116 protein-coding genes and 1 riboswitch (2 of these 117 only partly in view) are annotated in these 115,343 nt (G+C 42.3%); of the genes, 57 read left to right on the forward strand and 59 right to left on the reverse strand.

All coding sequences use genetic code 11. The features are described 5' to 3' along the window. From FPZ42_RS10700 to FPZ42_RS10725, 6 genes are all read left to right on the forward strand, one after another. Nucleotides 1–1,237, forward strand: the 3' portion of a protein-coding gene (locus FPZ42_RS10700; RefSeq protein ID WP_146271185.1) for an MFS transporter. It extends 8 nt beyond the left edge of the window; 1,237 of the gene's 1,245 nt are visible here — the last part of the coding sequence; the start codon falls outside the window, past its left edge; the stop codon is at nt 1,235–1,237. 132 nt (nt 1,238–1,369) lie between these two features. After that, the gene (gene hemF / locus FPZ42_RS10705; protein ID WP_146271187.1) at nt 1,370–2,281 is read left to right on the forward strand and encodes an oxygen-dependent coproporphyrinogen oxidase; all 912 of its coding nucleotides are present in this window, start codon (nt 1,370–1,372) and stop codon (nt 2,279–2,281) included. Next, nucleotides 2,282–2,677: a hypothetical protein gene (locus tag FPZ42_RS10710; protein ID WP_146271189.1), complete on the forward strand. Its 396-nt coding sequence runs from the start codon at nt 2,282–2,284 to the stop codon at nt 2,675–2,677. It abuts the gene before it with no gap. Nucleotides 2,678–2,876: 199 nt separating this feature from the next. Next, the gene (gyrA, locus tag FPZ42_RS10715; protein ID WP_146271190.1) at nt 2,877–5,519 is read left to right on the forward strand and encodes a DNA gyrase subunit A; all 2,643 of its coding nucleotides are present in this window, start codon (nt 2,877–2,879) and stop codon (nt 5,517–5,519) included. Nucleotides 5,520–5,522: 3 nt separating this feature from the next. After that, the gene (locus FPZ42_RS10720; RefSeq protein ID WP_146271192.1) at nt 5,523–6,629 is read left to right on the forward strand and encodes a tetratricopeptide repeat protein; all 1,107 of its coding nucleotides are present in this window, start codon (nt 5,523–5,525) and stop codon (nt 6,627–6,629) included. A gap of 60 nt (nt 6,630–6,689) precedes the next feature. After that, entirely contained in the window at nt 6,690–7,943 is a 1,254-nt protein-coding gene (locus FPZ42_RS10725) for a tetratricopeptide repeat protein (protein WP_146271194.1), read from the forward strand. A gap of 171 nt (nt 7,944–8,114) precedes the next feature. Here the strand turns inward: FPZ42_RS10725 and FPZ42_RS10730 are convergent, their stop codons facing one another. Next, entirely contained in the window at nt 8,115–8,432 is a 318-nt protein-coding gene (locus FPZ42_RS10730; RefSeq protein ID WP_146271196.1) for a hypothetical protein, read from the reverse strand. Nucleotides 8,433–8,535: 103 nt separating this feature from the next. Here FPZ42_RS10730 and FPZ42_RS10735 point away from each other — a divergent pair, with 103 nt between their 5' ends. From FPZ42_RS10735 to FPZ42_RS10750, 4 genes are read left to right on the forward strand one after another with little or no spacing between them, the layout of a single operon-like run. Further along, nucleotides 8,536–8,979 carry a DUF4442 domain-containing protein gene (locus FPZ42_RS10735; RefSeq protein WP_315898394.1) on the forward strand — a complete coding sequence of 148 codons (444 nt, stop codon included), beginning with the start codon at nt 8,536–8,538 and terminating at the stop codon, nt 8,977–8,979. Between the two features lie 11 nt (nt 8,980–8,990). Further along, complete coding sequence (locus FPZ42_RS10740) at nt 8,991–9,425, forward strand: GNAT family N-acetyltransferase (RefSeq protein WP_261382275.1); 435 nt, start codon at nt 8,991–8,993, stop codon at nt 9,423–9,425. Nucleotides 9,426–9,439: 14 nt separating this feature from the next. Beyond that, a complete protein-coding gene (locus FPZ42_RS10745) occupies nt 9,440–10,063 on the forward strand; it encodes an AlbA family DNA-binding domain-containing protein (RefSeq protein ID WP_146271203.1) in 624 nt (207 codons plus the stop codon). A 46-nt stretch (nt 10,064–10,109) separates the two neighbouring features. After that, the gene (locus FPZ42_RS10750) at nt 10,110–11,486 is read left to right on the forward strand and encodes an MATE family efflux transporter (protein ID WP_146271205.1); all 1,377 of its coding nucleotides are present in this window, start codon (nt 10,110–10,112) and stop codon (nt 11,484–11,486) included. On the opposite strand, the gene FPZ42_RS10755 is transcribed toward FPZ42_RS10750, so the two are convergent. The 6 genes from FPZ42_RS10755 to FPZ42_RS10780 all read right to left on the reverse strand — a co-directional run bounded on the left by FPZ42_RS10755 (nt 11,475) and on the right by FPZ42_RS10780 (nt 16,099). Further along, nucleotides 11,475–12,377 carry a histone deacetylase family protein gene (locus tag FPZ42_RS10755; RefSeq protein ID WP_146271206.1) on the reverse strand — a complete coding sequence of 301 codons (903 nt, stop codon included), beginning with the start codon at nt 12,375–12,377 and terminating at the stop codon, nt 11,475–11,477. The genes FPZ42_RS10750 and FPZ42_RS10755 overlap by 12 nt on opposite strands. A 58-nt stretch (nt 12,378–12,435) precedes the next feature. Continuing rightward, on the reverse strand, nt 12,436–13,725 hold the full coding sequence (gene kynU, locus FPZ42_RS10760) for a kynureninase (protein ID WP_146271208.1): 1,290 nt from the start codon (nt 13,723–13,725) through the stop codon (nt 12,436–12,438). Nucleotides 13,726–13,821: 96 nt separating this feature from the next. Beyond that, the gene (locus FPZ42_RS10765) at nt 13,822–14,325 is read right to left on the reverse strand and encodes a pyridoxamine 5'-phosphate oxidase family protein (RefSeq protein ID WP_146271210.1); all 504 of its coding nucleotides are present in this window, start codon (nt 14,323–14,325) and stop codon (nt 13,822–13,824) included. Nucleotides 14,326–14,371: 46 nt separating this feature from the next. Beyond that, complete coding sequence (locus tag FPZ42_RS10770) at nt 14,372–14,974, reverse strand: DNA-3-methyladenine glycosylase (RefSeq protein ID WP_146271212.1); 603 nt, start codon at nt 14,972–14,974, stop codon at nt 14,372–14,374. Continuing rightward, nucleotides 14,971–15,624 carry an alpha/beta hydrolase gene (locus tag FPZ42_RS10775; protein WP_146271214.1) on the reverse strand — a complete coding sequence of 218 codons (654 nt, stop codon included), beginning with the start codon at nt 15,622–15,624 and terminating at the stop codon, nt 14,971–14,973. The genes FPZ42_RS10770 and FPZ42_RS10775 overlap by 4 nt, the downstream gene beginning before the upstream one ends. After that, nucleotides 15,617–16,099, reverse strand: a complete 483-nt coding sequence (locus FPZ42_RS10780; RefSeq protein WP_146271216.1) for a GAF domain-containing protein — start codon at nt 16,097–16,099, stop codon at nt 15,617–15,619. The genes FPZ42_RS10775 and FPZ42_RS10780 overlap by 8 nt, the downstream gene beginning before the upstream one ends. A 74-nt stretch (nt 16,100–16,173) precedes the next feature. Here FPZ42_RS10780 and FPZ42_RS10785 point away from each other — a divergent pair, with 74 nt between their 5' ends. Both FPZ42_RS10785 and FPZ42_RS10790 read left to right on the forward strand, forming a co-directional pair. Continuing rightward, nucleotides 16,174–16,884 (forward strand): DUF3291 domain-containing protein, encoded by a 711-nt coding sequence (locus FPZ42_RS10785; RefSeq protein WP_146271218.1) that lies wholly within the window; start codon nt 16,174–16,176, stop codon nt 16,882–16,884. Next, nucleotides 16,881–17,129: a hypothetical protein gene (locus tag FPZ42_RS10790; protein ID WP_146271220.1), complete on the forward strand. Its 249-nt coding sequence runs from the start codon at nt 16,881–16,883 to the stop codon at nt 17,127–17,129. The genes FPZ42_RS10785 and FPZ42_RS10790 overlap by 4 nt, the downstream gene beginning before the upstream one ends. A 244-nt stretch (nt 17,130–17,373) precedes the next feature. On the opposite strand, the gene FPZ42_RS10795 is transcribed toward FPZ42_RS10790, so the two are convergent. From FPZ42_RS10795 to FPZ42_RS10810, 4 genes are all read right to left on the reverse strand, one after another. Continuing rightward, complete coding sequence (locus FPZ42_RS10795) at nt 17,374–18,063, reverse strand: SIR2 family NAD-dependent protein deacylase (protein WP_146271222.1); 690 nt, start codon at nt 18,061–18,063, stop codon at nt 17,374–17,376. A 155-nt stretch (nt 18,064–18,218) separates the two neighbouring features. Then, the gene (locus FPZ42_RS10800; protein ID WP_146271224.1) at nt 18,219–18,785 is read right to left on the reverse strand and encodes a DUF6580 family putative transport protein; all 567 of its coding nucleotides are present in this window, start codon (nt 18,783–18,785) and stop codon (nt 18,219–18,221) included. A 51-nt stretch (nt 18,786–18,836) separates the two neighbouring features. Continuing rightward, nucleotides 18,837–19,934: a DUF5074 domain-containing protein gene (locus FPZ42_RS10805; protein WP_146271226.1), complete on the reverse strand. Its 1,098-nt coding sequence runs from the start codon at nt 19,932–19,934 to the stop codon at nt 18,837–18,839. Between the two features lie 10 nt (nt 19,935–19,944). Beyond that, the gene (locus FPZ42_RS10810; protein ID WP_146271228.1) at nt 19,945–21,957 is read right to left on the reverse strand and encodes a TonB-dependent receptor plug domain-containing protein; all 2,013 of its coding nucleotides are present in this window, start codon (nt 21,955–21,957) and stop codon (nt 19,945–19,947) included. Between the two features lie 95 nt (nt 21,958–22,052). Further along, nucleotides 22,053–22,253: riboswitch (cobalamin riboswitch) on the reverse strand. Between the two features lie 109 nt (nt 22,254–22,362). Between FPZ42_RS10810 and FPZ42_RS10815 the strand changes: the two genes are divergently transcribed. Further along, complete coding sequence (locus tag FPZ42_RS10815) at nt 22,363–23,241, forward strand: SRPBCC family protein (protein WP_146271229.1); 879 nt, start codon at nt 22,363–22,365, stop codon at nt 23,239–23,241. A 61-nt stretch (nt 23,242–23,302) separates the two neighbouring features. Here FPZ42_RS10815 and rplT read toward each other — a convergent pair whose 3' ends face one another. The 9 genes from rplT to FPZ42_RS10860 all read right to left on the reverse strand — a co-directional run bounded on the left by rplT (nt 23,303) and on the right by FPZ42_RS10860 (nt 31,237). Next, entirely contained in the window at nt 23,303–23,647 is a 345-nt protein-coding gene (gene rplT / locus FPZ42_RS10820; protein WP_117381412.1) for a 50S ribosomal protein L20, read from the reverse strand. An 81-nt stretch (nt 23,648–23,728) separates the two neighbouring features. Beyond that, nucleotides 23,729–23,929 (reverse strand): 50S ribosomal protein L35, encoded by a 201-nt coding sequence (gene rpmI / locus FPZ42_RS10825; RefSeq protein ID WP_090525627.1) that lies wholly within the window; start codon nt 23,927–23,929, stop codon nt 23,729–23,731. Nucleotides 23,930–24,024: 95 nt separating this feature from the next. Further along, on the reverse strand, nt 24,025–24,591 hold the full coding sequence (infC, locus tag FPZ42_RS10830) for a translation initiation factor IF-3 (RefSeq protein ID WP_146271231.1): 567 nt from the start codon (nt 24,589–24,591) through the stop codon (nt 24,025–24,027). Between the two features lies 1 nt (nt 24,592). Further along, entirely contained in the window at nt 24,593–26,518 is a 1,926-nt protein-coding gene (gene thrS, locus FPZ42_RS10835) for a threonine--tRNA ligase (RefSeq protein WP_146271233.1), read from the reverse strand. A 233-nt stretch (nt 26,519–26,751) separates the two neighbouring features. Beyond that, complete coding sequence (locus FPZ42_RS10840; protein WP_186458744.1) at nt 26,752–27,702, reverse strand: D-2-hydroxyacid dehydrogenase; 951 nt, start codon at nt 27,700–27,702, stop codon at nt 26,752–26,754. A 76-nt stretch (nt 27,703–27,778) separates the two neighbouring features. Then, a complete protein-coding gene (gene serC / locus FPZ42_RS10845) occupies nt 27,779–28,846 on the reverse strand; it encodes a 3-phosphoserine/phosphohydroxythreonine transaminase (RefSeq protein ID WP_146271235.1) in 1,068 nt (355 codons plus the stop codon). Between the two features lie 177 nt (nt 28,847–29,023). Next, on the reverse strand, nt 29,024–29,674 hold the full coding sequence (gene rpe / locus FPZ42_RS10850; protein WP_146271237.1) for a ribulose-phosphate 3-epimerase: 651 nt from the start codon (nt 29,672–29,674) through the stop codon (nt 29,024–29,026). An 82-nt stretch (nt 29,675–29,756) separates the two neighbouring features. Next, entirely contained in the window at nt 29,757–30,413 is a 657-nt protein-coding gene (locus FPZ42_RS10855) for a 3-oxoacid CoA-transferase subunit B (protein WP_146271239.1), read from the reverse strand. A 128-nt stretch (nt 30,414–30,541) separates the two neighbouring features. Beyond that, nucleotides 30,542–31,237, reverse strand: coding sequence for a CoA transferase subunit A (locus FPZ42_RS10860; RefSeq protein ID WP_146271241.1), 696 nt, complete (start codon nt 31,235–31,237; stop codon nt 30,542–30,544). A 223-nt stretch (nt 31,238–31,460) separates the two neighbouring features. Between FPZ42_RS10860 and FPZ42_RS10865 the strand changes: the two genes are divergently transcribed. After that, a complete protein-coding gene (locus FPZ42_RS10865) occupies nt 31,461–32,015 on the forward strand; it encodes a hypothetical protein (protein WP_146271243.1) in 555 nt (184 codons plus the stop codon). A 124-nt stretch (nt 32,016–32,139) separates the two neighbouring features. Here the strand turns inward: FPZ42_RS10865 and FPZ42_RS10870 are convergent, their stop codons facing one another. Genes FPZ42_RS10870 through FPZ42_RS10880 form a run of 3 tightly spaced genes read right to left on the reverse strand, consistent with a single transcriptional unit; the run spans nt 32,140 to nt 35,956 of the window. Further along, nucleotides 32,140–33,207 carry a GDSL-type esterase/lipase family protein gene (locus tag FPZ42_RS10870; RefSeq protein ID WP_146271245.1) on the reverse strand — a complete coding sequence of 356 codons (1,068 nt, stop codon included), beginning with the start codon at nt 33,205–33,207 and terminating at the stop codon, nt 32,140–32,142. Between the two features lie 6 nt (nt 33,208–33,213). Beyond that, on the reverse strand, nt 33,214–35,574 hold the full coding sequence (locus FPZ42_RS10875; RefSeq protein ID WP_146271247.1) for an endonuclease MutS2: 2,361 nt from the start codon (nt 35,572–35,574) through the stop codon (nt 33,214–33,216). Further along, the gene (locus tag FPZ42_RS10880) at nt 35,555–35,956 is read right to left on the reverse strand and encodes a DUF4296 domain-containing protein (RefSeq protein ID WP_186458745.1); all 402 of its coding nucleotides are present in this window, start codon (nt 35,954–35,956) and stop codon (nt 35,555–35,557) included. The genes FPZ42_RS10875 and FPZ42_RS10880 overlap by 20 nt, the downstream gene beginning before the upstream one ends. A 41-nt stretch (nt 35,957–35,997) precedes the next feature. Between FPZ42_RS10880 and FPZ42_RS10885 the strand changes: the two genes are divergently transcribed. The 4 genes from FPZ42_RS10885 to FPZ42_RS10900 all read left to right on the forward strand — a co-directional run bounded on the left by FPZ42_RS10885 (nt 35,998) and on the right by FPZ42_RS10900 (nt 39,306). Next, on the forward strand, nt 35,998–36,678 hold the full coding sequence (locus FPZ42_RS10885; protein WP_146271250.1) for a YggS family pyridoxal phosphate-dependent enzyme: 681 nt from the start codon (nt 35,998–36,000) through the stop codon (nt 36,676–36,678). Between the two features lie 91 nt (nt 36,679–36,769). Next, nucleotides 36,770–37,240 (forward strand): GNAT family N-acetyltransferase, encoded by a 471-nt coding sequence (locus FPZ42_RS10890; RefSeq protein WP_146271252.1) that lies wholly within the window; start codon nt 36,770–36,772, stop codon nt 37,238–37,240. After that, a complete protein-coding gene (locus FPZ42_RS10895) occupies nt 37,237–38,049 on the forward strand; it encodes a DUF3298 and DUF4163 domain-containing protein (RefSeq protein ID WP_146271254.1) in 813 nt (270 codons plus the stop codon). The genes FPZ42_RS10890 and FPZ42_RS10895 overlap by 4 nt, the downstream gene beginning before the upstream one ends. Continuing rightward, on the forward strand, nt 38,050–39,306 hold the full coding sequence (locus FPZ42_RS10900) for an aspartate kinase (protein ID WP_146271256.1): 1,257 nt from the start codon (nt 38,050–38,052) through the stop codon (nt 39,304–39,306). Here the strand turns inward: FPZ42_RS10900 and FPZ42_RS10905 are convergent, their stop codons facing one another. The 5 genes from FPZ42_RS10905 to FPZ42_RS10925 form a co-directional block, all read right to left on the reverse strand. Then, entirely contained in the window at nt 39,307–40,014 is a 708-nt protein-coding gene (locus tag FPZ42_RS10905) for a DUF92 domain-containing protein (protein WP_146271258.1), read from the reverse strand. An 83-nt stretch (nt 40,015–40,097) separates the two neighbouring features. Next, nucleotides 40,098–40,280, reverse strand: coding sequence for a hypothetical protein (locus tag FPZ42_RS10910; RefSeq protein ID WP_146271260.1), 183 nt, complete (start codon nt 40,278–40,280; stop codon nt 40,098–40,100). A gap of 168 nt (nt 40,281–40,448) precedes the next feature. Then, entirely contained in the window at nt 40,449–40,766 is a 318-nt protein-coding gene (locus tag FPZ42_RS10915; protein ID WP_261382276.1) for a DUF6686 family protein, read from the reverse strand. Between the two features lie 92 nt (nt 40,767–40,858). Further along, nucleotides 40,859–41,482 (reverse strand): HmuY family protein, encoded by a 624-nt coding sequence (locus FPZ42_RS10920; RefSeq protein WP_146271262.1) that lies wholly within the window; start codon nt 41,480–41,482, stop codon nt 40,859–40,861. A 19-nt stretch (nt 41,483–41,501) separates the two neighbouring features. Further along, nucleotides 41,502–43,583, reverse strand: coding sequence for a TonB-dependent receptor plug domain-containing protein (locus tag FPZ42_RS10925; protein ID WP_146271264.1), 2,082 nt, complete (start codon nt 43,581–43,583; stop codon nt 41,502–41,504). A gap of 261 nt (nt 43,584–43,844) precedes the next feature. On the opposite strand from FPZ42_RS10925, the gene FPZ42_RS10930 reads away from it, so the two are divergent. Beyond that, a complete protein-coding gene (locus FPZ42_RS10930; RefSeq protein ID WP_186458746.1) occupies nt 43,845–44,648 on the forward strand; it encodes a helix-turn-helix transcriptional regulator in 804 nt (267 codons plus the stop codon). On the opposite strand, the gene FPZ42_RS10935 is transcribed toward FPZ42_RS10930, so the two are convergent. Beyond that, on the reverse strand, nt 44,649–45,209 hold the full coding sequence (locus tag FPZ42_RS10935) for a DUF6252 family protein (protein WP_146271268.1): 561 nt from the start codon (nt 45,207–45,209) through the stop codon (nt 44,649–44,651). A gap of 209 nt (nt 45,210–45,418) precedes the next feature. Here FPZ42_RS10935 and FPZ42_RS10940 point away from each other — a divergent pair, with 209 nt between their 5' ends. The 5 genes from FPZ42_RS10940 (at nt 45,419) to FPZ42_RS10960 (ending at nt 50,833) form a co-directional block, all read left to right on the forward strand. After that, nucleotides 45,419–46,564, forward strand: coding sequence for a methionine aminotransferase (locus tag FPZ42_RS10940; RefSeq protein WP_146271270.1), 1,146 nt, complete (start codon nt 45,419–45,421; stop codon nt 46,562–46,564). 47 nt (nt 46,565–46,611) lie between these two features. Beyond that, a complete protein-coding gene (locus FPZ42_RS10945) occupies nt 46,612–47,391 on the forward strand; it encodes an amidohydrolase (protein ID WP_146271272.1) in 780 nt (259 codons plus the stop codon). 71 nt (nt 47,392–47,462) lie between these two features. Further along, the gene (locus tag FPZ42_RS10950; protein ID WP_146271274.1) at nt 47,463–50,132 is read left to right on the forward strand and encodes a GH92 family glycosyl hydrolase; all 2,670 of its coding nucleotides are present in this window, start codon (nt 47,463–47,465) and stop codon (nt 50,130–50,132) included. Nucleotides 50,133–50,135: 3 nt separating this feature from the next. After that, a complete protein-coding gene (locus FPZ42_RS10955) occupies nt 50,136–50,498 on the forward strand; it encodes a discoidin domain-containing protein (RefSeq protein ID WP_261382278.1) in 363 nt (120 codons plus the stop codon). Beyond that, the gene (locus FPZ42_RS10960) at nt 50,498–50,833 is read left to right on the forward strand and encodes a TfoX/Sxy family protein (RefSeq protein WP_146271278.1); all 336 of its coding nucleotides are present in this window, start codon (nt 50,498–50,500) and stop codon (nt 50,831–50,833) included. Before FPZ42_RS10955 ends, FPZ42_RS10960 begins: the two co-directional genes overlap by 1 nt. Before the next feature lie 18 nt (nt 50,834–50,851). Here the strand turns inward: FPZ42_RS10960 and FPZ42_RS10965 are convergent, their stop codons facing one another. Continuing rightward, a complete protein-coding gene (locus FPZ42_RS10965; protein ID WP_146271280.1) occupies nt 50,852–51,697 on the reverse strand; it encodes a phytanoyl-CoA dioxygenase family protein in 846 nt (281 codons plus the stop codon). 89 nt (nt 51,698–51,786) lie between these two features. Here FPZ42_RS10965 and FPZ42_RS10970 point away from each other — a divergent pair, with 89 nt between their 5' ends. Together FPZ42_RS10970 and FPZ42_RS10975 are read left to right on the forward strand one after the other, a co-directional pair. Beyond that, complete coding sequence (locus FPZ42_RS10970) at nt 51,787–52,347, forward strand: AraC family transcriptional regulator (RefSeq protein WP_146271281.1); 561 nt, start codon at nt 51,787–51,789, stop codon at nt 52,345–52,347. A 78-nt stretch (nt 52,348–52,425) separates the two neighbouring features. Then, nucleotides 52,426–53,166: a heavy-metal-associated domain-containing protein gene (locus tag FPZ42_RS10975; RefSeq protein ID WP_146271283.1), complete on the forward strand. Its 741-nt coding sequence runs from the start codon at nt 52,426–52,428 to the stop codon at nt 53,164–53,166. A 5-nt stretch (nt 53,167–53,171) separates the two neighbouring features. On the opposite strand, the gene FPZ42_RS10980 is transcribed toward FPZ42_RS10975, so the two are convergent. Continuing rightward, complete coding sequence (locus tag FPZ42_RS10980) at nt 53,172–54,800, reverse strand: hypothetical protein (protein WP_146271285.1); 1,629 nt, start codon at nt 54,798–54,800, stop codon at nt 53,172–53,174. 116 nt (nt 54,801–54,916) lie between these two features. Between FPZ42_RS10980 and lepB the strand changes: the two genes are divergently transcribed. Beyond that, the gene (gene lepB, locus FPZ42_RS10985; RefSeq protein ID WP_146271287.1) at nt 54,917–56,020 is read left to right on the forward strand and encodes a signal peptidase I; all 1,104 of its coding nucleotides are present in this window, start codon (nt 54,917–54,919) and stop codon (nt 56,018–56,020) included. 170 nt (nt 56,021–56,190) lie between these two features. After that, the gene (locus tag FPZ42_RS10990) at nt 56,191–56,541 is read left to right on the forward strand and encodes a hypothetical protein (RefSeq protein WP_146271289.1); all 351 of its coding nucleotides are present in this window, start codon (nt 56,191–56,193) and stop codon (nt 56,539–56,541) included. Here the strand turns inward: FPZ42_RS10990 and FPZ42_RS10995 are convergent. Beyond that, nucleotides 56,538–58,103: a PAS domain-containing sensor histidine kinase gene (locus FPZ42_RS10995; RefSeq protein WP_146271291.1), complete on the reverse strand. Its 1,566-nt coding sequence runs from the start codon at nt 58,101–58,103 to the stop codon at nt 56,538–56,540. The two genes, FPZ42_RS10990 and FPZ42_RS10995, sit on opposite strands and share 4 nt — an antisense overlap. A 141-nt stretch (nt 58,104–58,244) precedes the next feature. Here FPZ42_RS10995 and FPZ42_RS11000 point away from each other — a divergent pair, with 141 nt between their 5' ends. Continuing rightward, entirely contained in the window at nt 58,245–61,040 is a 2,796-nt protein-coding gene (locus FPZ42_RS11000; RefSeq protein WP_146271293.1) for a S9 family peptidase, read from the forward strand. A gap of 71 nt (nt 61,041–61,111) precedes the next feature. Here the strand turns inward: FPZ42_RS11000 and gpmA are convergent, their stop codons facing one another. Next, nucleotides 61,112–61,825: a 2,3-diphosphoglycerate-dependent phosphoglycerate mutase gene (gene gpmA / locus FPZ42_RS11005; protein WP_261382277.1), complete on the reverse strand. Its 714-nt coding sequence runs from the start codon at nt 61,823–61,825 to the stop codon at nt 61,112–61,114. Nucleotides 61,826–61,923: 98 nt separating this feature from the next. On the opposite strand from gpmA, the gene FPZ42_RS11010 reads away from it, so the two are divergent. After that, entirely contained in the window at nt 61,924–62,508 is a 585-nt protein-coding gene (locus FPZ42_RS11010; RefSeq protein ID WP_146271295.1) for an acetate uptake transporter, read from the forward strand. Nucleotides 62,509–62,542: 34 nt separating this feature from the next. Then, a complete protein-coding gene (locus FPZ42_RS11015) occupies nt 62,543–62,923 on the forward strand; it encodes an SRPBCC domain-containing protein (protein WP_146271297.1) in 381 nt (126 codons plus the stop codon). 73 nt (nt 62,924–62,996) lie between these two features. Here the strand turns inward: FPZ42_RS11015 and FPZ42_RS11020 are convergent, their stop codons facing one another. The 3 genes from FPZ42_RS11020 to FPZ42_RS11030 all read right to left on the reverse strand — a co-directional run bounded on the left by FPZ42_RS11020 (nt 62,997) and on the right by FPZ42_RS11030 (nt 65,617). Further along, nucleotides 62,997–64,355 (reverse strand): OmpA family protein, encoded by a 1,359-nt coding sequence (locus tag FPZ42_RS11020; RefSeq protein WP_146271299.1) that lies wholly within the window; start codon nt 64,353–64,355, stop codon nt 62,997–62,999. Between the two features lie 336 nt (nt 64,356–64,691). Beyond that, complete coding sequence (locus tag FPZ42_RS11025) at nt 64,692–65,120, reverse strand: OsmC family protein (protein ID WP_146271301.1); 429 nt, start codon at nt 65,118–65,120, stop codon at nt 64,692–64,694. 62 nt (nt 65,121–65,182) lie between these two features. Further along, nucleotides 65,183–65,617 (reverse strand): DinB family protein, encoded by a 435-nt coding sequence (locus FPZ42_RS11030; protein ID WP_146271304.1) that lies wholly within the window; start codon nt 65,615–65,617, stop codon nt 65,183–65,185. Nucleotides 65,618–65,694: 77 nt separating this feature from the next. Here FPZ42_RS11030 and FPZ42_RS11035 point away from each other — a divergent pair, with 77 nt between their 5' ends. The 5 genes from FPZ42_RS11035 (at nt 65,695) to FPZ42_RS11055 (ending at nt 73,475) form a co-directional block, all read left to right on the forward strand. Next, the gene (locus FPZ42_RS11035) at nt 65,695–66,933 is read left to right on the forward strand and encodes a nucleoside recognition domain-containing protein (protein ID WP_146271306.1); all 1,239 of its coding nucleotides are present in this window, start codon (nt 65,695–65,697) and stop codon (nt 66,931–66,933) included. Between the two features lie 209 nt (nt 66,934–67,142). After that, a complete protein-coding gene (locus tag FPZ42_RS11040) occupies nt 67,143–71,528 on the forward strand; it encodes a PKD domain-containing protein (RefSeq protein ID WP_146271308.1) in 4,386 nt (1,461 codons plus the stop codon). Next, nucleotides 71,528–72,571 carry a PorP/SprF family type IX secretion system membrane protein gene (locus FPZ42_RS11045; RefSeq protein WP_146271310.1) on the forward strand — a complete coding sequence of 348 codons (1,044 nt, stop codon included), beginning with the start codon at nt 71,528–71,530 and terminating at the stop codon, nt 72,569–72,571. Before FPZ42_RS11040 ends, FPZ42_RS11045 begins: the two co-directional genes overlap by 1 nt. Before the next feature lie 26 nt (nt 72,572–72,597). Next, nucleotides 72,598–73,059, forward strand: coding sequence for a hypothetical protein (locus FPZ42_RS11050; protein WP_146271312.1), 462 nt, complete (start codon nt 72,598–72,600; stop codon nt 73,057–73,059). Nucleotides 73,060–73,064: 5 nt separating this feature from the next. Then, nucleotides 73,065–73,475, forward strand: coding sequence for an OsmC family protein (locus tag FPZ42_RS11055; protein ID WP_146271314.1), 411 nt, complete (start codon nt 73,065–73,067; stop codon nt 73,473–73,475). Here the strand turns inward: FPZ42_RS11055 and FPZ42_RS11060 are convergent. Both FPZ42_RS11060 and FPZ42_RS11065 read right to left on the reverse strand, forming a co-directional pair. Beyond that, on the reverse strand, nt 73,472–74,092 hold the full coding sequence (locus FPZ42_RS11060; protein ID WP_146271316.1) for a TetR/AcrR family transcriptional regulator: 621 nt from the start codon (nt 74,090–74,092) through the stop codon (nt 73,472–73,474). The genes FPZ42_RS11055 and FPZ42_RS11060 overlap by 4 nt on opposite strands. Nucleotides 74,093–74,199: 107 nt before the next feature. Further along, nucleotides 74,200–74,685 carry a DUF4126 family protein gene (locus FPZ42_RS11065; protein ID WP_146271318.1) on the reverse strand — a complete coding sequence of 162 codons (486 nt, stop codon included), beginning with the start codon at nt 74,683–74,685 and terminating at the stop codon, nt 74,200–74,202. 100 nt (nt 74,686–74,785) lie between these two features. On the opposite strand from FPZ42_RS11065, the gene FPZ42_RS11070 reads away from it, so the two are divergent. Continuing rightward, nucleotides 74,786–75,322, forward strand: a complete 537-nt coding sequence (locus FPZ42_RS11070; protein ID WP_146271320.1) for a hypothetical protein — start codon at nt 74,786–74,788, stop codon at nt 75,320–75,322. 69 nt (nt 75,323–75,391) lie between these two features. Here the strand turns inward: FPZ42_RS11070 and FPZ42_RS11075 are convergent, their stop codons facing one another. The 4 genes from FPZ42_RS11075 to FPZ42_RS11090 form a co-directional block, all read right to left on the reverse strand. After that, complete coding sequence (locus FPZ42_RS11075) at nt 75,392–78,802, reverse strand: efflux RND transporter permease subunit (protein WP_146271322.1); 3,411 nt, start codon at nt 78,800–78,802, stop codon at nt 75,392–75,394. Between the two features lie 23 nt (nt 78,803–78,825). Continuing rightward, the gene (locus tag FPZ42_RS11080) at nt 78,826–79,929 is read right to left on the reverse strand and encodes an efflux RND transporter periplasmic adaptor subunit (RefSeq protein WP_146271324.1); all 1,104 of its coding nucleotides are present in this window, start codon (nt 79,927–79,929) and stop codon (nt 78,826–78,828) included. A gap of 32 nt (nt 79,930–79,961) precedes the next feature. Further along, on the reverse strand, nt 79,962–81,308 hold the full coding sequence (locus tag FPZ42_RS11085) for a TolC family protein (protein WP_146271326.1): 1,347 nt from the start codon (nt 81,306–81,308) through the stop codon (nt 79,962–79,964). Between the two features lie 84 nt (nt 81,309–81,392). After that, nucleotides 81,393–82,022, reverse strand: a complete 630-nt coding sequence (locus FPZ42_RS11090) for a TetR/AcrR family transcriptional regulator (RefSeq protein ID WP_146271328.1) — start codon at nt 82,020–82,022, stop codon at nt 81,393–81,395. A 114-nt stretch (nt 82,023–82,136) separates the two neighbouring features. Between FPZ42_RS11090 and purB the strand changes: the two genes are divergently transcribed. Beyond that, nucleotides 82,137–83,480, forward strand: coding sequence for an adenylosuccinate lyase (gene purB / locus FPZ42_RS11095; RefSeq protein WP_146271330.1), 1,344 nt, complete (start codon nt 82,137–82,139; stop codon nt 83,478–83,480). Between the two features lie 153 nt (nt 83,481–83,633). Continuing rightward, the gene (locus FPZ42_RS11100) at nt 83,634–84,185 is read left to right on the forward strand and encodes a NifU family protein (RefSeq protein WP_146271332.1); all 552 of its coding nucleotides are present in this window, start codon (nt 83,634–83,636) and stop codon (nt 84,183–84,185) included. A 141-nt stretch (nt 84,186–84,326) separates the two neighbouring features. Here the strand turns inward: FPZ42_RS11100 and mnmE are convergent, their stop codons facing one another. Next, a complete protein-coding gene (mnmE, locus tag FPZ42_RS11105) occupies nt 84,327–85,691 on the reverse strand; it encodes a tRNA uridine-5-carboxymethylaminomethyl(34) synthesis GTPase MnmE (RefSeq protein ID WP_146271333.1) in 1,365 nt (454 codons plus the stop codon). Between the two features lie 155 nt (nt 85,692–85,846). Here mnmE and FPZ42_RS11110 point away from each other — a divergent pair, with 155 nt between their 5' ends. The 3 genes from FPZ42_RS11110 to FPZ42_RS11120 all read left to right on the forward strand — a co-directional run bounded on the left by FPZ42_RS11110 (nt 85,847) and on the right by FPZ42_RS11120 (nt 88,934). Next, nucleotides 85,847–86,905 carry a nucleoid-associated protein gene (locus FPZ42_RS11110; protein ID WP_146271589.1) on the forward strand — a complete coding sequence of 353 codons (1,059 nt, stop codon included), beginning with the start codon at nt 85,847–85,849 and terminating at the stop codon, nt 86,903–86,905. A 98-nt stretch (nt 86,906–87,003) separates the two neighbouring features. After that, nucleotides 87,004–87,333, forward strand: a complete 330-nt coding sequence (locus FPZ42_RS11115) for a hypothetical protein (protein ID WP_146271335.1) — start codon at nt 87,004–87,006, stop codon at nt 87,331–87,333. Nucleotides 87,334–87,398: 65 nt separating this feature from the next. Beyond that, nucleotides 87,399–88,934, forward strand: a complete 1,536-nt coding sequence (locus FPZ42_RS11120; protein WP_146271337.1) for a DUF4394 domain-containing protein — start codon at nt 87,399–87,401, stop codon at nt 88,932–88,934. A 61-nt stretch (nt 88,935–88,995) separates the two neighbouring features. Here the strand turns inward: FPZ42_RS11120 and FPZ42_RS11125 are convergent, their stop codons facing one another. The 5 genes from FPZ42_RS11125 to proS form a co-directional block, all read right to left on the reverse strand. Next, nucleotides 88,996–89,355, reverse strand: coding sequence for a DUF5655 domain-containing protein (locus FPZ42_RS11125; protein WP_146271339.1), 360 nt, complete (start codon nt 89,353–89,355; stop codon nt 88,996–88,998). Nucleotides 89,356–89,387: 32 nt separating this feature from the next. Then, on the reverse strand, nt 89,388–90,248 hold the full coding sequence (locus FPZ42_RS11130) for a TIGR02757 family protein (protein ID WP_146271341.1): 861 nt from the start codon (nt 90,246–90,248) through the stop codon (nt 89,388–89,390). Nucleotides 90,249–90,331: 83 nt separating this feature from the next. Further along, on the reverse strand, nt 90,332–90,652 hold the full coding sequence (locus FPZ42_RS11135; protein WP_146271343.1) for a hypothetical protein: 321 nt from the start codon (nt 90,650–90,652) through the stop codon (nt 90,332–90,334). An 86-nt stretch (nt 90,653–90,738) separates the two neighbouring features. Beyond that, nucleotides 90,739–91,878, reverse strand: a complete 1,140-nt coding sequence (locus FPZ42_RS11140) for a cystathionine gamma-synthase (protein WP_146271345.1) — start codon at nt 91,876–91,878, stop codon at nt 90,739–90,741. Nucleotides 91,879–91,959: 81 nt separating this feature from the next. Further along, a complete protein-coding gene (gene proS / locus FPZ42_RS11145) occupies nt 91,960–93,432 on the reverse strand; it encodes a proline--tRNA ligase (protein ID WP_146271348.1) in 1,473 nt (490 codons plus the stop codon). 103 nt (nt 93,433–93,535) lie between these two features. On the opposite strand from proS, the gene FPZ42_RS19455 reads away from it, so the two are divergent. Together FPZ42_RS19455 and FPZ42_RS11155 are read left to right on the forward strand one after the other, a co-directional pair. Next, the gene (locus FPZ42_RS19455; RefSeq protein ID WP_146271350.1) at nt 93,536–94,444 is read left to right on the forward strand and encodes a hypothetical protein; all 909 of its coding nucleotides are present in this window, start codon (nt 93,536–93,538) and stop codon (nt 94,442–94,444) included. Between the two features lie 24 nt (nt 94,445–94,468). Beyond that, complete coding sequence (locus tag FPZ42_RS11155; protein WP_146271352.1) at nt 94,469–95,926, forward strand: OmpP1/FadL family transporter; 1,458 nt, start codon at nt 94,469–94,471, stop codon at nt 95,924–95,926. A 130-nt stretch (nt 95,927–96,056) separates the two neighbouring features. Here the strand turns inward: FPZ42_RS11155 and FPZ42_RS11160 are convergent, their stop codons facing one another. Then, a complete protein-coding gene (locus tag FPZ42_RS11160) occupies nt 96,057–96,536 on the reverse strand; it encodes a Dps family protein (protein WP_146271354.1) in 480 nt (159 codons plus the stop codon). 97 nt (nt 96,537–96,633) lie between these two features. Here FPZ42_RS11160 and FPZ42_RS11165 point away from each other — a divergent pair, with 97 nt between their 5' ends. Genes FPZ42_RS11165 through FPZ42_RS11175 form a run of 3 tightly spaced genes read left to right on the forward strand, consistent with a single transcriptional unit; the run spans nt 96,634 to nt 99,081 of the window. Further along, complete coding sequence (locus tag FPZ42_RS11165) at nt 96,634–97,395, forward strand: DUF4905 domain-containing protein (protein ID WP_146271356.1); 762 nt, start codon at nt 96,634–96,636, stop codon at nt 97,393–97,395. A gap of 20 nt (nt 97,396–97,415) precedes the next feature. Beyond that, nucleotides 97,416–98,447 (forward strand): LysM peptidoglycan-binding domain-containing protein, encoded by a 1,032-nt coding sequence (locus FPZ42_RS11170; protein WP_146271358.1) that lies wholly within the window; start codon nt 97,416–97,418, stop codon nt 98,445–98,447. Then, nucleotides 98,440–99,081: a uridine kinase family protein gene (locus FPZ42_RS11175; RefSeq protein ID WP_146271360.1), complete on the forward strand. Its 642-nt coding sequence runs from the start codon at nt 98,440–98,442 to the stop codon at nt 99,079–99,081. Before FPZ42_RS11170 ends, FPZ42_RS11175 begins: the two co-directional genes overlap by 8 nt. 63 nt (nt 99,082–99,144) lie before the next feature. On the opposite strand, the gene FPZ42_RS11180 is transcribed toward FPZ42_RS11175, so the two are convergent. The 3 genes from FPZ42_RS11180 to rpsO form a co-directional block, all read right to left on the reverse strand. Beyond that, nucleotides 99,145–99,414 carry a hypothetical protein gene (locus FPZ42_RS11180; protein WP_146271362.1) on the reverse strand — a complete coding sequence of 90 codons (270 nt, stop codon included), beginning with the start codon at nt 99,412–99,414 and terminating at the stop codon, nt 99,145–99,147. Between the two features lie 147 nt (nt 99,415–99,561). After that, complete coding sequence (gene pnp / locus FPZ42_RS11185; RefSeq protein WP_146271364.1) at nt 99,562–101,703, reverse strand: polyribonucleotide nucleotidyltransferase; 2,142 nt, start codon at nt 101,701–101,703, stop codon at nt 99,562–99,564. A 127-nt stretch (nt 101,704–101,830) separates the two neighbouring features. Further along, nucleotides 101,831–102,109, reverse strand: coding sequence for a 30S ribosomal protein S15 (gene rpsO / locus FPZ42_RS11190; protein ID WP_146271366.1), 279 nt, complete (start codon nt 102,107–102,109; stop codon nt 101,831–101,833). A gap of 302 nt (nt 102,110–102,411) precedes the next feature. Here rpsO and FPZ42_RS11195 point away from each other — a divergent pair, with 302 nt between their 5' ends. Together FPZ42_RS11195 and FPZ42_RS11200 are read left to right on the forward strand one after the other, a co-directional pair. After that, nucleotides 102,412–103,836 (forward strand): MATE family efflux transporter, encoded by a 1,425-nt coding sequence (locus tag FPZ42_RS11195; protein ID WP_146271368.1) that lies wholly within the window; start codon nt 102,412–102,414, stop codon nt 103,834–103,836. An 86-nt stretch (nt 103,837–103,922) separates the two neighbouring features. Beyond that, nucleotides 103,923–104,333 (forward strand): acyl-CoA thioesterase, encoded by a 411-nt coding sequence (locus tag FPZ42_RS11200; protein ID WP_146271370.1) that lies wholly within the window; start codon nt 103,923–103,925, stop codon nt 104,331–104,333. Between the two features lie 6 nt (nt 104,334–104,339). Here FPZ42_RS11200 and FPZ42_RS11205 read toward each other — a convergent pair whose 3' ends face one another. Both FPZ42_RS11205 and FPZ42_RS11210 read right to left on the reverse strand, forming a co-directional pair. Further along, complete coding sequence (locus FPZ42_RS11205) at nt 104,340–106,250, reverse strand: glycoside hydrolase family 127 protein (RefSeq protein ID WP_146271372.1); 1,911 nt, start codon at nt 106,248–106,250, stop codon at nt 104,340–104,342. Between the two features lie 124 nt (nt 106,251–106,374). Beyond that, nucleotides 106,375–106,620, reverse strand: a complete 246-nt coding sequence (locus tag FPZ42_RS11210; RefSeq protein WP_146271374.1) for a hypothetical protein — start codon at nt 106,618–106,620, stop codon at nt 106,375–106,377. A 67-nt stretch (nt 106,621–106,687) separates the two neighbouring features. On the opposite strand from FPZ42_RS11210, the gene FPZ42_RS11215 reads away from it, so the two are divergent. Further along, entirely contained in the window at nt 106,688–107,389 is a 702-nt protein-coding gene (locus FPZ42_RS11215) for an SGNH/GDSL hydrolase family protein (protein ID WP_146271376.1), read from the forward strand. A gap of 11 nt (nt 107,390–107,400) precedes the next feature. Here the strand turns inward: FPZ42_RS11215 and FPZ42_RS11220 are convergent, their stop codons facing one another. Beyond that, entirely contained in the window at nt 107,401–107,631 is a 231-nt protein-coding gene (locus FPZ42_RS11220) for an oligoendopeptidase F family protein (RefSeq protein ID WP_146271378.1), read from the reverse strand. Between the two features lie 96 nt (nt 107,632–107,727). Here FPZ42_RS11220 and tam point away from each other — a divergent pair, with 96 nt between their 5' ends. Next, entirely contained in the window at nt 107,728–108,513 is a 786-nt protein-coding gene (tam, locus tag FPZ42_RS11225; RefSeq protein ID WP_146271380.1) for a trans-aconitate 2-methyltransferase, read from the forward strand. Here the strand turns inward: tam and FPZ42_RS11230 are convergent. Both FPZ42_RS11230 and FPZ42_RS11235 read right to left on the reverse strand, forming a co-directional pair. Continuing rightward, nucleotides 108,494–109,279, reverse strand: coding sequence for a wax synthase family protein (locus FPZ42_RS11230; protein ID WP_186458748.1), 786 nt, complete (start codon nt 109,277–109,279; stop codon nt 108,494–108,496). The two genes, tam and FPZ42_RS11230, sit on opposite strands and share 20 nt — an antisense overlap. A gap of 209 nt (nt 109,280–109,488) precedes the next feature. Continuing rightward, entirely contained in the window at nt 109,489–109,908 is a 420-nt protein-coding gene (locus FPZ42_RS11235; protein ID WP_146271384.1) for a hypothetical protein, read from the reverse strand. Between the two features lie 151 nt (nt 109,909–110,059). Between FPZ42_RS11235 and FPZ42_RS11240 the strand changes: the two genes are divergently transcribed. From FPZ42_RS11240 to FPZ42_RS11260, 5 genes are all read left to right on the forward strand, one after another. Beyond that, nucleotides 110,060–111,262 carry an MFS transporter gene (locus FPZ42_RS11240; RefSeq protein WP_146271386.1) on the forward strand — a complete coding sequence of 401 codons (1,203 nt, stop codon included), beginning with the start codon at nt 110,060–110,062 and terminating at the stop codon, nt 111,260–111,262. Nucleotides 111,263–111,374: 112 nt separating this feature from the next. Beyond that, nucleotides 111,375–111,962 (forward strand): hypothetical protein, encoded by a 588-nt coding sequence (locus FPZ42_RS11245; protein ID WP_146271388.1) that lies wholly within the window; start codon nt 111,375–111,377, stop codon nt 111,960–111,962. Between the two features lie 8 nt (nt 111,963–111,970). Then, on the forward strand, nt 111,971–112,630 hold the full coding sequence (locus tag FPZ42_RS11250; RefSeq protein WP_146271390.1) for a hypothetical protein: 660 nt from the start codon (nt 111,971–111,973) through the stop codon (nt 112,628–112,630). 101 nt (nt 112,631–112,731) lie between these two features. Further along, nucleotides 112,732–113,409, forward strand: coding sequence for a sensor histidine kinase (locus FPZ42_RS11255; protein ID WP_186458749.1), 678 nt, complete (start codon nt 112,732–112,734; stop codon nt 113,407–113,409). Next, nucleotides 113,390–114,043 (forward strand): response regulator transcription factor, encoded by a 654-nt coding sequence (locus FPZ42_RS11260; RefSeq protein ID WP_146271394.1) that lies wholly within the window; start codon nt 113,390–113,392, stop codon nt 114,041–114,043. Before FPZ42_RS11255 ends, FPZ42_RS11260 begins: the two co-directional genes overlap by 20 nt. Nucleotide 114,044: 1 nt before the next feature. Here the strand turns inward: FPZ42_RS11260 and FPZ42_RS11265 are convergent, their stop codons facing one another. Both FPZ42_RS11265 and FPZ42_RS11270 read right to left on the reverse strand, forming a co-directional pair. After that, complete coding sequence (locus tag FPZ42_RS11265; protein WP_146271396.1) at nt 114,045–114,362, reverse strand: hypothetical protein; 318 nt, start codon at nt 114,360–114,362, stop codon at nt 114,045–114,047. Between the two features lie 121 nt (nt 114,363–114,483). Next, nucleotides 114,484–114,759 (reverse strand): hypothetical protein, encoded by a 276-nt coding sequence (locus FPZ42_RS11270; RefSeq protein ID WP_146271398.1) that lies wholly within the window; start codon nt 114,757–114,759, stop codon nt 114,484–114,486. Nucleotides 114,760–114,825: 66 nt separating this feature from the next. Between FPZ42_RS11270 and FPZ42_RS11275 the strand changes: the two genes are divergently transcribed. Further along, nucleotides 114,826–115,343: the 5' portion of an ImuA family protein gene (locus FPZ42_RS11275; RefSeq protein WP_146271400.1), read on the forward strand. It continues 220 nt past the right edge of the window; the window shows 518 of its 738 coding nt (coding positions 1–518); its start codon is at nt 114,826–114,828; its stop codon lies off the right edge, out of view.

Here is a 115,343-nt window from a genome sequence, read left to right on the forward strand (position 1 = left end):
ACCCGAACAGTCTAAACTTACACGCAACGCCATACTATTGGTATTGGTTGCCTCCCTTGGATACTTTGTTGATATATATGACCTTCTGGTATTTTCTATCGTACGTGTACCAAGCCTTACCGATCTTGGTTTAAGCGAAACACAGATAACCACTCAGGGCCAATTGATAATCAACGTACAAATGGCGGGGCTTCTACTTGGCGGTATTATATGGGGTGTTGTAGGGGATAAGATGGGCCGTATTAAAGTTTTGTTTGGTTCAATACTACTGTACTCTATAGCCAATTTTGCTAACGCATTTGTTGCCAATGTGCCGATGTATGCCGCGATACGCTTTATTGCAGGTATTGGCCTGGCAGGTGAGCTTGGTGCCGGCATTACACTTGTAACCGAAACGCTAAGTAAAGAGAAACGCGGTTACGGCACCATGATAGTGGCTGTTATAGGCCTGTTTGGAGCCGCAGCAGCCTATGCTGTTGCAAAACACGGATGGCAAAGTGCCTACATGGTTGGTGGTGGTTTGGGCATCCTGCTACTGTTCATGCGTATCGGCACATTTGAGTCAGGTATGTACCAGGATGTTCAGGAGAGCAAAGCTTCTAAAGGCAATTTCTTTATGCTGTTCACCAACTTTAGCCGTTTCAAAAAATATTTATACTGCATACTCATAGGTGCACCGCTTTGGTACGTTGTAGGTGTGCTGGTAAGCTTTAGTCCCGAGTTTGGCAAAGCTTTGAACGCCAAAGATGTTCTAAGTGCAGGAGAGGGGATTTTTTACACTTACATCGGTATTTCTATCGGTGATATTTTTGCAGGGCTTTTAGCGCAGGTGCTTAAGTCCCGTAAGGTAACTATGGCAGTTTTCCATGTGCTGTCAACAGTAGCAGCCATAATTTATCTAAGATCTGAAGGTATTACCCACGACAGATTCATTTGGGTATGCTTTATAATGGGTTGTTCCGTTGGATATTGGGCTACGTTTGTAACCATTGCTGCTGAACAATTTGGCACCAACATACGTGCAACTGTAACGACAACCGTACCTAACTTTGTAAGAGGTTCGTTAATTCCTATAACGCTGGCATTTAATGCGCTTAAGGGTAATTTTGGGCAAATAAATGCAGGTTATATCATGATGATAGTACTTACCGTTATCGCTCTTTTTTCGCTTAGCCAATTGAAAGAAACATTTGGGAAGGATTTGAATTATATAGAGGAAGATGCGGGAGTAAGCTGATGTTGAAGTAAGCGAGAAAGAGTTGTTCTGCGGTACTCAATTAGAAGCCTGGTCAACACTTTTGTTTACTTTGTTTAACTTTGGCCTTCCTTGATCATTCACTAATTCAATATTTCGTTAATTCACTCATTAATGACAAAGGAACAAATAGCCGCCGATTACCAGCAGATACAGGACGAGATATGTGCCGCACTTGAGGCCACTGATGGCAACGCTACATTTGAGCAAGAGATTTGGGAGCGGGACGGTGGGGGCGGAGGCCGCACACGTGTTATCCAGGACGGTAACATCTTTGAAAAAGGCGGCGTAAATTTCTCGGCCGTACACGGACAACTGCCACATACGGTAAAAAAAGCGCTGAATGTAGAGCAGGACGACTTTTTTGCCACAGGTGTTTCCATCGTTATTCACCCCAATCATCCGCTGGTACCCATCATACATATGAACATCCGGTATTTTGAGATGCCATCTTCTTTTCATAATAATAGTAAACCCGTACGCTGGTTTGGCGGGGGCATTGATCTTACGCCGCACTATGTGTTTGAGGATGATGCGAAATTTTTCCATCAGCAATTGAAAGATACCTGCGACAAGTTTCATGCAGATTTTTATCATCGCTTTAAAGTTTGGGCCGATGATTATTTCTGTATCAAGCACCGTAACGAAACAAGGGGTATTGGAGGCATCTTTTATGATCGCTTGGTGGCCACAGACGATATCACATGGGAACAAGTTTTTGAATTTTCCAAAGCGGTTGGTCGTACCTTCGCCCCCACTTATATAGAGTTGGTAAATCGAAACCGCAATAAGCCATTTACAAAAGAACAACAACTTTGGCAATACCAGCGCCGCAGCCGCTACGCAGAATTTAACCTGGTTTATGACGCGGGGACTAAATTCGGTTTGGAAACAAATGGGCGTATTGAATCTATATTGATGAGTTTGCCGCCCACCGCCAAATGGCTTTACAATTTTCAGCCACAAGCCGGTAGTGAAGAAGAAAAAACACAAGGTTTTTTAAAAAAAGGCATCAATTGGGTATAAATGAAAAAGCTTGTCTTATCTTTTTTGATCTTAGTAGGTTTAGCATCATTTAAAGTTGATGGTGGGTTATCGGGCAGATGGGAATATAGCGGGGGTATCTACAACGGAAAACCTGCTGCACCTTCTACAGAATACACTTTACGCAGGCAATATAACGCTGAGCACTATGCAGGTACTTATTTAGAAAAAGATGCCCAACCGCTCACTTACGAAACAGGTGATTACAAACTACAGCTCGATAGCTGTTTTGAAACACAAACCTACAGCGCACAGCCATCTAAATGGCTAAATGTTACACTCAGGTATCATTTTAACATTCGTAACGATACCCTGATCTTCAACGGAAAATTGCCTAACGGAACAGTTGTAGAAGAGTATTGGAAAAGGGTGCAGTGAAAGCTTGATTTTTAATAAAGCAAAACATTTGTTTGCATTTCCCAACTCAAATCTACTGCATCCTTTTGGTGTTAAAAACGCGTTAAATGTTAGTAAAAAAACCGCTGTTCTCTGTATAATTTGTTATCTTCGCAGGTCGCTTTAGTTACAAATAAATCTATTTTATAGAGCGCCAAAACTGTCTACAGAAAACTTAAAAATGGCTGAAGATTTAGAAAACGAGAACTCACATAAAGAAGACCGAATAATCCCGATAAATATTGATGAACAGATGCGATCTGCATACATTGACTATTCAATGTCTGTTATCGTATCAAGGGCATTACCCGATGTGCGCGACGGCTTAAAACCAGTACACAGGCGCGTACTTTTCGGTATGCTTGACTTGGGCCTTAGCAACAACAAACCATACAAAAAATCAGCCCGTATAGTGGGTGAGGTTTTAGGTAAGTATCACCCGCATGGCGATACTTCTGTATATGACGCCATGGTACGTATGGCGCAAGACTGGAGCTTACGCTACCCATTTGTTGAAGGACAGGGTAACTACGGATCGATAGATGGCGACCAGCCGGCAGCAATGCGTTATACAGAAGCAAAGCTTCAGAAAATAGCTGAAGAAATGCTTGCCGATATCAATAAAGATACGATTGATTTCCAGCTGAACTTTGACGACTCTTTACAGGAGCCTACCGTACTACCTGCAAAGTTCCCTAACCTGTTGGTTAATGGTGCATCAGGTATTGCAGTAGGTATGGCAACCAATATGGCACCACATAACCTTAACGAGGTTATCGATGCTACGCTGGCTTATATTGATGACCGGGATATACAGGTTGAAGAACTTATTAAACACGTTAAAGGTCCCGATTTCCCTACCGGAGGTATTATTTACGGTTTCGAAGGACCGCGTGCTGCATTAGAGACTGGCCGCGGCCGTATTGTTATCCGCGCAACTGCCGAGATAGAAACTTACAATAATGATCGTGAGCGTATTATTGTTAGCGATGTACCTTACCAGGTAAACAAGGCGCTGATGATAGAGCGTACAGCCGAATTGGTGAACGAGAAAAAAATTGAAGGTATCTCTGCTATCCGCGATGAATCTAACCGCCAGGGTATTCGCGTGGTTTACGAGATAAAACGCGATGCAAATGCTTCTATCGTTTTAAATAATCTTTATAAATATACTGCTCTCCAAACTTCTTTCAGTGTAAACAACATTGCGCTGGTTAATGGCCGCCCGATGCTGCTGAACCTGAGAGATCTGATTCATCATTTTGTTGAGCACAGGCATGAGGTAGTTATACGCCGCACCAAGTTTGAACTTGCCGAGGCTGAAAAACGCGCACATATTTTAGAAGGTTTACTGATAGCGCTTGACCACCTTGACGAGGTTATTAAACTCATTCGTGCATCGGGTACGCCTGATGAAGCACGTGAAGGCTTGATGACGCAATTTGGCTTAAGCGATATACAAGCACGTGCTATCCTGGATATGACGCTTCGCCGTTTAACGGGTCTGGAGCGCGATAAGATCCGCGATGAATATGATGCATTGATGAAGCAGATAGAATATCTAAAATCTGTTTTAGCTGACGAAAGCCTGCGGATGGGTATCATCAAAACAGAACTTGCCGAGATTCAAGAGAAATACGGTGATGAACGCAGAACCAAGATAGTTCACTCATCTGCAGAAATGCAAACCGAAGACTTTATTGAGGATGAGGATGTTGTTATCACTATTTCGCATGAAGGTTATATCAAGCGCACGTCGTTAACAGAATATCGCCGCCAGGGCAGGGGTGGTAAAGGCTCATTAGGCAGCAATAGCCGTGATGCAGACTTTATAGAACACCTGTTGATCGCATCAAACCACAACTACATGCTGTTCTTTACAGAGAGCGGCCAATGTTTCTGGTTACGTGTGTTTGAGATTCCTGAAGGTACACGTACTTCAAAAGGCCGTGCTATACAAAACATTATCAATATCCCTAAAGAGGAAAAGATAAAGGCATACATCAAATTAAAGTCGTTGAAAGACAGGGAGTACCTGGAGAACAACTTCATTATCATGTGTACCAAAAAAGGTGTGATCAAAAAAACATCTTTAGAAGCTTACTCACGCCCCCGTGCAAACGGTATCAATGCTATCAACATCAACGATGGCGATTCGCTGCTTGAGGCAACTTTAACAACTGGCACAAGCGAAATTGTAATGGCGCTGCAAAGTGGCCGTGCTATCCGCTTCAATGAATCTACGGTAAGGCCAATGGGACGCACCGCAACAGGTGTGCGTGGCATAAGCCTGGATAGTAATAACGATGAGGTTGTTGGTATGATAAGTATCAATGACGCCGAAACAACTGTATTGGTAGTATCAGAAAAAGGTTATGGTAAACGTACTGACATTGAGGATTACCGCGTTACTAATCGTGGTGGTAAAGGTGTTAAAACGCTTAATATTACTGAAAAAACCGGAAACCTTGTTGCCATAAAAGGTGTTACTGATACTGAAGATCTGATGATCATCAATAAATCGGGTATCATCATTCGTATGGCTATTGCAGAACTCCGCACGATGGGAAGAGCTACGCAAGGGGTGAGGTTGATAACCTTGAAAGGTAACGATGAAATAGCTTCAGTGGCAACGGTTGCACACGTAGAGGATGAGGAGCTTGATGAAGCGGTAGTTGCAGAAGCAATAGCAGATAAGGAAATTGCAGAGACCACTGATGCTGATATTGACGCAGGTACCGAAGAACTGGATATAAAACAAGATACAAAAATTGACGAAGGTAACGCAGACGATGCAGCTACCGAGGATGACCAAACGGAATAGCTTATGCAAAAAAGCAAGTTAGGGTTACTGATAATTGGATTGTTTATCACTTCTTTCGCTTTTGGGCAAACAGAGGCATTAAAGAGCGTGGTAAACAATCTTGCTTTTTTTAAACAAAAGGCAGATCTGGCTTATTTATCTCGAGCTAAAAAATCAGCAGATAGCTTAGTAGTCACCAAAAAGGACTCCAACGACATTCAAAAAAATGTTTACAGGCTAATCGTATACTCAAGTATACTCCAGCTTGATTCTACCAACAAGCTTAATCAGCCTGATAACTTTTTGGATAAGACAGCCGCCTTGTACGAAAAATTTACTGCAAAAAGTAAGATCTTCAATTACCAGGCAGAGATGGATTATTCTCGCAGGTGCCTTTCAAACGCTTATGTACGCAAGGGATTTACCTTAAGCCAGAGTAAGGATTTCAAAAATGCTGCAATTGCATTTCAGAATGCTAAGAAATATGCACCCGGTCAAAAGAACATCAATGTTTACCTGGCTTATGCTAATAATAAACAAGGCAACTTGCAGGATGCTGCTAAGTATTATGATAATCTGATCAATACCGACAGCACAAAGCTTGAATACCTGGAAACAGCGTCTTCAATTTATAAGTCTCTTGGTGATACCGCAAAGGCGTTGCAGATTGTTAAAAAGGGTAGGAGATTGTTGCCAAATAGCAAGCAACTTTTGCAAGACGAAGCCAATATATACAACAACAATCACGATTATAAATCTTTAGAGCCGTTGTTGCCGCAACTTATTGATAACAATCCTAACAACTCTGATATTACATTTGTAGCAGCTAATTGCTATGATCACTTAAACCAATTCGACAAAGCGGAGTCTTTATATCTTCGTGCTATAGAACTTAATGGAAATGCATACGACCCTGTTTTTAACTTAGGATTGATGTATTTGAAAGAAAGCACAATTAAGAAAGATGATGGCAACAGAAATATTACCAATGCCATTTTATGGTTAGAGAAGGCAAACGAGATGTCGCCAAGAGACAAAAATTGTTTAGAAGTGCTTTCCCTTGCTTATGCAAAAACCGGCAACCAGTCACAGTTGGAGCGGGTTAACAACCGCCTTGAACAAATAAATTAGTAACCTGACAAACGCGTCTTTAAGTCGCAACACACTCATTACCAATCTAAAACAGTAAAAATGAAGATTAAATTTTTAATGATAGGCATATTAGGCCTTATTTCCACGGCAACTTTCGCTCAAAAAGGAGAGTTGAGTACGGCGCAATCTGAACTTGATAAATACCAGGGACTTAAAAGCCAGCCAACGTTGGCTAAACCATCGTTAACAAAGGCGCAGGAAGCAATTGATAAAGCTGCAGCAAATGAAAAAACTGCAACTATGCCCTTAACCTGGGCTGTAAAGGCATCTGTTTACGCAGCATTAGTTGAATCAAGTGATCAAAATGCCCCTGAAACCGCATTGCCATATTTCAATACCGCAAGTGAGGCTCTAAAAAAGGCGGAAGACCTTGATAAAAAAGGCGAAAATAAAAAATGGATAGATGACGCTAAAAGTATACTTGGCCGCTACCAAGCTAACAAGGGAGCGAAGGAGTTTAACGCCGGCAAATTTGACGATGCTTATAAATCATTCGATTACTTCCGTAGTATGAATCCTGAAGACACCACTGCCATGCTTTATACGGCAATGGCGGCTTATAACGCTAAAAAATATCCTGAAGCAGCTACAAATTACAGCAAATTGCTTGCGACAAAATACTCAAAAGCCGATAGCACTTATTCTGACATGGTTAACGCTTATTTACTTGCAAAAGACACCGCAGGTGCAATTAAAGCAATTGATGAGGGTTTAGGGAAATTTCCTAAACAAGGGAAACTAAGGGCATACCAAATTGACCTGGCATTAAGACAAGGCAAACAGAAAGAGATTATTGAAAAACTTAATAATGCTATAGCTGCCGATCCTAAAAACAAGGATCTATATTATTACGCAGGTATAGCATACGGTCAAGTTGCTGATTCTTACACGGCTGCAAAAATTGCTAAAGCTGCGCCGGCTGCTAAAGCTACTATGGAAGCTGAGAAAAAGCAATACTCTGATAAAGCTGCTGAGATGTATAAAAAAGTATTAGAGTTGAATCCTAATTCTTTTGAAGCTAATCTAAATCTTGGGTTTGTTTACCTTTCGCCAGCAATTGACACTTACAATGCTGCTAATAAATTGCCAGCTAACAAGCAAAAAGAGTATACCGCTCAAGTTGCCAAAGCAAACGCAATGTTTGATATGGCTAAACCTTACGTGTTGAAAGCAGTGGAACTTAATCCAAAATCTGAAGACGCACTTAATGGTTTAATGACTTATTATAAAGGTAAACGCGATGAGGCAAACGCAGCCAAAATAGCTGCACAGATCAAAGCCTTACAAAAGTAAAAGATAGGGCCTGTAAAAACAGGCCTTATCTTTTAAAGGTATTACTTAACATAATATTAATTATAATAAATACGTAATTTATACGAATAAATAGAAATTGACCAAATCTCAAATAAATAAAAAAAGCTCAAACCGATACTGATTTGAGCTTTCATTAGAAATGTAATTCAATTACATCGGCTTTTTAGTTGTATCTTTTTTCATGGTATCTGTTTTCATAGTGTCAGATGCCTTGGTAGTATCAGTTCCTGCTGGTTTGGTCATAGTTGCTGTTGAGTCTGTTGCGGTGCTATCAGAACCATTAGTAGCTTTTTCTGAGCTACAACCCGTCACAACCGAACCGATAATCATTGCAGTTGCTGCAAAAGCGAAAATTTGTTTTTTCATGGATATAAAATTAAAATGTAAGTTAAATCTTTTTTGTAACAGCTTTAATAACCAAAGTACTGCCTTATTGTTTAAATGTTTTTTGATTTTTTTAGAATACATGCTCAATTTAATTTTCACATTTTGGAGCGTTACGTTTTAAAAAAGCGATTTTTTTCGATATTTATCAACGATGGTTGTTTCAGAAACGATGCTCAAATGGCTTATGAGGATTTATCCTCCCCTATTATTTCAACGTGTTTGGGTAAAACGCTTTCATAAAGACTTCAAGGGCGTAGAAGTTAAGGTTTTCAAAAGTATTCTGAACAAAAATTATAACGGGACAATATTCGGCGGGACGATATTTGCAGCTGCAGATCCATTTTTGCCGGTGTTATTTGACAGGGTTTTGCAATCCAGCGAAAGAAAACTCCGGATATGGTCGAAGTCGTCTCAAATTAATTTTTTGAAACCGGCAAAGACAACCTTACATTTTAGCGTTACTTTAACTGATGAATATATAAACGACGCAATACAGCAACTACAACTTTGTGGTAAATACGAAAAACCGTTTACCATAGAAATTTTGAACAGTAACAACGAGATTTGCGCCTCGCTCAGCAACGAGGTTTATATACGCGACCTAAACTTTAAAACCCTGGATCAATAATGCCGGTATACATGAACGATAGCCAATTTATTAATAAAGGTTATCAGATATCAACAGACAACTCGCTACTGGATTTTAATGCAATATTTAATTACCTTGATGGCGAATCGTACTGGGCAAAAGGAATACCGCCCGAAAAACTGAGGAAGGCTATAGACAATTCTCTTTGTTTCGGCGTTTATAAAGATAATAAGATGGCAGGCTTTGCGCGTGTGATAAGTGATAAGGCGACGTTTGCTTACCTTTGTGATGTATTTATATTAAAACCTTATCGCAATATCGGCTTATCAAAGTGGTTGATACAAACCATCACGTTGCATCCCGATTTGCAAGGTTTACGTCGCTTTGTGTTGGCTACGCTTGATGCACACGGTTTGTACAAGCAATTCGGTTTTGAGCAGATAACTCGCGCCGAGCGCTGGATGGAGATATTTACGCCATACTAAAGAAAAGAACTGAAATGAACTTAAAGAGACAGATACTTGAGGGTGAAGGCGTAAAACTCGACTTTAAAAAAACCATAACAAGCTGCGAAAAAATCGCAAAAACAATGGTGTCTTATGCTAACAACATAGGCGGCCGTTTACTGATTGGTGTTCTTGATGATGGTACCATAAAAGGCGTTAAAGATGAAACGGAAGAGCGTTATATGATAACCAAGGCCGCGCATTTCTACTGCCGTCCGGCCCTTGACCCGATCTTCGAGGAAGTCTATTATGATGATAAGATCGTACTTATGGTAGACATTCCTGAAAGCAGGGAAAAACCCCATTATGCGCTTGCCGAAGATGGCAAATGGTGGGTTTACATCAGGATAAAAGATAAGAGCGTATTAGCCAGCAAGGTTGTTGTAGATGTGCTTCGTCGTGGAGCTGATGAGAAAGGTGTACTGATAGAATACTCGTCTAAAGAAAAAGCCTTGCTTGAGCATCTCGACCAAAAAGAACGTATTACCGTAAAGGAATTTTGCACCCTGTTAAATATAGGCCGTAGGCGTGCACAACGTATTCTCGTAGACCTGGTGCTGTCAGGCGTACTTGCAGTACATACTACAGAAAAGGAAGAGTTCTACACAGCCATGTAGTTTAGCGGCTTATTGCTTACCTTTGCCGGCTCTCCATTTGCCGGCCATGAACAGTTTTTACCAAAAATATCATTCTTATTATCGCGATAGTTTAGGGCTCGCTCTACCGGTAGTGCTTTCTCAGGTTGGCCACACGCTTGTGCAATTGTCTGATACTATCATTGTTGGCCAGTTTGCAGGCACAAATGCACTTGCCGGCGTATCATTATCCATTAGTACGTTCCTGGTTCCGCTGGCTATTGGCTTAGGTATCAGTTATGGTATTACGCCGCTTATAGCACAGCACAACGGCCGTAAAAATTTTGCCGAATGCGGCAGATTGTTAAGCAATAGTTTAATACTTAATATACTTACCAGTTTTGTACTTTTCGCTGCTGTATATACAGTAATGTCTTTGTTTATCACACATCTGGATCAATCGCCGGCAGTGGTAGCGCAGGCAAAACCGTTTTTATTCCTGCTGAGTTTATCAATGGTTCCGCTGATGATATTTGATGCATTTAAGCAGTTTGCCCAAGGTCTAGGCTTTACTAAACAGGCTATGTATATCACTATTGTGGGTAACGTACTTAATATTTTGGTAGGGATTGTTTTGGTTAAAGGGATGTTTGGCATAACGCCCATGGGCATCCGGGGAGTTGGCTATAGCACACTCATTGACCGGTGCCTGATGGCGATTGCTATGGGTATTTATGTTTTCCGTTCACCTGCATTTAAAAAGTACCTAACAGAGTTTGCGTTAAAGAATGTGCAATGGCAGCGAATGAAGCAGTTGCTTAAAATCGGGATGCCGGTAGCCCTGCAAGCTACCTTTGAGCTGAGCGCTTTTGGCGGGGCCTCTATCCTTATTGGCACCATTGGCTCTATACCGCAGGCTGCGCATCAGATAGCGATATCATTAGCCAGTATGACCTACATGATGGCCAGCGGCATATCATCGGCTGCGGCAGTAAGATCAGGAAATTATTTCGGGGCCGGCAAACACCGCGAGTTACGATTATCAGCTATATCAAATTATCATATTGTTATCGTTTTTATGTGCATTACAGCACTGATATTTACTATTTGTAATCAATGGCTGCCGTGGATCTACACTACAGATAGAAATGTTATCGCTATTGCAGCACAGCTACTTGTGGTCGCGGCGTTCTTCCAACTATTTGATGGTACACAAGTGGTTGGCCTAGGCATACTCCGTGGTATGGGCGATGTAAATAAACCAACTATCATCACCTTTATATCCTATTGGATCATTGGTTTACCCGTGGCCTACCTGCTCGGCATCCATCTAAAAATTGGCGTTACAGGTGTTTGGTATGGACTGGTTTGCGGATTAGCAGCATCATCTATAATGCTTTTCCTCAGGTTTCAATCTATCAGCAAAAAGCAACAGATCGTTGTTGTTAACGATCTAAAAATATAGTTCCATCGCCACACGGTAGGTGTTGCAGTGTGCTTCAACAATGTCTTTAATTTGTGGAGAGTAACCTCCGCCCATGCTTACCTGAACAGGGATACCCTTATTTTTGCATGCTGATAATACAAATCGGTCACGCTCCTTACAAGCTTCTTTGCTGAGCGATAATTTGCCCAATTTATCAGACGACAGCACATCAACACCGGATAGGTAAAAAATAAAGTCCGGCTTGTGTTTGCTGATCAATCCAGGCAGGGTATCCTTGAGTAAAGAAAGGTATGCTTCATCTTCAATACCATCTTCCAGGGGTATATCCAGATCTGATCGTTCCTTTCTGAAAGGAAAGTTCTTATCGCCATGCATTGAGAATGTGAAGACCCTCGGCTCACTTTCGAATACTTGCGCAGTGCCGTTACCTTGGTGAACATCTAAATCAATTATTAAAATAGATTTACATAACCCTTTATTCAATAAGTAGTTAGCTGCAATTGCCTGGTCATTCAGCATACAAAAACCTTCACCCCAATTAGTTCCCGCATGGTGCGTCCCTCCCGCCACGTTGAAGGCTACGCCGTATTGCCTGGCGAAATAACAACCATCAATGGTGCCTTGCGCAATACGTCGTTCACGCTCAATAAGTTGTTCAGTCAACGGAAAACCGATGCGTCTTTGCTCTTTTGGCGGCAATGTAAGGTCTCGCAGTTGATGCCAGTAATTAGCATCATGTGTTAATAAGATAACATCTTCGGGAACGGCTGTCGGGGAAAAAAGATTATCCTCCGATATAAGCCCCTCATGTTGTAACTGACCGGGTATCAATTCATACTTCAACATAGGGAAACGATGTCCCTCCGGTAGCGGATGGGCATATATAGGGTCGAAAGCTATTTTAAGCATTCTTGTTAAATAACCTTTAATACTGATTGTTTTAATAACATTGTAAAGATACCCAACCTTAGGATCCGGTAGCGCTGATAGCCTTAAAAAGCGCTTTAGCGGCTAAATAAGCATCTGTGAAAGAATTATAAAGTGGAACGGGACTTATGCGGATAACATCAGGTTCGCGCCAGTCGCCAATAACACCGTTAGCCGTAAGATAATCAAAGGTTGCACGAGCATTGCGTCTGCAAACTACCGAAAGCTGGCTACCACGTTGGCTTTGATCTTCAGGCGTGATGATGCGATAAACTTCTTCGCCCAGCTTTTGATTGATTTGCGCGATCAGATATTCCAGGTAACCTGTTAGCTTGTCGCCTTTTGCGCGGAGTTTCTGGATGCCTCCTGCCCTCTCAAAAATATCTAATGATGCCTTGTGCATGGCCATCAGGACAATGGGGCTGGTACTTACGTTCCATCCTTGTGCACCTATCTCAGCATCAAAGCCCGGTTGCATTAAAAATTGTTTATCGCGGCGATAACCCCACCACCCGGCAAATCTGTCCAGCTTGTCATTGCCAAAATGCTTCTCATGCACAAATGCACCACTGATACCGCCAGGCCCCGAGTTCATGTACTTGTATGAACACCATGAAGCAAAATCGGCACCCCATTCATGCAGTTTTAGCGGAACATTACCAGCAGCATGGGCAAGATCAAACCCAACCATTGCCCCTGCTTTATGACCTGCCTGTGTAATGGCTTCCATATCAAAAAGCTGCCCTGTGTAGTAGTTGATCCCGCTGAATAGCACCAAAGCGATTTCATCAGCATTATCTTCTATTTGGGCAATGATATCTTCTGTTCGCAAAGTCACATCGCCCTCTCTTGGTGCAACTTCAACAATGGCATTCTTGGGATCATAGCCATGAAAACGAACCTGACTCTCAACGGCATATTGGTCTGACGGGAATGCGCCGGCTTCCATCAATATTTTGAACCTTTTATTTGTTGGTTTATAGAAGCTTACCATCAGCAAATGAAGATTAACTGTAAGTGAATTCATGACAGTTATTTCATTTTCGTTAGCACCCAGCAGGCCGGAAAGTGAAGGAAGTAAAGCTTTATGATAATCGAGCCAGGGCTCGTTTCCCATAAACCACCCTTCCACCGCATAAGCCTCCCAATTAACCAATTGCTGTTTAATGTATTCACCTGCGGCACGTGGCTGCAATCCCAATGAATTACCGCAAAGGTAAATTGCCTTCTCTCCGTTATGCTTTGGAAACATAAACTCATCGCGAAAACTTCTTAATTCATCCTGTTCATCCTGTAATTGTGCAAATTCAATTGTATCCTGGTAAATCATAATTCAATATTAGGCAATAATAATTTGATGGAAAGTAGCGGCATAAAAAAACCACAGCATTAATTGCTGTGGTTTATACAAAGAATAAGAAATACCTTAATTAAGATCTACTTTACCGTGTTTGCCTTCATCATATTGTTTGCCGGTTAACCTGGCTTTAAGCATATTGAAAAGCACTACCATGCGGCTGCTGCTGCTATCCCAATACTCAGCGTCGTTAGGGATAACTTTCAATAATGTCAATTTCGGATCATCCAAACCCTCCGGGAAGAAAGCCTGTACAAACGGGTTCCAAAGCTCTTTCATTTTAGCTTTATCGTCCTCAACTTTTGCTTCACCAACAATGCTCAGGTAAGTATGATTTTCAACGTCAGAATACGTAAGAGATACGGTGTTCTCCATCGATATCTCACTTACTTTAGGTGAATATTCATTGGTAAAAAACCAAATATTTCCGTCACCATCGATGTCTGCTGTGCCCATGGGGCGGCTGCTAAAACCGTGTTCCTCGCTGTAGGTGGTTAACATTGCTGTTTTAATTTCTTTAACCTTGTCTCTTAGGTAATCAAGGCCTTCTGTTCTTGACCAATCGCTGCTCATAGTGTGTTTTCTGTTTTAGTAGGTGAGCAAATAACCAGCTAAGTTGTTATTTGTTGGGCTTGCTCACGTAAATATTTTGTTTTACAAAAAAACGGTATGGCAGAAATGCGTCTTCACCGGCGTAATCCACACCAATGCGCGGTGCAGCGGCAACTTCGTCATCAGCAAAAACTAAACTTCGGTCTTCGATCCAAATGAGATCGCCCAGCAGGCTTTCACCATTTATTTTCCTCGAGATACCCATTGCTTTTGCAACAGACCCCGGCCCTTTTGTGATATTAGGCTTCAACTGTGCCATATTACGCCTTTGAAGCATTGTCTCTATCCCATCAGTTGGGTTAATGGCACGTATCAGGATAGCGTGCGGTTCTCCTTCTGATGAACTAACGATGTTCAGCATTTCATGTATACCGTAACAGAGGTAAACATAAATTATGCCACCAGCTTTAAACATGGTAGATGTGCGTGGTGTAAAGCGCCCGCCATAAGCATGAGAAGCCTTATCGATAGCTCCAGCATAAGCTTCTGTTTCAACAATATAGCCGCCGGTTAGCTCACCATTTATACGGGTGTAAAGATACTTGCCCAATAGGTCGCGACTTAGGGCTACAACATTGGGGCTTTTATAGTACAGTTGGGGTAGTTTCATGCCTTAAGGATATCGGCAAGCAGGGTGTTAATTTCATTAGCTCTATCAAATACCATGATATGCGTGCCGCCTTTAATAACGGCTGTAGGATTTTTAATGTTTTTGCAAGGAAACACAAGGTCTTTATCACCAATGATGTGATGGAGATTGGGAGGGATAACATCGTTGCGCCAATGCAGCGCTGCTTGCGCTCCCCATTTTAAAAATGAAGGAGAAGAATCGGCAAGCATACTCTTGATCAATAATGCATCTTCATCACTTAAATGCCTAAGCATCGGTTTTACGAAAGCGCCAAGTTTAGTAAATAATCGGGCGGGCGTTATATCATAAACAGGAAGCTTTCTTAGTATCTTAAAATACCATGGCTCCTCGCTACTTGTTTTTATTGTCGACGTGAGTATGAGCTTTCTAATAGGCATCAGCTTGCCAATTTCAACTGCGATAATGCCACCGAGGGAATCACCAATTACTACATCATCAACTGTTATATTATATTGATTAATAATATGTTGTGCAACATCATTTAAAGTATCCGCTCTTCGAGGATTCAATGGTTGAATGCCGATTTTTTCATAATTGTTGGGAAGTAAAATATGCGTAAATATCCTACTATCTGCCCCCAAGCCCGCTATCAAAAATACTTTAGGCATTAAATTTTATGAGGTTAATAACTTCCTGCAAATATTTAGCATCGGTTTCATTAAAAGCGCTTAATTCCTCACTATCTACATCCAACACGCCAATTACAGCGCCTTCATGCATGAGCGGCAAAACGATCTCTGAACGTGACAAAGAACTGCATGCAATGTGACCGGGGAACGCTTCAACATCGGGCACTATAAGCGTCTCGGCTTTGGCCCAGGATGTACCGCAAACGCCTTTGCCTTTGGCAATACGTGTGCAGGCTACAGGCCCCTGGAAAGGGCCCAAAACTAATTGGTCATTCTTTACAAGGTAAAACCCTACCCAAAACCATTTAAATTGCTCTTTAAGAGCTGCAGCCACGTTAGCAAGATTAGCTATTAGGTCGGTTTCGCCAAATAATAATGCTTCTATCTGCGGAATGAGTGAACGGTATTGCTCCTCTTTATTTTCGGAAGTGGTTATTTTAAGATCTTCTGCCATATGGCAAAAGTAATTACACTGCGCTGAAAGTAAATAAGCTAAATCTCATATTTAATTTTTTAATTCGCGGTTACATGATCGTTAGTTTAACCATAGTCCGTTATCGTAAGCTGTTTGTACCATTCGCATTGTTTGCCATGGCGTTGCACCGCCTGCCGATGATATTACAGGATGGCTGTACATTTTGGAAACTATTAGGTACCGGTCTCAATGGAACATTTGACCTGCAGCCCGACTGGCAGCAATGGGGCTTGTTGGCTGTTTGGGAGAACCGCGAGGCTTATGATCGATTTGCAGCGAGATCATGGGTGAGCAAATGGTGGAAAACGCTCGCCAAAGAACAATGGACAATACTTTGCCGGCCTCTGCAAAGTCATGGCAAATGGGACGGTAAAGAGCCATTTGGCAAAGCCAACGTAAAAAATATAGATGGGCCTGTTGGTGTGCTTACACGGGCCACTATACGAACCTCAAGATTGAAAAATTTCTGGTCGCACGTTGATGAAGTAGCCAACTTGATGACAGGAGCGCCCGGATATATTACCTCAATTGGTGTTGGTGAAGCGCCTGTATACAGGCAGGCAACTTTCTCGGTTTGGGAAAGCGCAGAACAAATGAAAGCCTTTGCCTACGGCAGTAGAGAACACGCCGAGGTGATCAAAAAAACAAGAAGCGAGGACTGGTATAGCGAGGAGTTATTCGCTCGCTTTAAGATATTGGAAAGCATTGGCGGCATTAATGGGAAAGATCCATTAGAAGCCATTTTAAATACTAAAGATAAATGAGAGTTGTAGCAGAATTACCTCATCGAGATTTTAAGATCACCATTATGAGTATGAACCAAAAGTTTATTGTAAAAATGGAACAAGGTACATTGGAGCAAACATACAAAGTGCCCGAGATGGACCTGACCGATGGTGTAAATTCAGTGTTTGAAATACTTGATGAGGCTTTTCTCTCCAAGGTTTCAGCACGCTTTTCCGAAATGGGTAAAGACTACCAAGAAGCTTATTACCGATACAACTATTGATTAATATAGATTACTGTAATGTACTGTATATTAATATCTTATAATTTATTTTAAAACGCCACCAAATTTAATTTGGTGGCGTTTTAAGTATAGAATTGATTTTTAACTAATTGGAATCTTTCAATACGAACAAATCACCTTGAAATGCTTAACATAAATTCCTGACAATAAGCATTTTAAAAATTAGTTTGAACCCCTATCAGAATTTAATTTGGTCTTAAAAAAGGGTAAAACAAGCCTAAATTTAGCTTTCATTAGTCAGTAAATCATCGACCAACATGGGCACGCCCAAGGTAGCTTGAAATGGCATCTGTACAATTGATCTGTTAGCTGCCGTTGGAATGTTCGGGTCAATGATGTACTGAGTTACTGTTCGGGGTACATAATTGATCAATCCGGCAGCGGGGTATACGGCCAGAGAAGTTCCAACTAAAATAAAGATGTCTGCCTGGGAACAAAGTACAGCCGCGGGTTCAATCATGGGTACGGCTTCCCCAAACCAAACCACATGCGCACGTAACTGCGAACCCAATTGGCAGGTCTCCCCCATTTTTATCTCCCAACCATCTATAGGGTAAGTACGCTTAGGATCAATACTGCTTTGCGACCTTGTTATGATGCCATGAAGGTGTAGCACGTTTTTGGACCCGGCGCGTTCATGCAGGTCATCAATATTTTGTGTGATGATCTGCACGTCATATTTATCCTGCAACTTTGCCAGAGCGAAATGCGCAGCATTTGGCTCCGCCTCTAAGACCGATTTCCGTCGTTCGTTGTAAAACTGTTGTACAAGTTCAGGGTTGCGTGCCCAGGCTTCGGGTGTGGCCACATCCTCAACGTTGTGACCCTCCCACAAGCCATCGCTGTCCCTGAACGTTTTTAAGCCACTCTCGGCGCTTATCCCGGCGCCGGTGAGCACTACCACTCTTTTCATCATTTAAATTGCCTGAACCCAAATTTATGGAATTAAAAGAATTTAAAGGTTAGAGTCAATAATTTACCCAATTCAATAGCTTGTCAAATTAGAGTTTAGACACAAAAAAAGCGGTTAGATACCTAACCGCTTTCAAATATTGTTAATAATGCTGATTACAATGCCAACGGGCGCTCGGTGCGCAAGACGTTATACCTGCTCTTAGCCAATTCAAAACCACCGAATAGGATCGCACCATAAATGGCATCACCTATTAGCATATTGGTTTCAAAGGGATAAATTGCCCTTACCAACAACGTCCCGTAGTTAGCCCAGGTGTTTGGCATACCGTACACAAAGGGAAGATCCATTACCAGCCAGTGTACTAAAACAGAAACTATGGATGCAGCAATAACATTGAGCGCAGTAACTTTCTTAATAAATGTACCTACCCAAACCATAAGCATAAAGCAAGCATACATAAACAGTGAACTGCTGTAAAATGTAAGCTTACCGGCATATAGGTAATTAATAATGATATCGCTTACAAAAAGGGCCACAAGCGGTACCATGTATGCTTTCCATTTATCTGTAAAGTAAGCACCACCAAATAAGGCCACAGCACCTACCGGGGTAAAATTACTTAAAGCCGGAAACTGCGTGTTTACCAGGCGCATTGCTATGGCAGCCAGCACCATGGTTATTAGTACTACGTTACGTGTATTGTTGTTTTGGTTTAACATATAAACTTATTGTTGCGCAAATTTACCTAATAAGCAGTGTAAATAAAAGAGCTATTTGCTGAGTAAAACAATTGTACCAGGGTTAATGCCGGTATCCATTACATAACCTTTTTTATTAACGTCCTGGTTTTTACCAGCATCGTTAAAAGTGTACAATCTTCCGTTTGATGAATAGTCAATAGCATCTGTAACGTAAATCTGCTGAGTAACAGGATCTACTGCTAAAGCGTACGGTGCTTTAAAGATGGTGCCATCAGTGATGAAGTTTTCTGATTTTGTTACTTCAGTCTTCACATTATACACAGCAATTTTACCTGCATCGGTAATGTAATATGCGTTATCGCCTACTACTATGAATGATGTGCCATAACCCGCATCGATATCTTTAGAAGTTTTCACCGCATCGGTTTTGTTATCGATGATGATCAATTTAGGTTTTGATGGATAGTCGGTACCGTAAGCCAATACGTAAATATCGCCATAATTATCGGCAGCAATATTTATAGGATTAGTACTTGTAATATCTACTTTCTTTATTTCGGTAAGTGTAGTTAAATCAATGACAGAAACTGTTTTATCGGGATTAGCATAATCTAAACCGCCGGAGTTAGCTACATATAATTTCCCATTCGATATAACCATCTCTTCTGGGTTACGGCCTACGGTAATGTATTTATCTACGGTAAGGCTTGCTGTATCTAAAACAGACACTGTGCCATCATAAGAGGAGATAAAAGCTTTGTTTTTATTGAATACGATGCTACGTGGTTGCCTGTCAACACCTCCATTGGTCAGCTTTATTTGTTTGATTGATTTTGCAGTTTTTGCGTCAACTACCTCAATGGTACTTGAAACGTTAACTGCAATGTACATTTTGGAACCGTAAATTTTGGCATCGTTACCCGTATCACCCAAACCACGCCCGTTAACAGTTTTAAAAATGTCGGGCGTTGTAGTTTTCGATGCGATGCTAAAAAAGCTAAGGGAGCTATTGTTACGGCTAAAATTCCCTTCGTTCAATATATAAATGCCGTTTGCCGGTGCAACCGGATCTACAGGATCTGGCGTTATCCTATCCTTACGGCACGATGAGAACACCGAGGCGAGTGCTGCTATTGCGATTAAACCTTTAAGTTGAAGTTTGTTCATGTTGATATATTTAAATTGTTATTTGCATGGTTAAACGATACGAGCGACCAGGCATAGGATAGCTCTGGATGATCGCGTAATATTTATTGAAGATGTTGTTTGCCTCTACAGAAAGCCGCAAAGGCAAATGATCAAAGCTTGTGTTATAAAGTATTGAAGCGTCGCCAACGGCATATCCCGGCACATCATGTCCCGGATCATTATCGCCGTTGTAATTTCTTTTAGATGAGATTATCTGATTGTAGTAAATACCCAGCTTTTTAAAATTTATGCCGGTATTTAATGCCAGCGTATGTTTGGGGGTGTAAGCTATTTGCTGCAGATAAGTACTTAATGCAGGGTCGGTAACATCAAGCGCTTGCTGGTAAGTATAATTTGCTGTTAATGACAAACTCCAGTTGCCAAAATTTCGTGTGGCAGTCTTTAAACCCAAATCCAGCCCTTTAATATCCACTCTGCCAACATTGCTAAAAGAAAAAACAGCCGGGTTAGCACTGGGTATGCCGATGATCTTGTCGCGCACGTTGTTGTAATAAACGTCTGCGCTAAGAAAAACGTAGCTAAACAGCCCGTTCATATCTTTGTTGTAAGTAGCTCCCAGGTCGTACTGCTTTACAAACTCCGGTTTGATAACGCGATCGACAAAGGCAAAATAGTAAAGCTCATCAAGCGTTGGTGCCCTAAAAATGTTTTTGTAAAAGGCCCGAAGCTTAAGCGCTTTAGAAGCAAAGGGTTGAACCCCTAACATAAGCGTTGGCGATAACACCGGCGATTGTTGGAGAGCCTTGCCTCTTTCAACCTTTTCGTTGATGTAAGTGTGCAGTAAATTACCGGCAAGTTCCCACCTGTCAAACTTTAATTTACTTGCCAACGCATTTAATAGTGTGAAACGTGATGGGTAGGCATATTTGTAGATATCAGCATCTACTTTGGTGTAAGAACCATCGGCGGCGTAAGATATAACCCAATCGTTGGTTAGGTTATAAGATAGTGCTGCCGACTGGTAAGCTTCGCGCTGTTTGTAATGCTGTAGAATATAACCCTGCGTATTAAAGTAAGGCGAATCGAGGTAGCGGGTCTTTAATTGCGAAACCTTGCTGTTTAACAATAATTGCAAACTGTTCTTCCATATGCGTTTGAAAGAAGCTTGCAGGAATATATCATCATTATCCAGCTTTTCTCCGGGCGACTCGGTGTAGAACACCACGGCACCAGGCAAGCCTCGTTTGGCGTTATAAAAATTAGCATGTACACTAAACAGGCTGCTATCATTTTTATTCCAGTACAATGCTGCGTCTGTTTGTAATGATCGTACCTGGCTGTTATGCCTCGTTGAAAGGGTATCACTGCCATCATTTGGCGTGTCAAATTTATAACGCCCGTTGGCGTTGATGTAGTTGTTGGTCACAACTGTTGTCCAACGCTTGCTTAATCTCTGTTGATAGAGAACGTAAGGATTAAAAAGACCAAAACTGCCGCCCTTTACCCCTGCTGTTATTTCATAAGCTTTATCGTTGCCTAATTGGGCAGGTACAGTTTGCAAACTCAGTACACTTGCTGCGGCAAACGCCCTGGCTGGTTGTAGCAGGTCATCGGGCTGGCCGTTATAAAGTGTAATGGAACGTATATTGATCAGGCTGAGTTTGCTCAGATCTATTTGTCCGGTCTCGGCATCGTTAAGTTGCAAGCCGTCGTAAAATACGGCGGTGTGTCCTGCGCCTAATCCTCGTACTGATATTGTTTTTATCCCGCCTATCCCGCCGTAATCTTTTATGTTAACCCCGCTTAAAGTCCTAACGGCATCTGCTACGTTGAACGAGCCTGATCTTATAAAATCCTGATTGTTGATCTGCTGAACCGGCGTGATTGATGGTACTACAAGTGCCTTGTGTGCATTAACAGAAACTTCATGGAGCGTACGGCTGGTATCTGTCTGCCCAAAAACTACTATTGCAGGCAGCGTAAATACTGGTACAAGTATAGCCTTTAAAAAAATACTCCGGTGAAATTTGCTGCCTTTCATAACTAACGATCATGGCAGCGTAGGATACAGATGAGAAAAACCGGCAATATAAATTACCGGAAGATCGCATCCATGCTTCAATCCGCGAAAGCCATGAATAATATTACGCTAAGGCAGGTATTCTGACTTGCTCCCCTCCATCCTGCCTTCCCATTCGCCGGCTGGCAAACAGTGACAATAACTTGGACATTGGTTAACGGAGCTTACAGCTGCGGGACAGTTACGGATTTACACCGTATTCCCTTTTAATTTAATACTGCGTTTGCAGCATTAACACCTAAGCGTGGCAAATGTAATGATTTGACTTCTAAACCCAAATTCTTAAAATCAAGCCGGTTAAAATATTTGATAATTAAGCAAAATTTGGCATGGTTATGATGGTTATAAAGCTATAACAGAAACATTATGACAACATTAACAGCACCAAATAGATGGAGAGAAACAACAGCCGATATCGAGCGTCGTTCTGAAAGCATCAATCTCTCTCAGGCCGAGCGTACGTTATCTATAGCAGCAGGTGCCAAACTTGCCCTAAGCGGCCTTAAAGGAATATTCAAAAGTCCGTTTAGCAGTATCATAAAATTAGGTGCAGGCGGTTATTTACTTAACCGGGGCGTTACCGGCCATTGCGACCTATACTCTGCAATGGGCCGTAACTCGCTTGAGCCGGTTAACATTAACATTCGCTCATCCTATATAGTGAATAAGCCCCGCCAGGAAGTATATGATTTTTGGCGCAAGCTGGATAACCTACCATTGTTTATGAAACATTTGGAGAGCGTAGATATCATCAGCGAAACCAGATCACATTGGGTGCTTAAGCTGCCAATCGGTTCGGCACACGTAAGCTGGGATGCAGAAATTGTTAAGGACGAACCGGGTTACAGCATCGGTTGGAGCTCTTTGCCCGATTCTATGATAGATAATGCAGGGAAGGTTACCTTTCAGGACAGCCCGGATGGCGATGGGACACTGATAGACGTAGTAATATCTTACCGCCCACCAGCTGGTGGCTTTGGTGGCAGTATTGCCCACATTTTAAACCCAGTATTTAAAAACCTGGTTGATAATGATATCCGTAACTTTAAACAATACATGGATATAGATGGCGGCATAGCATCAGATCAAAGTTATCCTGAGCAAGAATATGATCAACCTGTAGCCATCATTATTGAAGAGACAATTATAGATGAGCCTGAGAACACAAACTCAGACAAACACCAGTCTCATTTTGATGACTTGGATGGTAAGCCGGGCAACGGTGCGCCAAGCGTAGGATTGTAAACGCTATAAGTAGAAAAGCCCCTGCCGATTGGCAGGGGCTTTCTTATGCGTTGTGCTAAAATTACTTTACAGCGTCAACAATTGCTTTGAAAGCATCCGGATTGTTCATCGCTAAATCAGCTAATACCTTGCGGTTCAAACCAATTTCTTTGGCGGCTAACTTACCCATTAACTGAGAGTAAGAGATACCGTGCTGACGAGCACCGGCGTTGATACGTTGAATCCAAAGAGCTCTGAATTCGCGTTTTTTGGTTTTACGGTCGCGGTAAGCGTATTGTAAACCTTTTTCAACTGTGTTTTTAGCAACAGTGTAAACTTTACTGCGTGAACCCCAATAACCTTTGGCGAGGTTCATGATTCTTTTCCTGCGTCTTCTCGACGCTACTGCGTTAACTGAACGTGGCATTTTGTTTTCTTTTTGGTAGTGAGTGTTCCTGTGGAGGGGAAGCTTTTGACTCTAATACCTGGTTAAAAATTAATTAATTAATTACTTGCCGATACAAAGCATGCGTTTTACGTTACCCATGTCAGCATCAGATACTAAACTTGTCTGACCAAGGGCACGCTTACGTTTTGTCGACATCTTGGTTAAGATGTGGCTTTTGTATGCGTTTTTTCTGGCAATTTTACCGGTTCCAGTAAGCTTAAAGCGCTTTTTAGCACTGGAATTGGTTTTCATTTTTGGCATAACTGTTATTTATTTGTTTTAGATGTTTACGCTATCTCAGCGTTTTATTTTCATCTGCACGTCTGCACTTTCGCGCTTCCGCACATTTGTAATTTTTATTTCTTTGCTGCCTTAGGTGCTACTGTTAAAAACATTCGCTTACCCTCAAGCTTTGGCAACTGTTCTACTTTACCAACTTCTTCAAGCGCCTGTGCAAAACGAAGCAATAATATCTCACCTTGTTCTTTGTAAACAATTGCACGGCCTTTAAAGTGAACGTAAGCCCTAACCTTTTCGCCCGATTCCAAAAATTTGGTGGCATGCTTTAATTTAAAATCAAAGTCATGGTCATCAGTGTTCGGTCCGAAGCGGATCTCCTTAATAACCGTTTGCTTGGCATTGCTTTTTATCTCTTTAAGCTTCTTCTTTTGCTCGTAGATAAACTTATTGTAGTCAGTTATCTTACAAACCGGTGGATTAGCGTTTGGAGATATCTCAACCAGGTCAAGTTCCTGCTCTTGTGCAAGTGCAAGTGCATCTCGTAATGAGTACACACCCTGCTCAATGTTATCGCCTACAAGGCGCACTTCAGGCGCTTTGATGAATTGGTTGATATTATGTTCGGCTTCTTTTTTCTTAAAAGGAGGCCTTGGTCCTCTATTGAAAGGTCTGTTTAATGCCAAGTTATACTGTTATTTCTTTAATTATTTGTTGTTTAAAATCTTCAATGCTCATGCTACCCAGATCACCCACACCATGTCTACGAACAGAAACCAACCCCTCGGCGGCCTCTTTTTCGCCTACAATAAGCATGTAAGGGATCTTTTTGACTTCAGCATCGCGTATTTTGCGACCGATTTTCTCGTCTCTAAAGTCAATGAGCCCGCAAATATCAGAATTTTTTAACTCATCTGAAAGTTTTTTTGCATAATCCTCATACTTTTCTGAGATAGGCAAAATGGTAAATTGCTCCGGAGATAACCATAATGGGAAATTACCTGCACAGTGCTCTATCAACACCGCCACGAAACGCTCCAACGAACCAAACGGCGCGCGGTGGATCATTACCGGGCGGTGCTTCTGGTTGTCACTGCCTGTATATTCCAGCTCAAAACGTTCGGGCAGGTTGTAATCTACCTGGATGGTACCCAATTGCCATTTACGGCCAAGGGCATCTTTCACCATAAAATCAAGTTTAGGGCCGTAAAAAGCAGCTTCACCGTACTCAACTACAGTTGGCAGGCCTTTCTCTTCAGCAGCTTCAATAATAGCTGCTTCGGCCAGTGCCCAGGTCTCATCGCTGCCAATGTATTTAGCTTTGTTATCGGGGTCACGTAACGAGATCTGTGCAGTGTAGTTATCAAAACCCAAAGCACCAAATGTATAAAGCACCAGGTCGATAACTTTCTTAAACTCGTCCTTAACCTGGTCAGGACGGCAAAACAAGTGCGCATCATCCTGAGTAAAGCCTCGTACCCGGGTTAAGCCATGCAACTCGCCGCTTTGTTCGTAACGGTAAACGGTACCAAACTCAGCAAAGCGAACCGGCAGGTCTTTGTAAGAGCGCGGTTTTGTTTTATATATCTCACAGTGGTGAGGGCAGTTCATCGGTTTTAACAAGAACTCCTCTCCTTCCTGCGGCGTTTTTATAGGTTGGAAGGAATCTGCACCATATTTCTCGTAGTGGCCAGAAGTGATGTAAAGGTTTTTATGACCGATATGCGGTGTGATAACCTGCTCATAACCGGCTTTAACCTGCGCATTTTGCATAAAGCGGGTTAAACGCTCACGCAGGGCAGCACCTTTAGGCAACCACAACGGTAAACCCATACCTACCTTTTCGCTGAAAGCAAAAAGCTCAAGTTCTTTACCCAATTTACGGTGATCGCGTTTTTTTGCTTCCTCAATCAGGTGTACATAATCTGCAAGCTCACTGGCTTTAGGGAAAGTTACACCGTAGATACGGGTAAGCTGTTTACGGCTTTCATCTCCACGCCAGTATGCGCCACCCATGCTCATCAATTTAACAGCTTTGATATGGCCGGTATTAGGGATGTGCGGTCCGCGACAAAGGTCGGTAAAGTTACCTTGGCTGTATAAAGTTATAGCGCCGTCTGCAAGGTCTTTTATCAGGTCGAGTTTATACTCGTCGCCTTTTTCAGTAAAGTATTCAATAGCATCAACTTTGCTCACCGGTTTGCGAATGTAATCGCTTTTAGTTTTCGCAAGCTCGATCATCTTGTCTTCGATCTTTTTGAAATCGTCTGACGAGAATTGAATGTCACCAAAGTCAACATCATAATAGAAACCTGTTTCGATTGCCGGACCGATACCGAATTTTGTGCCCGGATAAAGTGCTTCAAGTGCCTCGGCCATCAAGTGAGCTGATGAGTGCCAGTAGGTAGATTTACCCTTGGCATCATTCCAGGTCAATAATTTTACGGTTGAGTCTTGTTCAATGGGGCGGCTGGCATCCCAAACTTCGCCGTTTACTTCGGCAGCTAATACGTTACGTGCTAAGCCTTCAGAGATAGACAACGCTATCTGCATAGAGGTGATCCCTTTGTCGTATTCACGAACGGAACCATCAGGAAGTGTAATGTTAATCATCTACAACTATGATTTAATTTTATAAATAAATATTAAACATAAGATCACATACTACCGCGATCTTTTCAATTGCTGCAAAAATATAATTTTATTTATACTGTGGATGTAAATTGTGGCTTTTCCAAAGAAGAGCAAATTTCTGGCAAAGGCGTTAAAGAGCGGATATCAACCAATATCAAAAACAAAGGCCCTTGCAGTTGCAAGGGCCTTGTATGAGTATACGTTGATAAGGATTATCCTTTAAAATGCTGAATAATTAAACTTGCCAGCTCAACGCCTATACGCTCTTGCGCCTCATTGGTAGCAGCACCGATGTGCGGTGTAAGCGATATCTTAGGGTGAGACAAGATATCCTGACGAGGGTTTGGCTCGTTATCGAAAACATCAAGCGCGGCAAATGAAACTTTACCGCTGTCTAAAGCAGCCAACAAATCTGTTTCATCGATAAGGCCACCGCGTGAACAATTTACCAAACCAACACCTTTTTTCATTTTCTCAAATTCAGCTGCAGCGATAAGTGCCTTATCAACAAATGGCGTGTGCAGGGTAATAAAGTCAGCGTTAGCGATGATCTCTTCTTTAGTTGCAGTTTTAACGGCTACTTTGGCAACATAACCACCGCCCAATACAACCTCAACTTCAGGGTTGAATGGGAATACGTCGAATGCTAAAACTTCCATACCTACACCGATAGCAATTTTGGCAACCTCGCGACCGATACGGCCAAAACCAAGAATACCCAGAGTTTTGCCGCGCAGCTCAACACCTTTGGCATAAGCTTTTTTAAGGTCGTTAAATTTTGTAGCGCCATCTACCGGCATTTTGCGATTGCTATCCTGCAGGAAACGTACACCTCCAAAGAGGTGTCCAAAAACAAGTTCGGCAACTGAAAGCGATGAAGATGCAGGGGTGTTATAAACACCTATACCTTTTTCTTTCGCGTAATCAACATCGATGTTATCTACACCAACGCCACCGCGACCTATCAGTTTAAGGCCCGGACAAACGTCAATTAATGCTTTACGCACTTTGGTAGCACTACGCACCGTAATGGCGTCGTACTCCTGTAAGCGTCTAGGTAACTCGTCCTGCGGAATGTTATTGGTATCCACTACAAAACCGGCATCCTCAAGCATTTTTTTACCTATCGGATCGATACCGTCATTAGCTAATATTTTGATCATTACTATTAGTGATTAGAGGTTAGAGACCAGAGATCAGGAAAAGAGAACAAATCTCTAATCTCTGATCACTATACAATTATTTATTCTTTTCAGCAAACTCGCGCATGGCATCAATCAGCACGTAAACGCTGGTGATTGGCAATGCGTTGTAAATTGAAGCACGGAAACCACCCACACTTCTGTGACCTTTGATACCTACAATACCTTTTTCGTCACATAATTTCAAGAAGGGTTTTTCAAGTTCTGCGTTCTCCATAACAAAGCAAACGTTCATGCGTGAACGGTCTTCAGGTGCTGCAACAGCTTTGAATAGCGGGTTGCGGTCAATCTCTTCGTATAATACACGCGCTTTTTCGTTATTTTCTTTCTCGATAGCAGGTACACCACCTTTTGATTTTAACCATTTCAGCGTTAGCATAGATACGTAAATGGCAAAACATGGCGGGGTATTGTACATTGAGCCACCTTCTATCTGCACCTGGTAGTTATACATTGCAGGTATCTTACGATCAGTTTTGCCTAAAATATCATCTTTAACAATTACCAAAGTTACACCTGCAGGCCCCATGTTTTTTTGTGCACCCGCGTAGATCAAACCAAAATCGGCAACGTTTACCTCGCGGCTAAAAATGTCTGATGACATATCGCAAACCATAGGTACAGGCGACTTAGGAAACTCCTGCAACTGCGTGCCGTAAATGGTATTGTTTGATGTGATGTGGAAATAAGCCGCATCAGTTGGTATGGTATAATCTTTAGGGATGTATGTGTAATTGCTTTCTTTTGAGGAAGCCACTACTTCAACATTACCAAAGAATTTCGCTTCTTTTAGCGCTTTGCTTGCCCAAACGCCGGTATCAAGATAAGCAGCTTTACCGCCTTCAGGCAATAAGTTATTAGGTGCTAATGCAAACTGGGTGCTTGCACCGCCTTGTAAAAATAGTACCGAATAACCTTCGGGTACGTTAAATAGTTCTTTTACTAACGCAACAGCTTCATTCAGCACTTCTTCAAATTCCGGTGAGCGGTGCGATATCTCCAGTAAGGATAAACCTGTTCCGTTGAAATCAAGTACAGCCGCTGCTGCCTGTTTGAATACTTCCTGAGGCAATATGCCGGGTCCGGCACCGAAATTATATTTCATAACTAATTTATTATGTTGGTTTATTAAGTTTGTACTAAGACGCGCCTAAGGTAGCTAATTCGACAAAAATTATAGACTTTTTTTACATTTTTTTAAAATATCACAACAATCATCAAATAGTGGTTTTAACGAGTATGCGAACAAAAAATGTAAGCCGAAAAATTTAGCAGGGGGCAGCTATAGATGCTTAAGTTGGGATATAGCGAGTGATGGATCACTTGCGGAGAACACTGAACTACCTGCTACCAACACACTTGCGCCTGCCTCAACCAGCTTGGCTGCGTTACCGATATCAACACCACCATCAACCTCTATTTTAAGATTGGGATTTGCATTTGCAGCGAGTGTTTTAACCTGTGCGATTTTGGTATAAGTATGTTCAATAAATTTTTGGCCACCGAAACCGGGATTTACCGACATGACCAAAACCATATCCAGGTCGGCGATAATATCTACCAAATTAGCAACGGGCGTTGCAGGATTGATAGCTACCGAAGCTTTACAGCCTAATTGTTTGATAACCTGAATAGTACGATGCAAATGCGGACAAGCCTCGTAATGCACCGTGATACTATCCGCTCCCGCTTCCTTAAAATCTTTAAGGTAACGGTCGGGATCAACGATCATCAAATGAACATCCAGCGGTTTTTGAGCATGCTTTTTAATAGCCTTTATCACCGGGAACCCAAAAGAGATATTTGGCACAAACATACCGTCCATTACGTCCACATGAAACCAATCGGCCTCGCTGGCATTTACCAGTTCGATATCTCTTTGCAGGTTTGCAAAATCGGAAGCTAATAAAGAAGGCGCTATCAAATGGTGCATGCGGTAAATATAGGGATATTTTAAAGTTTGCAGTTAAAAGTTTGCAGTTAGCGATGTTAAACTGCCCACGGTTAACTGAAAACTATATTACCATTTCCGGCACATCTCCATCAATTAGAAGCTTGCCTGCGGTTGCGTTTTTGATCTCCTCAACGGAAACGCCCGGAGCGCGTTCCAGGAGTTTGAATCCCCCATCAGGCATAACATCTAATACAGCTAATTCGGTCACTATTTTTTTAACGCATTTAATACCGGTTAAGGGCAAGGTGCAATTGGGCAAAAGTTTTGATTCGCCTGCCTTGTTAACGTGCTGCATGGCCACAATAATATTCTCTGCCGAGGCCACCAGGTCCATAGCCCCTCCCATTCCCTTTACCATTTTGCCGGGAATTTTCCAGTTGGCAATGTCGCCGTTCTCAGAAACCTCCATAGCGCCTAATATCGTCAGGTTGACTTTCTTGGCCCTTATCATCCCAAAACTCATGGCCGAATCGAAGACCGCAGAGCCGGGTAGTTTGGTTATGGTTTGTTTACCGGCATTGATGGTATCCGGATCTTCTTCACCTTCGAACGGAAAAGGCCCCATGCCTAATAAACCGTTCTCAGATTGCAGCACTACATCAATGTTGTTAGGAATATAATTAGCTACCAGCGTTGGTATGCCAATACCAAGGTTAACGTAATAGCCGTCTTTAACTTCTTTTGCTATGCGTTTAGCGATACCTTCTTTATCTAACATAGGTCTATTAGCTTATTAAATTATAAGATATGTCATTGCGAGGAGCATCAGCGACGCGGCAATCTCATAATCGGTTCAAAGTGCTTGTCCTTTAAGATTGCATCGTACCTCGCAATGACGCGTTGGTGTTACCGTTTTCTTACTGTTCTTTGCTCTACTCTTTTCTCGTAATTCTCACCTTTAAATATACGGTGCACGTAGATGCCGGGCGTATGGATATGGTCGGGATCTAATTCTCCGGGTTCAACCAGTTCTTCCACTTCGGCGATGGTTACTTTACCTGCCATAGCCATAACAGGATTAAAATTGCGGGCTGTTGAGCGGTACACCAGGTTTCCCATGGTATCTCCCTTCCAGGCTTTAACAATGGCAAAATCAGCATCAAAGGCCATTTCCATCAGGTAATCTTTTCCGTTAAATTTCCGCACTTCTTTGCCCTCAGCTACTTCGGTGCCGATACCTGCAGGCGTAAATATGGCAGGCATGCCATAGCCGGCTGCCATACAGCGGGTTGCCAAGGTACCCTGGGGGATAAGTTCTACCTCAAGTTCGCCGCTAAGTAATTGACGTTCAAATTCAGCATTCTCCCCTACGTATGATGATATCATCTTTTTAACCTGCCTGTTACGCAGTAACAAACCTATGCCGAAATCATCTACGCCGGCATTGTTAGATATGCAGGTAAGATCTTTTATACCGCTTGCCGCCAGGGCAAGTATGGTTTTCTCCGGCAGGCCGCACAAACCGAAGCCGCCCAGCATCAAGGTCATGCCGTCTTTGATATCGTTAATGGCTTCCTGGGCACCACTGACAACTTTATTCATGTTTATAATTGGTTATTGGCAAATGTAGGTTTTTCAAACAAATACTATGCATGCATAATAACTTTTTATATATGTGTTTTGTTCACGTTCACAGCATGAACACTTGTGAACATCGTGAACGCTCATGAACACCCTTTCAGCTTGTATTTATTTACTTTGAGTTAAATAATGCAAACAATTAAAAAATTCAAACCTTATTACTATACATCAATCTATAAACAAAATGGAACGTAATAATAGCAACGACAACCAGAAGCCAAATGCTTACCGTGTTGAGGACGATGATAATTTAGAGGAAAAAGATCTGCGCCGTGAAGCCTTTATGTTCGGCAGCGAAGAAAAAGAAGCTAACAAACCAGCAATGGAAGGCCAGGGATATGGCGGACAAAGCTTCGGTGACGATAGCAACACGCCATCAGGAGATGATGCAAATAACCCATCACGCAACGCCGGGTATAGCAACGATTATTTTAAACGTACCGAACCTGCCGAAGAGCATCCTGAATTTAACAACTTTAAGGATCCTAATCAATTAGGCCAATCAAACTTTACGGAAGCTTCAGGAGCCGTACCGACCGGGCAATCTGACGAAGAAAACAGTGCCACAGAACAAGACACTGAAGAAAGTAATCAAGAGGGAGACGAAAATAAAAACGAACAGAACCTTAGCTACCAGGAAGGTACGGCCGATAATGACGGTTCCCAAACCGGTGTAAACTCCGATGGTGACATAGCCGGCAACCGCGAATTACCTGATCAGCAAAAAGTTGGGGAATAATTTTGTGAGAAGTTAGATAACTCACTCGCATGAAGCTAAATGTCATTCTGAGCGACAGCGAAGAATTTATTAAGCGGTATCGCACGCTAAAAGGTTCTTGTCCCTCAGAATGACATTTCTATTTTTACCATTTAAAAGTGGTCTTAATATAGGCTATCAGATCTTCGCCCATTGCTTTTTGTTCTGCAACGCTTGGGTGGCCTGGCGTATTCTTAAACGCAAAAAAATGAGTGTATATCCCTTTGTCATTTAATCCGGCAACAGCTTTCTCTATGTAGCCCGGCCATGGCGAGCCTTCTTTAGTTGCGTCCATCGAACCCAATGCACATACTATTTTGGCTTTAGGATATTTAGAACGAATGTTTTTAATAAATGCCTGATAGTGGCTGATAATGAACTCCGGTGTGGGTGGCGTACTCCCAAACTGCTTTTTAAATTGCTCGTTGTCTTTGGCTTTAGTTAACCACGAATCATTCTGGAAGAGATTAACAACAACGATCTCGGGCGTGTACTTACTAAAATCCCATTTCTCATCGCCGTGTGCATAAATCTTATCGTAAATGTTGGGCATCACATAATCAAACCAGCTGATCACGATGCCAATACCGCTTTTAGAGATGCAGTGCATATCGGCATTAAAATACCGGGCAGCTACGTTGGCATAACTGGCGTAGCCATTCTCATAATCATTGTCACCGCGGTCTTTGCCCGAAGTATCTTCGTCTGCCATGCCACAGGTTATAGAATCGCCATAGTATTCAATACGGTGCTTATAAGTTGGTGGGGCAAGCAGTTTGCCATCTATATTAAAACCACAAAACAAGGTTCGGCCCCAATCGTATTCGGTACGTTTAAACAATTCAAGCTTGTGTTTACCTGCAGGTAACCCGACAGCCAAAACGTATTCGTTTTGGCCTTGCTTAAGTTTAATCACCTGAACAACCTTGTCGTCTACAATAACATTGTAGTAATTGAGACCCTTCTCGTCATTCAAGGTTGCTTTTACAGTCGTGCCGTTAAAGTTAATTATGATGGCAGCGGCCGTCCATGACAGCTCAGCCGAAGTATCTCTTACTGATGTGCGACCCATATAAAAGATCTTAGGGTCTTTGAAGTTGACAATAGTTTGGGCTTTTGCAACATAGTCTGCAAAAACCAAAGTCAGTAAAAAAATTAAGCTCAACTTTTTCATCGCTACTTATTTTAAATACACATATGTAATACCATCACCGCCCCTGTCTGCATGCTCATCCTCCATCCTATCTACCTGCTCATACTTTTTAAGATACTGTCGTATCATTTTACGTAAGATACCATCGCCTTTGCCGTGCAGAATCTTAAGATTGTTAAAGCCCATCATCAATGCGCGGTCAAAAAGCTTTTCAATGGCATGCAAGGCATCCTCGGTACGCATACCCCTCACATCAATTTCCGGACTAAAACTGGCCATATCGCCTGTTTGATTATTGCCGCGACGGATCTCTTTGGGTACTGATGCACGGGTAACTTTTTCAACCCGTTTCTTTTTTACCACGGTACGCAGGTCGCCCATGGCAATTACTACGTTGTCTTTTATTACTTCCATCACCTGGCCGGTGGTGTCACCATCGATCAGTTTTACCCAGTCCCCGGGTTTAATTTCTTCATCCGTGGCAGCGGCATTCGCAGGGCTTTCAACCTTAACGGTGTTTTTCTTTACCTCATTATTAAGATTTTCTCGAAGGGAGCGTGTAACCTCCTTATCGGCATTGCTGCTCTTAATTTCGGCAATGGTATTTTCAACAAGTTTGTTTGCGTTAAGTATGATGGTTTTTGCTTCCTGCTTCGCTTCGCGCAAGAGGTTCTTGCGGTTCTCATCTAAAAAGGATTTTAACTCTTCATTCTCTGCCAGTAAGGTATTCACACGTCGCTGCTGTTTATCCAGCTTTAGTTTGGTGTCAAATATTTCCTTCTTCTCGCGCTCAAGGTCAACCAGTAGGCTATCAACCTTTTTTTGCCCTGCGCTTATTTTGTTTTTCGCCAAGTTAAGCACGTTTTGAGGCAGGCCAATTTTCTGCGCTATCTCAAAGGCATAAGAACTACCGGGTTTGCCTACCTCAAGCATGTAAAGCGGCTGCATTTCGGTATTGTTAAATAACATTGATGCATTCTCTATCCCCTCCGTATTGCTGGCGAAGATCTTCAGGTTTGAGTAATGGGTGGTTACCATACCCCTTACCTGTTTATTGTTTAAAGCTTCTAAAACAGCTTCGGCAATGGGGCCACCAAATTGCGGATCGGTACCGGTACCAAACTCATCTATCAGTATCATGGTTTTGCCGTTGGCATCTTCCACAAACTTTTTCATTTTAGAAAGATGAGCGCTGTAAGTACTTAAGTCGCTTTCTATAGATTGATCGTCACCTATATCAACAAACAATTGTTTGAATACGCCAGCTACACTATCCGCGCTCGCCGGTATCAGCAAACCTGCCTGCACCATCATCTGAAGCAGGCCAACCGTTTTCATACAGACCGATTTGCCTCCCGCGTTAGGGCCTGATACTACGATTATCCGCGTACTATCGTCTATAGAAACATTGAGTGGTACTACCGATTTGTGCTCCTTTTTAAAATTGAGGAACAACAATGGATGCCTTGCATTTAACAGGCGAAATTTTCCTTCATTAACCAATTTCGGCATTTCTGCTTCAATCTCAATGGCAAACAATGCCTTTGCCCGCACAAAATCAAGCTTGGTTAACAATCCATGGTAAGATAATAGCAAAGGTACATAAGGCCTCAGCTCATCTGTTAAGGCAGTGAGTATTTTGATGATCTCGCGGCGGCGCTCAAATTCCAGATCGCGAATGAGGTTATTGAGCGAGAACACCTCCTCCGGCTCCATATAAACGGTTTGGCCCGAAGCAGATTCGTCATGGATAAAACCTTTAAGTTTACGTTTGTTCTCGGCCAGTAAAGGGATGCACAAGCGGCCATCACGTACGGTAAGCGAACCATCGGCCGTCCAGTTGTTGGCTGATGCCTGCTTAAACACCTGGTCTATTTTTTTGCGCGCTTCCTGCTCTGCCTTGGCAATACCTGACGTTATTTCCATCAGCTCACGTGATGCATTATGACGGATCTTTCCCTTAGGGTCTATCACCTGGTCTATCTTGCGGATAATGGCTTTCTCAATGGGCAAATGCTCAAACAGTGCTTCCAGGTTAGGGTAAATACCTTCCCGCTCATTAAAATAGGCTATCACTGCAAAAACAGTGTTAAGTGATGCCAGTACCTGGAAAAATTCTTCTTCAGATAAAAAGGCGCCTTCTATTTTGGCTTTGTTGGCGAGCGATTTTATATCATAAAAATGATTGATGGGCAGTGCATCATCGTTCTGTAGTATATTCTTAAATTCGTTTGCCTGATTTAAAAATTTCAAGATCAGGTCGTAATTGGTCATCACCTGTATCTTGTTCACCATGTCTTGCCCCATGGTGCTCAGGCAGTGCGCTTTTATAAGTTCTTTTATCTCGGTAAAACCAAGTTTATCTGCGCTATTCTTGGGGTACAGCATTAATTTGAGGCTTTTGTTGGGTAGCACCGGGCTTTTTCCCGGCTTTTGTAATCGAGTCGAGTTTTGCCTTTAGCACTTTATCAACTTTTTCATATATGCCCTGTATCTTTTCAGGGTCTTGCGTATAATATTTGTAGCTGTCGTCAAACTGTTTTTCACTGATGTGATGTTTTTTAAATACAGCAATATATTTTTCTCTACCGTATTTATAAAGCGTGTCTGCTACGGGCGTAACGGTATATAGTTCGCCATCAGTTAAATGTAATTCGGTTAACAGATTAACCATTTGCGGTTCTGCTACAACATCAGCCGGCGGTGCCGAAGCCTGTTTACATGCAGCAAATAGCAATACTGAAAAAAACAAGGTTATATATTTCTGCATTCTGTAATTTAGCGGCGTTTTAAACACAAATTTACGGATTAATGAGCATTGCAGATAATATAAGGAACCTAAAAAAAGAGACCGAGCAAATAGGTGTGACATTGTTAGCAGTTTCAAAAACCAAACCCATAACGGATATACAGGAAGCTTATGATGCAGGCCAGCGTTTATTTGGTGAAAACATTATTCAAGAACTGGTTGAAAAACAGCCTCAACTCCCTGCCGATATAGAGTGGCACATCATCGGTCACCTGCAAACCAACAAAGTAAAATATATTGCGCCTTTTATAAGCATGATACAATCTGTTGATAGCATTAAATTGATACAAGAGATAAACAAACACGCTGCCAGGGCAAACAGGGTGATTGACTGCCTGCTGCAGGTTTACATTGCCGATGAGGAAACCAAATTCGGCTTAGGTTTTGACGAGGCCATTGAGATGTTACGTAGCGAGGAATTTGCTGCATTAAAGAACATTCGTATACGCGGGCTAATGGGTATAGCTACTAATACTGATAACGAAAAACAAATAAAAGAAGAATATTACGAGCTAAAAACTTTCTTCGACGGGATTAAAACCAGCTTTTTCAGGAAGGATGATACCTTTGACACGGTATCAATGGGAATGTCATCTGATTACAAATTAGCTATTGAACAGGGCAGCAACATGGTGCGCCTGGGTAGCACCATATTTGGAAACAGGGCTAAAAAAGCCGTCTGAGATCAGGATTTACAGAATTTCTGAACTCGAATTTTAGAATAGAAAGAATTTATTGAATTGCAGAGTGATTTTTTAATGACCCGTTGACCCAATGACAGAATTTAATCTCCGTGTAGCTGTAAAAGAAGATTGCCTCCGTTTAATGGAACTTATAAAAGAGCTGGCTTTATTTGAGCGTGCGCCCGATGAAGTTACCGTTACGCTTAAAGAATTTGAAGAAGCCGGGTTTGGGGCAAAACCAGTATGGAAAGCTTTTGTTATTGAGATTGATGGCTTAGTTGTTGCTTTTGCCTTGTATTATGTACGCTATTCTACTTGGAAAGGGAACCGGCTTTATCTTGAAGACCTGATAGTAACCGAGGAGCATCGTGGTAAGGGATTAGGGAAGTTACTGTTTGACAGGTTGTTTCAGGAAGTAAGGGAACTTGGGTTTAGCGGCATGGTTTGGCAAGTGCTTGACTGGAACGAGCCTGCTATTAATTTTTATAAAAAATATGGTGCCGATCTTGATGCCGGATGGATCAATGCATCGTTGTCAAAACAACAAGTTGCTAACCTATGAAAAACATTGCTACACCTGCCCTATTTGCCTTTATGCTTGGCTTTGCAGCCTGCCAGTTTGGTACCGACACCAAAAAAGAGAAACACGATATTTTTACCGACACGCTGGTTTACAATTACCAGAAAATTCACGAGCGTGCACCCGATTGCGGTGAAAAGGCAGATAGCGCCTGTACGGTAGTGAACATCAATTACCCGGTATTCAAAAATATGCCGATGCTGAACGATACTATTGTAAAGAAAATTGCTCAGTTGGTGATCATGGACGATAACAGGCCTGATAAAAATTTAACTGTAATGGCCAAAAAATTTATCCAAAGCTATCTTGACTATAAAAAGAAAGAGCCATCAAGGGATATGTTTTACACCATGGATAGCTACGCCAAGGTGCTGATGCAGGATTCTGCTTTGATCACGCTTGAATACGGTGGCTTTAACTACCAGGGCGGCGCACATGGTTCAACTTTTACAGGCTTTATCAACTGGAACCCTAAGGCCGGCAAAAAAATTATGCTTAACGATATTATTGCCGATGGCAAGTATCCTGAACTAACCAAGGTAGCCGAAGGGATATTCCGCAAGGATGAAAAGCTGAGCGATACCTCTTCCCTTGCGCGAGATTACTTTTTTAAGGACAACAAATTCGCTCTGAACGATAACTTTTCGCTAACGCCAATTGGGCTGAGGTTTGTTTACAATCCTTACGAGATTAAACCTTTTGCTGCAGGCCAAACCGAATTAATTATTCCTTATCCTTCCATCAAAAATATATTGCGGCCAAATTCCGCTGTTAGTCAATACGTAAAATAAATGCTTGTATTTAAGTTCGGCGGTGCATCTGTTAAAGATGCGCAGGGTGTTATTAATCTCGGTAAGGTAATTAGCAACTACAGAAATGAGCAATTGCTGGTAGTGGTTTCGGCGATGGGCAAAACAACCAACGCTTTAGAAAAACTTACCCGTGCTTATTTCGACGGCAACGGCGATGTGCATAACGTTTTTGAAGAGATAAAGGAATATCACTACCAGATACTACATGAACTTTTCGGCGATCATCATCCTGTTTTTGACGAAGTAGCGAATAACTTTGTTGAGATAGACTGGATGATCGAAGACGAGCCGCATGATGATTACGATTTTATCTACGACCAAATTGTTTCCATCGGCGAACTTGTATCAACCCGAATTGTAAACGCCTGGTTCAACCACCAAAACTTTTCCAGTAAATGGATCGACGTACGTGGATATATCCATACTGATAACACTTACCGCGAGGGCGTGGTTGACTGGGACAAAACCTGTATCAGCATTAAAAAAGATATCCCTGCCCTATTATCAAAAAGCATTGTTGTTACGCAGGGATTCCTGGGCGGCACTTCTGAAAACTTTACGACTACACTTGGTCGAGAAGGTTCTGATTACACAGCCTCCATATTTGCAAGTTGCCTGGGTGCAGAATCTGTTACTACCTGGAAGGACGTACCGGGTATCTTAAATGCCGATCCTAAGCTTTTCGCTGATACCGTGAAATTTGAAGAACTAAGCTACCAGGAAGCGATAGAGATGACTTACTATGGTGCGAGTGTTATACACCCTAAAACCATTAAGCCATTACAGAACGCAAATATCCCGCTGCTGGTAAAACCGTTTATGGAACCGACAGCCGCGGGAACCATTATTAAGGAAGGCGCCGTAAATAAATTTAAGAAGCCGGTCATCATCGTAAAGAATAACCAGGTTTTGATATCCATTTCTGCTGTCGATTACTCTTTTATCTCAGAAAGCCATCTGAGCGAAATTTTTGCAGCCTTTGCTAAACACCAGGTAAAAGTGAATATGATGCAAACATCAGCCTTGAGTTTTAGCGCCTGTATCGATCACATTCCGGAGCGCTTTGAACGTCTTTTAAGTACATTAAAACAAAAATTTAAAGTGAAGTATAACAACGATTTAAAGTTAATTACTTTAAGGCATTATACAGATGTTGCTTTACAAGATGTTACCGCCGGTCAATCTGTCCTGGTGAAACAAACCAGCCGAAATACGGCACAGGTAGTCGTCAAATAATTAAAGCTGATAGAGCAGCCAAACTATAATTGCGGCTGCAAATGTATTGATAGCATTAACAGTGTTGTTACCGATACTGCCTCTGCGCTCTAAAGTTGCACCAAGAATGGAATCAATAAAATTACCACTTACCCCCGCAGCAATTATCAAATAAAAAGCATTGCTGAAACCAAAGTAAGCAACATACATTAAAGCGATAATCGCTGAACCTATTACTCCGATCAGCGTACCTTCTAAACTGATCACGCCGTCTTTGCCTCTTTCGTCGGGTTTTGAGGTTAGGATGTTGTAGAAGCGTTTACCGTAAACAGAACCTAATTCTGAGGAAAGCGTATCTGCTGTTGCCGAAGCAAGAGAACCAGCCATCATCATTTGAAAAACTTTAGCATTAGAAGGAAATAAAAATGCAAATACGCCGCATACGGCAGCAATTCCACCATTGGCGACCACCTGCCATAAATTACGTTTTTGCTGATGGTGTTCGTTGGGTAAATTACTCTTTAATTGCTTTTTATGGGCAGTTGCTAAAGTAGCTAAGATGAAAAAAGCAGCCAGTTCTGTTATCCCGGCCATGCCGGCGCCAATGTAGATGAGAATCGCTGTTAACCCGCCGGCTAAAGCTCCATTAACGGTAAGCTTTTTTGCCTTGTAAACTACAACTACTGCAATTATAAGTATGATCAGGAAGACTATAGTGTTCAGGGGCATCGATCAAAATTAAGCAAATAAGCCAAAAGCTTATTAACAAAAATGCCCCGACTTAACCGGGGCATCTTTATTTGATTAAAATATTAATCTTGCTTCTTTTGCGGCTTATGCGCACTGTCTTTGCTTGATGTTTGGTCTGAGCGCTGGCCACCGCCATTGCTGATACCTTTTGATTTTTGTACTTCTCTTGCGTTGTTAAACGAACGGTCGGCAATAGGATTACCCTGATGGCCATTGCTGTTGTTTTTCAGATCCTGAGTTTTCATAATCGATTGTATTTAATTCGGGAAGGCTAAATGCGCTTCTGCATGATAAAATACAACAATGGTGCCGAGATGCTTGTAGGTGATTAGAGATTTATCGATCAAAGATCAGGTGTGTTAGGTAAGTGTGAAAATTTAGACTGCTAATAGCTAATCACTGCTACCCATTAACTAAACTAACAACGCATGTATCTCCAATAGGTACAAGCTTTCCACCATGGCCGAATTAAAGTCGTCCCATTCCTCCCTGGTGAAAACAAAGTTGATATCCCGGTTTGGCGTACACAAGACAACTCTTTCAGATCCATCCGGAAACGGAAAACTCCGGTCTTCAAAACTCATATCATTGGTAAACTGCTGAAACGAGTTAAACTGTGAAGGCGAAAAGCAAAGCAGCAGATTATGATGCCAGATATTTAACATGCCACAATCAGGGCAATGGCTGATAACCGTAGCGCCTTTTTGGGTAAGGATGATGGTTTCGCACATAAGCGTAAATGTTTTGATATTGTGCCTGTAATACCCGCGGCAAACGCTCAAAAGCCGCGGGTAAACAGGACTTTCTATCAACTAACCAATTGTTAATTCAATTTAGCGCTACCATCTGCCTGGTAAGCGAATTTAAAAGTGTAAAATCTTGATGGTGTTACAGATTCGCGTGCGGTAAAATCGGCAAAGGCTGCTGTGGTAACATCCGGGTTACCTTTGTAGTAGCTTTTCATTTCAAGCTTGGCATAATTACCGGTTGATGTTTTGATGACGATTATCTTACCGGCTACAGGTAGGATAGCATGGTTGGGAACGGAATTAGTAGCCGTGTATAAATACCAACCATTAACTGCTTTTGCGCCGGTAGCATCTGTTTTGTAGCCGGATGTTGGTGCTGTTGTTAAACCGTCAAATGTATTGTCAACAACCTGTGCCTGCACATTGCCCGAGCCGGATGATCCGCTATTTACGTAGATGCTGGTGGTGGAGAATTTAAGATCCCATTTACCGGCCGTCACATCATCCGCGGTAGCCTGTTTATTGTCGCTTAGGCGGTAGTAAACATCGCCCTTGCTGCCGTCAAGATCGGTTACAGTATTTACGGTTAAGGTTGCTGCCTTTGCAGGTTCAGGCGATGAATTATCCTTTGTGCATGATGTATTCGCAATTGCTACGAAACCAAAGATTACTAATGAAAGGGTTTTAAGTTTATTCATGTGTATAAGTGTTATGTAATTAGCTTTTGTTAAAGTTGTAAGTGATACCGGCGTAAAGTAACCGGCCGGGTAAGTTGCTTATGGCAATAGGATTTTTGTAATTGCCGATATTATCTGCCGTTACCTGTACGCGCAGTTGGTTCCTCATGAAAAATTTGGATACAGAGGCATTGAACAGCACGTATCCCTTCACATATTCATCCGGGCGGTTCACTATGCCATTGCCGTCCAGATCCGAGAAGCCGTATCTGCCTCGGTAGATCGCCCTTAAAGAGGTAATAATGCCCGTCTTTTCATCTTCGTAGGCAACGCGTGCGTTAGCCATGTAGCGCGACCGATTGAGCAAACCACCATACATACTGCGGGTAACCTTTACGGTTTCGCGAGTTGCAGGGTCTATACTAAAAACTTTTCCTTGTTTTATACGATCGAGCACGCTTTGGTCATAAGCTTGGAGGTATTGGAACCCGCCGCTAACCGTCCAGTGTTTTAGAAATTGATAACTTAAATCAGTTTCTACCCCTTGCGTGTAAACATTGTGGATATTGAAGTAAGAGAAAACAGATTGTCCATTATTTTTAATGGCTATCGGTTGCGAATCTATCAGGTCGCGGATATTATTCCGGAACGCGTTTGCAGTCCACATTAAGCCCGACACAGGTTTATAGCGAAAGCCAAAATTGTAGGCAGTAGAACTCTCGGCGTTCAACCGTTGTAAGGTCGATGGGTCTATCAATACGCTTTGGATCTGCCCGGCATCCTGCAGCTTTTTCAGTTCGCTGGCTGCTTCTTCATAACCAAACACACTGTAACCAACTACTGCATTGGTAAAATTGAGGTATAACTGCCTGAAATCAGGCGCTTTGTAGCCTTTGCCTGTTGAAGCAAGAACAGTAAAATTTTCCGTAAACCTGTAACTTGCTGCCAGTTTAGGGCTAAACTGATTTCCGTAAACGCTATGTGTATCGTACCGGCCGCCAGCAATTACGTTTAATTTTTCAATCGGTGTCCAATCGGCTTGGCCATACAGGTAACCCGAGTTAAATGTCTTTTTATCATTGTAGCGTGTTGCCAAAACACTTTCGTTTTGTGCGCCTGCGCCTGCCGTGATCCGCAAACTTTGTAATAGCTTATAATCGCCCTGCAATTCTGCACGATTAAAATTCTGGTCGAAAAATGTTTGGTCGTAAATTGAGCCATCAGCCTGATTGTTTAGCAATGACTTTGTATTGTAGCTGGTATGGTAAAGCCTTACGTCACCTGTAAACGCATCTGTAAACTTATGAGTAAGACCCGCACTGGCTGTCAGGTTTTTTTCCTTGCCGTCACCGCTTATTCGATTGTTGTCCACTAAAAAGTTATTATCAGCAGTGCTATTATAATTGCGTAACTGAACGGTGATCCTGGTAGCATTGCTAAACTTGTATCCCAGCCTTCCATTTAAGGTATAATTGTAAAATGGAAACACTGTTGCACTGCCGGACTGTGGTTGTAACGAATAGCCGCTGCTGCTATTGCGGTTAACAAAGCCCGATAGCGATAATCTTGAATTGGCGTAACCTCCATTTAGCGATATATCTGCATTTTTATTGTTACCGTACCGGGCACTTACACTACCAGAAGCACCTTTGGGTGGTGTTGCCGATATGATATTGATTACTCCGGCCATGGCCTCACTGCCATAGAGTGACGATACAGGCCCTTTCACAATCTCTATCTTATCAATGTTGTTGGCTGTTATGCGGCTTAGGTCCAGGATACCTGTAGTACGGCCTATCAGCGGCAGGCCATCAAGCATGATCATGGTGTAATCAGAATTAAAGCCCTGTAGCTGTATCCCCTGCCCATGAGCGTCGGGCAGTACACTTAAACCAGTTTGTTCTGCGAGTATCTCATTAAGGTGCACCATGCCACGGTTCTTTATTTCTTTGGCGGTAATAATAGAAACCGGCATCGGCACTTGCATCAGGTTTTTGTTTGTACGTGTGGCTGTCACTACTACTTCTTTCAATTTCTTCGATGTGTCGATATGAGCAGTATCCGCCTGTTGCGCAATTGCATTCGCAGAGAAAAATACCAGGCAGATAAAAATAAGTTTCATTTATTTAGACTAATTATAAATAATGATGCAAATTTGCAGTATTGTTGCTTTGGTGGGTAACGCCAAACGGATTGAAAACAACGCGAAACGGATTTTATGCATCTAACCTTTACGTCAGCCGCGTCATCAATACAAATTCTTAAAATTGGATGTCAAGACGATATAACGAACAATGATTTTCAGCAATTTCAAAAGGTTATAAATGCTGATTGGGGATCGTGTGATACTAAGCAGCTGTGCTTCAATGGGGTTTCCGTTTGCATGCTGGATATTGAAATTTCAGCTGAATGCAAGCTCTATATAGAGCCTGAAAAATACCACTGGATGATGACGTTTGTATTAAGCGGAGATCTGGAAGCTGATTTCTCCGATAATAAGAGGTTGAAATTGATTCCCGGCAATTTTTACAGTTTTAACTGCCTCGAATTTAAGAGAGAGATAAGGATTGATACATCCGGACAGATAATGCTGATTGCCCTAACAGACAAGTTTATGCAGCAGTTATTGAGCCCTAAGATCATTGAAGGCATTTCATATCACAGCAGCAACATTCACGTCTTGGCGCATGGCAGTTTTCTGAATACACGGATGCAACCCATATTTATGGACATTATGGATGACGGCAAACCCGATTACATTCGCCGGATATTAATTGAAGCAAAAATATTAGAACTGCTGTCTATGCAGCTTCATCAGGCCAATGATGATAAAATAACGGATGCTTTCAACGAGGAAGATGTTAAACGCTTAAACGAGGCCAGGCAAATCGTAGCGGCCAATTTGCAAACGCCATGTTCATTGATAGACCTTGCACGCCGAACCGGACTTAATGATTTTAAACTAAAAAAAGGATTTAAAGCCCTGTTTGGCCAAACTGTATTTGGTTACCTTAACGAGATGCGAATGGAAACGGCCTACAATTACTTGCAGGCCGGCAAAACAGTTGGTGAAGTAGCCGAACTTGTAGGCTATAAAAATGCACACCACTTCACCGCTGCGTTTAAAAAGAAGTTCAGTTTTTTACCCAGTCAGGTTACAAGGTCAAATGTCAATAAGCCATTGTAATTATTGGCGAATAAACTGGTACGGAATTTTAAAACTACCGCCGCTTACACCTACCAGGTCTGCAGAAATTATGTTGCCATTACTGTCGTAATTATTTTTTGAAGCGTTAAAATAAAAAGTCCCGCTGATAGTTTTGCCTGCCGAGTCTAAGGCGGTCACCGTAACATTTCCATCGCCGGGTTTTATCACACCATAAGGTGCAAATACATACGCACCACTGCTGTTTTTTATTTGGGTAGAATAATTAAAGGTGTTTATGCCGTTAGCATCAGGCAGATAGCTGCCGCCTGTGAAATTTTGGTTATTTACCGGGCTAACATCCTGTATGCTTATATCAATCTGCTTTTGCGCTTGTGTACCGGTAAAGTGGAACGTTTTAGTCTTAGCGGTTGCATTGTAAGTGATGGTAGCCGAAACCGTATCGGGCGTCCAGGTACTGCCGCCTATGGTTGCTTGTAAAACCGGTGTTGGTGTGACTGTTTCTGATGTGCTACTTTTTTTACAGCTGAATAATGAAAATGATAAAATTGCGATTACAGGGATGCGATATTTCCGGTTCATTGTTAAGTTATTTTGGGGCTAATGTATTGCGAAACGATGATTTCCACAGGATATTTCACACTCTTTAACATTTGAGGCTTTTGTATCATAAATGGTACAATCGAAATAAATTATACAATCAGCCGCACACGAACGGTGGTTTACCGAATGCCCATTAATTTCAAAAAAAGCATACCCTTAACAACAAATACCGTTATTTTAGCCGCCGTATGATACCTGTGATTTCTAAATTACCCCAAACGGGTACAAACATTTTTACCACCATGTCGGCACTCGCGGCTGAACACGATGCCATCAATTTGTCACAAGGGTTTCCTGATTATTTCTGTTCTCCGGAGCTCATAGAATTAGTTAACAGCGCCATGATGGCCGGGCATAACCAGTACGCCCCAATGGCCGGGCTTCCTGCATTACGAGAGCAAATAGCCATCAAAACAGAAATGCTTTACGGCGCCGTATACAACCCGGATACCGAAATAACGGTTACAGCCGGTGCAACGCAGGCTGTTTTTACTGCTATAAGTGCGGTAATACACCCCAACGATGAGGTTATTATGTTTGAGCCTGCATACGATTGCTATGCACCTGCGGTTAAACTAATGGGGGGCGTGGTAAAATCACTCGAATTAGAACCGCCAGACTACCGGATTCCATGGGACATGGTAAAAAGACTGATCACCAACAAAACCAGGATGATCATTCTAAACTCGCCACATAACCCTACGGCGACCATTCTGAGCAAGCAGGATATCGACGAACTTACGGCATTAGTCAAAAATCAAGATATTTTGATCTTAAGCGATGAAGTTTACGAGCATCTGGTGTTTGATGGCCAGGAGCATTTGAGTATGGCCCGTTACCCCGAACTGCGCGACCGGAGTCTGATCATCGCATCCTTTGGTAAAACGTTCCATGCTACAGGCTGGAAAATGGGTTACTGCCTCGCCCCTGCTAACCTAATGCAGGAGTTTCGCAAGATCCACCAATTTTTAGTGTTCAGTGTAAACACACCGATGCAACATGCTTTAGCAGAGTATTTAAAAAATGAGGATCATTATTTAACCCTGCCAGGCTTTTTTCAGCAAAAGCGCGATCACTTCAGGCAAGGTTTGGAACAAACACGTTTTAAACTTTTACCATGTGCGGGTGCCTACTTTCAATCGGTAACATATGATGCCATTACCGATGAAAAAGACGTTGATTTTGCGGTACGCTTAACCAAAGAGATTGGCGTAGCTGCCATACCGGTTTCGGCATTTTATCGTAAGGGCCTGGATAGGCACGTACTCCGTTTTTGTTTTGCCAAAAAGCAAGAAACGCTTGATATTGCCGTTGATAGACTATTGAAGGTTTAACCTGATGTAAAACTTTACGTTTAACTTTATATCAAATAAAACAATCTATGGATAACTTAAAGATCACCGTTTACCAGGGATACCTGTTTTGGGAAAACATTGATAAAAACCTTCAGAACATATCTCTCAGGTTATCCAATATCCGCGAGAAAACAAATCTCATTATACTGCCGGAAATGTTTAATACCGGTTTTACGATGAATGCCCCTGAGCTGGCCGAACCCATGGATGGCAAAACCATGCAGTGGATGAAAAAAACGGCTGAGAAATTTGATGCGGTAGTTACCGGTAGTTTGATCATAAAGGAAGACGAAAAATATTATAACCGCCTCATATGGATGCGGCCTGATGGCACTCACGAAAATTACGACAAACGTCATCTATTTGCCTTAGGCAAAGAACATAACACTTATACCGCCGGAAAAGAAAAACTGATAGTAGAGCTTAACGGCTGGCGTATTTGCCCTGTTATTTGTTATGATCTGCGCTTCCCTGTATTTTTGCGCAACACGCCGGAAAACGAATATGACCTGCTCATTATTGTTGCCAATTGGCCTGAAAAACGCGCGTTGCACTGGCGTACATTGATACCAGCCCGCGCTGTTGAAAATCAATCTTATGTTATAGGAGTTAATCGTGTTGGACACGATGGTAATGAAGTTTACCATTCAGGCGATTCAACCTGTATAGATCCAAACGGCAACGTAGTTTATTACAAACGCGATGAGGAAGACGTTTACACGTTCTCTATCATCGGCGACGAGGTGAAGAAAGCCCGCCGTGCTTTACCTTTCTTAAAAGACGCAGACCGTTTTGAGATAGACTGATCAAGTTTTTATTCCTCAATATTAATTTTAGTACCTTAAACTCGTAATTTGCAGGTTTAAAATCCTGTTGAATGAAACTTGTTTTTCGTGGGGCGCTGCTGCTAACAGGCCTGTTCCTTACATCTGCATCGTTTGCACAAAAGAAAAAGTTAGATCTTGCTAAGTTTGTTGATCCGTTTATAGGCACAGGCGGCCACGGCCACACCTATCCGGGTGCAGTGCTGCCATTCGGCATGGTGCAGTTAAGCCCCGATACACGCTTAGAAGATTGGGATGGTTGTTCCGGTTATCACTATACCGATACCGTTGTTTATGGCTTTTCGCATACTCACCTTAGCGGTACTGGTATCCCCGATCTTTGCGATGTGCTGTTTATGCCTACCACCGGCGAACCACAATTTAAGAACACCGATTATCGCTCTGGTTTCAAAAAGAAAAATGAGAGCGCTTCCCCGGGATACTACCATACACTGCTTGATAAATATAATATTGAGGTTGAGCTAACTGCCACCACACGCGCCGGTGTGCATAAATATGATTACAATGGTGCCAAAGAGGGCAACATCATCATAGACCTTAAACATCGCGACGAGGTACTTGACTCTTGGATAGAGGTGGTTAACGATCATGAGATACGGGGTTTCCGCAGGTCAAAGTCATGGGCTACAGATCAGCATGTTTATTTTTACGCAAAGTTCTCCAAGCCGTTTAAAAGTTATGGCATTGCATTGAATGATGAATTGCAGAAAGGCAAGAGTAAAATTGAAGGCAAGAATGTGAAAATGTATGTCCGCTTTGATGATCCCGGCAGCGTGATCTCCAAGGTGGGTATCTCTTCTGTAAGCACTGACGGAGCATTAAAAAACCTTGATACTGAAGTAAACGATTTCGATTTCAAAAAAGTAGTCAAAACGGCGAAACTGGCCTGGAATGATGAATTGAACAAGATACAGGTTGAAGGTGGCGCACCGTCTACAGCATCACAAAGTGAAATGTCGAGTGGTTATAGTCCTTATGGCTATAACAGGCCAACAGCCAAAACAAAAAAGCAGCAACCTCAAGTAAATTATGCCAAAGAGAAACAGGTAATGTTTTACACGGCATTGTACCACTGCTTTTCGGCACCAAGCTTATATAGCGATGTGAATGGCCAGTACCGTGGCCTGGATAACAAAATTCACACAGCTGAAGGGTTTAATTACTACACCGGGTTCTCGTTATGGGATACTTACCGCGCAGAGAACCCATTGCTGAACATTATTGACCGCAAGCGAACGCTGGATTTTATCAAAACATTTTTAGCGGTTTACGAACAAGGCGGTGTATTGCCGATATGGCCTTTGGCTTCAACGGAAACTAACTGCATGGTGGGTAACCACAGCATCCCGGTTATTGTTGACGCCTACGCAAAGGGCATTCGCGATTTTAACGCAGAAGAAGCATTCACTGCAATGAAGGCGGCCGTTAACCGCAAACAATTTGGTATTGATAATTATGTACAAACTGGTGCTGTACAGTCTGACGTTGAACATGAATCGGCAGCCAAAACCCTGGATTATGCTATTGACGACTGGTGTATTGCCCAAATGGCAAAAATGCTGAACAAGCCCGATGATTATAAAACATACATCAAGCGTGCTCAATATTGGAAGAACATCCATAACAATCAAAACGGCTTTATGCAAGCGCGCGAGAACGGTGGCTGGTACATGCCTTTTGAGCCCACAGAGATCAATAACAATTACACAGAAGGCAACGCCTGGCAGTACAGCTTCCTGGTTCCGCAGGATGTTGAGGGTCTGGCAAAAAGTTTAGGTGGTGCCGATAAATTGGAAGGTAAACTTGACGAGCTCTTTACCACCAGCTCAAAACTCAGCGGCCGCCAGCAGGATGATGTTACCGGCCTGATCGGACAGTATGCACACGGTAACGAGCCAAGCCACCATATCGCCTACCTGTACAACTTTACCAATGCCTCTTACAAAACGCAGTATTATGTAAACAAGATCTTGCGCGAGCAATACAGCGCCCAGCCTGATGGCCTGTCAGGCAACGAAGATTGCGGTCAGATGTCGGCCTGGTATGTGATGAGCTCATTGGGGTTGTATAATGTAATGCCCGGCCAAAATCAATTTCAGATAACCTTGCCGCAGTTTGAGAAAATTGTGCTTAACCTGGAAAACGGCAAAACGTTTACCATCAGCAATCCCGGCGCAACCGTAAACAGGAATAACCTGTATATACAAGGTATGAACCTTAACAAAAAACCTTACAGCAAGCTCTATTTAAATTACGATGACCTTGTCAAAGGTGGAGATTTTGAAGTATTCAGCGGTACGCTTGCTAATAAGCTTTTTATGCAGGACCTGGAAAAACCAACATCTAAGATCACGGACGAACTTATAGTGCCCAACCCATATATCACCGGTAGCAAAACATTTAAACAACCCATTACTGTCGAAATAGGTTGCGCAGATGCTGATGCTAAAATCTATTACACAACCGACGGCAGTACCCCTACTGCGCAATCAACGCTTTATACCAAGCCAGTTCCGGTTGCCGTAACAACCACTATAAAAGCAGTTGCCATTAAAGATGGCAAAAGCAGCTTTGTTGATGAGGCTACCTTCAAAAAGATCCGCAATGACATCAGCATTAGCATAATTAATAAGTACCTGCCAAACTACGCGGCGCAAGGCGATGAAACGCTTATCAATGTTATACACGGTACCGCCAACTAGCGCATAGGTAACTGGCAAGGCTACCAGGGTAAAGACGTTGAGGTGGTTTTAGACATGGGCAAAGTTAAGCCGGTAAAGCAAGTGAGCTTTGGTGCTTTGCAAGACAGCCGCTCATGGATCATATTCCCAAAAGCAGTTGAGTACTGGCTATCTGATGATGGCAAAAACTACAAACTTGCTGCAACAATAAAAACTAAGATAGCCCCGGATAGCCTTGAACCACAAACACAGGAATATACTGCGCCTATCGTTAAGTATTCTCGATACATTAAGGTGATAGCCAAACAGTATGGCCCACTGCCTGAGTGGCACGAAAGCAAAGGCATCTCCTCATACATTTTTGCCGACGAAATAACCATAGAATAATGGCATACTATGAAGCTCTTTTGAACAAGGTACGCGAGGCATTGATGGAGCTACCATCGGTAGAAGAGAAAGCCATGTTTGGCGGCGTTTGCTTTATGGTTGATGATAAAATGTGTATCTGCGTTAAAGATACCCACATGATGTGCCGCGTTGGTGCAGCAATTGCAGAAGCTGCTGCAGAACAAAATGCCGTAAGCATCATGAACCGTGGCGGGCGCGTTATGAAAGATTATATCTACGTAGAAGAACCGGCCTGGGTAAGGCCCACCGATTTTGACCACTGGATCAAGCTGTCCCTGGCCTTCAACAAGATGGCCAAGGCATCTAAGAAATGATCATTGAGGGCTTTCGAGCTACTTCTCCCATCCTGTTTCTTTAAGTGCCGGATCGTTTTCTTTTGCGAGAAAGTCGTTATTAGATAACGATTCTGCCTGCCAATTCAGTACCGCGTCGTCTGGTACCACGTCTATCGGCGTTTTCCACGACGTAGACGTTTCTGCATAGGCCAGGTTACTTTGCAGCGAGTAACATGAAATAATGCTCCAGCGCGGCGCATCTGATAAGTTTGCTTCAGAGCGGTGCAAAAGGTTGCTGTGAAAGAACAATGCATCACCGGGCTGTAATTCACAGTACACAATCGGCATAGTCTGCAGCGCATTGTTCACCATCACCATATCGGCACCTACCTGCTCGCCTGCAAAACCGTGGTTAACGCGGCCTAATTTGTGCGAGCCTTTGATCACCTGCAAACATCCATTCTCTTTATTTGCAGCCGTTAGCGCAACCATTACGCTCATCAGCTGATCCGGAAACATAAATTGATTTTTGTACCAATAGCCATAATCCTGATGCCACTCCCAGGCGCCGCCAACACGCGGCTCTTTTTGCATCAGCTTAGAGTGGAAATGACAGACCGGGGCATCGCCATCTAACAACTCCGCAACGCGGTTAATCATTTTTTCACTTCTGGTCAAATAACCAAATACATCATTACCCGGCGTAAACCAAAGCGAAAGGCGCGTTTTCTTACCGCTTTGATCGTTCAGATCCAAAGCATTTTTGCTCATGGCATCATCGTTCAAAGCAGTACTATAAAGCCTGTCAATCTCTTCCGGTGAACAAAAGTTACGGACAATGAGGTAGCCGTCGCTCTGATAGGCTTTAAGTTCCTGAGCTGTAAATGCAGGTTGGTTTTGCATAGCAGTAAATAATTGGTAAGTAAATTTAAGCAACAAAAAACGTTAAGCCTAACCATGCTATAGCTAAATATTTAATTTAGCAGGTATCAATGAAACTCTTTATCAAAAATATGGTGTGCAGCCGTTGTAAAATGGCGGTGACGGCCGAGCTTGAAAAGGCAGGATTAAAACCCCTATCAATTGAGTTGGGCGAAGTTGATATTGCCGGCGACCCATCTGAGGCAACCCTAACGGAGCTCAATGAAAACCTGAAGCATCTGGGTTTTGAATTGATAGATGATCGCAGGGGCCGCATCATAGAACAAATTAAAAATACCATCGTCGGCCTCATCCACCACGGTGATGGATTGCACGGCGTTAATCTCTCCACCTATCTTTCAGACAAGTTGAATTTAGATTACGGTTACCTAAGTAATCTTTTTTCGGAGATAGAAGGTGGTACCATTGAGAAATACTTTATTGCCCAAAAGATTGAAAAAGTTAAGGAGCTGATCATGTATGATGAACTTACTTTATCACAAATTGCTAATGAATTAGGATACAGCAGCGTGGCGCATTTATCCTCGCAATTTAAAAAGCAAACCGGCCTCACTCCTTCTTTTTATCGTTCACTTAAAGAAAATAAACGCCGCAATATTGAGGACCTGTAAAAGTTATAAACCTTTCCTGTAATTATGTAAAGAGTGCAACAACCGGTTAGGTATCTTTGTATCATAAAATTATTAAAGATGACACATACCTATAATATAACCGGCATGACCTGTGCCGGCTGCCAGTATAAAGTACAAACGCTGCTTGGCAAGGTGCCCGGTGTAACTGATGTTAATATTGATCTTGAAAAAGGAACGGGAGATGTTACCATGTCGCGCCATGTAGATGCAGCTGAATTAAAAGCCGCCCTGGCGGATTATCCTAAGTACACGCTTACAGAAGTAAACACGCATAAAACGGCTGCTGTTCCGGTTATTGCAGATGAGGCAGACAACAGATCATTTGTGCAAACCTACAAACCTGTGCTTTTGATATTCGCTTATATAACCGGCTTATCAATACTCATCACCGCAACTAACGGTGGCGACTGGATGATGGGCATGCGTATATTTATGGGCGGCTTCTTCCTCATCTTTTCATTTTTTAAGATGCTGGATATTTCCTCGTTTGCCGATAGCTATGCCATGTACGATATTGTTGCTAAAAAGGTACGCGCCTGGGGTTATGTATACGTATTTGTAGAGCTGGGTTTGGGAGTAGCCTATGCTATAAATTTTAATCCCTTTATAACCAATTTAGTTACACTAATTGTGATGGTAGTGAGCATCATCGGTGTACTGCAAAGCGTGTTCAATAAAAGAGCGATCAAATGCGCTTGTTTAGGATCGGTGTTTAATCTGCCCATGAGCACCATAACCATTATCGAAGACGGTTTGATGATAGCAATGAGCGCTGTAATGCTGGCGCTTACGGTTTAAGCTGTTTAGCTCCAATCAAATGTAACAACCTTCCCGTCAAGCTTCCATTTGGTGGGTTGATTGGTTTCCATCCAATCGAGGGGTTCACCAACAGGCTGCGGTTTAGCCGCTTCCGCGAAGGCTCTCCTGATAGCAACTTTGTGTTCGGCATTCAGGAAAGATGGATCAGCAGAAATAAATAAAGGCGATCCGCTTTGCGCCACTAATTGCAGCCATTGCTTGGTCCTGTGCCATGCAACATCTTTGGTTATACCCACACAATCACCATCAGCGGCGTAAAAGGTATTGTTCTGTGGCAGCCTGTATGCCAGCGTATTAACGCCCATTTTACGGGTACGCTCCCACTCTTTGCCGCTGGTGTCATCACCAATTCGGTTCAGCTCAAACAAACCGGCCGATAAATGGCTCATGGTATTACAACCGATGAGGTACATATTACCGGCACTTTCCCGGATAGCCCTGTACATATTCAGGATGATCTCCGCATTGGTTTTAGTTTGATCGGCAAAGTGCCAACCCGGTTGCGTAAGGTCTTTTCCCATTTGCATCCCCCACCTGCCAAATATGTCCCATGAGCTAAAATCGTGCTTCACCATTTCATAACCCCATTGCCGGTACAAGGATATGTTATGTTTAATCTGCTCAATGTTTTCCTGTATCGATGGGTCTAAAATCGGCGATTTCACATCATCGCGGTTTTTTATCGTTGGCGCCAATCTGCTTTTAGGGGTATCTAAGCGGGCTATCAACGGCCTTGTCCATAAGCCGGGGCGCATACCCATAACTTTTATTTCGCCAGCCATTTTAGCCATATCCTCAAATTTCTCGTTATGTTTTGAGAAATCATCAGCCTGCTCCCAGCCATCATCAATTACAGAGAATGGCTTGTTGCCACTCGCGGCAAATTCAGACATGGCTTTGGTAAACTCATTGATAAATTTTTGCGAATTGTTACCATAAGCAAAATACCAATCATTTATACCGTATACAGGCTGTTTTGGCAAACGAGGGCGCTCGCACATCATTTTGCAGAAACGGGTTGTGGTAGCAAACGCATTCTCGCCTGCACGACTCATCGTAGTTACAATGTCCGCGCCATGTAATTTACGGTTACCTAACTTAACACCTTCCCCCCCGGATTGGGTATCTAAGGTCAACGCTATTGTATCGGGCTTAATACCCCACCAGCAAATTGTACTGCATCCGGTTTTTACGCCAAAACCCGCAGTTTGCTTATCATCGTGCAGCATTACATACCACGGTTTTTTTGTATCAGCATCAGGGGCTTTCCAGCCTAAGTCGCCGTAAGAACGTTCCCAGTGGTCGCCAAGTACTTTGCCGTATTGCCTGGTTTGATATTTCCAAACCAAACGCACACCTTTCAGATCAGCAGTTGGTGATTGAATATAAACACCTTTAGAATTGCTGTTTGATTTGATCTCTATAGTTATCCCTTTATCCGAGAACTCATTTCCCCGGCGTTTAAGCATAAACCAATCGCCATCTGCCATTGCCCAAACTTCATCAGGGTCATTAACAAGTTGTACGCCACCTGCAGTTGCGTAAGTAATACGGCTGTAAAGTGTTGCTGCTAAAACTGTTGATGACAGTTTAATGAAGTTGCGTCTTAGCATAATATTTGGCAAATGTTTGGGCGCTCAAGATATAAAATAATCATACAAAAGTTTGTAACAAATTAGCTTTGCTGCGCTCCAATAACTACGCATTCTTAAATCTAAATTGCAGCCATATGAACTGGAAATTTTTTTCGAGAAAAAAAGCAGCTGATAAACCGCGTAAAAGCGTTTTCCGTGAATGGGTTGACGCTATTGTTTTTGCAGTTGTTGCTTCTACCATTATTCGCTGTTTACTGTTCTCGGCGTATGCCATTCCATCAGCATCTATGGAAGGTAGTTTGCTTACAGGCGACTATCTCTTTGTAAGTAAGATTGCTTACGGTGCGCGCATGCCCATGACGCCGATATCTATCCCATTTCTGGAGTCGACCATTTTTGACGGCAAAGTAAAAACGTATTGGGACGGCTGGCAGCTGGGTTACCACCGCTTGCCGGGTTTAGGCAATGTTGAAAGAGGTGATGCCGTTGTTTTCAATTACCCAGGTGAGGTTGTACCCCGCCCGGTAGATATGCGCGCGCACTTTATCAAGCGCTGCGTTGGTGTTGCCGGTGACGTTATTGAAATAAAAAATGGCAAAGTATACGCAAACGGAAAATATGAACCGCTTGCACCTGAAGGCCAAACATCATACATGGTGACAACAGATGGAACAGACCTTAACCCAGATATGATCAGTAATCTTAAAATAGATGTCAGATTGCAATACAGCCCAAGCCTTTATGAGATGATCATCCCGCCGGCAAGTTTGGCTGAATTAAAGAGTTACTCCAATATTAAATCAATAAAAGAGGTTATAGAGCCCGCAGGAGAATACAACGCACAGATCTTTCCGCATAATGAAAGATTCAAATGGAGCCAGGATAATTTTGGCCCTTTGACCCTTCCTAAGCGAGGTATGACCATTAAACTGAATGATTCTACCATGGCGCTTTACAGCCATGCTATTGAAGCTTATGAGCATAATAAAATTGAAAGGAACGGCAATAACATAGTTATCAATGGCAAGCCTGCAGATAGCTATACCTTTAAAATGGATTATTACTGGATGATGGGCGATAACCGCCACAATTCTGAAGATTCGCGCTATTGGGGTTTTGTGCCGGAGGATCACATTGTTGGTAAGGCAAAAGTTGTATGGATGAGCACAGACAGTGCCGGTAGCGGATTAAACCATATACGTTGGAACAGGATATTTAAAGGAATAAAATCTTACTAAAATAACACTCATAAAAAACAGCATTGACTCATCAATGCTGTTTTTTTATGCCGTAAGCGGGCGTTCAATAGCGAACAATTTAGTGTAACAATTCCGCGCAATACAAATTGTTATATATAGTTAAGGTATTGATTGTTAAATATTTATAACAATGGCATTTACTTTGATGCATGGGTAATACATACCAAAGCATGAAAGAAACAAGGTATATTATAAGGCGTACTTTATCGCAGGAGCGGTTTGAGGTTTTGTGGACAAAGCACAAGAACGGACAAACCACATTAAAAGACCTTGCTGAAATGGATGAGATCATAAACCGGGATGCCGGCGTTAGGCGTTTTGTACTTGAGGAAATGGCTACACAAGATTTTCCGGGCAGAGATGAGAACCTAAATCCACGCAACACTACTCAACCATCAGGCTTTTTAAACAAGCTATTGGCAAAAATAAAGTCCGTTTTTAAACGCTTATTTGGCCAAGAGCAGCAAACATCTTTTGTTAATTTTCCCAGCTCTTACTAATCTATCGGCAGAGTAAACCAAAACTGGCTCCCCTCACCCCACTGGCTTTCTACTCCTATATTGCCGTCATGGCGTTTGATGATGTCTGAACTAATGTACAATCCAAGGCCCAGGCCCGAGAATTGGTGACCAAGCGCATCAACACGGTAGTACCTGTCAAACAAATGCGGCAATTTCTCAGGGTTAATACCGATGCCGTAATCCTTTACAATCACTCTTGCATCGCTACCTACCTGCTCAAGGGTAATATCTATCTTTTTTGATTGTGGCGAATATTTGATAGCGTTGCCAACAAAGTTTACCAGTACCTGGTCAATACGGCGATAATCTGCATAAACGAACAATTCATCAGTACCGTTAATAGATATCTCATGATCGCTGCCTTGACTGATATGGTCACAACTGTCTCTAACCAATTCAGAAAGGTTAAATCTGTTTTTGCTTAGCGCCAGTTGCCCCTGCTGTATCTTGGTAACATTGAGCAAGTCGTCTAACAGATGTACAAGCTTATTCAAGTTATTGCCTGCCTTTGCAGTAAAGGTTTTAAATTTATCAGATACAGGCTCTGTTTTAACCAGCTTCTGCAAAATTTGTAACGATGCATTTAATGATGTGATAGGCGTTTTTAATTCGTGACTGGCAACGCTGATGAACTCATCTTTACGCTTTTCAATTTCTACATCATCCGTAATATCCTGCAAGGTTCCGCTAAACCGGGTGGCTTCACCACCCTGATCAAAGATCACCTTGCCTTTAGCCCGCACTACCCTCCGCTCACCAGACTGCAAACTGTTAACGGTATAAGAAATATCATAATTACCGTCAGAGCCGGCTTTCATAGTATCGACGATAGCATTGCTAACGCGCTCCCTATCTTCAGGCACTATGGCTTCAATTGCGCTGGACAATGCAATTTCCGGGGTATGCGGCAAGCCAAACCAATCAGCTACACGCTTATTGGCTACGAACCTATTGGTTTTAGGGTCAAGTTCCCAAGTGCCCAGTTCTGCTGCCTCAATAGCAAATTGCAATTGAGTTGCCGTTTCATCTATGGTCTTTAATGCCTTTACGTTTGTAGTGGTCTCATGGCATATTACCAATGCACCGCCCGATGTACCATCTTCTGTTATTACGGGGCTGTAACTGTAGGTCCAGTAAACTTCATCGATCTTGCCATCCCTAAACATCGGTACCAGCTCATTTTCGCTGTAAGTCGATTCGCCATGCAGGGATCGCTCGATCTGCGGTTCAACTGCCGACCATATTTCCTGCCAGCTTTCTTTGCCACTACGACCCAAAGCCGACGGGTGTTTACCTGATGCCCCCAAACTTGGCCGGTAGGCGTCGTTGTAAAATTGGATATGATGTCTACCCCAAAACAAGAACATCGGGAAACGGGAACGTAGCATTGTGCTTACTGTAAGCAACAAGCTTTGCGGCCAGGTATCAGGCGTTCCTAAAGTAGTAGCAGACCAATCAAATGTGCGGATCCGTTCTCCCATCTCGCCACCACCCTCCAGATATTTATGATAAAGTGGCTGCGGGATCGTTTTCTCAGGCATGTAGATGTAAATTGTTTATGGTTAAATTGTAAAGCTAAGTAAATGTTTTAGATAAAATCATTTATCCACTAACTGTAACTTTTTCATTTCAATTCGGGGCGTAAATTTAATTTTTTGATATTTAAGCAGCAATACTATAGCATGAAGAAACTTCTACTCTTTGCCTTATCGATAATTCCATTCTATTCTTATTCTCAAAAAAAGCCGCTCGATTTTAACGTATTTGATGGATGGCAGAACGTAACAGCCCAGCGTGTAAGCGATAATGGCAAATGGGTTGCTTTTGTGGTTAAGCCACAGGAAGGTGATGCAACGCTACATGTGGTAAACAGCAATGGTAAGAACAAAACAAGCATAGCAAGGGCCGACACCGTACGGTTCACATCAGACAACAAATATGCTGTTTTTTTAATACGTCCTTTTTATAAAGATTTAAGACAGGCAAAGATCAAAAAGAAAAAGCCGGCTGAGTTCCCAAAGGATACTTTGGGTATCATGTCGCTTACAGACGGTAGGATTCAAAAAATTCCTGCTATTAAAACTTTCAAAATAGCAGAAAAGTCGGCAGTGATAGCCTTCCTATCTCCTACTGATACGTTGAAGAAACCGGCTACGTCCGATACTTCAAAAAAATCCATAGCTAATACTATCGCGCCACCTGTTAAAGAGGGTGCAGAACTTACCGTGCAGAAGTTACCGAACGGTAAAACAAGGCAGTTTCAAAACGTTAGTGACTTCCAACTTAGTAAAAATGGTAAATGGCTTGCCTACTCGGTAACTGCTCCTAAGAAAAATAAAAGTGTTCAGTCCGGTTTGTTCATCTACGATGTTGATCATAATGTAGTAAAGCTGTTGAGCACAGGTAAAGGCAATTATAAAAGCATAGCATTTGATGATCATGGTAAGCAATTAGCCTTTGCTGCGGAGAAAAATCCTGAGAAAGCTCAGGTGAAGCCATTTAAACTTTATTATTACAGCCAGGGAAAGGATAGCGCCGTTGTGATTGCAGCGGAAGGCAGCGCCGGCATGCCTCTGAAATGGTCGGTAAGTGGTGATGCCCGCATTCAATTTAGCAAGAGTGGCGCTAAGCTTTTTTTTGGAACGGCCCCAATTCCTAAACTTGTAGATACCACACTCGTGGATTTTGAACATGCCCGTTTAGATGTCTGGAATTATAAAGATGATTACCTGCAGCCGCAGCAACTAAAAAACCTTCAGCGCGATCTTAAACGGAGCTACCAGGCGGTTATTAATTTAAAAGAAGCTTCACGTAAAGTGATACAGCTGGGCGATGTTGGTGTACGCGATATTATGCTGGCTGATAATAATAAGGATGCCCCCTTTGCTTTAGGCCTTACAGATACCGGCGCCCGTGTACAATCGCAATGGGAAGGTAGCTCACAGCAGATAGCTTACCTCATAAATACCACTACCGGCCAGCGACAAAGGATCAATGACAGACTTAAAGCTCGTTATAGTATTTCACCTGACGGCAACTTTGTGCTTTGGTTTGATAGTGGGATGCAAAAGTGGTTCACTTACGATGTGAACACCGGCAAGAAAAAAAATATCACATCAGCCATTACCACCAAACTTGGAGATGAAGAAAATGATGTACCGGATGATCCTTCATCGTACGGGGTTGCGGGTTGGGAAGCCAGGGACAAGCACGTTCTGATCTACGACAGGTACGACATCTGGAAGATAGACCCTACTACAGGCCGCGCCAACAACTTTACAGATGCAACAGGCAGGCGCAATAAAATTGAATTCAGGTACAATCCAGCCGACCCGGATGAGAAGTTCATCCCAACCAAATCTACATTATGGTTGATTGCCCAGGACGATAAAACAAAACGATGGGGTTACTATACCAAACCTATAGCAGGCGAAGGTGAGCCCAAATTAGTAACCATGGAAGCCATGAAATACAGCGATCTTTTAAAAGCTAAAGATGCCGATGTATTTATCTATACAAAGGAAAGCTACACAAAATCACCAGACCTTTACGTTTCCGGCAATCTAAAGCAGGAGGTGAAGCTCAGCGATATTAATCCGCAGCAAACAAAATATAATTGGGGCACTGCCGAATTGGTGGAATGGACTACGCCGAAAGGACATAAATCCAGAGGTATTTTATACAAGCCGGAAAATTTTGATCCGTCAAAACGTTACTCGCTAATTGCTTATTTTTATGAAAAGCTTACAGATGGTTTGTATAACTATATTCCACCTGCGCCTACCCCTTCAAGGTTACCTATTAGCTGGTTTGTAAGTAACGGCTATCTGGTTTTTGCGCCGGATATTAGTTATGAGGCGGGGCATCCGGGAGCATCAGCCGTAGAATACATCAACTCAGGTGTCGAAGCATTGAAGAAAAATCCTTGGGTTGATGGGAGCCATATAGGCATACAAGGGCAAAGCTGGGGTGGCTACCAAGTGGCCTACCTCATTACTCAAACTAATATGTATGCAGCGGCCTGGGCAGGGGCGCCCGTTGCCAACATGACATCAGCCTACGGTGGCATTCGCTGGGAAAGCGGTGTTAACAGGCAGTTTCAGTATGAAAAAACACAAAGCCGTATTGGCGCTACCCTTTGGGATAAGCCGGAACTGTACATTGAAAACTCACCATTATTTCAATTACCCAAAGTTAAAACGCCTGTTGTTATCATGAGCAACGATGCCGATGGCGCTGTGCCGTGGTACCAGGGTATAGAAATGTTTACTGCCCTTCGCCGTTTAGGTAAGCCGGTGTGGCTTCTGCAGTACAATGATGAGGCCCACAACCTCGTAAAACGTCAAAACCGCAAAGACATCACTGTACGAGAAGCACAGTTTTTTGATCATTACTTAAAAGGTGCACCAATGCCGGTTTGGATGGATAAAGGCGTGCCTGCAGTTGATAAGGGTAAGGACTGGGGATTAGGGTATTAATTAGTGAATAGACAACATTAAGTTGGGAGTGATTGAAAATTTAATCACAAGGTAAACCTCTTATCGACCACTCACCCCTCACTATCTAGGTAATAATGCCTGATGCAATTTAGTCTTTCGTCCAATTCGTAAATTAAGGGAGTTGCTGTTGGAATATCCAGCTTTGCAACATCATCATCACTAAGGTTTTCAATATATTGCACCAGTGCTCTTAAGCTATTGCCGTGCGCGCAAATGATCACCTTTTTGTTTTCGCGAATTGCCGGCACAATACTCTCGTGCCAGAACGGTAAGGCACGCACCATGGTCTCACTTAAATTCTCTGTTAAAGGTAATTCGCGGTATGTTAGGTCACGGTAGCGCAAGTAATGGCCGGGAAAGCGTTCATCCTGCTCGGTAATAGCAGGTGGGTGCTCATGCGGGAATCGACGCCATTTATGTACCTGCTCCTCTCCATATTGCGCAACGGTTTCATCTTTGTTTAAGCCCTGAAGCGCACCATAAAAACGCTCATTTAAACGCCATGATTTATGAATCGGTATCCAAAGATTATCCATTTGCTCCAAGGCAAAATGCATGGTTTTAATACTCCGTTTTAGTACAGATGTAAAACCGATATCAAACGTGTACCCTTTTTCGGCAAGTAGTTTACCGGCTTCTATGGCTTGCTGTAAACCGTTTTCGGATAGGTCTACATCTGTCCAACCTGTAAAGCGGTTTTCCAGGTTGTAAATACTCTCTCCGTGGCGTAACAGCACCAATTTCTGTATTTCTTCTTGCGCCATATTATTTTTGCTAACACGTTTTAGTAACGCTTAAAACGCTATGTTTGTTAATTGATTTTGTTTAGATTGCATTATAAACCAATTTAACCTTAATTATTATGATACCAACCACACCTGTCGCCGTCAAAAACGAAATTGCCAATCCTGCTCCTTTGGGGCTTTGCGCATTTGGTCTCACCACCGTTTTGTTGAACATCCATAACGCAGGATTTTTTGACATGAATGCTATGATACTGGCAATGGGCATATTTTACGGAGGCCTCGCTCAAATAATAGCCGGCATCGTTGAAGTTAAAAAGAACAATACATTCGGTTTAACAGCTTTTACATCTTATGGTTTTTTCTGGTTGTCATTAGTAGGCTTGATTGTGACGCCTAAACTTGGTTGGGCACCAAAACCATCAGAAACAGCAATGTGCGCTTACCTGTCAATATGGGGAGTTTTCACTTTATGCTTATTTTTTGGCACGCTTAAATTGAGCAGGGCATTACAGTTTGTCTTTGCATCATTGACAATTCTTTTTTTCTTATTGGTTTGGGGCGATGCCAGCGGAAACGAAACCGTAAAGCATTTTGCAGGCTTTGAAGGAATAATATGCGGACTATCTGCCATTTACACCGGTATTGCCAACGTACTAAATGAAGTATATAACCGAACCGTTTTACCAATCGGGGCAAAATAGCATCGTTTAATTGTTTTCTTGCTAACTTGCGCAAGTGAAAGATTACAAAAAATATTACGTTATACCTGCCACACCCGAAGAACTGTACATGGCATTGACAAACCCTCTAACTATTCAATTATGGACGGGGGAATCTGCGGAGATGTCAGCCGAGCCCGGATCTGAATTCTCTCTTTGGGAAGGTGCGATCGTTGGCAAAAACCTGGAATTTGAACAGAATAAAAAAATTGTTCAACAATGGTATTTCGATGGCCAGCCGGAAGAGTCAATTGTGACCATTAAACTCCATCCTGACAAACATGGTACATCTGTTGAATTAAGACATACAAACATCCCCGACGAGGCCTACGATGATATTACGGAGGGCTGGAACGAAACCTACATGGGCGGATTAGAAGACTTTTTCTCGTTTTAATTCCAATGCTCTACAAAACAAGAAAGCCACTCTTTATTGAAGAGCGGCTTTCTTGTTTAACAGTATTTGTTGCTTAGTAAAGAGTAAACTCTACACGACGGTTTTTCTGACGACCTGCTGCAGTTTTGTTACTTGCAATAGGTTGAGTTTGACCGTAACCTGTAGCCTCGATACGAGATGGATTTGCACCTTTCTCAACAAGGAATGTTTTAACAGATTCTGCACGGTCTTTAGATAAACGCATGTTTAAGTCTTTAGAACCGGTGTTATCAGTGTGACCTGCTAATTTCAAGCTGAAGTTTTTATCAACCAATAAGCGGGCTACTCTCTCCAAACTTGGGTATGATTTAGCGCGAATGGTAGCTTTACCTAAGTCGAACTCAAGATTTTTGATTGCTTCGTTCACTACACGGCGGTCTTCTTCGGTAACAACTACTACCGGTTTAGCCAACGGACAACCAGAACCGTCCACTGCAGTACCTGCAGGTGTGTTAGGGCATTTGTCGTTTACATCAACTACACCGTCGCCATCGCTATCAGTGGTTAGTTTAGCCAAATCTGCTTTGGTTGCATCTAAATCACTTCTTAGCTGTGCACTATTTGCTTTTTCAGCATCAATTTGTGCTTGTAGCATTTGCTTGGTTTGCGCATTTTTCCATAAGTACTCTGTACGCATAGAATTAACCGGGTTGTAGGAAGCTAACTCCGGTTTTCTGCCGCCACCTAAAGCGAACTCTAAACCAATGTGCGCATAAGAGAACCTATCATTAGTTGATCCGGTTTTGTTGCCATCGAAATTATCAGAGCCAACAAAATTAACGTTGTAACCCAAATCAAGGTTAACGCCCGATCCTAAACCAATTTTAAGACCTAAACCAACAGGAATAAAATATTCGGTTATGCTCTCGTCATTGCTTTTAAAATTAACAGGAGAACCGCCATCAGGATTTAAAACAGGTTTGTAACCCATCATACCCCAGCCTGCTGTAACATATGGGCGGATTGCGCTTTGGTGATGCATCCAGTTAATATTAGCAAGGGTGATATTGGCACTTAAACTCGCTGCATAATTTAACTTGGTTTCAAATGCAGCCGGCGTTCCCGGTTGGCCGTTTTCGCCACTTACTTTACCTCTAAAGAAATCGGCCTGGATACCGAACGCTGGTAAAATTTGTTTTTTAATGTAAGCGCCATAACCTAATTGACTTGTTGGGTTTCTAAAATCCTGACTTCCATTAGGACCAAAGATCGTGTATGGTGTAAGTAAACCACCATTTACACCAATAGACCACGTGCGGAACGCGCCGTCGCCTGAAAATGGTTGTACATAATTTTTGTTAGTTGCCATTGTGTCTGGCGATTGGGCAAATAATTTTCCGCCAACCATCAAACCTGTCATCAGTAGGGATGCTTTTTTTAGATGTGTTTTCATGTTGCTCGTTTTTAGGTTTCCTGAGAAAATGCACTCAAGGTTACTCCGGCAAGGGCAACATTAATGCCATCAGAGTTTTTTTAAGCAGTGATAGCAGTTTGAACTACCAGTATGTTTAGCTGATTACGCGTTTAAACGCTGATTTGACACTAACACATGTCCGCATTATACACCTGCACAAAAGTCGACTTCTTACAACTTTTAGCTTTATCGCTTTTGTGTGACCTTAAAACTATACAAAAAAGGTATGCAATACCTAAACTATCTATGTTTTAAACACACTTGAAATCAGAAAAAAGAAACAATTTATATTGAATATTAGAAGAGCGAAACTGCCTATGATGCAGGGTGGATGATCACTTCCCATTTAATATCAGCACCGGCTTTATATAAAGTAGCAGCTACCGAGCAGTATTTGTCTAAAGAAAGTTCAATGGCTTTTTTTGCCTTGTCCTCATCAACAGTACCATATAAATGAAATTCGAGATCAATATCTTCCCACAATGACGGTTCTTTGCCGGCCTCGCGGTCACCCTTGATAACCATCTTGTAATCAACAACATCCTGGCGCTGTTTCTTCAATATGGTGATCACATCAATAGCGCTGCATCCGCCCAAACCCATCAACAACATTTGCATTGGGCGTACGCCATAATCCTTGCCTCCGCTTTCTGTACTGCTGTCCATTTTTACGGTATGGCCATATTCGTCGGTGGCTTCAAAACCAAAATCGCCGCTAACCCGGGAAAGATTTATAGTAGGCATATGTAATGTTTTTATTGCGCTAAGTTAAGCTTTTATTCAAAAACCTACCACAAAGCAACTCATTAGCTTATTTGATAAAGATGATGCTGCAGGTGCTCGATGTAATCTGCTGCCAAAAATTCAACAGTATGTAAATTGACTCCGTGTTTACCGGTATCGCACAGAGCAACTCTCCTTTCAGGAGGATAATGTTTAAGTACCCTGGCAATTTGATAATTAAGGTGCTTCCATAGCTGTATGAGGTCTTTTGAACTTGCCTCGCTATAGTATTGTGCTGCAACCCACTCATCCTGATGATAAATAAGCTTAAATCCGTCTTCATAGGTTGCCCTTACAAAACGCTGAAGGTTCACGTTTGCACTATCTATCAAATGACCCAAAATTTCTTTGTTGTTCCACTTCCCCATATTTACAATATTATCCCAATCAACGATTTCTGCCTTCGCATCTACAAAATCATTTACGGCATTTTCTAATTCAAAGGCTTTGTCTTCCATATAATTTCAGTGTATAAATCTGCTAAAAGCGGTTAATTATTCAAAATAGATTATCTTCATCCCTGTAAACATTTATCATGGCCTTAAATTATATCTGGATAGCTTTCTTCATTATTGCCTTTGTTATCGCCTTTATCAAAATGGTTTTCTTTGGCGATACTGATGCATTTAAGCTATTGGTAGATGGCATGTTTGATAGCTCAAAGGCATCGGTAATGGATATTGCCTTGCCACTTGCAGGTAACATGATACTTTGGCTGGGTATCCTCAATATTGGCGAACGCGCAGGTGCCATCAACTTTTTGTCGCGCGTTGTTGGGCCGTTTTTAAGCCGTTTGTTTCCTGAGGTTCCGCGCAATCACCCTGCAACCGGCCAAATGATGATGAACTTCTCAGCTAATTTATTGGGTTTAGATAACGCTGCAACTCCGCTGGGTTTAAAAGCCATGGGAAGTTTGCAGGAACTTAACCCCAACAAAGATACCGCATCTAATGCGCAGATCATGTTTTTGGTACTGCATACGTCCGGTTTGCAATTGTTGCCGGTAACCATTATCGCTCAGCGGTTTATACTTCATGCTAAAGACCCAGCTGATGTTTTACTGCCTTGCATTATAGCTACTTACGTAGCTACAGTTGTAGGGATGATCGCTGTTGCTATCTGGCAAAAAATAAACTTGTTTGATAAGGTGGTGATTGCCTGGCTTGGCGGTTTAACGTTATTTGTTGGCGGGCTGGTTTGGTTTTTTACTACACAGCTCGATAAGTCGCAGATTACCACGGTATCAAAAGTGAGCAGCAATTTTTTACTTTTTGCCATCCCGGTGATATTTATTATCGGCGCGATGCGTAAAAAGGTAAATGTATTTGAGAGCTTTATAGATGGCGCAAAATCCGGTTTCGATGTTACCATCAAGATCATCCCATACCTGGTTGCCATGCTGGTTGCCATAAGCGTGCTACGTACCAGTGGCGCACTTGATTATCTCAACAGCGGCGTAAAATGGGCTGCGGTACAAATGCACCTCGACACGCGTTTTGTAGATGCGCTACCTGTTGCCTATATGAAGCCCTTAAGTGGTTCAGGCTCAAAGGCCATGATGATCAGTACCATGCAAACCTACGGGCCGGATAGCTTTGCAGGTAGACTTGGTTCGGTATTCAACGGTTCGGCAGATACTACTTTTTATATTGTGGCGCTTTATTTCGGTTCCGTTGGTATCAAAAAATCACGATATGCTATACCGGCAGGCCTGCTGGCAGATCTTGCCGGTGTGATAACAGCAATTTTTGTTTCTTATCTTTTCTTTGGATAGTCGGCTTAGTGTGCTTGAAGGTTCTTTGCAACGCTTAACTATCAACCTATTACGTGTAAGTTGTCATGCATATTTCCCTTGTAATCAGGTGATCAACTGATAATCTTTTTTATCATGCAACCGTATGGCGGCACCGTGCGTATAAAAGCCCGTGTAACATATATGTTATACGCCCTGGTTTAAACGAATTGATTATTGACGGACGCTTGATGGGCAAAAATTTTACCAAAAATTTATTCATTGTTTTTGCGTTGCTTGTTAGTTGGCAAAATTTACAAGCACAGACTATAACAATAGGCGCAGTAGATCCGGGTCCGTATGGGCAAGGCTCAACTATTGCAGCGCCAATTACTATTGACAATACCTCCGGCTGCATCAATTTACCAACCAACGTATTCAAGCTTTATTTATCGGATGCCTCGGGTAACTTTGGCTCACAGGTGCAGATCGGGAGTTATACCGGTTTTTACGCAACCTTTGTAAATGGTATCATCCCAACAGGAACCCCTGCTGGTGCAGGCTACCGCGTTAAAGTAGTATCAACAATTCCTGCGGTTACGAGTACGATATCGGCACCGTTCTCGATCAACACCTCTGCCGGTGTTATAGCTGCCACATCATCACAAACGCTCGGTTCAGATCCCGAAGTTTTTGGTACTTGTGTAGGTTCGCCAGGGATAACGCCTTATTCGTTTATCAATAATTCCACTGCCGGTTCTATGGTTACCGGTACCTTCATAAACGAATTTGACAAAGCCGTAGAGGCGACAAATCAATCATTTCCAACTAACTTTAATGCCAAGGCAAGTAATTATACTGTTGTTGTAAAGGCTGTAAACGGAGGCACTGTTGGTACAAAAGCTTATTCGCTGATCAATAATATCGTCTTCCGTAATCTTGGAGGCAGCGGCGATAACGTCTACTGTCTCGGCGCATCATCAGTAGCGAACTTTACCGTTACCATTGATGCAGGCGCTAACAACGGCATCAGATATAACTATCCCGGAATGACTTATAAAGTCAGTTGGGGCGACGGCACTACAAGCGTTTATACCTATTGCCAATTGGTGGCTGATAATGGTGTACTATCTCATACCTACACACGGTCTTCTTGCGGTAACAAGCCGGACAATCAGAATATAAACGTATTTAAGGTAGATATAACGCCGGTAAATCCCTACTGTTCTACAACCGTAACGCCATCCTCCGCGTATGCGAAAATATTAAGCCCACCTACTAACCGTTTTAGTTACCCGGTAGCAGCATGTACCAACACCCCGGTGAAATTTGATAATACATCAGAACCGGGTATGGATCCCAACAGTACCAGCCTGCAATGCCAAAATCAAAATGCGCAATACACCTGGCTTGTTGATGATGTTGCAGTAGCTTTCAATAAAAACCTAAACGATCCATTTATTTATACCTTTACAACTCATGGTGTTCACAAGGTTACCCTCCGGTTACAAAACAATACGGGTTTATGTACTGCTGCAGACGCTTCGGAAAACATTTGCGTACAGGATGCCCCCATTCCAAATTTAGATCTTCCAACACAAGCCTGCCTTAGTTCCGGATCGATAACGCCGGTAAATACTTCAGTTGTGGATGAAATCTGCAATACCAGCACAACGTATAACTGGGTAAAAGTATCGGGGCCGGCGGGTGTAACTTTTAATGCAGCGCTTAAAACACCAATTTTAAACTTTACACAAAGAGGTGTTTATCAATTCAGGTTAGATATTACAACTCCAAGCTGTGGTACTGTTCAGGGGCCGGTTAAAACCATAGTTGTGAATGATACTCCTATTGCCACCCTTTCTCCAAACACCACAATATGTACAGTAAATTCGCCCGTCAATTTCGATCCAAATGCAGGCGATACTAAAACCATTTTGACGGGCACCGCTCAACCCGATGGCACGACTTACACCTGGACGCTTGATAACGGTGCTACTTTTGCAACCGGCAGCGATATCCACAGCCAATATCCGCAGATCATCTTTCCCGTCGTTGGAAATTACACGATAACCGTTACACATCAAAACAATTGCGGTACATCAACATCTACTCAGGAAATAACGGTTGCGCAGGGTCCTACCGTAACAGCAACAGCCACGTCTCCTATTTGTGAGGGTAATGCAGCCAGTGTCACCGGCTCTCCCGGCGTTGGCGGTATTGTCACCAAAATAGAATGGTCAACAGCCTCAGGTGGCACTTTTGCAGATAAGAATGCAACGTTTACAAGCTATACACCATCAGCAGCAGACATTGCCGCCGGGCAGGTTGTGCTAACCTATACTGTTACAACATCATTGGGCGGCGCCTGCGGTACAGTGTCAAAAAACGTTGTGGTACAAATAATTAAAAAGGCTACTGTAACAAGCTTAGCTACAGACGGAATATGCAGCGGAGTAAATTTTAAATACACTATAACATCGGCAACTGCAACAGATTTTTCATGGACGGCAGCGCTGACAAGTGGTACTGCAACCGGCTTTGGTGCAACCGGTAGCGGAAACACCATCAACGACCTGATAACCAACACCAGCAACAGTAATGCTACGGTAACTTATACCATAACGCCATTTACAAATGGTTGCCCCGGTACACCATTTGCGCTAACGCTTATCGTTTATCCTCAGGCTATCGGCGGTACAGCTACTGCAGATCAAACTACGGTTTGTGCCGAGGGGAATTCGGGGAAAGTAACGTTAGCAGGATACTTGGGTAATATAGTATGGCAGCAATCTGCAGATGGCGGTACAAACTGGACTGATATAACGCCATTACAAACAAGCCCGACCTATAATTACGTCAATCTTACTCAAACAACTGTTTTTAGGGCGCGGTTAACAAGCGGAAGTTGTGGCATTGCAAACTCTGCACCGGCTACAATAACTGTAACACCTACAACACCAGCCGCCAACGCCGGTGCCGATCCTACAGGTTTATGTGCTACCACAGCTTACACTTTACAAGGTAACGATCCGAGGACGTTTGTTGGAGAATGGACACAGGTATCCGGGCCGCCGGTTACCTTTGCAAATGCCGCCAAGTATAATACTGATGTAACCGGCCTTGCAGCGGGCAACACATACACATTTAGATGGACCATTAAAGGTTTATCACCTTGTGGAGATAAATCTGATGATGTGGTTGTGAGGGTAAATCCGGATGTTACCGCATCTTTTACGGTCGATGCTCAGGCTTGTGGCACGGGCCCTGTTCAATTTACTAATACTTCAACTGTAACAACTGGTATTAACTTTTTATGGGACTTTGGAGACGGTTCTCCCACCTCTACCGAAGTAAATCCGAAGCATTCATTCCCAATAGATGGAAACGGCTTAGATAAACAATACACGGTATCGCTAAGTATAATTGGCAATTGTATTAACAGGCCACCTGTTACGAAAACTATTACGTTAAGCCCCGAAACCCCTACAGCAGGAATACAAAAGCAACAAGGGGCAGGCGGTTGCGGAGTACTAACGCTTACAGTAAGAAATCTTTCTCCGGGTACTAACAGCAAATATGAGTTTAGGCTTGTTGATGAAAACAACGTGTTAAAAGAAAGCATAGTCAAAACAAATAATGATAAGTCTGACGCTGTATTTGCTACGCAAACTATAAACCGTGCCGCAACATGGCAGGTGTTTATGATAGCAACTAATAATTGTGGTGTAAGCGCCCAATCAGCGAAGTTAGAAGTACCTGTATCTCCCGGAGGATTAACCTCAGGGATGCAAATACAAGGCAGCCCCACTTCGGTCTGCGTTGGACAAAGCATCACCTTGATCAATACGTCAACCGGGGGTAGTTCTTTTTTATATACTGTTTACAATGCTGACGGAACATTAGCCACCACAGTACCAAAAACTAATACCAGTAACATTACCTATACTTTTGCCAATCCGGGCGCGTACTTTTTCACTATTAAGGCTACAAACGCCGGATGTGGTACAGCCCCCGAATCTGACAAGGTCGGGATAAACGTATACTCGCTTCCAAAACCGTCATTTACTTATACTGTAGATGTTAATAACAAGGTAACTTTTGTAAACACTACGCCATCTGCAGATGGCGTGCCTGCAACAACATTTACCTATACCTGGAAATTCGGTGATGGAACTCCTGATGAATCGAGCTTTAAACCGATGGATCACTCTTATGATTATGTGAACTCGCCGTACACGGTTACGCTTATAGCTAAATCTCCGGCAGGCTGTGAACAGCAAACTACACGACAAATTACCATCAAGTTCCTCGGAGAGCTCTTCCTGCCTAATGCATTCCAACCGGCATCAAGCGTGGAAGAGTTAAGAATCTTTAAAGCCAAAGGGCAAAAATTAAAGGAATGGAACCTGCAGATATTTAACAATTGGGGGCAACTGATATGGCAAACAACCGCGCTTGACGGTAACGGCTCGCCCGTTAATGGTTGGGATGGAACATGGAAAGGCCAGCCTGTACCGCAAGGAGTTTACATATGGCAGGCTACGGCCAGGTTTAGCGACGGTTCAGATTGGAAAGGCAATTCCCTTAACGGATCACTGCCAAAACGCACAGGCGTAATACATTTAATAAGATAATGAAAAAGGATTTAGTGCTTTATCGATTTTGGGTGATAGTTTTCATTTCAATGTTCCCGGGCAAATTATTGGCTCAAGATCATATGTATTCGCAATTCTTTAATTCACCTTTATATCTCAATCCTGCCCTGAACGGACAGTTTGAAGGTGACCTGCGCATGAACCTGATCTACCGTAACCAATATACTTCGGTACCCGGTAACCTCCAGTATTTAACTGCCTCGATAGACTACAATGTACCGCGTTTTGGGGGCGGCATCGGCTTGATATTTACCCGCAGCAGTGAGGGAACAGCCTTTTTAAATAAAAACAATATTGCGGGTATATATTCATACAGCGTGGGCTCGCAGGATTATGTGCTGTCGTTCGGCTTACAGGCAGGGGTTACAAATCGTTCGGTAGATTTTAGTAAACTGGTTTTTGGCGATCAGATAGACCCTAATCTGGGCTACATCCCTGGTTCAACTTCCGGTGCCGACAGACCTGACTTTAACAACCGTTTCTTTTTTGACGCAGGAGCAGGTATCAACCTTACGCTTAAAAATTTCAATATAGGTTTGGCGGGGCAACACCTCAACACTCCTAACCAATCTTTTACAGGCACGCCGTCAAAGCTGCCGGTTAGGTTTACAGGCCACGCCAGTTATCGTTATAATTTAACACAAGACGATAACCTTGATGATGAAGACAAATCATATCTCATCCCTTCTGTTATTTTTTATAAACAAGGTACCGCGCAGTCTGTAAACGCAGGTTTACAATACAAGCGCAAAAGCATAAACGTAGGTGCCTGGTACCGCACTGCTGGTGCAGGTGGGCCTAATGCCTTTGTAGTATCATTAATATTTGACCTGTTCATTAACCGGGAAGGCGGCGAAAAGCTTCGTTTTGGCGTGAGCCATGATGTGCCTGCGGGCGGCCTAAATTACGGAAACACAAGCGGCACAAGTGAAGGTAGCATAGGTTATGAAACCACCCTGCCATCCCGCGAACGCGGCGAACAGAAATTCAATGGTGCCAGCAGATGCTACAATTTTTACTAAATTTTATACCCTATTATTCACAAATTATGAGACACACCCCTCCGCCATCGCCGAGGATTAACCCACAGAGACGCGAAGCGCCGCCTTCAAGAGATTATTTAAAAGACAAATCTGTTAAGAAAAAATCGGCAAAAACGGCAGCCTGGCTTATTGCAGTTGCTATATTAGTTTTCGGCTTTTTATTAGCCAAATTTGCACTATCAGATACCGGCATGTTTAAAGGCCTGCCTGATAGTGATACGGCTTACAAAATTGCAAGGCAGTTTATTATTCCAACCGTGCGATCTACAAACGCCCGCTTTGCTGATGACAGCTATAAATTTGCTAAGCAGTCTGATTCTGTTTATGTTATAAAATCATCTTACACCATTAAGTTTGACAGCGAGGAAGACCAAACAACACACTTCACTATCGTGTTAAAATACAAAGGCGGGTTAGGTTCTCAAATAGGTAATTGGAACATGGTAAGCCTTGATCAGGATAATTGATCATTATGGAGGAAACGAAAGAGCTGATAGTAACCGCAAACGCAAAAATAACGCACGCTAAATATCAAACTATAGTTACCAGCGATGGCCACAGCATTGTGGCTGACGAACCCGTAGAACTGGGTGGTGGTAATACCGCTATGTCTCCTTTTAATTTGTTACTGGCAAGTTTGGCAAGTTGTACGGCAATTACCTTAAGAATGTATATCGACCGGAAAATGTGGATAGTTGACGAGATCAGTATAGATCTTGAAATGTTTAAGACACCAGATGGTACCTTTATAGATAGCAAACTCAAATTTAGCGGAGAGTTAACGGCGGAGCAGATAAAACGGCTTATTACCATTGCTGAAGCCTGCCCTATACATAAAATACTTGTGGGCAATGTGACTGTCAATACAGAGATCAGTAATTAACGCATACCATTAACAAATATCTCTATCAGTAGCAGGCGCTTGTTATGTATCTCGTCAAGATGTTCCTTATCAGGAAATTTGTGCTGTTTGTGAGGTAATGATCCGCCTACTTTGATGCCATGCAATGCATCAAGGAAAACTTCTACAATTTCAACAGGGCTTTCAACATGTTGCAGGTTACCCTTCTCAATTTCAGTTTGTATGGCTGCAGTAAGTAACCTTATTTCAGCGTTACGTATATCTCCAATAATGTTCCAGATGGTATCAGGCAGGTTTTGTTCATTAACCCGGAAATAGTCAAAGAAGTTGAAGTTGGTTACAATGAAATCATGATGAGTATTTACCTGGTATAAGAAGGCATCTTTCAGGTTTTTAAACTGACCTATCTTTTCTTCCAACCTTGTCAAATAATCTGCTGCCAGCTTGCGCATAACAGCCATGTATAACTCACTCTTGTCAGGAAAGTAATAGTACAACAGCGCTTTTGACATAGACAGGTCACCAGCTATCTCATTCATGGTAGTTTTGGCGTAACCATAATGAAGAAAGCGCTGATAAGCAGCATCTAATATTTTCTCGCGTTTTATATCCTGTTGATCTATTGTTGTTGAATTCATTTAGGTAAATTCTATTGACTATTTTTAATTGGTGTTCAACAAAATTATTTAAAACCAATGATAAATGTGTCAACCTGACGCTAAATATGATTTTTATATGTTAAAACTTATAAGTTTTTAACAATTGCTATACCGGCTGCAACTGTGATTGCATCTTCGCATACGCCCACAACTGGATCAGCGATCTTGTTTTTTGAACCGATACTTTTACGCAGGAAAAAGCATCCAAATGTTGATCCCAATGCGGCTAAACCGCCCACCAAACCGCCGATAACAACATTTCTATTTTCGCCCTTAAATACCGTAGCGCCGCATAGCGCACCAAATAATATACGTCCGGTTAATCCGGGTGTTGCGATGCGATCTGGCGCAAAAGGCAGTTTGTCTCCAATCAGCTCCCCTGCAGCCAACACCTTAAATACTTTTGATGTCGGCATTGCCTGAATAAATTTTAATGGAGAATTCTCAATACTTGGTGAAGGGTGCCTGCTGTATATATGCGACAACACCGCAGGTGCATACATTGAACGCATGCCGGCTATAACTCCCAAGCCTGCTGCCCTGCTATATGTTTTGGCTACTGATAAACTCATTGTTTTGATTTTGCAGTTACAACATTGAAAAGATTTATTGTGTTTGTTAAAATATTTAAATCAACAATTAAAGCAGCACGTTATAACTTAAACTACTATTATGAAAATACATGAAGATAATGCCTTAGGTGCTTTGGGGAGTGCGATAGGCAGGGGTTTATTAGCCGGATTGGCGGCAACTGCAGCCATGACACTGTCGCAGATGATTGAAATGAAGATTACGAAACGCGAAAGCAGTAACGCGCCAGTTAAAGTGGCTAAAGAAACTGCCGGGATTGCCCCTGCTTCGCCGGAAGAAAAACCTAAGCTGAACCAGGAGATACACTGGAGTTACGGTACGGCCTGGGGAGTTGCGCGTGGGTTGATCGGCCTTACCGGTTTAAAAGGACTGCCCGCTACACTTATTCATTTTGGCGCGGTTTGGGGTACATCCTTGGTTATGCTGCCAAAACACAACGCAGCAAAACCAATTGATGAGCAAGAACCAAAAGAAATTGCCATTGACGCGCTGCACCACGGCGTTTATGCACTTGCCACCGGTTTGGTTTACGATGCACTTGATGCCGGCAGCCGCCGCGAACGCAAACTGCGCAAGGTTGCTAATGACTTAAAAACGCTGATAGCAAAGTTTAAATAAATAGCTAAAACGAAAGAGCCGCACCAATTATGGTGCGGCTCTTTACTTATATGGAATTGTTGATTTGGCTTATTCTACAACAAATTCAGGTTTCTTCTCCTCTTTCTTTTTGCCAAAGAAATAGTTTTTAAGATTAACCCTGATGATATACATACATGGTACCAATATTAGTGTGATGATGGTTGCAAAACCTAAACCAAAGATCATTGTCCAAGCCAAAGGTCCCCAGAAAGCAACGTTATCGCCACCAAAGTGAATATGCGGTTCAAAGTGAGTAAACAAGCCCACAAAATCAATATTAAAACCTACTGCCAAAGGTATTAAGCCCAAAATAGCGGCAGTAGCAGTTAATAATACCGGCGTCATACGGGTGTGTCCCGCTTCAACAACAGCATCGTGGAGGCTGGCACCTTGTTCTATCAGCATATCAGTAAACTCTACCAGCAAGATACCATTACGCACCACTACACCTGCAAGGGCGATGATACCTACGCCGGTCATTACAATGGCCATGGTCATCCCAAAAAGTGCAGTACCAAGCAATACGCCGATGATGCTAAAGAAGATCTCGCTGATGATGATAAGCGTTTTACCTATCGAATTAAATTGTATCATCAAGATGATTAATATCAAACCGAAAGATGTAAGTAATGCGCCACCCAGGAAGCCAACGGCCTCAGCTTGGTCTTCCTGCCCACCACCTTGTTTTATCTGTATATCGTCTGCTTTTTTGAAGTTAGCAATTGCGCGGGTTATCTGTGTGTTGACATCATTAGCATTATAAGGCTTTATTACGTTTGAGCCCAATGTTAACACCCTGCGTTGCTGTTTACGTTTAATATTACTGTAAGTATTGGTATAGCGTATATCGCTGAAAGCAGAAACCGGTACCTGGCGTATGGCGCCGCCTGTGGCCAGATCACGATAAGTGATCTTAAGGTTACGCAATTCATCGATATTGCTGCGTTGATCTTCTCTTGCCCTCACCATAATTTTGTAGTCGTCTTCTTTAGTATTTCTAAAGTCGGCGGCTTTAGCGCCAAATATGGCTGTACCCAATTCTTGAGTTACCTGCCCGGTAGTAATACCTTCTCGGTTAGCACGTTCGCGATCAACATCAAAAACAACTTCGGGCTTATCGTTCTGCACATCAGCTATGAGGTTTTCAATACCAGCGATGTTTTGTTTTTCCAGATATGCTTTCAAGCGGTTGCCGGTTTTTACAAGCGAATCGAGGTTGTCACCCGCTATCTCTATACTGATATCTTTTTGTACCGGCGGGCCGCTATTTTCCTGTGCAACCGATATTTTGGCACCCGGTATACCCTGCACTGAACTGCGGATCTTTTTTAATATCTCTTTGGTATCTTTTCCATTCCGTTTCCCAAACTCTACGAAAGCTACAGTTACCTTACCCTTGTTTTGATAATCGCCCTGATCTTCATCTGTTGGGTCGGTAACACCTTTGGTAACGTTTGAAATTATGGACGAAACAATGTCTTTATCAGGTTCCACTACCTTGGCTACCTTTTTTTCGATATTTTCAGTTACCTGATTGGTGGTTGCCTGGTCAGTACCTATCGGCATGGTGATATAGACGTAGGCAAAGTTAGGGTCGCCAGCAGGGAAAAACTCAGGTGTTTTACCTAACACTGCCGTTAAAATAATAGCTACAATGAAAAGACCGAAAGTACCAACCAGCATAGTTACCGGGCGCTTAACCGCGCGTTCCAGCCATTTTGCATACCAATTCTGAAACTTTGGCCATCCATTCTTTTGAAAACGGTCTATCACTTTCAGCAGGAAGAAATGGTTAAGCAGATACAATACAATGATCAGCACCATAAAGTTACCGAAGCCGAAATTGATAAGATAGCCGATGACGGTTGCCGCCACTAACCATATTAAAGTGCGTTTTGTCGCCTTATCAAACTTAGGGTTGTCATGTTCACCATCGTGATGAGGTTTCATGAAATCTACGGCAAAAACCGGGTTCATGATGTAAGCAACTACTAACGATGCCAACAAAGTAATGATCAACGTTATAGGCAGGAAGAACATAAAGTGACCGATCAAACTATTCCAAAAAGCTAAGGGCACAAATGGTGCAAGCGTCGTCATGGTACCTGAGAACACTGGTAAGAATACCTCACCCGCTGCCATCTTAGCTGCTTCTTTTATCGGCACCTTACCATTGGCAAAAATACGGTGTGTATTCTCAATAACCACAATGGCATCATCTACCACAATACCCAGAGCCAGCAGGAATGAGAACAGCACAATCATGTTAAGTGTAAAGCCTATAGCCGGCATTATCAGGAAGGCAATAAAACATGATAACGGAACTGATAATGCCACAAAGATGGCGTTGGTGGTTCCCATAAAAAACATCAGGATCACCGTTACCAAAATAAAACCAATAACAATGGTATTGATAAGATCATTAAGCGTAGTTCTTGTTTTATCACTCTGATCGCCGGTAACAGTGATGTTAAGCCCTTTAGGAAAAACATCTTTTTGCTTTTCTTTTATCAAAGCATTTATCTTGTCTGATGCTTCAATCAGGTTTTCTCCCGCCCTTTTGCTAACGTTAAGCGTAATTACATTTTTAAAAACGTTGCTGTTAGGTGTCTTTAAACGTGCGTAACTCTCCTGCTCTAAAAAAGAATCCTTTACCTCCGCTATATCACGCAGATAAATCGCCTGTCCTTTTGGATTACGGATAATCATGGCAGCAACCTCATCAGCGTTTTTAAAATCTTTCTTTATATCGATACTTCTGCGTATGCCATCAGTTTTAATGGTACCGGCAGATGAAAGAATATTCTCCTTGCCAATTGCACTTGTAATGTCGGTGAATGTAACCTGCGCTGAAGCCATCTTATTCAGATCAACATTTACCTGGATCTCGGGTGTCAATGCACCAACTTCATCAACTTTTGATATTTCGCGGTAACCTTCTATTTCGTCTTTTAACAGATCGGCATATTCCTTCAGTTTTTTAAGGCTGTAGTCGCCGGATATGTTAATGTAAAGGATCGGAAGATCGGCAACGTTGATATCGGATATTACTGGTTCTTTAAAATTATTATCGTTCTGCGGAAGATCTTGTTTTGCTTTATCAACAGCATCTTTAACATCTATTTTGGCGTCCTTGATCTTTATATTAGCCTGAAATTCGCAGGTAATAATTGATACGTTTTGTACCGAATTGGATGTTACCTTTTTTAAGCCTTTTAGCGATTTAAGCTGTTTCTCTAATTGGCGGGTAACCAGGTTTTCTACGTTTTCTGCAGATTGCCCTGCCCACGTAGTGGTAACAAACACTTTTGACTGCGCAATGTCCGGGAAGTTTTCTTTTGGCAGGTTGTTATAACTAATAAGGCCTAAGACCGTAATCAGGAACATCAACACGTATATAGCCGTCTTATTATCTATGGCCCAACTCGAGGGCGCAAATTCTTTTTTTATATCTTTCATATCTGTTGTAGATAAGGTGAGGTTTAAATAGCAGATTTAGAGGCCTTTATTTTGTCGCCGTCTTCAATATCGGCAGCGCCTTCGGTAACTACCTGGTCGCCCGCTTTAAGGCCTGTTAGTATTTCTGTAACGCCACCATAGGTTACACCTCCTTTTATAGCTGTACGTTTGGCAACACCGTTAGCATTTACATATACATAGTCACCTTCTTCAGAGCGTTGGATAGCTTTAACCGGCACCGTGATCGCGTTTGCTTTTGAATAATCTGCTATTTTCAAAATAGCCGTCATGTTAGGGCGAAGCGTTTTGCGCTGGGGTAACTTTACTTCAACCGCGAAGCTACGTGATGTTGGGTCTATAGCTTTAGCGGCAAATGTAATGTTAGTCATCAATGAGTCGTTTGCATCAGGTACAACAACATTTACTTTATTGCCTGTTTGCACACTGCCTGAATATGATTCAGGAACATCTGCCTTAACTTTTAATATATCTGCATTTACAATGCGGATACCGTTTGTACCCGGTTGTGCAACCTGTCCTAACTTTAAGTCCATCTGGTCAACCGTACCGTTTATAGGCGATACAATGCGGTACATGGCTGCCTGCTCACGTAAAGCCGACAAAGCTTTTTTGCTGGCTTGTAAATTTGTCTGTTGTTGTAAAAATTGTACTTCGGTACCGATCTTTTGATCCCACAAGGCTTTTTGGCGGTTGTAAAGGGTTTGATTTAAACTTACCTGCGCTTCAGACTGGGCAATATTTTGTCTTAAAACACTATTGTCTAACTGCACTAATAATTGGCCTTTAGAGACGTGCTGTCCCGCCTTAACATAAATACCGGTTATTGTACCGGGCGATTGGGGGTACGCTGTTACGTTATCCTGCGCGTCAATTTTACCTTGTATTTGCACGTAGTTAGTAAATGTTCCGCTTTTAACGTCTACCACTCCTACCTCGGTAGTTTTGGTAGAATCGTTACCACCAACTTCCGCCTGCAGCTTGGTTATTTTAGCGTTAATATCCTGCTGTTGTTTTTGCAGGTCGGCCAGTTCCGCTTTTTTATCTTTCGGCTTGTTTGAGCATGCTGCCAGTACTACAAGGGCCGGTATGTATAAATATTTTTTCATGTTGAGTTTTTATATGAGTGATATAGTTTGTGTTATTGTATTCTGCCGTAAGCTTTATCAAGGTCTACTTTGCTTACCAAGGCATCATAAAGACTTTGCACGTAAGAATTGTCGGCATTTTCGAGCTCTGTTTGAGCTTGGGTGACCTCGATGCTTGAGCCTACGCCCTGCTGATATTTTATCTTGGCAACCCGTAGAACCTCACGCGCCAGTTCCTGGTTGCGCTTTTGATTATTAAGCGACTGCAGGCCGTTAAAGTAAACAACCTTAGCCTGCTCTGCCTGTAATCCCAAAGCATTTTTAAGACTGTTAAGATTGTTCTGATTTTTTTGTACCGTTATCTCAGATTGTTTAACCCTGTTAGTTCTTTGGAAACCACTAAAAATTGGAACATTTAGCGTTAAACCTACATATGATGACGGAAAGCTTGTTGTATAAAGGTTGCGAAAGCTATTGTTTTGGTACGATAAGGCATAGCTTGCGTTAGCAGATAAAGTAGGTAAAAACTGTGCTTTCTGGCGTCTAAGATCAAACTGGCTAAGCTTGAGGTTAGTTTCTAATAAACCGTACTCGATACGTTTTTTATAAAATGTTGTATCACCCGCTATTTGTGCTACATCGGCATCCATGTTAATATCCGTAAGCTTGTCTTTAAGCGTAAGGTTAAATTCTATAGGCATGCCTATTTGAAATTTTAACAATTGGTAATTAAGGGCAAGCAGCCTTAGCGTATTTTCGCGGTTAGTTACAAGGTTATTGTATTGTACAGCGATCCTATCTACATCTATCTTTTCTACAAAGCCCTGTTTATTTTGAGCAGTGGTTTGGTCAACCTGTTGTTTAAGCTGGGCAATGTTAGCATCCAATAGTTTTATTTGCTCATTACTTACCAATACTTGGTAATATGCCTTGGTAACGTTTGCTATCACATCTATTTTGGTACGCGTGTAAGCACGGTTGTAAAGCTCCTTATAAGTTTTTCTGCTTTGCAAACCGATTATATAGCTTGGGTCAAATAACAATTGGCTGGCGCTTGCGGCAAGGTTTGACTGGTATTTTACACCAAATTTAACAGGTATAAAAGTGCCCGCCGGCTGCCCAAAAAATTCGCCTGGTAGCAATGTTGTAGGCACCTTTAAATAATCCTGAAAGGTTGCCTGGCCGCTTATTTGCGGTAAGCCCTGTCCAATTATTTCTTTAACGCGGTAATCAGCGCTGGTAATGTCCAGTCGTGCATTTACAACCGAGTCTTTATGAGCAATGGCATAGTCAACCGCTTCCTGTATGGAAAAGTTGTATGCCTGCGGCCCTGGCTGCGTTTGCGAGTAGCCTTTAACAGCCGCTATTAAGCACATTATTAGGGTAAGTATTCGTTTCATTGTGTGTGTATGGTAGTTTGTTGTTTGTTTCTGTTAAGCAAAGCAAGCGTAATTATTGACAGCAGTATGTCAGCAGCATTTAAGTCAACTCGCCTTTTTTTCATTGTGTGCTGTTTTGTACCTATCAAGCATCTCATGCCCCTTTAGCGTACAAATGCCGTAATTAAAGTGTTCAAGCATTTGGTATTGCACCTTCCATGGGCTAAATTGTGACACCGGGAATATTGCGTTGTTGAAGCCCATTTCAACCTGGTTAACACGCATTTTAGCCATTATTTTCACATCAATGTCAGGCCTGATGAAACCCTGCTCTATTCCTTTGAGTAAAAGTTGCTCTAACGTTTGCACCAATACCTCTGATTTAAACCGCTGAAATTCCGCCCACGAATCCGGGTGATACTTCTGCATGTCATGTACAACTATGGGATTAATGCGGCTGAAGATCTCTTCAGAAGCCTTCATCATATTCATCATCTCTTCAATTACATTTGATGAATTGTTAATGATGTCTACTATTTGGCATTCATCGTCGCGAAGCTTTTTCTTAACGAGTGCCATTACCATATCATTCTTGTCTTTAAAGAAATGGTAGATCGTCTTTTTTGACATACCTAAATGGCGGGCTATATCGTCCATCGTAACGCTTCGAATACCAGCTTGTAGAAAAAGCTCTTCGGCACCTAAAATTATTCTATCGATTTGACCGTTTGACATTTCGAGTCAAAACTATGGAAACATTTTTAGATTTCAAAGTTTCCAATTCAATTTACTTCCGTATTACAATCGCCTCTTTTCCACAATTGTCTATCTTTGCAAAAAAATCACTCAATGGATTTAAATTCCCTAACTGCCATATCTCCTGTCGACGGTAGGTACCGTAACTCAACATTATCACTTGCAGCTTACTTTTCCGAATTTGCCCTAATCAAATACCGTATTTTTATTGAGGTTGAATATTTTATAGCACTTTGCGAGCAGCAATTACCACAGCTACAAAATTTTGATAAAAGCAAGAGCGAAAAGTTACGAGATATCTATAAAAATTTTTCAGAACAGGATGCAGTCGTTATTAAGGAAATTGAGAAAACCACTAACCACGATGTAAAAGCCGTTGAGTACTTCATCAAAAAAGAATTTGATAAACTTGGCCTGGAGGAATTTAAGGAGTTTATCCATTTTGGCTTAACATCACAGGATATTAACAATACTGCCATACCATACTCATTTAAAGCTGCGCTGCAAGAAGTTTATCTGCCTGAGATAAATTCACTGATAGCTAAATTGAAGGACTATGCTGCCGAGTGGGCCAATATACCTATGCTGGCCCATACACATGGCCAACCCGCATCACCTACCCGTTTAGGAAAAGAGCTACAGGTATTTGTTGAGCGACTGGAAAAACAGGTTGAGCAACTGAAAGCAGTTCCGCACGGTGCTAAGTTTGGCGGAGCAACTGGTAATTTCAATGCACATCAAGTGGCTTATCCTCAGGTGGATTGGAAAGCTTTTGGTAATCACTTTATCAATGATATTTTAAGTCTTGATCGTTCGCAATATACCACGCAGATAGAACACTATGATAATTTTGCCGCGCAATGCGATGCCATGAAACGCATCAATAATATCATCATAGATCTTGATCGTGATATATGGACCTATATCAGCATGAACTTCTTTAAGCAAAAGATAAAGGCCGGTGAGGTTGGTTCATCTGCCATGCCACACAAAGTTAACCCGATAGATTTTGAGAACAGTGAGGGTAATCTTGGTATTGCCAATGCCTTGTTTGAACACCTGGCGGCAAAGTTGCCTATATCCCGTTTACAACGTGACCTTACCGACTCGACCGTTCTGCGGAATATTGGCGTACCTGTGGCGCATAGCTTGATCGCCTTTAAATCAACCCTGCGGGGACTGAACAAATTATTACTCAACGAAGCCGCCATTAATGCAAGCTTAGAAGCCAATTGGGCAGTAGTTGCGGAGGCTATACAGACTATTTTGCGCCGCGAGGGCTATCCTAATCCTTATGAGGCTTTAAAAGAGCTTACCCGTACCAACACACAAGTTAACGCACAAACGATTTCAGAATTTGTGGACACGTTAAATATCAGCGACAATGTTAAGCGGGAACTAAAGCAGATCACGCCGCAAAATTACACAGGAATTTAAAGCATAAACCCAAAGCAAAAAAAATCTAACGATAGTTAAGCTTAGAATATAATCTCTCAAGTATTTTAGCGTCATTCACAGGTCAAAAGCCAAGTGTATGGATGCTTAAACCAAAAGCCTGTTTATATTTGTTCTACTTATAAATTAGAAAAGATGAATATCAACGTATATACTGAAGCTACTCCAAATCCGGCAACCATGAAGTTCATTGTGAACAAGTTGCTGATCAACGGCAGTGTTGACTATCCTACCAAAGAAAGTGCGGAAAAGTCGCCTTTTGCTAAGGAGCTGTACAAGTTTAACTTTGTCAACGGCGTATTCTTTGCCAGCAACTTTGTAACCGTAACCAAAACGGAAGGTGCCGATTGGGATGATATTCAACCTATCCTCAAAGAGTTTGTTAAAGGCGCTGTTGAAGCAGAGTACAAAGTACAGGAGGTTGAGCAGGATACCAACGTTGAATTTGAAGGTACCGAAACCGAAATTAAAATTCAGCAGATATTAAACGATTACGTCCGACCGGCCGTAGAGCAAGATGGTGGCGCTATCGCTTACCGCTCATTTGACGAAGGCGTAGTTACTGTTGAACTTCGTGGTTCATGCAGCGGTTGCCCATCATCAACTGTTACGCTAAAAGCAGGTATTGAGAACTTATTAAAACGTATGGTGCCAGAAGTTACTGAAGTGGTTTCAGAGGCGCTTTAGTAGCTTAGGCAGATATTATTATTTAGTAAAACAAGTTTAACTTTCCTCAAGGCAATTTTAGAAAAGTTAAACTTGCTTTAATATTATATCTGGAGTAACATATCATCATGGTATCTGGAAAAATAAAGCATGTATATTTGGTTACTTACCGATACAAAACTTACTAAATATATTCTCCAATAAATCATCTGTGGTAACGGCGCCGGTTATTTCGCCGAGGTAGTGCAGGGCTTGCTTGATGTCCATTGATAGGAAATCGGAAGTGACGTTTTCCATGCCGTTCAGAACCCTCGTCAATGATTCCTGCGTTTTTTGAAGGGCCTCTAAGTGGCGTATATTGGTTACAAGTGTTTCATGACCCGTTAGTTGTTCTTTAATGGCGGCGTTGTAGATCTTGTTCTTGAGCTCATCTATCTGCTGTTTTTCCTTTGCAGAAATCACTATTGCTCTGTCTGTATGTGGTAAGCTTAATAATTGTTCGTCGTTCAAAAGGTCCGCTTTGTTAGCTACTACCAGCATTTCAACACCTGGCTTCCTTAAACGCTCGAGATCATTGTTTAATTCATCGATACTGATTTCTGCAGCGTCAAATACGTATATAAGTAAAGCCGATTGACTGATCTTTTCCATTGTTCTTTGAACACCAATCTGCTCGATAGTGTCTGTGGCCTCACGTATCCCGGCAGTATCTATCAATCTGAAATTTATACCGTTGATGTTCAGCACCTCTTCTATCGTATCCCTTGTAGTACCAGCTATATGGCTTACAATGGCACGTTCTTCGTTCAAAAGCGCGTTTAATAATGTAGATTTACCTGCATTTGGCCTGCCGGCTATTACTGTATTTACACCATTTTTGATAGCGTTACCAAGCTCAAAGGATTGTATAAGATCACTGATGATCTTATTTATCGTGTAGATCAATTGCTTTAATTGATCGCGATTTGCAAACTCAACGTCTTCTTCAGCAAAGTCTAATTCCAGCTCGATCAACGAAGCAAACTGCACAAGTTGCTCTCTTAACTGGGCTAATTGGTTACTGAAACCACCTCTTAATTGCTGCAAAGCAATCTGTTGCGAAGCTTTTGAATTTGAAGCAATAAGATCAGCAACGGCTTCCGCTTGCGAAAGGTCCAACTGGCCATTTAAAAAAGCTCTTAAGGTGAACTCACCTGCCTTGGCTGCCCTCGCCCCTCTTTTTATCAGGAGCTTAATTATCGATTCAATAATAAAGTTAGAACCATGGCAAGATATTTCAACAACGTTTTCACGCGTGTAGGATTTTGGGCCAACAAAAAGTGAAACCACCACCTCATCCAATATCACATCGCCATCAATAATACTACCGTAGTGCAGCGTATGGGTAGCTTGCTTAGTTAAGTCTTTCCCTTTAAATACACTATTGGCAATTGTAATTGCTTCGGGGCCTGATAAGCGAATAACGCCTATGGCGCCTGCGCCGCTGGGCGTTGCCAGTGCAACTATGGTATCTTCTGTTTGAGTCATTGGATCAATGGGTCATTTGGTTATTCCCGTATTACCCGCGCAAAAATCGTTATTTCGGCGCAATGTTCCTAAGTCATATTCCTGTCAGTGATGTTTAAAAATAATGACTCGATGACTTCAATGACTCAATGACAAATATCTACCTTCGCATCACTATGGTAACCTTTTTTGAAGCTTCGCTCGGTATAATCTCCGTTCATCATGTTGGCAATCCATCACAAGGCGAAATGTATTCCCTTTCGCCACAGCCTTTGGAACTTAAAGATGATGTGATAGGCCCACTCCTGCTTCAATATTTTCTAAAGCCTTTTGAGAAAGCAAACGAAGTTTACCACCTTATGCATAGCAGTGACGATTTGGCCCTTAATGAGGTCCACCATTTTACCACTGCTGTTTTTGATGACAAGGGAAAGTTTCATGAGGCATCTGAGCAAATGGCAAAGCACCTGTATGCCTCAAGCACGCACCCTAATATTAAGGGCGGTGAGCTCTATGTGGTGTACTTTAACAACGTGCAGATAGAAGGCGAATTACTTGATGCCATTGGCATTTTTAAATCAGAGAACAAAGAAACCTATTTAAAAGTATATCCCGACAAAGGTGGTTTTGCTGTTGATTATGAGCAGGATGCAATCAACATCAATAAGCTTGATAAAGGCGTATTGATCTTTAACGTAGAGAAAGAAAACGGCTACAAAGTGGTTGTGGTAGATAAAGCCACTGGCGGGCAGGAAGCTGCCGTGTATTGGAAAGATGAATTTCTGCAACTAAAGATCCGTAACGATAGTTTTAATCAAACCAGCAATGCTCTGGGTGTTTATAAAAACTTTGTGACCAACAAGCTCGACGAAGAATTTGAAATGACCAAGGCAGATAAAATAGATCTGCTTAACCGATCAATGAAGTACTTTAAAGAAAAGGAAACATTTGATCTGGACGAATTTGCAGACGAAGTGATCAGCAACCCTGAAGCTATTGAGTCATTTAAGACATTCAAAAATAGCTACGAAGAAGAATTTGATACCAAAATTGCCGATACCTTTGAGATATCCGACAATGCCGTTAAAAAACAAGCGCGTGTTTACAAGAGCGTTTTAAAGCTGGATAAAAACTTCCATATTTACATACATGGCAATAAAGATCTGATTGAGAAAGGCTTTGACGATGGGAAAGCCATGAATTATTATAAAGTATTTTTTAACCAGGAGGCTTAATCACAACAACCAATGGTTGTGATTATTAATTGGCTTGTTAAAACTGGGCAATACCAATAAGCGTATCTATGTAAAGCATTTAGGCTTAATATTGGTACGTGATAACTACACTACATGATCGCTACTTACTTTTAAGAATTGCTCTTGGCATCATTATAATTGCTGCCATCAGTTGCAAAGTTGTAGCCCCTTTAGCGTTACATCTTAAACCCTTCATAAAAGAATTTTCTACCGGTTCACAAGAAGATTCCACTGAAAAAAAGGCAGAGCAAACTACGTCGGAAAAGGAAAATTTCTTTGACATGGTCAAAGCTTATTGCTCGCCTGTTATATCGGGTACTCAGCTCGTACATCTCACTGCCTACAACAATAATTATAAAACCTCTTATTTCAATTCTATTACCATTCCGCCTCCGGATATATTTTAATTTACTATCCCTTAAAGTCCGCCTTGTCGGCTATTTACATCGTAAATTATTAAGATATATCTAACATGAAAATATTTAATCTTTATTCGAAAAGACTGAGTTTACTATGCTCAGCAATCATCATCATTTTATCCGCATCCTGTAAAAAGGATCGAGTTAATGTAGACCCGGTTGATGATCAAATAACCGGCCCTGACCTTGCTTTTTTTGCGATCACTACAGATAACCAATTATTGGCTGTGAATGCAAAAAACGTATCCACGATCACCAAACAAACACCAATAAGCGGCTTGCAATCTGGTGAAAACATACTTGCAATTGATTTTAGGCCGGCTACAGGTCAACTTTATGGTTTGGGAAGCAGCAGCCGCATATACGTTATCAACACTGAAAATGCTGCAGCAAGAGCTATTGGAACAACGCCCTTTACTCCGGCACTTGACGGAACTGCTGCGGGCTTTGATTTTAACCCAACGGTTGACAGAATTCGTGTAGTAACCAATACTGGTCAAAATCTCAGGTTAAATCCTGAAACAGGTTTAGCTGCTGCAACCGATGGTAAGATAAATGGGGCAGCCGGTGCTACTGTAACCGCAGCTGGCTACACCGGCAATCAGGCAGGCTCCTCAAGTACGATACTATATGTAATTGATCCGACCAATGATAAATTATACAAGCAAGACCCGCCTAACGACGGCACCCTTGTTGAAGTTGGTAAACTTGGTACTGATGTACAGCAGACCGGCGGTTTCGATATTAGCCCCGATGGGAAAAATGCCCTCGCAACCCTCTCAAGCAATAATAAATGGAGTCTCTACAGTATTAACCTGGAAAATGGGAAGGCAACTAAAATAAAAAATGATTTTGCTGCATCTATCAGAGGAATAGCTATACCTACCCAGCCGGTAGCTTATGCAATTAGCTCAACCAATCAGCTCGTAATTTTTAATCCAAGCAACCCAGTTCCTGTAACAAAAGCAATCACCGGTATGGCGGCATCAGAAAGTGTGCTTGGTATTGATTTTAGACCTGTTAACGGTCAGCTTTATGCTTTGGGCAGTACCAGCAGATTATATACGATCAACACTTCATCAGGCGCAGCAACGGCAATTGGCACGGTACCTTTTACTACCCTGCTTTCAGGAACACAGTTTGGATTTGACTTTAACCCGGCAGTAGACAGGATACGCATTGTGAGTAACACCGGCCAAAATCTTAGGGTTAACCCTGACAACGGCGCTATAGCAGCGGTAGATGGTGTTTTATCACCAGGTACGCCATCTGTAAGTGCTGCGGCCTATACCAACAATTTTGCCGGTACTGCTACTACAACATTGTTTGATATAGACACTCAAACCAATATGCTTTATAAACAAGATCCACCAAACTCTGGTACATTGGTACCAGTTGGGCCTTTGGGCATAACTGCATCAGCAAGTAATGGTTTTGACATTGGTGGAACAAGCGGAACAGCTTATGCGTTGCTGACCGTAAATGGGGTAACAAAAGTTTATACAATAAATTTGACTACCGGGGCAGCTACAGCAGGTGCTACGCTTGCCGGTGATGTTAAAGGCTTTGCATTAGGCTTGGGCTTTTAAGCTTAAAGCCTCATATTTAATCGAGTCCCGCGTTGTGCAACGCGGGACTTTTTTAGTTATGCTACTGTTGATAAGCAAGTTTGATAAACTTTTTAACTTCTTCATTTACATCATCAGTTGTAAATATCCTTAAATGATGATTGTATTGCTGTTGCCCCGGCACTTGCGCTATTTTCTGAAAGCAAAGGTTATCCGAATACTGTTGTTTAAACGGGAAAACTATTTGGACGAAGTTTTTGCCCAACTGCGTTACCCATGCAATGCGTTTATGGCCGTTATTAATTGCGATCATACTTTTTAACGGCACAACTTCTATAGAGCCGACTTTTACAAACTCTTTAATGAGGTGATCAAAAAGCCTAAGCGTAATTTCGCTCTTACCATTGGTAAAGTTTGATAGTTGATATTCTTCTGATGCCATTATACAAACATAGCATGAGTTTGTCCTTTTCGCTACAACTCCGGTAAAACACCCTCAATTCCCCAGCGTTCTTCAATACCAAGGCCGAACAGTGCAAAATCATATTTCACGGGGTCTGTCGGATCCAACTGGCGTAAACGTTCTGTTAATTCATTGGCCGTTTGCCAATCGTTTTGTTTGCGGGTGATGAGTTTTAGCTTGCGGGCTACACGGTCAACATGCAGGTCGCAGGGGCATATCAGGTCGGCGGGCGTAAGCTTTTGCCAGATACCAAAATCAACGCCTGCATTATCCTTTCGTACCATCCAGCGCAGAAACATATTCAACCGTTTGCAGGTCGACTTTTGTGATGGCGAGGAAACGTGCTTTTTTGTGCGATGCGGATAGTCGGGTAGAGAGAAGAAATAGGAACGGAAATGATTGAGATATCTTTCAATCTTTTCAGTTTTGTCATGCTGAGTGGGACGAAGCATCTGTTCATGAACAGATGCTTTATTATCATCCAGAATGACAGGTTTATCGACAGGTACAAATGCATCTTCTAAACTATCAAATCGCTCATAATGCCATCTAAAGAAAGCTATGAAATACAGTGTATCAATATCGTTAAATGTACGGTGCTTAAAATGAAGTAGTTTTTTTAGATCCGGTTCTTCATGGTTGATGATAAAATCATAAGGTGCGCCATCCATCAACTCGATCAACTCCTTGCATTTCTTGATAATGGTGACACGCTGCCCCCAGGCAAGTGTTGCCGCCCAAAATCCCATGATCTCGATATCCTGTTTCTTGCTGAACACATGCGGAATCACTATCGGGTCGTTCGCAATAAACTCGGGGCGGTTATATTGCGCTACTTTTTCTTCGAGAAAAGACTTTAAATTTTCACTCATAAATTCGATCGAGAAAACAAAAGCCGGGACAACAAGAAATCTCTTGCTGTGCCGGCTGTTTAGATCCTACCAGGCAACCTGGTTTATATTTCGGGTTGTCGCCATATAGTAGCTTTCTCCCATTTGGTAAGCTTATTGTTTTCAAAATACAACCAATAAGTGCCTACCGGGTCTACTTCCTGTGTATACTGCACAACTTCTATCAGGTTTTCGGTTTCGGCGTCTCTTTTGGCTGCAATGATATTATCAGGCCTTTTCTTTATTGTTGCCCTCACTTCCTCTTTGGTCATCCCCAATTTTAAAGAGTTAAGGTTAACCTTTGCAATAGGATCAAACATTGCGCAAGAAGAAAACGAAATAATTACGAAGAGCACTAATACTTTTAATGTGATTTTCAGGGTCATGGTTTATGTGGTTTATATCACATAAGATGGCCGCCAGCCACAATGGTTTAGTGCCGTAATTCAATTATTATATATCGCCTTGATAATTAAGCTAAAGCTTGTTTCAAATCTTCTAAGAGGTCTTCAATATCCTCCACACCAACGCTCAAACGCAGCAGGTTGTCTACCACACCTGCTTTGTCGCGCTCAGCTTTAGGGATAGATCCGTGGGTCATGCTCACAGGGTGGTTGATCAATGATTCAACACCGCCTAATGACTCAGCTAATGAAAACACTTTAAATGATGAAGCAATGCGGAAAGTCTCCTGCAGATCGGCATCCTTTAATACGATAGAGATCATACCGCCGAAGTCGCGCATTTGGTTTTTAGCCACTTCATGGTTCGGCGAATCCGGAAAACCCGGCCAATAAATTTTCTCAACACGTGGGTGATCCTTCAGGAACTCAGCAACCTGCCGGCCGTTCTCGCAATGTGCTTTCATACGCAGGTGCAGCGTTTTAATACCGCGCAGCACTAAGAAGCTATCCATTGGCCCAGGGGTAGCGCCACAGGCGTTATAAATAAACCAAAGCTGTTTGTAAAGCTCCTCGTCGTTCATCATCAAAGCGCCCATTACCACATCGCTGTGGCCACCAATGTATTTGGTAACAGAGTGCATTACAATGTCGGCACCAAAATCAATAGGGTTTTGCAGGTATGGCGATGCAAAGGTATTATCAACCACAAAAAGCAAATTGCTTGCTTTGGCTATCTTACCTACCGCCTCGATATCCACAACCTGCATGGTTGGGTTAGTAGGTGTTTCTATCCAAACCAGGCGGGTTTTATCATTGATGTATTCTTTAATTACCTCCGGATCTTTAAGATCAAGGAAGTGAAACTTAATACCGTAGTTAGCATAAACTTTTGTGAAGATACGATATGACCCGCCATAAAGGTCGTTACCGGTGATTACCTCATCGCCAGGCTTAAGCAGCTTCATTACTGCATCAGTGGCGCCCATTCCGCTTGAGAATGCCAAACCGTATTTAGCATTTTCCAAAGCTGCAAGGCAATCTTCCAAAGCCTTACGGGTTGGATTTGTTCCGCGCGAGTACTCATAACCTTTATTATCCCCCGGCGATTTTTGCCAGTAGGTTGATGTCTGGTATATCGGCGTCATTATAGCACCGGTAGTTGGATCGGGCTCCTGCCCTGCGTGTATTGCTTTAGTCGCGAATTTCATTTTTCAAAGTTGATAGTTCATAGATAATGGTTCATGGCTTGTCAAGTTACTATGAACTATCAACCATAAACTATTTGACAATTAATAAGCCCTTGCAAATAGCACCCGCTGTGTAGACGGCTTGCCGGTACGGATACAAGTACCCTTTTCCTGCTTATTGTTCAAAGGTATACAACGTATTGTAGCCTTAGTTTCATCTTTTATAAGTTGCTCAGTTTCGGCAGTGCCATCCCAATGGGCGGATAAAAAGCCGGGCTTTTCATCTAACAAACGTTTAAACTCTTCGTAATCGTTTACATCAACAGTATTTTCAGTACGGAAATCTGCAGCCTTGTTATAAATATTGGCTTGAATTTCCTCTAATAAAGCTTCAATTTTTGCAGCTAAGCCCTCTTGAGCAACGGTTTCCTTAGTTTTGGTGTCACGGCGGGCAAGCTCAACTGTTCCGTTCTGCATATCGCGGCTGCCGATAGCAACGCGTAACGGTACACCTTTAAGTTCATATTCTGCGAATTTGGCGCCCGGTCGATGCGTATCGCGATTGTCAAATTTGATAGAGATGCCTTTAGCAACCAGCTCTTTCTTAAGCGAATTTACAAATGTGGTGATGTTAGCCAACTCCTCATCGTGCTTGTAAATAGGCACCACTACTACCTGTATTGGAGCTAATTTAGGAGGCAATACTAAACCGGCATCATCAGAGTGCGACATGATCAATGCACCTATTAAACGGGTTGATACCCCCCATGAGGTTGCCCATACGTAATCCTGTACGTTCTCTTTATTGGTAAACTTCACATCAAAAGCTTTGGCGAAGTTTTGTCCCAAAAAGTGAGAAGTACCCGCCTGAAGCGCTTTACCATCCTGCATTAGAGCCTCGATACAATAGGTATCTAAAGCACCGGCAAAACGCTCATTAGGGGTTTTACGGCCGCGCACAACGGGCAATGCCATAAAATTTTCAGCGAACTCAGCATACACCTCAAGCATTTGCTCGGTTTCAGCAATAGCTTCTTCTGCAGTAGCGTGAGCAGTATGGCCTTCCTGCCATAAAAACTCGCTGGTACGCAGGAACAGGCGGGTTCGCATTTCCCAGCGCATTACGTTGGCCCATTGGTTAACAAGGATAGGTAGATCGCGGTAGCTTTGTATCCAGCCACGATAGGTGTTCCATATAATGGTTTCTGATGTAGGGCGGATGATAAGCTCTTCCTCTAATTTTGCCTCCTCATCAACAATAATATTACCATCTCCATCGTTCTTGAGCCTGTAATGTGTTACAACAGCACATTCTTTAGCGAAGCCCTCTACGTGGCTGGCCTCTTTTGAGAAGAAAGACTTAGGAATGAGCAACGGGAAATAGGCATTTACGTGCCCGGTATCCTTAAACATTTTGTCGAGCGTCGCCTGTATTTTTTCCCATATAGAATAGCCGTACGGCTTAATGATCATACATCCTCTCACGGGCGAATACTCGGCCATGTCAGATTTAATTATTAAGTCGTTAAACCATTGCGAATAATCTTCGTCTTTGCTGATGACACCTTTGCTCATATATTTACTTTTGGAATAGTATTTGACCTGATTTTAACATTTAGCAGGTGCCAAATTTATAAATTTATACGTTTATTTGAACCGAACTTTTATACTCCACTATATGAAACGGAACCTTGTCCTGGGAATTATCGCAATCGGCGCAATTGCGCTGAATTCCTGCTCTGTTAATAAGACAGCTTCTAACACCCAAAATGGGGATGATATGTACTATTCAAAGGCCACAGCTGTTGAGGCGCCAGAATATACTGCCTACCAACAAGAGGTTGCTAATAACGATGAATATAATGACGATGACGATTATTTTTATTACGATAATTATGCATCGCGTATAAACCGTTTCAGTTATTTTTCACCATTCGGCTATTATGATACAGGCTATTGGGGTTATGGCTACGGTTATCCTTATTATGGCAGCGGCTTTGGGCTTGGCTTAAATTACGGTTGGGGCGGCCCGTGGGGCGGCTACGGACTTGGATGGAATGCAGGTTTTGGCTGGGGAGGATATGGCTGGGGTTCGCCATGGGGCTATGGCTGGGGCGGCCCGTGGGGTTACGGCGGATTTTATTCCCCCTACTCTTTCTGGGGAACCGGATACGGCTATGGAGGCGGAGGCTACTGGGGCGGATACTCTGCATTTAACAGAGGCAACGCAAGACCGTACAGAGGTAACGGAACAGCAGGCGGCGGTACAGGTTATAACGCCAGCAGAAGTGCATTTGGGGGTTACAATGCCCGCCCGGTTGGAAGCAGCGGTGGTTACTCAAATGGTATAGGATATATACCTGAGCGAGGTATGCGCGGCGCAAGGGGTGGCGGTATGGGTGGCTCGGCAAGACCAGGTTTTGGCAACAATAATGGTAGCATGCGCCCGACACGAGGTGAACGCCCAACTTACCAACCAGAGCAAATTCAACGACCAGCTCCTACTCCTTCGCCGAGCAGTTTTGGCGGTGGCGGTGGCGGTGGCTCCATGAGAGGCGGCGGCGGCGGTAGACCGGTTAGAAACTAAAAACACATCAACCTTAATCATTTTATGAAACTTAAATATATCCTTAGCGTAATTGCTATAGTAGCTTTTACAGAAAATACGTTTGCGCAATATTCGCAAGATGCTATCAGATTTTCTACTGGCCAACCGGGATCAACTTCTCGTGTGAAAGCGGTGGGTAACGCCGGTACAGCCTTAGGTGGTGACTTGAGCAATCTAACAGGCAACCCTGCGGGTTTAGGCTTTTTTACCCGATCTGAAATTAGTGTAACGCCGGAATTAGATGGCGCAAAAACTAAATCAACTTACTTTGGGCAAGGCGCCACCGATAATAAAAATACATTTAATCTGGCACATGCAGGTGTAGTCATATACAATCCTCTGACCAAAGCACGGGGTGCTGATAAAACCAAGGGTTGGCTTAGCGTTAATTATGGCGTTGGTTACGGCCGCACAAATGATTTGTATGGTAATTTCCGTTATGCGGCTTCAAATGCAAATAATACTATAAATGATTATTTTGCCGGCCAGGCTAATAATTTTGGTACAGATCAAGGTACATTGGGTGGAATGGCACTTGCACAGGGCCTTATCGGGAGGACGGGCACTGCGCCTTACGTGAGTAACTCTGCTCCCGGCGCTGTTGGCCAGGAATATTATTCTGAAAAACAAGGTGGATTGTCATCAGTGGATTTTTCCATAGGCGCTAATTATAGCAACAAACTATACTTAGGTTTGGCGTTAAGTTTTTCTGATCTCCGTTATAACGCTTATAACACTTTTTATGAAGACGGAACTATTAATGGCACAAGTAATGCTTACACATCTGCTTATTCACAAAGTCAAATAACTCGTGGTACTGGTTTTTCAGCGCGGTTAGGCGCAATTTACAAACCGGTGGAAAGTGTCAGGTTAGGTGTTAACATTACTTCTCCAACCTTCTACAATATTGACGATTCATTTCAAGAAGGCATTTCTTCTACCATTAATAACGGCCAGGCATTGGAAGGCAATTCAGGTAACTATAATTTAAATTATAACCTGCGTACACCATGGAAAGCTGCCGGTGGCGCCGCAGTATTTATTAAGAACATAGGTTTTATTACAGGTGACGTCGAATACATCGATTATGCATCTGCACATTTGAGCAGCAACGACAGCTACAACGCTGACGTAATAGACAATCCAGATATCAAAAGCATTTATCGTTCTACCGTAAATGCACGAGTTGGTGCCGAAATAAGAGCAACCAATTTCTTATCTATTCGTGGTGGTTATGGTATCATGGGTAGCCCTAACAAGGATAAAAGCATTGCATCTGATATAAAAACCGTTAGCGGCGGTTTAGGCTTCCGTTTTGGCAGTTATTATGTTGATGCTACTTACACCCATTCATCAGGCGACCGCACGCAGTTTGCATATGACCTTGGTACAGCAAGCCCTTATGCATTACTTCGTAACTCAAATAATAACGGTTATTTAACTTTGGGGTACCGCTTTTAGCACGCAGCTCCCTGTAGGGATAGCAGAATATTTTGTTAAAAGAAGAAGCCCGTCTATACTTTAGACGGGCTTCTTCTTTTATAATCATGCTATTGAAAGTTTCCCCTTTCAATAGGCTGGAGGCTTCGCCTTAATCCTCGTTAACGAAGGAACGAAGCATCCAGGTATTTTTTTCTTTAAACTGCATAAAACGGTTTACCATATCATTGGTACCATCATCGCCTGCATCAGCAGTTACATCTAAAATTTCACGCTCCATTTTAATCAATGTCGCCATATCTTCAATTAAAGCTTTAACCATAGCGGTATCTTTCATACCAATGGTATTAATTTCTTTGATGCTCGATTTTGATATGTAATCGTTAAAGGTGCTGTAAGGCGGCTTGCCGAGTGTTAAGATACGCTCTGCTAACTCGTCAATGGTAGTAAGCGCATCTGTGTATAGCACCTCAAACTTTAAATGCAGGGTAAAAAAATTGTTTCCTTTAATATTCCAGTGGCAGCCACGTAGTTTTTGATAATGTATGTGATAATTGGCTAACAGGTCATTTAAATGATCTACAACCGGTTTTACTTTACCTTCTTCAAGGCTTATTTTTTCAGCGTCCATTGTTTGTTTTTTTAGTTTTTGTGATAACAGCCTCCATTAGGCATTGTTTATCAAATGTACCAGGTTTTAATATTAATGGGCATATTTGCAACGTATAATGACACTGCTACAACCGTTTATATCGCACCTATTTGAAGGTCACATCTGGCGGATGGAGATCGATGAAGGAAACAACGTGCTTGCACTTGAAATAAGGAATGAGTTGGATAAGCAAGTCAGCTTTGCCTCGTTTGATCTACAAAATGGGCAATGTTACTTCTCAAACTTCACCTTGCCAGAACGGTGGCTTACCGGTATAGAAGCTGCTTATAGCGGCGTAATACTGCTACATTATTATAAACACCAAAGCAGTCCTGAACATAAGGGCTTGATAGCGATAGACGCCAAAACCGGGAAAGAGCGTTGGGCAAACTATAGTTTGATATTCGATTATCTTACTACTAATGGCCCGGCCGTTTACAATGCTAATATTCAACCTAAAAAATTGGAGTTGATTTCTGTAAATGATGGACGCGTACTTAAAAACTTCTCGGCTGAAGTGGATAAACCTTTAGCAAATAACATCGTCATACCTAAGATGGTTGCCGAGCAGGATGTGTTACCGGGCATATTACCTGAGCAGCCGTACGGAAATATGGTACATTACATCAGCCATAATGGGTATATAATTATATCTTTGCACTCGCTAAAAAGCGATGTGCTGCAACAGCACTTGTATGTTATGATGGATCAGCAAATTGTTTATCAAGATTTGTTGAACAGCAACATACAAAAATTACAACCCGAGGCGTTTGTAGTACATAACAACGTCCTGGTTTATATAAAAGATAAGGCCCGATTAATGGCCGTGCAACTATAAATTACCGGGGACACTAATTTATGAGGATATTGAAAAAACTGCTTATATCATCTTCGCTAATGGTTATTTCAGCTGCAACTTTTGCCGGTGCGATGCCTGCAGATTCGATAGGTGTTGAAAATAACAATGGTAAAAAAGTGATCCTGCATAAGCTTGATCCAAAAGATAATTACTATTCGATCGGTCGCCGTTATGGCGTTAGCCCCAAGGTGATACAACAATTTAATAATAACGCCAGCCTGCAAATTGGACATATTATTAAAGTGCCAACAGAGCGCTCAATTGTGGAGAGTACAGGCCCTGCCCCAAAAACAGAGCAACAGGCACAGGTAAAATCCCAGGCGAAGCCAGTAACCACCCCTCCTGTTACAAACCCCGTGCAGCAACAGCCGCAAACCCCGGTAAAAAAGGAGGAAGCCAAAACATCACCTGTAAACGCACAACAGCCAGCGCCTGTTCAGCAACAGCAAACTGCACCGCAACAACCAGCAGCAACACAGCAGCAGTACAAGGTATCGGCGCATGAAACCCTTTACTCTATCGCCAAACGCTTCGGCACCACAGTAGATGCTATTACCAGCCTTAACAAGCTGAGCAATACCAACCTAACGCCGGGCCAGGTTTTATTAGTGCCCAATGGCGTACAGCCAGCACAGGCTCAACAAGATGCAACTGCCACGCCGGTTGCTCACCAGGATATCAGCAGGGGCGACAGCAGCACCATAGCTGCTGACAGCCTTAACAGGCATATCTCCTCTAAATACGGTTTGTTCGAAAAAAATGAAAAAGGTGTAGCTACCTGGATAGATGATACCAGCCTTGATCCTAATAAAAAACTTATACTGCACCGCACAGCCCCTATTGGCACTGTGATGCGCATTACCAACCCTATGAATGGTAAGGTTACCTTTGCAAAGGTTGTAGGCCGCTTTACTGATAGCGAATCAACCCGTGATGCAATTGTGGTGATGACTAAAAATGTCGCATCAGCTTTAGGCGCCTTAGACAAACGTTTCCAGGTAAATATCAGCTACGGTACTCCAAATGAATAAACCTTATGTTATTGGCATTGCCGGCGGAAGCGGATCCGGTAAAACTTTCTTTTTAAAATGCTTTCTGGAACACTTTACAGCTGATGAAGTGTGCCTGGTATCGCAGGATGATTATTATTTCCCGGTTGGGCATGCCATGACCAAAGAGGAAAATAAGCTATACAACTTTGATCTGCCATCGACTATAGATCATGAGCATTTTGAGAGCGATATTTTCAAACTTTTGAATGGAGAATCGTTCACTAAGGAAGAATACACCTTTAACAATCCTGACGCGCCCAAGAAGCTTTTGGAGATTAAACCTGCACCTATTATTATGGTGGAAGGATTATTTATCCTCCATTTTAAAAAAATAGCTGAGGTGCTGGATATGACCATCTTTATTGATGCCGACGAAGAAGTAGCCTTGCAGCGCCGCCTTAAACGAGACCTTTTAGAACGTGGCTACTCCAATGAAGATGCGTACTACAAATGGGTAAACCACGTAGTGCCTTCTTACAGAGAGTACCTGCTACCCTATCGTGAAAGCTGCGATAAAATAGTGATCAACAACACACAGGAAGCGGCAGATATCATCAAAATAACGGACGAAATTTCAGACGAGTTACGCGAGAAGGTGTTTGGGGAAGTTTAATAATTACTGAAGTATAGAATTATTGATTGAAATTCACCAATTCAATCCTTCACTCATTAAAAATCAGTCGCAATTCAGCAATAGATCATAGTATTTTTTCATTAGTACGGTATCGTAGTTAACTAATGAATTATAGGCCTCGGTCACCAACTCATTCAAAATAGAGGAGCCGAGCTGCCCTGCACCATTTGGAATGGAGTCGTAGTAAGCGATAAGTTCCTTAACCCTGATGATTTCGTACAGGAGCTTTTGGATCAGGTCGGTTTGTTCACCGGCTGGCATCCCCTTCGCATTACTGAGAAAATCTAAAGGGTCGTTAGTAGTAGATGACATTTTCAAATTAGGGCCCGGCTAAATCCACAATTATCCTTAATAACGGGAAACCAGCAAAGCGATAATTTTGTTTTAAAAAATTTCAAATTTCCATTGCAAAAACAAGAAAACCCTCATTAAGAGGGTTTTCTCATATTGAAAATGATATTATTTATTCTCAGCGGGTTTATTTTGCTCCGGCTTTGGCAGTAATGCCTTACGAGATAGCTTCAATTTACCTTGCTTATCAACATCAAGTAATTTAACACGCACTTCGTCGCCAACCTGGAAGATGCCATCCATGCTTTCGAAACGTTTGTGATCAATCTCAGAGATGTGTAATAAACCATCTTTACCAGGCATAATCTCAACAAATGCACCAAAAGGCATAATTGATTTTACTTTACCTTCGTATATCTCGCCCACTTCCGGTTTAGCAGCAATGTTACGGATGCGGGTTAACGCAGCGTCAATTGCGGCTTTATTATCGGCAAATATTTGAACGATACCAACGTTGTTAACTTCCTCGATAGAGATAGTTGCGCCGGTTTCGCGTTGCATTTCCTGGATAATTTTACCACCGGGCCCTATAACAGCGCCAATAAACTCTTTATCGATCTTGATAGATACGATACGTGGAGCATGTGGTTTGTAATCTTCGCGCGGAGCAGACATGGTTTTAGCCATCTCGCCGAGGATGTGCAAACGGCCATCTTTAGCCTGGTTAAGTGCGTTGCTTAATACTTCGTATGACAGACCTTTGATCTTTAGGTCCATTTGTACAGCAACAATACCGTTTTTAGTACCGGTTACTTTGAAGTCCATATCACCTAAGTGGTCTTCATCACCTAAGATATCTGAAAGGATAGCATATTTAGTACCCATTTCGTTGGTGATCAAACCCATTGCAATACCAGATACCGGGTTAGTTATCTTAACACCTGCATCCATCAAAGCTAATGTACCGGCACAAACGGTAGCCATTGATGAAGAACCGTTTGATTCTAAAATATCAGATACAACACGGATAGTGTATGGGTTCTCGTCACCTGAAGGCAATACACGTTTTAATGAACGCATAGCCAAGTTACCGTGACCGATCTCGCGACGGCCCGCACCTCTGTTAGGGCGCACCTCACCGGTTGAGAAACCAGGGAAGTTATAGTGTAACAAGAATTTTTGATAACCGTTGATGAAAGCACCATCGATCATTTGCTCATCGTCTTTAGCACCTAAAGTAACGGTGGTAAGCGATTGAGTTTCGCCACGTGTAAATATGGCTGAACCGTGTGCTGATGGTAAATAACCTACTTCGCTCCATATAGGGCGAATCTGGGTAGTGCTACGGCCGTCGAGGCGTTTGCCCTCGTCTAATACCAGGTTACGGATAGCATCATATTCCACATCGTGATAGTATTTTTTTGCTAATGATTTAGTGATGTCATCTATTTCGCCCAAGCTCTCAATGTACTCATCACGGATAGCTTTGAATTTAGCTGCGCGCTCATCCTTTGCAGACGCTTCACCTGCGGTAGCATAAACCTTATCATAAGTAGCGGCGTAGATGGCTTTTTCAAGCTCATCATTGCTGTGCTCGTGGCTGTAAACGCGTTTTTCGGTTTTACCAACCTCAATAGTTAACTCTTTTTGTGCTAAGCACTGAATTTTAATTGCTGTATGCGCAAATTTAATTGCTTCAACCAGTTCTTCTTCCTGTATCTCAGCACTCTCGCCTTCCACCATGTTGATATCGTGCTCGTTACCGGCAACAATAAACTCAAGGGTAGCGTTAGCTAATTGGCTAAGAGTAGGATTAATAACCAACTGGCCATCAATTTTAGCAACACGCACTTCTGATATTGGGCCATTAAATGGAATATCAGAAACAGCAAGCGCTGCTGATGCAGCTAAACCAGCAAGCGCATCAGGCATAATATCTTTATCAGCGCTGATTAGGCTGATCATTACCTGCGTATCGGCATGATAATCTTCAGGGAACATCGGGCGCAAAGCGCGGTCAACCAAACGAGAGATCAAAACCTCGTAGTCTGATAAACGTGCCTCGCGGCGTAAAAAACCACCGGGGATACGGCCTGTAGAGGCGTATTTCTCCTGATAGTCTACAGATAGCGGAAGGAAATCGACACCTTCTTTTGCCTCTGGAGATGATACTACCGTAGCCAATAACATGGTATCACCCATTTTAACTACTACAGAACCATCAGCTTGTTTGGCCAATTTACCGGTCTCGATCTCAATGGTGCGACCGTCACCTAAATCAATAACCTTTTTAATTACGTTTAAACTCATCTTTTTTGTGTTGTGGCTTGCTTTTCATCTTCAGGAGCAAACCGGTTTTTTATGTGTGTATAATAAGATGCTAAATTAAAAAAGCCATCCTAACATGCGGACGGCTTTTTATTAAAAACTTGTAAAGTTATTTGATGATATCCCTAAGCTGTAGCGCTTTGATGATAGCACGATATCTTTCAATGTCTTTGTTGTAAAGGTATGCCAATAATGCACGGCGTTTACCTACCATTTTTTGTAGTGATAACTGGGTTGAAAAATCTTTTTTGTTGTTTTTCAAGTGACCGGTTAAATGTGCAATACGGGTAGTGAATAATGCTACCTGACCTTCGGCAGAACCTGTATCAGTTGAGCCTTTACCATGTTTTGCAAAGATCTCAGCCTTTGCTTCTTTACTTAAATACATTACCTGAATAATATTAAAGCGTGTATACTTTTGTTAATTGTGGTGCAAAGATAAACTTTTAAGTCAAAAGTAAAAATTCAAAATTCAAAAGGTTGATTTAAGGTATCTCTCTATAAATCAGGAATATTTTAGAGTTTCACTTTTGAACTTTTACTTAGCATTTGTCGCAATCAGCCCTTAAATATGTCCTTATCATATTGCTCCGGTCAAAACTTTCCGGTTAATTTTGCCTGAGTTACGTTTTACTGCTTTGCGCCGTAAAGCTTATATTTATTCACTCAAACAATAATCAGGCTTAAACTATGTCACCAATAAATGCCGCCAGAGGCAAGGCACTTTCATTTTTCACGGTACTAAAGCAATCCCTAAAAGGTGAGCATGTTGACCTTACCAGCATCAGCATAAAACGCGCTATTGTACTACTGGCTATACCCATGATGCTGGAAATGGCTATGGAATCCGTCTTCGCATTGGTAGACCTGTACTTTGTTGGCCACCTGCCAAATAGCGCCCTAGCCATCCAAACCGTTGGTTTAACCGAGTCTGTGCTTACGGTTATCTATTCATTAGCTATTGGCCTCAGCATGGCGGCTACTGCCGTGGTTGCCCGCCGAATTGGCGAGAAAAATCCTGAAGCGGCTTCAAAAGCGGGTATGCAAACCATTATTATTGCGGTATTTGTAAATCTTGTTATCAGCATTATAGGCCTGTTACACGGCCGCGACCTGCTGTTGCTAATGGGCGCCTCGCAAGATACCGCCATCCATGGTGAAACATTTATACGCATTATGATGGGCGGAAGCATCATCATTGTATTACTATTCCTTATCAACGGTATTTTCCGCGGGGCCGGTAACGCCGCGGTGGCTATGCGCAGTTTGTGGATAGCCAATATCGCCAACATCATCCTCTGCCCTATTTTTATCAGAGGTTTAGGCCCTATCCCTGCTTTTGGTTTAACAGGCGCAGCGATAGCCACTACGGTTGGCCGCAGTTTAGGGGTATTGTACCAGATTTATAATTTGTTCAACAACAAAAATGCACTCACCGTAAGGATAAGCTACCTGGTGCCAGACTGGGACCAGATAAAAGCCATAATTAAAGTTGCTGCACCAGGTATATTACAGTTCATTATAGCCAGTTGCAGCTGGATATTTTTGGCTGAACTTGTTGCAACGACCGGCGGCGACAAAGGTTCTGCAGGCTACCAAACAGCACTTAGGCTAATGATGTTCTTTATGCTGCCTGCCTGGGGTTTAAGTAATGCCGCTGCTACGCTGGTTGGTCAAAACCTTGGTGCAGGCCGGGTGGACCGAGCAGAGCAATCCGTTTTCCAGACCATCAGGTACACGGCAGTTTTCCTGGGGGTTGTAACTATATTATTCCTCACTTGCGGGCATTTGTTTGCGTCCTTTTTTACCGAAGATGAAGATGTTAAAAGCGTTGCAGCAAAAGCATTGAAGATCATTAGCGGCGCTTTCATCATTTACGGTATGGGTATGGTTTTTACCAGCGCTTTCAACGGCGCCGGCGATACCTGGACACCCACCAAGATAAACTTTTTTACATTTTGGCTTTTTCAGATACCGCTTGCTTACTTGCTTGCTAAATATTTTACTATGGGGCCAACAGGGGTTTTCATATCCTTGCCGGTCTCAGAGATAGGTTTAACCATTGCAGCTTACATCTTATTTAAGAGAGGCAAATGGAAAAGCAAGCAGGTTTAATAGTCCATGCTATGGTAACAATGCCTCCAATTAAAACAACAACTCCCGATTTTACTTTTTACTTTTGAATTCTAACTTTTGAATTAATGCCATACAGCACTTTTGAGACCGAACACCGTGTACGCCCCGATGATATAGATATGTTTCAGCATGTGCATAACAGCAAGTATTTTGATTACGTACTGGCTGCACGTTATGAGCAAATGGAAACCTGCTATGGGATGGGCATGGAAAAATTTATGGAGCGCGGGTTTGGCTGGGTAGTCCGTACAGCTCATGTTGACTACAAACGCGCCCTTACCATGGGCGAATACTTTAAAGTGCGTACAGGCATAGAAAGCGTTAATGATAAAGGCTGCCGGGTTGCCTTCACCCTAACCAGCAAAGCTACCGGCAAAGTTTGCTGCGACGGTTATTTCGATTATGTAATGATCGACATTAAAACAGGCCGCGGTATAAAGGTGCCTGAAGATGTGATTGAGCATTACGGAATATAATAACTATCACTCTCCCACCGGCAACCAAACCATCATATCAGATTTACCACGATTATCCCAGCTGTAATATGGTATTGCCGTCAGGGTTCCTTTGCCTGGCAGGTTTGTTTTTAATTCTACTATGCCACCCAACAAATCTTTATTATAGGCGGAGGTAAAGACAGCATTTTTAGGGATAGTTATATCTGCAGGATTGTTGATCTTGTCCGACCGTTCTACACAATAAACTAACGGCCCGCGTTGCAGGGCTACTTTGTTTCTTGCGTCCTTGATACTGTCAATAGCTGTTATCTGATTTACCTGCATCGGCAGGTCAAGGCTTACTACATCACCTTTTTTCCAGGTATTGTTTATCACTGCGTAGCCGTTACTCATCGTAAATTTTATTGGCCTGCCGTTAAGTTTAAGCGTAACCGGTTTGTTTGTAACTTTAGCATATTTATAAGTTTCGCCCGGCACAGGTTTGTTAGTAGCCCAGCCCGGTATACGTACATAAAGCGGGAACTTCTTATTCTTATCAGGAGAAATGCTTATGTTAACCAAACCTTTCCATGGGTACTCTGTCTGCTGGCTTATCTGCACATTACCGTTTTTTAGCGGAACGGTGGTATTACTGCCGACAAAAAGATTCACCCAAACAGCGTTATCGTTTGCAGCATAAATGTAATTACCTAATGATTCTACAAGCCTTGCTATGTTAGACGGGCAGCATGCAGTACCAAACCATTCTTTGCGGCTGTGATTGCCGTTGGCCTGTAAAACGTTCTCGTAAAAGAAATGATCGCCACTTAATGACAGGCCGTCTAACGCTCCATTATATAAACTGCGTTCAAGCACATCTATGTATTTTGCATTACCCGTAAGCAAGTTCATACGCTCGTTCCATAGAATCATCCCTACCGAAGCGCAGGTTTCGCAGTAAGCATCTGCGTTAGGCAGATCATAATCTATTGTAAAACCCTCATTATTGCCTGATGAGCCTATGCCGCCTGTAATGTACATGTTGCGGTAAACTACATCCTGCCAAACGTTTTGCATGGCGTTCATATAACCAGGGTCACTTTTTGCAGCACCTACATCTGCCGCGCCGGTATATAGATACATGGCACGTACGGCATGCCCTTCTATCTGTTTCTGATCTTTAACAGGCACGTCATCCTGGGCATATTTTACACCCATATCTTTCCTGTCCCATATCATGCCTTTGCCATAGCCGTGCCCGCGTTGCTGCAGGTACCAGTCGGCAAGGTCAAGATATTTCACCTTCCCGGTAGCATGGTATAGTTTCACAAGCGCAAGCTCTATCTCTTCGTGGCCCGATACCCAATGCCTGTTCTGTTGCCTAAAGGTGCTGTCGATATTATCAGCTACACGTGTAGCCACATCCAGCAACTTGCGTTTACCAGTGGTATTGTAATAAGCTATGGCAGCCTCAATCAAATGGCCGGCATTATAGTCTTCATGCTTTTCCATGTCCGTCCAGCGGCCATCCATATTGCGCAAGGTGTAATACGTATTTAAGTAGCCATCGGGCTGTTGTGCAGCAGCGATCTTATCTATCCAATCATCTGCTTTAGCTTCTAACTTTGGATCCGGATGATTTTTTAGTGAATACGCTATTGCCTCTAAAGCTTTGTAAACATCAGAGTCATCATAGTAAATACCTTCGTGTTTTTCGCCCTGTTTGTGTGCAACTTTTTCAAAGTTACGGATGCGGGGCGTTTTTATTTCCGTTTGCTCAATACAAACCGGAATAGTTACCCTACTGACGGTTTTTATACGCGGTGCCCAAAAATTATCAGTGATATTCACTTTGGCAAAACTTACCGGCTGCATCTTTAACGACTGCCCCGTTAATTTTCCTGACACTAATACAGCAATGGCTATACTATACAGTAATTTACTTGATAATTGCATAAATGTAATTTAGACAAATAATAATTGATCACCAAATATAAAAATTTAAGAATTAATTAAAATACACTAACAGGCATAAAAAAAGCCGCCTGTAACAGGCGGCTTGTATATTTTGCAAATTCAATTATGCAGTAAGTTGTTGATCATCTTTATTTGGAGTTTTCATTTGAATAACCGGTGCGGTTGGCAACTCAATATTATAGGTTATTTGTTCAAATTCTTCTCTCGACCTCTTTAGTTCGTTTTGCAAACGATTCATTCCAAACTGAAGTGTAGTATAATTGGCATGAAAAGCAGACAAAGTATCTTTTAATTTATCTGTTTGGGCTTTAAGCCGCTCTATATGCTGATGAAAATCCTGAGTGCTCACAATTATTAAGAATAATATTCAACAATAAACAATTTTTATACCATTTTTGAGAATATCAATTATTACCATGAAAAAAACACTTTTAGTTTTGGCACTGTTCGCTTTTATAAACAAACGTTCCGCAGCGCAAGACTGGCCAAACCTGGCCAAATACCAGGAAGAAAATACCAAGGTTATGGCCGAGGCTAATCCCGGCAACCGGGTAGTATTTATGGGTAACTCGATCACCGAAGGCTGGAAAAGGGTTGATCCTGATTTTTTTGAGGCAAACAAAAATTATATTGACCGGGGCATAAGCGGACAAACCACCCCTCAGATGGTTCTGCGTTTCAGGCAGGATGTGATTGATCTTAAACCAGCAGTGGTTACCATATTAGCGGGTACTAATGATATAGCAGGTAACACTGGGCCGGCAACGCTCGAACAGATATTCGGCAACATACAAACTATGGCGCAACTGGCAGCTACCTATAAGATAAAAGTGGTGATCTGCTCAATTTTACCGGTTTTTGATTACCCATGGAAAACAGGTTTGCAGCCTGCGGGAAAAATCATCACGCTGAATAGCATGCTTAAAGAGTTTGCACAGAAGAACGGATTTTACTACCTGGATTACCACAGCCTAATGAAAGACGACCGTGATGGATTACGCGCCGAATTAGGTAACGACGGTGTACACCCTAACAAAGATGGTTATGCCATTATGGAAAAAGCGGTGCAGCCGGTTATAGCTAAAGCACTAAGCGAAAAACCTAAAAAACGTAAATAATATGCAGGCAGCTACGGCTGCCTTTTTTGTTTGATCTTAACGGTGCGGCGCGATAATTCATCACGTATAAGGGCACACTCTTCGTAATGTTCCCGGCTGATCTTTTGTTCTAAAAGATGATACAATTGAACGGATGTTAGTCCGATATAAGGCAAGCTGTTTACATTCAACTCGGCAAGGGGCACTATAGCGCCGTCTGCGCTATGGAAGCCCAACTGAGGGTTTCTTTCGTTTAAATTCATGGGACAAGTAAGTTAGCCATCCGTTTCGATAATTCCTAATCGTTTCAGTTAATTTTTTTAAACTTAATCAAAGCACGACTTGTTCATTATAGTAACATGAGTAATCACAGCAGCGACACTTGGTCGGCAGATTTGTACAGTAAGTACGAGGCCGAACGGAACCGCCCTATTTATGATCTGCTTAATCGCATACAAACTAACGCTATAAAAATAGCCGCAGATGTAGGTTGCGGGCCCGGAAACTCTACAGAGTTACTTAAACAAAAATTCCCTGATGCGAAGATCATCGGCATGGATAGCTCTGCCAATATGATTGAAGCTGCCCGCAAGCGCCTGCCTGAGGTACAGTTTGATATTGCGGATGTAGCCACCTGGGAAAATAAAGGGCTTTTCGATGTAATATTATCCAACGCTGTTTTACAATGGGTACCAGACCACGCCACTATCCTGCCTGCATTGCTTAACCGGCTTAATCCTGGTGGCACACTTGCTATACAGGTACCTGATAACTTTGCAGAACCTACCCATCGCTTAATGAGGCATGTTGCAGCAAACGGCCCGTGGGCAGAAAAACTGACTGCAGCCCCAAAGCGCCTTGACCGGCAATCTCCTGATTGGTATTTCAGTCTGTTACATGACAAAGTAGAATCAGTTGATATTTGGCGTACAACATACTTTCATCCAATTAAAACAGGGGCCGCTGGAATTGTTGAAATGGTAAAAAGCACCGGACTACGGCCCTATCTCGACGTTTTGGAAGCTGGTGAACAACAGGACTTTTTGGAAGAATATCAACAGCAGATAGCTAAAGAATACCCCGCTCAAGCAGATGGTACCGTGTTGCTGCCTTATCCACGGTTATTTATTGTGGCAATGAGATAGGTGATAAGTCGGCGAGTGGTAACACTACCCCATTTATGAATTGCGGATGAAATAACAATGGAGCGGGCAAAACCAACCAAAAGAAAACCCAGATATGGGCGGTTGTCTTATTTGCCAGAAAAAGAGGACATCGTTTTTGAATAGTCCTTTCCAATGCTACTATAAATGCATGTGCCAAAAAATAAAGCGTTGATAATCCATAGCCGGCATTTACCGGAACGCTCAAAGCCAACTCATGCAGCAATCCGGAGAAAACAAATGACACGAAAACAGCTGCGGTATTGCCAAATCTTTGCTTGAGTGGCCTAAAGATAGCTATTGATGTCATTTCGCTAAAAGCCAAGTTCCATCTTTTACCCCAAAACTCGGTTATACTTAATGCAGCGGCTGGCCTCCTAAATAAGTAATAGGTAGCTGCGCCCTGCAAACGCCACATCCCCGCACTGATGCTAAGTAATCCAAAATGGAGAATCAGGCTAAAACCAATTAGCAACAATAGTGCAGTTATAATATAGCCAAGAGAATTACCCGGTATTATATTATGATGAATAAGCAGACGTGTTACATATACGAGCAACAAACCCAGTAATAACCTGCTGATACCAAAGCTGATCATTCTTGTTGCACCAGGTTGAGATGGCTCTCCAAGCGTTTCAAATGGCTGAGGACGCATACCCGCCCATCCGCATGCAAAAGCAAACCACTTCCCAAAAGACAGTTTTAAGGTTGTTTTATCAGGCATAGATGATACCGCTACTATCTTCATAGCAGTAAATGTAGTAGCTATAATAGCGAGCATCTTTAATACTGGATGCTGATTAATAAAAAGCCAGTAAACCAGTGCTATTGAAAATACCAATGAAAGCCAGCTTATATAGCGGTATCTGTATTTAGCTATAAAATAGCCACCAGTAATGAGCAGAACGTTGATAAGTGCAAATGCAACTAAACGTATTAATAGGCCGCTATTCATAATTACTTAAAATTAAGGTAAAATGAGTAACTATAAACAATGCTAAAAAAGACGAAGGCAGTTACCAATACCATCTCTTTAATTAAGGGCCAAACGCCTTTAGGAAAGTTTGTTCTATCGAAATATAAAAACTGGATCGCCAATCGGGATATCCAATAGACAGCAATAAAACCCGTTACCGCACATGCAAGCGGCGTAGCGTTTATTAGTTGCCCACTCATAGTTACAGATAGTAAGCCGAAACTGCTGTTGATAACCAATATGTATACAGCATAAACCCAAAACAGCTTTTTTATCATAGGCTGAACTTTACTTAACTCCTGAGGCCATTTAAATACTTTTGGCACTATAAGGCTAACCGTCGCCAGCAGCAACTGGCCAACTCCTGCCAGTTTTACTACCTCTTGTAATGTCTTTTCCATATGCAAATATAGTTTATTAATTATATTTTCAATAATTACTGAAAATATAATTATATAAAAAGAAGCTATTTTTGTAGCTCAGCTTTAATAAAGATTTTTACTACTCCAATCGGCTCACTTTTCTTACACTTGCAAACGCTAAGCAAGTTCTATGGCCAAACCGGTACACCCCATTTATAATCTCCATTTTGCACTGGTTTGCTTAAGCTCGTTTTTATTTTCGTGCAGCTTTAATATGCTCATTCCGGAATTACCTGCTTATTTAAGCAGACTGGGCGGCGCCGAACATAAAGGTTTGATAATAGCGCTATTCACGCTTACTGCAGGCATATCCCGACCTTTTAGCGGGCGATTAACTGATACCCTTGGCCGAGTGCCGGTAATGGCTGTCGGCTCCATCGTTTGTTTTGTTTGCGGCTTTTTGTACCCTATCCTCAGCACGGTAGCTGGCTTTTTATTTTTGCGCTTGCTTCATGGCTTTTCAACCGGTTTTAAGCCTACTGCAACCGCAGCTTATGTAGCTGACATAGTACCACGCGAGCGTTGGGGCGAGGCATTAGGTTTTCATGGTATTTGCTTTAGCACCGGCTTGGCTGTTGGGCCTGCTATTGGGAGCACCATAAGTTTGTATTTTTCGCTTAACTTGCTATTTTACGTATCATCTTTTTTTGCGCTGATGTCTATCGCCATACTGATGAACATGAAGGAAACGCTGAAAGATAAACGCCCTTTCAGCTTATCGATATTGAAGATATCCCGCAAGGACATTATCGCCGTTGAGGTGCTTCCAGCTGCCATTGTTACCTTGCTGTCTTACGTAGCCTACGGCGCAATCCTTACCGTGATCCCGGATTGGAGCCAACACCTCGGTATCGTTAATAAAGGTTTATTTTTCATGGTATTCACCATTGCCTCCTTGCTTATAAGGTTTGTAGCCGGTAAAGTATCTGATAAGTACGGACGCATATCAGTTATTAATACAGGGCTGGTTTTACTTGTACTATCTTTATCTATCATCGGCTTTGCCAAAACTGTAACCGGGCTGATGCTTGGCGGTGTAGTTTATGGCGTTGCAACAGGCATTCTTTCCCCCGCCCTAAACGCCTGGACGGTTGATATGAGCCTACCCGATCATCGGGGTAAAGCTATGGCAACCATGTATATTTCTCTCGAAGCCGGTATTGGTTTGGGCGCTTTGATCTCGGGTTGGTGTTATCAGGATGTAATTAGTATGGTGCCTGCAATTATGTACGCCAGTGGTATAGTAGCCGCTATCGCTTTAATTTATATGGGTTTTAGGCATAAGACAAAAATCAAACGTTTACAGCCTGTTGTAATTGAAAGCGAGATCTGACCATAGCTTGCTGACAGGGTAAAATCAGCTTTTTTTAAAATACTTTAAGGCAAAAAAAGGCAATTACATCAACTGATATTTGTCTACCTTCGGTGAACCCTTAATCCAGACTATGATCACTTATAAGAAAACCTTATTGACAGCAGCTATTGCATCCCTCGCCTTGGGCTCCTGCCAAAACCAACATGCAGACCTTAACGCCAATACTAATTATGCCGATCCTGATAGTATCACTTATGAATTGGCAAAAAAATATGTAAAAAATTACGAGAAACGTGCCGGATATATAGATTCGGTTTATTCTGAGAGTAATTTATCTAAAGTAAAAAAACTGCCAGACACACGTGCCATATGGTTTAGCGCAGACAGGCTACAGAAACTGGCTAATAAAGTAAAAAGCGAAGGTGGTGATGGGATTCGCTTTTATCTTGCTGCTTATGACAGCGTTTACAGTGAAGGATTTACCGGCGGCCATAAACCCGACCGCATTTATTGGAATAGAAATACACTGGTGATGGTATCTACCAAGGACAGCACCAATAAAGTTGGCCAAAAGTTTCACCGCGACTACTATACTGATAAGCCTACCGCCAACACCCCGCCCCGAGGTTTTATTGTTGGAAATCCACCCGAAAATCGCGGCGAAATATGCCCACCACCGAGAGATTGTAATACAATTGGTGCTACACTCATAAAATAAACCATACATTGAAGTTTATCAGCGTTAACACTGCATCAGAGTTTATTTGCTTCCTGGTTGCTTTTATTTTTCTGTTGAAAGACAAAAGCACCACCTGGAAAATGCTTATTGCCTTTTTATTGCTGACATGCATAACAGAAGTAACCGGTATCTATATGCGTGAGTTTCTGCAAATCCGCAACTACCCGGTTTATAATGTTTACCTGTTGTTTGAGTGCGGGTTTACGAGTTATTTTTTTTACCACCTCTATCGGCCCTACAACTACCCTATAAAATGGCTCTATGTATGGTACGGCATTTTTATGCTTATCTTCCTATCAGAGATGCTTCACAACAATTTTAAAGGATTTACCTCTGCAACGGCTTCTATCATGTCGGTGATATTTGTTTTGGCCAGCTTGTATTTTTACTATTTGAAACTACGGGATGAAAAGTTTGAGCCGCTTCTTTATTCGGCCTCTTTCTGGTGGGTAAACGGCGCTTTATTCTTTTACTTCGGTAGTACGGCATGCAACATTTTTATGGACTATCTTGCCGAATATGAGTCCATCACTTACAATAACTCAATCAGGTACATCATTTACAACGTGTTAGATGTAATTATGTATGCCTGCTGGTCATACGCTTTTATATGCAGATATCGTCAAAGGAAGTTATCTTTCTCATAGGGTTAACTTCTGTTATATTTCTTATTGCTCCCTTGTTTCTGATACTGTATGTCCTGTCGTACAACCGGCGTAAGCGCAAGCATCAGGAAGATACCCTTACCATGCAGAAAACATTTGAAACAGAGTTATTGAAAACCCAAATGGAAGTACAGGAGCAAACGTTAAAAACTGTTGCTTATGACCTGCATGATAATATTGGCCAGTTACTGAGCCTTACCACAATAACACTGAGCTCGGTAGATCTTAACGATAGCCCGGGCGCGACAGAGAAGCTTGCACTGGTTGAGGACCTTACCATGCGGTCGATAAAAGAGGTTAAAGCCCTTTCACGCTTGTTGCATGGCGAAGAAATTGTGAGCCGGGGGTTAGCTGCAGCAATTGATTTTGAACTGGAATGGCTGCGGCGGTCGGATAAGTTTAAGATCAACTACAGCTACAACAAAGAAGTTATAGATCTTGACGCGATAAAGGCCACTATCTTATTCAGGCTCTTCCAGGAGATCATCAACAACATTATACAGCATGCAAAAGCCACAGAGATAAACATTGATCTAAACCAAAATTACGATCTCTGTACTTTACAAATAACTGATAACGGTATAGGTTTTAACGTTGATGAAGCGCTTATCCGCAAAAGCGGGATGGGTTTACATAACATTGTTAAACGCAGCGCCATGCTCCAAGGCTCAGCCAACATCACTTCCTCGCCGGCTAAAGGCTCAAGCATCATTATCAAAATACCACAACAACCCACAACCAATGGAAAACTCAAAAATTAACATCGCCATAGTAGATGATCATACTTTGTTCAGACAAGGGCTTGCTAAATTGCTTTCGGAATCTAACGAGGTAAATGTGCTGTTTGATGCGGAAAACGGTGCAGATATGATAAATAAGCTTTGTAACCATCCTTTACCGGAGGTTATATTGATGGATATAACCATGCCCATAATGGATGGCTATGATACTACTAAATGGTTAAAAGAGAACCACCCTGATGTAAATGTGCTTGCGTTGAGTATGTTTGAAGAGGATAAACCTATTATAGGTATGCTTAAAAGCGGTGCAGGCGGTTACATGCTTAAGCAATCAAAAACCGGCGACCTCATAAGTGCTATAAGAGGTATAGCAAGGCAGTCTTTTTATATCAATGAACTGGTATCAGGTAAGTTGTTGCGTAACATACAAAACAATCAGCCCCAAAAAACTCAAAACGCCGGCCTAAGTGCAAACGAGTTAAAGTTTTTGGAGCTGTGCTGTTCTGATTATACCTACAAACAAATTGCCGATATGATGCACCTTAGTCCGCATACTATTGATAATTATCGAGAGGCTTTGTTCCAGAAGTTTAATGTAAAATCAAGAACCGGCCTGGTGATATCGGCTTTAAAGAACGAATTGATAAAGCTTTAGCTTATTGCGGTTCAGCTGCCGGCTTTACTGCAACTTTTTTAGGGGCCGGTTTAGCCGGGGCGTCAGCTTTAGGTGCTGCAGCCTCAGGCGCTTTAACAACAGTGTTGTCTTTCAATAAACCTTCTTTGTTGATCTTGATATCTTTGGCAAATTTGCGGGCAAGCTTTTTTGCCTCTTTTTCTATCTTTTTATCAAGTTTTTTTGAGCCTTCACCAAATTTTGAAGTGATCTCTTTTAACTGTACGGCTAAGTGCTGATGTATAGCACGTTGTGCGGTTTTTTTAGCTTCTTTGATAAGGGGTTTTAGTTTGTCCTTCATATATGATAGTATCTGTTTGATTATCTGCACCAAAGCTAAACTAAGATAAGGTTAAATCCATATTATCATTATGTTAAGCATTAACAATATACTTAACATTCTATTTTAGTTTTACGCAGGTCTACAGTCGTTCCTGGTAGTTAACAATAAAACCAGCCAGTTGTTCCTGCTCGTTTACACAAAGGTCACCGCCATTATATATCCAATTGTTATCGGCATCAAATAAAATACTTCCTAAAAAATCAGGTTGCGCTTCATAAGCAGTGTACAAATGATAAGTTTTCACTGCATAATATTCTTCCATTGCAGGCACAATATTAATGATCTCATCCGCGCCGTTGTGGCGTTTTAGCCAGGCACGGGCTTCTCGCTCGAGCGCAATATTTTTCGTCGTCATCAAACAAAAATCAAAAAAAGATTTTATAAATACTAAAAATATTAGCAATTTTACATTTATAAATATATGACAGAGGCCCGCCAAAATATCATCGAACGCTTGCAGAAAGACATACTTGGATGGCAGGGCTTTGTCTCGCCTGCTGTAGGTGAGCAAAAGGGGATTGGTTTAGGGCCTGTTGAAACTGCTTTTCCTAATGGAGTATTTCCTACGGGCAACATTCATGAAATGCTTTGTGGGCAACAAGAACAGGCAGCGGCTACAAGCGGATTAATGATGGGTATCTTATCTGTACTGATGAAAAACGGCGGAGCTTGTATATGGATAAGTACCGGCAGAAAATTCTTCCCTGCATCAGCCCATCAATTTGGGGTAGCGGCACACCGATTGGTATTTGTAGATACCCAGCGCGAACGCGATACACTTTGGGCTATGGAAGAAGCACTTAAATGCGAAAGCATTGCCGCCGTTGTTGCCGAAGTGAATGATTTAAGCTTTGCACAGTCGCGGCGGTTACAATTGGTGGTTGAGGCCAGTAAGGTTACCGGTTTTGTTATGCGCAGCAATTTGCAAAAGCTAAGCAC

Source organism: Mucilaginibacter achroorhodeus, assembly GCF_007846095.1.
In the GTDB taxonomy this organism is placed as follows: Bacteria; Bacteroidota; Bacteroidia; order Sphingobacteriales; family Sphingobacteriaceae; genus Mucilaginibacter; species Mucilaginibacter achroorhodeus.

Excerpts from the sequence above, each read along its gene's own strand:
- FPZ42_RS10970 (WP_146271281.1), top strand. The coding sequence starts at position 51,787 with ATGAAACTCTTTATCAAAAATATGGTGTGCAGCCGTTGTAAAATGGCG.
- FPZ42_RS11135 (WP_146271343.1), bottom strand. The coding sequence starts at position 90,652 with ATGACCCTGAAAATCACATTAAAAGTATTAGTGCTCTTCGTAATTATT.
- purB (WP_146271330.1), top strand. The coding sequence starts at position 82,137 with ATGGATTTAAATTCCCTAACTGCCATATCTCCTGTCGACGGTAGGTAC.
- FPZ42_RS11180 (WP_146271362.1), bottom strand. The coding sequence starts at position 99,414 with ATGTCATCTACTACTAACGACCCTTTAGATTTTCTCAGTAATGCGAAG.
- FPZ42_RS10775 (WP_146271214.1), bottom strand. The coding sequence starts at position 15,624 with ATGCCTAAAGTATTTTTGATAGCGGGCTTGGGGGCAGATAGTAGGATA.
- FPZ42_RS11265 (WP_146271396.1), bottom strand. The coding sequence starts at position 114,362 with ATGAAGGACAAACTAAAACCCCTTATCAAAGAAGCTAAAAAAACCGCA.
- FPZ42_RS19455 (WP_146271350.1), top strand. The coding sequence starts at position 93,536 with ATGAAACGGAACCTTGTCCTGGGAATTATCGCAATCGGCGCAATTGCG.
- FPZ42_RS10865 (WP_146271243.1), top strand. The coding sequence starts at position 31,461 with ATGGAACGTAATAATAGCAACGACAACCAGAAGCCAAATGCTTACCGT.
- FPZ42_RS10735 (WP_315898394.1), top strand. The coding sequence starts at position 8,536 with ATGAGGATTTATCCTCCCCTATTATTTCAACGTGTTTGGGTAAAACGC.
- FPZ42_RS10890 (WP_146271252.1), top strand. The coding sequence starts at position 36,770 with ATGACAGAATTTAATCTCCGTGTAGCTGTAAAAGAAGATTGCCTCCGT.
- FPZ42_RS10720 (WP_146271192.1), top strand. The coding sequence starts at position 5,523 with ATGCAAAAAAGCAAGTTAGGGTTACTGATAATTGGATTGTTTATCACT.
- FPZ42_RS10980 (WP_146271285.1), bottom strand. The coding sequence starts at position 54,800 with ATGCTAAGACGCAACTTCATTAAACTGTCATCAACAGTTTTAGCAGCA.
- FPZ42_RS11025 (WP_146271301.1), bottom strand. The coding sequence starts at position 65,120 with ATGCCTACTATAAATCTTTCCCGGGTTAGCGGCGATTTTGGTTTTGAA.
- kynU (WP_146271208.1), bottom strand. The coding sequence starts at position 13,725 with ATGATTTACCAGGATACAATTGAATTTGCACAATTACAGGATGAACAG.
- FPZ42_RS11205 (WP_146271372.1), bottom strand. The coding sequence starts at position 106,250 with ATGCAATTATCAAGTAAATTACTGTATAGTATAGCCATTGCTGTATTA.
- FPZ42_RS11220 (WP_146271378.1), bottom strand. The coding sequence starts at position 107,631 with ATGAATTTAAACGAAAGAAACCCTCAGTTGGGCTTCCATAGCGCAGAC.
- FPZ42_RS10810 (WP_146271228.1), bottom strand. The coding sequence starts at position 21,957 with ATGAAAGGCAGCAAATTTCACCGGAGTATTTTTTTAAAGGCTATACTT.
- FPZ42_RS11165 (WP_146271356.1), top strand. The coding sequence starts at position 96,634 with ATGACACTGCTACAACCGTTTATATCGCACCTATTTGAAGGTCACATC.
- rpsO (WP_146271366.1), bottom strand. The coding sequence starts at position 102,109 with ATGTATTTAAGTAAAGAAGCAAAGGCTGAGATCTTTGCAAAACATGGT.
- FPZ42_RS10805 (WP_146271226.1), bottom strand. The coding sequence starts at position 19,934 with ATGAACAAACTTCAACTTAAAGGTTTAATCGCAATAGCAGCACTCGCC.
- FPZ42_RS11130 (WP_146271341.1), bottom strand. The coding sequence starts at position 90,248 with ATGAGTGAAAATTTAAAGTCTTTTCTCGAAGAAAAAGTAGCGCAATAT.
- FPZ42_RS11030 (WP_146271304.1), bottom strand. The coding sequence starts at position 65,617 with ATGGAAGACAAAGCCTTTGAATTAGAAAATGCCGTAAATGATTTTGTA.
- FPZ42_RS10930 (WP_186458746.1), top strand. The coding sequence starts at position 43,845 with ATGCTGGATATTGAAATTTCAGCTGAATGCAAGCTCTATATAGAGCCT.
- rpe (WP_146271237.1), bottom strand. The coding sequence starts at position 29,674 with ATGCACCATTTGATAGCGCCTTCTTTATTAGCTTCCGATTTTGCAAAC.
- FPZ42_RS10730 (WP_146271196.1), bottom strand. The coding sequence starts at position 8,432 with ATGTATTCTAAAAAAATCAAAAAACATTTAAACAATAAGGCAGTACTT.
- FPZ42_RS10765 (WP_146271210.1), bottom strand. The coding sequence starts at position 14,325 with ATGAGCAGCGATTGGTCAAGAACAGAAGGCCTTGATTACCTAAGAGAC.
- lepB (WP_146271287.1), top strand. The coding sequence starts at position 54,917 with ATGAACTGGAAATTTTTTTCGAGAAAAAAAGCAGCTGATAAACCGCGT.
- FPZ42_RS11055 (WP_146271314.1), top strand. The coding sequence starts at position 73,065 with ATGGAGGAAACGAAAGAGCTGATAGTAACCGCAAACGCAAAAATAACG.
- gyrA (WP_146271190.1), top strand. The coding sequence starts at position 2,877 with ATGGCTGAAGATTTAGAAAACGAGAACTCACATAAAGAAGACCGAATA.
- FPZ42_RS11040 (WP_146271308.1), top strand. The coding sequence starts at position 67,143 with ATGGGCAAAAATTTTACCAAAAATTTATTCATTGTTTTTGCGTTGCTT.
- rpmI (WP_090525627.1), bottom strand. The coding sequence starts at position 23,929 with ATGCCAAAAATGAAAACCAATTCCAGTGCTAAAAAGCGCTTTAAGCTT.
- FPZ42_RS10870 (WP_146271245.1), bottom strand. The coding sequence starts at position 33,207 with ATGAAAAAGTTGAGCTTAATTTTTTTACTGACTTTGGTTTTTGCAGAC.
- FPZ42_RS11085 (WP_146271326.1), bottom strand. The coding sequence starts at position 81,308 with ATGAAACGAATACTTACCCTAATAATGTGCTTAATAGCGGCTGTTAAA.
- FPZ42_RS11090 (WP_146271328.1), bottom strand. The coding sequence starts at position 82,022 with ATGTCAAACGGTCAAATCGATAGAATAATTTTAGGTGCCGAAGAGCTT.
- FPZ42_RS10995 (WP_146271291.1), bottom strand. The coding sequence starts at position 58,103 with ATGCCTGAGAAAACGATCCCGCAGCCACTTTATCATAAATATCTGGAG.
- FPZ42_RS10880 (WP_186458745.1), bottom strand. The coding sequence starts at position 35,956 with ATGCAGAAATATATAACCTTGTTTTTTTCAGTATTGCTATTTGCTGCA.
- FPZ42_RS11255 (WP_186458749.1), top strand. The coding sequence starts at position 112,732 with ATGCAGAAAACATTTGAAACAGAGTTATTGAAAACCCAAATGGAAGTA.
- FPZ42_RS10800 (WP_146271224.1), bottom strand. The coding sequence starts at position 18,785 with ATGTTAAACCAAAACAACAATACACGTAACGTAGTACTAATAACCATG.
- mnmE (WP_146271333.1), bottom strand. The coding sequence starts at position 85,691 with ATGACTCAAACAGAAGATACCATAGTTGCACTGGCAACGCCCAGCGGC.
- FPZ42_RS10785 (WP_146271218.1), top strand. The coding sequence starts at position 16,174 with ATGATCGTTAGTTTAACCATAGTCCGTTATCGTAAGCTGTTTGTACCA.
- FPZ42_RS11175 (WP_146271360.1), top strand. The coding sequence starts at position 98,440 with ATGAATAAACCTTATGTTATTGGCATTGCCGGCGGAAGCGGATCCGGT.
- FPZ42_RS11140 (WP_146271345.1), bottom strand. The coding sequence starts at position 91,878 with ATGAAATTCGCGACTAAAGCAATACACGCAGGGCAGGAGCCCGATCCA.
- proS (WP_146271348.1), bottom strand. The coding sequence starts at position 93,432 with ATGAGCAAAGGTGTCATCAGCAAAGACGAAGATTATTCGCAATGGTTT.
- FPZ42_RS10975 (WP_146271283.1), top strand. The coding sequence starts at position 52,426 with ATGACACATACCTATAATATAACCGGCATGACCTGTGCCGGCTGCCAG.
- FPZ42_RS11060 (WP_146271316.1), bottom strand. The coding sequence starts at position 74,092 with ATGAATTCAACAACAATAGATCAACAGGATATAAAACGCGAGAAAATA.
- FPZ42_RS11245 (WP_146271388.1), top strand. The coding sequence starts at position 111,375 with ATGATCACTTATAAGAAAACCTTATTGACAGCAGCTATTGCATCCCTC.
- FPZ42_RS11240 (WP_146271386.1), top strand. The coding sequence starts at position 110,060 with ATGGCCAAACCGGTACACCCCATTTATAATCTCCATTTTGCACTGGTT.
- FPZ42_RS10875 (WP_146271247.1), bottom strand. The coding sequence starts at position 35,574 with ATGCTGTACCCCAAGAATAGCGCAGATAAACTTGGTTTTACCGAGATA.
- FPZ42_RS11080 (WP_146271324.1), bottom strand. The coding sequence starts at position 79,929 with ATGAAAAAATATTTATACATACCGGCCCTTGTAGTACTGGCAGCATGC.
- FPZ42_RS11110 (WP_146271589.1), top strand. The coding sequence starts at position 85,847 with ATGGTAACCTTTTTTGAAGCTTCGCTCGGTATAATCTCCGTTCATCAT.
- FPZ42_RS11000 (WP_146271293.1), top strand. The coding sequence starts at position 58,245 with ATGAAGAAACTTCTACTCTTTGCCTTATCGATAATTCCATTCTATTCT.
- FPZ42_RS11035 (WP_146271306.1), top strand. The coding sequence starts at position 65,695 with ATGGCCTTAAATTATATCTGGATAGCTTTCTTCATTATTGCCTTTGTT.
- FPZ42_RS10755 (WP_146271206.1), bottom strand. The coding sequence starts at position 12,377 with ATGCTTAAAATAGCTTTCGACCCTATATATGCCCATCCGCTACCGGAG.
- FPZ42_RS10740 (WP_261382275.1), top strand. The coding sequence starts at position 8,991 with ATGAACGATAGCCAATTTATTAATAAAGGTTATCAGATATCAACAGAC.
- FPZ42_RS10710 (WP_146271189.1), top strand. The coding sequence starts at position 2,282 with ATGAAAAAGCTTGTCTTATCTTTTTTGATCTTAGTAGGTTTAGCATCA.
- FPZ42_RS10960 (WP_146271278.1), top strand. The coding sequence starts at position 50,498 with ATGGCATACTATGAAGCTCTTTTGAACAAGGTACGCGAGGCATTGATG.
- FPZ42_RS11270 (WP_146271398.1), bottom strand. The coding sequence starts at position 114,759 with ATGACGACGAAAAATATTGCGCTCGAGCGAGAAGCCCGTGCCTGGCTA.
- FPZ42_RS10855 (WP_146271239.1), bottom strand. The coding sequence starts at position 30,413 with ATGTTAGATAAAGAAGGTATCGCTAAACGCATAGCAAAAGAAGTTAAA.
- FPZ42_RS10795 (WP_146271222.1), bottom strand. The coding sequence starts at position 18,063 with ATGAAAAGAGTGGTAGTGCTCACCGGCGCCGGGATAAGCGCCGAGAGT.
- FPZ42_RS11010 (WP_146271295.1), top strand. The coding sequence starts at position 61,924 with ATGATACCAACCACACCTGTCGCCGTCAAAAACGAAATTGCCAATCCT.
- FPZ42_RS11050 (WP_146271312.1), top strand. The coding sequence starts at position 72,598 with ATGAGACACACCCCTCCGCCATCGCCGAGGATTAACCCACAGAGACGC.
- FPZ42_RS10910 (WP_146271260.1), bottom strand. The coding sequence starts at position 40,280 with ATGAAAACTCAGGATCTGAAAAACAACAGCAATGGCCATCAGGGTAAT.
- FPZ42_RS10885 (WP_146271250.1), top strand. The coding sequence starts at position 35,998 with ATGAGCATTGCAGATAATATAAGGAACCTAAAAAAAGAGACCGAGCAA.
- FPZ42_RS11075 (WP_146271322.1), bottom strand. The coding sequence starts at position 78,802 with ATGAAAGATATAAAAAAAGAATTTGCGCCCTCGAGTTGGGCCATAGAT.
- FPZ42_RS11215 (WP_146271376.1), top strand. The coding sequence starts at position 106,688 with ATGAAAAAAACACTTTTAGTTTTGGCACTGTTCGCTTTTATAAACAAA.
- thrS (WP_146271233.1), bottom strand. The coding sequence starts at position 26,518 with ATGATTAACATTACACTTCCTGATGGTTCCGTTCGTGAATACGACAAA.
- FPZ42_RS10950 (WP_146271274.1), top strand. The coding sequence starts at position 47,463 with ATGAAACTTGTTTTTCGTGGGGCGCTGCTGCTAACAGGCCTGTTCCTT.
- FPZ42_RS11195 (WP_146271368.1), top strand. The coding sequence starts at position 102,412 with ATGTCACCAATAAATGCCGCCAGAGGCAAGGCACTTTCATTTTTCACG.
- gpmA (WP_261382277.1), bottom strand. The coding sequence starts at position 61,825 with ATGGCGCAAGAAGAAATACAGAAATTGGTGCTGTTACGCCACGGAGAG.
- FPZ42_RS10725 (WP_146271194.1), top strand. The coding sequence starts at position 6,690 with ATGAAGATTAAATTTTTAATGATAGGCATATTAGGCCTTATTTCCACG.
- FPZ42_RS10920 (WP_146271262.1), bottom strand. The coding sequence starts at position 41,482 with ATGAATAAACTTAAAACCCTTTCATTAGTAATCTTTGGTTTCGTAGCA.
- FPZ42_RS11160 (WP_146271354.1), bottom strand. The coding sequence starts at position 96,536 with ATGGACGCTGAAAAAATAAGCCTTGAAGAAGGTAAAGTAAAACCGGTT.
- FPZ42_RS10945 (WP_146271272.1), top strand. The coding sequence starts at position 46,612 with ATGGATAACTTAAAGATCACCGTTTACCAGGGATACCTGTTTTGGGAA.
- hemF (WP_146271187.1), top strand. The coding sequence starts at position 1,370 with ATGACAAAGGAACAAATAGCCGCCGATTACCAGCAGATACAGGACGAG.
- FPZ42_RS10770 (WP_146271212.1), bottom strand. The coding sequence starts at position 14,974 with ATGAAACTACCCCAACTGTACTATAAAAGCCCCAATGTTGTAGCCCTA.
- FPZ42_RS11100 (WP_146271332.1), top strand. The coding sequence starts at position 83,634 with ATGAATATCAACGTATATACTGAAGCTACTCCAAATCCGGCAACCATG.
- FPZ42_RS10860 (WP_146271241.1), bottom strand. The coding sequence starts at position 31,237 with ATGAATAAAGTTGTCAGTGGTGCCCAGGAAGCCATTAACGATATCAAA.
- FPZ42_RS11045 (WP_146271310.1), top strand. The coding sequence starts at position 71,528 with ATGAAAAAGGATTTAGTGCTTTATCGATTTTGGGTGATAGTTTTCATT.
- FPZ42_RS11260 (WP_146271394.1), top strand. The coding sequence starts at position 113,390 with ATGGAAAACTCAAAAATTAACATCGCCATAGTAGATGATCATACTTTG.
- FPZ42_RS11070 (WP_146271320.1), top strand. The coding sequence starts at position 74,786 with ATGAAAATACATGAAGATAATGCCTTAGGTGCTTTGGGGAGTGCGATA.
- FPZ42_RS10905 (WP_146271258.1), bottom strand. The coding sequence starts at position 40,014 with ATGCCCCTGAACACTATAGTCTTCCTGATCATACTTATAATTGCAGTA.
- tam (WP_146271380.1), top strand. The coding sequence starts at position 107,728 with ATGAGTAATCACAGCAGCGACACTTGGTCGGCAGATTTGTACAGTAAG.
- FPZ42_RS10790 (WP_146271220.1), top strand. The coding sequence starts at position 16,881 with ATGAGAGTTGTAGCAGAATTACCTCATCGAGATTTTAAGATCACCATT.
- FPZ42_RS10840 (WP_186458744.1), bottom strand. The coding sequence starts at position 27,702 with ATGATCAAAATATTAGCTAATGACGGTATCGATCCGATAGGTAAAAAA.
- FPZ42_RS11125 (WP_146271339.1), bottom strand. The coding sequence starts at position 89,355 with ATGGCATCAGAAGAATATCAACTATCAAACTTTACCAATGGTAAGAGC.
- FPZ42_RS10915 (WP_261382276.1), bottom strand. The coding sequence starts at position 40,766 with ATGTGCGAAACCATCATCCTTACCCAAAAAGGCGCTACGGTTATCAGC.
- FPZ42_RS10780 (WP_146271216.1), bottom strand. The coding sequence starts at position 16,099 with ATGGCAGAAGATCTTAAAATAACCACTTCCGAAAATAAAGAGGAGCAA.
- FPZ42_RS11120 (WP_146271337.1), top strand. The coding sequence starts at position 87,399 with ATGAAAATATTTAATCTTTATTCGAAAAGACTGAGTTTACTATGCTCA.
- FPZ42_RS11200 (WP_146271370.1), top strand. The coding sequence starts at position 103,923 with ATGCCATACAGCACTTTTGAGACCGAACACCGTGTACGCCCCGATGAT.
- rplT (WP_117381412.1), bottom strand. The coding sequence starts at position 23,647 with ATGCCACGTTCAGTTAACGCAGTAGCGTCGAGAAGACGCAGGAAAAGA.
- FPZ42_RS11065 (WP_146271318.1), bottom strand. The coding sequence starts at position 74,685 with ATGAGTTTATCAGTAGCCAAAACATATAGCAGGGCAGCAGGCTTGGGA.
- FPZ42_RS11155 (WP_146271352.1), top strand. The coding sequence starts at position 94,469 with ATGAAACTTAAATATATCCTTAGCGTAATTGCTATAGTAGCTTTTACA.
- FPZ42_RS10925 (WP_146271264.1), bottom strand. The coding sequence starts at position 43,583 with ATGAAACTTATTTTTATCTGCCTGGTATTTTTCTCTGCGAATGCAATT.
- FPZ42_RS10965 (WP_146271280.1), bottom strand. The coding sequence starts at position 51,697 with ATGCAAAACCAACCTGCATTTACAGCTCAGGAACTTAAAGCCTATCAG.
- pnp (WP_146271364.1), bottom strand. The coding sequence starts at position 101,703 with ATGAGTTTAAACGTAATTAAAAAGGTTATTGATTTAGGTGACGGTCGC.
- FPZ42_RS10940 (WP_146271270.1), top strand. The coding sequence starts at position 45,419 with ATGATACCTGTGATTTCTAAATTACCCCAAACGGGTACAAACATTTTT.
- FPZ42_RS10815 (WP_146271229.1), top strand. The coding sequence starts at position 22,363 with ATGACAACATTAACAGCACCAAATAGATGGAGAGAAACAACAGCCGAT.
- FPZ42_RS10935 (WP_146271268.1), bottom strand. The coding sequence starts at position 45,209 with ATGAACCGGAAATATCGCATCCCTGTAATCGCAATTTTATCATTTTCA.
- FPZ42_RS11170 (WP_146271358.1), top strand. The coding sequence starts at position 97,416 with ATGAGGATATTGAAAAAACTGCTTATATCATCTTCGCTAATGGTTATT.
- FPZ42_RS10900 (WP_146271256.1), top strand. The coding sequence starts at position 38,050 with ATGCTTGTATTTAAGTTCGGCGGTGCATCTGTTAAAGATGCGCAGGGT.
- FPZ42_RS10990 (WP_146271289.1), top strand. The coding sequence starts at position 56,191 with ATGGGTAATACATACCAAAGCATGAAAGAAACAAGGTATATTATAAGG.
- FPZ42_RS10895 (WP_146271254.1), top strand. The coding sequence starts at position 37,237 with ATGAAAAACATTGCTACACCTGCCCTATTTGCCTTTATGCTTGGCTTT.
- FPZ42_RS11020 (WP_146271299.1), bottom strand. The coding sequence starts at position 64,355 with ATGAAAACACATCTAAAAAAAGCATCCCTACTGATGACAGGTTTGATG.
- FPZ42_RS10745 (WP_146271203.1), top strand. The coding sequence starts at position 9,440 with ATGAACTTAAAGAGACAGATACTTGAGGGTGAAGGCGTAAAACTCGAC.
- FPZ42_RS11230 (WP_186458748.1), bottom strand. The coding sequence starts at position 109,279 with ATGAAGATAGTAGCGGTATCATCTATGCCTGATAAAACAACCTTAAAA.
- FPZ42_RS11235 (WP_146271384.1), bottom strand. The coding sequence starts at position 109,908 with ATGGAAAAGACATTACAAGAGGTAGTAAAACTGGCAGGAGTTGGCCAG.
- serC (WP_146271235.1), bottom strand. The coding sequence starts at position 28,846 with ATGAAATATAATTTCGGTGCCGGACCCGGCATATTGCCTCAGGAAGTA.
- FPZ42_RS10750 (WP_146271205.1), top strand. The coding sequence starts at position 10,110 with ATGAACAGTTTTTACCAAAAATATCATTCTTATTATCGCGATAGTTTA.